The 91,558-nt window shown below is 72.4% G+C and carries 89 protein-coding genes, 5 pseudogenes and 1 riboswitch; of the genes and pseudogenes, 59 read left to right on the top strand and 35 right to left on the bottom strand.

The annotated features are described in order from the left end of the window. Positions 1-1,648 (bottom strand): DUF4011 domain-containing protein (locus AMK19_RS28740; RefSeq protein WP_158071961.1); only part of this gene is annotated, 1,648 nt, incomplete at its 3' end. Positions 1,649-1,967: 319 nt separating this feature from the next. Here AMK19_RS28740 and AMK19_RS28735 point away from each other — a divergent pair. Further along, positions 1,968-2,660, top strand: coding sequence for a DUF6445 family protein (locus AMK19_RS28735; RefSeq protein WP_073816863.1), 693 nt, complete (start codon positions 1,968-1,970; stop codon positions 2,658-2,660). A gap of 79 nt (positions 2,661-2,739) precedes the next feature. Then, positions 2,740-2,935: riboswitch (cobalamin riboswitch) on the top strand. 52 nt (positions 2,936-2,987) lie between these two features. Continuing rightward, positions 2,988-4,082, top strand: a complete 1,095-nt coding sequence (locus AMK19_RS28730) for a HoxN/HupN/NixA family nickel/cobalt transporter (RefSeq protein ID WP_073816933.1) — start codon at positions 2,988-2,990, stop codon at positions 4,080-4,082. A 7-nt stretch (positions 4,083-4,089) separates the two neighbouring features. Here the strand turns inward: AMK19_RS28730 and AMK19_RS28725 are convergent, their stop codons facing one another. Next, complete coding sequence (locus AMK19_RS28725; RefSeq protein ID WP_073816860.1) at positions 4,090-4,935, bottom strand: DMT family transporter; 846 nt, start codon at positions 4,933-4,935, stop codon at positions 4,090-4,092. A gap of 116 nt (positions 4,936-5,051) precedes the next feature. Here AMK19_RS28725 and AMK19_RS28720 point away from each other — a divergent pair, with 116 nt between their 5' ends. Then, positions 5,052-5,630 (top strand): helix-turn-helix domain-containing protein, encoded by a 579-nt coding sequence (locus tag AMK19_RS28720; RefSeq protein ID WP_073816857.1) that lies wholly within the window; start codon positions 5,052-5,054, stop codon positions 5,628-5,630. 58 nt (positions 5,631-5,688) lie between these two features. Here the strand turns inward: AMK19_RS28720 and AMK19_RS28715 are convergent, their stop codons facing one another. Together AMK19_RS28715 and rpmG are read right to left on the bottom strand one after the other, a co-directional pair. Further along, on the bottom strand, positions 5,689-5,931 hold the full coding sequence (locus AMK19_RS28715) for a type B 50S ribosomal protein L31 (RefSeq protein ID WP_073816854.1): 243 nt from the start codon (positions 5,929-5,931) through the stop codon (positions 5,689-5,691). Between the two features lie 38 nt (positions 5,932-5,969). After that, entirely contained in the window at positions 5,970-6,134 is a 165-nt protein-coding gene (gene rpmG, locus AMK19_RS28710; protein ID WP_073816850.1) for a 50S ribosomal protein L33, read from the bottom strand. A gap of 133 nt (positions 6,135-6,267) precedes the next feature. Between rpmG and AMK19_RS28705 the strand changes: the two genes are divergently transcribed. The 4 genes from AMK19_RS28705 (at position 6,268) to AMK19_RS28690 (ending at position 9,389) form a co-directional block, all read left to right on the top strand. Further along, positions 6,268-7,374: an aminopeptidase P family protein gene (locus AMK19_RS28705; RefSeq protein ID WP_073816846.1), complete on the top strand. Its 1,107-nt coding sequence runs from the start codon at positions 6,268-6,270 to the stop codon at positions 7,372-7,374. Positions 7,375-7,444: 70 nt separating this feature from the next. Continuing rightward, positions 7,445-8,008, top strand: coding sequence for an elongation factor P (efp, locus tag AMK19_RS28700; RefSeq protein WP_073816843.1), 564 nt, complete (start codon positions 7,445-7,447; stop codon positions 8,006-8,008). A 2-nt stretch (positions 8,009-8,010) separates the two neighbouring features. Then, the gene (gene nusB, locus AMK19_RS28695) at positions 8,011-8,448 is read left to right on the top strand and encodes a transcription antitermination factor NusB (protein WP_073816840.1); all 438 of its coding nucleotides are present in this window, start codon (positions 8,011-8,013) and stop codon (positions 8,446-8,448) included. A gap of 110 nt (positions 8,449-8,558) precedes the next feature. Further along, positions 8,559-9,389 (top strand): thioesterase family protein, encoded by an 831-nt coding sequence (locus tag AMK19_RS28690; protein WP_073816837.1) that lies wholly within the window; start codon positions 8,559-8,561, stop codon positions 9,387-9,389. Positions 9,390-9,420: 31 nt separating this feature from the next. Here AMK19_RS28690 and AMK19_RS28685 read toward each other — a convergent pair whose 3' ends face one another. After that, positions 9,421-10,485 (bottom strand): 2,3-butanediol dehydrogenase, encoded by a 1,065-nt coding sequence (locus tag AMK19_RS28685; RefSeq protein ID WP_073816834.1) that lies wholly within the window; start codon positions 10,483-10,485, stop codon positions 9,421-9,423. A 263-nt stretch (positions 10,486-10,748) separates the two neighbouring features. Between AMK19_RS28685 and AMK19_RS28680 the strand changes: the two genes are divergently transcribed. After that, a complete protein-coding gene (locus AMK19_RS28680) occupies positions 10,749-11,603 on the top strand; it encodes a hypothetical protein (RefSeq protein ID WP_073816832.1) in 855 nt (284 codons plus the stop codon). 75 nt (positions 11,604-11,678) lie between these two features. Here the strand turns inward: AMK19_RS28680 and AMK19_RS37665 are convergent. Further along, positions 11,679-11,890 (bottom strand): annotated as a pseudogene (locus AMK19_RS37665) (transcriptional regulator); the annotation flags it as partial. Positions 11,891-11,894: 4 nt separating this feature from the next. Further along, positions 11,895-12,145: helix-turn-helix domain-containing protein (locus AMK19_RS37660; protein WP_241844637.1), on the bottom strand; the 251-nt coding region annotated here is incomplete at its 3' end. 260 nt (positions 12,146-12,405) lie between these two features. Here AMK19_RS37660 and pyrR point away from each other — a divergent pair. The 14 genes from pyrR to AMK19_RS28605 all read left to right on the top strand — a co-directional run bounded on the left by pyrR (position 12,406) and on the right by AMK19_RS28605 (position 28,925). Continuing rightward, positions 12,406-13,017, top strand: coding sequence for a bifunctional pyr operon transcriptional regulator/uracil phosphoribosyltransferase PyrR (gene pyrR / locus AMK19_RS28670; protein WP_073816829.1), 612 nt, complete (start codon positions 12,406-12,408; stop codon positions 13,015-13,017). 5 nt (positions 13,018-13,022) lie between these two features. Then, complete coding sequence (locus AMK19_RS28665; RefSeq protein WP_073816826.1) at positions 13,023-14,003, top strand: aspartate carbamoyltransferase catalytic subunit; 981 nt, start codon at positions 13,023-13,025, stop codon at positions 14,001-14,003. Further along, positions 14,000-15,292 carry a dihydroorotase gene (locus AMK19_RS28660; RefSeq protein ID WP_073816823.1) on the top strand — a complete coding sequence of 431 codons (1,293 nt, stop codon included), beginning with the start codon at positions 14,000-14,002 and terminating at the stop codon, positions 15,290-15,292. Before AMK19_RS28665 ends, AMK19_RS28660 begins: the two co-directional genes overlap by 4 nt. After that, positions 15,292-15,849 carry a PH-like domain-containing protein gene (locus AMK19_RS28655; protein ID WP_073816821.1) on the top strand — a complete coding sequence of 186 codons (558 nt, stop codon included), beginning with the start codon at positions 15,292-15,294 and terminating at the stop codon, positions 15,847-15,849. The genes AMK19_RS28660 and AMK19_RS28655 overlap by 1 nt, the downstream gene beginning before the upstream one ends. Next, positions 15,846-17,036, top strand: a complete 1,191-nt coding sequence (gene carA, locus AMK19_RS28650) for a glutamine-hydrolyzing carbamoyl-phosphate synthase small subunit (protein ID WP_073816818.1) — start codon at positions 15,846-15,848, stop codon at positions 17,034-17,036. Before AMK19_RS28655 ends, carA begins: the two co-directional genes overlap by 4 nt. After that, positions 17,029-20,337, top strand: coding sequence for a carbamoyl-phosphate synthase large subunit (gene carB, locus AMK19_RS28645; protein ID WP_073816815.1), 3,309 nt, complete (start codon positions 17,029-17,031; stop codon positions 20,335-20,337). Before carA ends, carB begins: the two co-directional genes overlap by 8 nt. An 80-nt stretch (positions 20,338-20,417) precedes the next feature. Continuing rightward, positions 20,418-21,575, top strand: a complete 1,158-nt coding sequence (locus tag AMK19_RS28640; RefSeq protein WP_073816811.1) for a quinone-dependent dihydroorotate dehydrogenase — start codon at positions 20,418-20,420, stop codon at positions 21,573-21,575. Further along, positions 21,568-22,407: an orotidine-5'-phosphate decarboxylase gene (gene pyrF, locus AMK19_RS28635; RefSeq protein ID WP_073816809.1), complete on the top strand. Its 840-nt coding sequence runs from the start codon at positions 21,568-21,570 to the stop codon at positions 22,405-22,407. The genes AMK19_RS28640 and pyrF overlap by 8 nt, the downstream gene beginning before the upstream one ends. A 229-nt stretch (positions 22,408-22,636) precedes the next feature. Beyond that, positions 22,637-22,963 (top strand): integration host factor, actinobacterial type, encoded by a 327-nt coding sequence (gene mihF, locus AMK19_RS28630; protein ID WP_030459182.1) that lies wholly within the window; start codon positions 22,637-22,639, stop codon positions 22,961-22,963. A gap of 48 nt (positions 22,964-23,011) precedes the next feature. Beyond that, positions 23,012-23,569 carry a guanylate kinase gene (gmk, locus tag AMK19_RS28625; RefSeq protein ID WP_073816806.1) on the top strand — a complete coding sequence of 186 codons (558 nt, stop codon included), beginning with the start codon at positions 23,012-23,014 and terminating at the stop codon, positions 23,567-23,569. A gap of 72 nt (positions 23,570-23,641) precedes the next feature. Next, on the top strand, positions 23,642-23,908 hold the full coding sequence (gene rpoZ / locus AMK19_RS28620; protein ID WP_073816803.1) for a DNA-directed RNA polymerase subunit omega: 267 nt from the start codon (positions 23,642-23,644) through the stop codon (positions 23,906-23,908). Between the two features lie 172 nt (positions 23,909-24,080). After that, entirely contained in the window at positions 24,081-25,295 is a 1,215-nt protein-coding gene (coaBC, locus tag AMK19_RS28615; protein WP_073816799.1) for a bifunctional phosphopantothenoylcysteine decarboxylase/phosphopantothenate--cysteine ligase CoaBC, read from the top strand. 247 nt (positions 25,296-25,542) lie between these two features. Further along, positions 25,543-26,754 carry a methionine adenosyltransferase gene (gene metK, locus AMK19_RS28610; protein WP_073816796.1) on the top strand — a complete coding sequence of 404 codons (1,212 nt, stop codon included), beginning with the start codon at positions 25,543-25,545 and terminating at the stop codon, positions 26,752-26,754. Between the two features lie 95 nt (positions 26,755-26,849). Next, the gene (locus tag AMK19_RS28605; RefSeq protein ID WP_241844635.1) at positions 26,850-28,925 is read left to right on the top strand and encodes a primosomal protein N'; all 2,076 of its coding nucleotides are present in this window, start codon (positions 26,850-26,852) and stop codon (positions 28,923-28,925) included. Between the two features lie 205 nt (positions 28,926-29,130). Here the strand turns inward: AMK19_RS28605 and AMK19_RS28600 are convergent, their stop codons facing one another. After that, positions 29,131-29,601, bottom strand: coding sequence for a hypothetical protein (locus tag AMK19_RS28600; protein ID WP_073816791.1), 471 nt, complete (start codon positions 29,599-29,601; stop codon positions 29,131-29,133). A gap of 207 nt (positions 29,602-29,808) precedes the next feature. Here AMK19_RS28600 and def point away from each other — a divergent pair, with 207 nt between their 5' ends. The 3 genes from def (at position 29,809) to AMK19_RS28585 (ending at position 33,037) form a co-directional block, all read left to right on the top strand. Then, a complete protein-coding gene (gene def, locus AMK19_RS28595; RefSeq protein WP_073816789.1) occupies positions 29,809-30,354 on the top strand; it encodes a peptide deformylase in 546 nt (181 codons plus the stop codon). A gap of 151 nt (positions 30,355-30,505) precedes the next feature. Continuing rightward, positions 30,506-31,438 (top strand): methionyl-tRNA formyltransferase, encoded by a 933-nt coding sequence (fmt, locus tag AMK19_RS28590; RefSeq protein WP_073816932.1) that lies wholly within the window; start codon positions 30,506-30,508, stop codon positions 31,436-31,438. Between the two features lie 165 nt (positions 31,439-31,603). Continuing rightward, the gene (locus AMK19_RS28585) at positions 31,604-33,037 is read left to right on the top strand and encodes an RsmB/NOP family class I SAM-dependent RNA methyltransferase (protein WP_073816787.1); all 1,434 of its coding nucleotides are present in this window, start codon (positions 31,604-31,606) and stop codon (positions 33,035-33,037) included. 211 nt (positions 33,038-33,248) lie between these two features. Here AMK19_RS28585 and AMK19_RS28580 read toward each other — a convergent pair whose 3' ends face one another. Further along, a complete protein-coding gene (locus tag AMK19_RS28580; protein ID WP_073816784.1) occupies positions 33,249-33,938 on the bottom strand; it encodes a TetR/AcrR family transcriptional regulator in 690 nt (229 codons plus the stop codon). A gap of 120 nt (positions 33,939-34,058) precedes the next feature. Between AMK19_RS28580 and AMK19_RS28575 the strand changes: the two genes are divergently transcribed. The 4 genes from AMK19_RS28575 to AMK19_RS28560 all read left to right on the top strand — a co-directional run bounded on the left by AMK19_RS28575 (position 34,059) and on the right by AMK19_RS28560 (position 37,307). Then, the gene (locus AMK19_RS28575; RefSeq protein ID WP_073816782.1) at positions 34,059-34,391 is read left to right on the top strand and encodes a trypco2 family protein; all 333 of its coding nucleotides are present in this window, start codon (positions 34,059-34,061) and stop codon (positions 34,389-34,391) included. A gap of 139 nt (positions 34,392-34,530) precedes the next feature. After that, complete coding sequence (locus tag AMK19_RS28570; protein WP_073816779.1) at positions 34,531-35,487, top strand: ATP-binding cassette domain-containing protein; 957 nt, start codon at positions 34,531-34,533, stop codon at positions 35,485-35,487. Then, positions 35,484-36,272 carry an ABC transporter permease gene (locus tag AMK19_RS28565; RefSeq protein ID WP_083647455.1) on the top strand — a complete coding sequence of 263 codons (789 nt, stop codon included), beginning with the start codon at positions 35,484-35,486 and terminating at the stop codon, positions 36,270-36,272. The genes AMK19_RS28570 and AMK19_RS28565 overlap by 4 nt, the downstream gene beginning before the upstream one ends. A 63-nt stretch (positions 36,273-36,335) precedes the next feature. After that, positions 36,336-37,307 carry an aldo/keto reductase gene (locus tag AMK19_RS28560; RefSeq protein WP_073816772.1) on the top strand — a complete coding sequence of 324 codons (972 nt, stop codon included), beginning with the start codon at positions 36,336-36,338 and terminating at the stop codon, positions 37,305-37,307. A gap of 57 nt (positions 37,308-37,364) precedes the next feature. Here AMK19_RS28560 and AMK19_RS28555 read toward each other — a convergent pair whose 3' ends face one another. Both AMK19_RS28555 and AMK19_RS36215 read right to left on the bottom strand, forming a co-directional pair. Next, a complete protein-coding gene (locus AMK19_RS28555; RefSeq protein ID WP_073816769.1) occupies positions 37,365-38,129 on the bottom strand; it encodes a leucine-rich repeat domain-containing protein in 765 nt (254 codons plus the stop codon). Positions 38,130-38,158: 29 nt separating this feature from the next. Then, positions 38,159-38,713 (bottom strand): hypothetical protein, encoded by a 555-nt coding sequence (locus tag AMK19_RS36215; protein ID WP_073816765.1) that lies wholly within the window; start codon positions 38,711-38,713, stop codon positions 38,159-38,161. 136 nt (positions 38,714-38,849) lie between these two features. Here AMK19_RS36215 and AMK19_RS28545 point away from each other — a divergent pair, with 136 nt between their 5' ends. After that, positions 38,850-39,500, top strand: a complete 651-nt coding sequence (locus tag AMK19_RS28545) for a C39 family peptidase (RefSeq protein ID WP_073816762.1) — start codon at positions 38,850-38,852, stop codon at positions 39,498-39,500. Positions 39,501-39,537: 37 nt separating this feature from the next. Here the strand turns inward: AMK19_RS28545 and AMK19_RS28540 are convergent, their stop codons facing one another. Both AMK19_RS28540 and AMK19_RS28535 read right to left on the bottom strand, forming a co-directional pair. Further along, the gene (locus tag AMK19_RS28540) at positions 39,538-40,392 is read right to left on the bottom strand and encodes an SCO6745 family protein (protein ID WP_073816759.1); all 855 of its coding nucleotides are present in this window, start codon (positions 40,390-40,392) and stop codon (positions 39,538-39,540) included. 116 nt (positions 40,393-40,508) lie between these two features. Then, positions 40,509-41,363, bottom strand: coding sequence for an SCO6745 family protein (locus AMK19_RS28535; RefSeq protein ID WP_073816756.1), 855 nt, complete (start codon positions 41,361-41,363; stop codon positions 40,509-40,511). Between the two features lie 107 nt (positions 41,364-41,470). Here AMK19_RS28535 and AMK19_RS36210 point away from each other — a divergent pair, with 107 nt between their 5' ends. The 9 genes and pseudogenes from AMK19_RS36210 to AMK19_RS28500 all read left to right on the top strand — a co-directional run bounded on the left by AMK19_RS36210 (position 41,471) and on the right by AMK19_RS28500 (position 49,570). Further along, positions 41,471-41,608, top strand: coding sequence for a hypothetical protein (locus AMK19_RS36210; RefSeq protein WP_158071960.1), 138 nt, complete (start codon positions 41,471-41,473; stop codon positions 41,606-41,608). 109 nt (positions 41,609-41,717) lie between these two features. Beyond that, positions 41,718-42,401 (top strand): ribulose-phosphate 3-epimerase, encoded by a 684-nt coding sequence (gene rpe / locus AMK19_RS28530; protein WP_073816754.1) that lies wholly within the window; start codon positions 41,718-41,720, stop codon positions 42,399-42,401. A 99-nt stretch (positions 42,402-42,500) separates the two neighbouring features. After that, the gene (locus AMK19_RS28525; RefSeq protein ID WP_083647452.1) at positions 42,501-43,508 is read left to right on the top strand and encodes an alpha/beta hydrolase; all 1,008 of its coding nucleotides are present in this window, start codon (positions 42,501-42,503) and stop codon (positions 43,506-43,508) included. Positions 43,509-43,722: 214 nt separating this feature from the next. Continuing rightward, the gene (locus tag AMK19_RS28520) at positions 43,723-44,682 is read left to right on the top strand and encodes a pirin family protein (protein ID WP_073816748.1); all 960 of its coding nucleotides are present in this window, start codon (positions 43,723-43,725) and stop codon (positions 44,680-44,682) included. A gap of 244 nt (positions 44,683-44,926) precedes the next feature. Then, positions 44,927-46,063, top strand: a complete 1,137-nt coding sequence (locus AMK19_RS28515) for a hypothetical protein (protein WP_143200442.1) — start codon at positions 44,927-44,929, stop codon at positions 46,061-46,063. Positions 46,064-46,097: 34 nt separating this feature from the next. Further along, positions 46,098-47,931: pseudogene (locus AMK19_RS28510) on the top strand (DUF4357 domain-containing protein). Then, positions 47,853-48,383: pseudogene (locus AMK19_RS38510) on the top strand (McrC family protein); the annotation flags it as partial. The pseudogenes AMK19_RS28510 and AMK19_RS38510, both read left to right, overlap by 79 nt. Before the next feature lie 73 nt (positions 48,384-48,456). Then, positions 48,457-48,723 carry a hypothetical protein gene (locus AMK19_RS38505; protein ID WP_143200441.1) on the top strand — a complete coding sequence of 89 codons (267 nt, stop codon included), beginning with the start codon at positions 48,457-48,459 and terminating at the stop codon, positions 48,721-48,723. Between the two features lie 205 nt (positions 48,724-48,928). Then, positions 48,929-49,570 (top strand): dihydrofolate reductase family protein, encoded by a 642-nt coding sequence (locus tag AMK19_RS28500; RefSeq protein WP_073816742.1) that lies wholly within the window; start codon positions 48,929-48,931, stop codon positions 49,568-49,570. A 439-nt stretch (positions 49,571-50,009) separates the two neighbouring features. Here AMK19_RS28500 and AMK19_RS28495 read toward each other — a convergent pair whose 3' ends face one another. The 5 genes from AMK19_RS28495 to AMK19_RS28475 all read right to left on the bottom strand — a co-directional run bounded on the left by AMK19_RS28495 (position 50,010) and on the right by AMK19_RS28475 (position 54,823). Continuing rightward, positions 50,010-51,068 (bottom strand): sodium:calcium antiporter, encoded by a 1,059-nt coding sequence (locus AMK19_RS28495; protein WP_083647450.1) that lies wholly within the window; start codon positions 51,066-51,068, stop codon positions 50,010-50,012. A 337-nt stretch (positions 51,069-51,405) separates the two neighbouring features. Next, complete coding sequence (locus AMK19_RS28490; protein WP_073816738.1) at positions 51,406-52,518, bottom strand: ArsO family NAD(P)H-dependent flavin-containing monooxygenase; 1,113 nt, start codon at positions 52,516-52,518, stop codon at positions 51,406-51,408. Between the two features lie 119 nt (positions 52,519-52,637). Beyond that, complete coding sequence (arsB, locus tag AMK19_RS28485) at positions 52,638-53,747, bottom strand: ACR3 family arsenite efflux transporter (RefSeq protein ID WP_073816927.1); 1,110 nt, start codon at positions 53,745-53,747, stop codon at positions 52,638-52,640. Beyond that, positions 53,738-54,070: an ArsR/SmtB family transcription factor gene (locus tag AMK19_RS28480; RefSeq protein ID WP_241844634.1), complete on the bottom strand. Its 333-nt coding sequence runs from the start codon at positions 54,068-54,070 to the stop codon at positions 53,738-53,740. Before AMK19_RS28480 ends, arsB begins: the two co-directional genes overlap by 10 nt. Positions 54,071-54,184: 114 nt before the next feature. Beyond that, positions 54,185-54,823: a class I SAM-dependent methyltransferase gene (locus AMK19_RS28475; RefSeq protein WP_083647449.1), complete on the bottom strand. Its 639-nt coding sequence runs from the start codon at positions 54,821-54,823 to the stop codon at positions 54,185-54,187. A gap of 380 nt (positions 54,824-55,203) precedes the next feature. Between AMK19_RS28475 and AMK19_RS28470 the strand changes: the two genes are divergently transcribed. Next, positions 55,204-55,614: an arsenate reductase ArsC gene (locus tag AMK19_RS28470; RefSeq protein WP_073816732.1), complete on the top strand. Its 411-nt coding sequence runs from the start codon at positions 55,204-55,206 to the stop codon at positions 55,612-55,614. A gap of 19 nt (positions 55,615-55,633) precedes the next feature. On the opposite strand, the gene AMK19_RS28465 is transcribed toward AMK19_RS28470, so the two are convergent. Together AMK19_RS28465 and AMK19_RS28460 are read right to left on the bottom strand one after the other, a co-directional pair. Further along, the gene (locus AMK19_RS28465; protein WP_073816728.1) at positions 55,634-56,578 is read right to left on the bottom strand and encodes a CU044_5270 family protein; all 945 of its coding nucleotides are present in this window, start codon (positions 56,576-56,578) and stop codon (positions 55,634-55,636) included. Next, complete coding sequence (locus tag AMK19_RS28460; RefSeq protein ID WP_073816725.1) at positions 56,565-57,104, bottom strand: RNA polymerase sigma factor; 540 nt, start codon at positions 57,102-57,104, stop codon at positions 56,565-56,567. The genes AMK19_RS28465 and AMK19_RS28460 overlap by 14 nt, the downstream gene beginning before the upstream one ends. 243 nt (positions 57,105-57,347) lie before the next feature. Here AMK19_RS28460 and AMK19_RS28455 point away from each other — a divergent pair, with 243 nt between their 5' ends. Next, the gene (locus AMK19_RS28455; RefSeq protein ID WP_073816722.1) at positions 57,348-57,887 is read left to right on the top strand and encodes an SRPBCC family protein; all 540 of its coding nucleotides are present in this window, start codon (positions 57,348-57,350) and stop codon (positions 57,885-57,887) included. A gap of 32 nt (positions 57,888-57,919) precedes the next feature. Here AMK19_RS28455 and AMK19_RS28450 read toward each other — a convergent pair whose 3' ends face one another. Both AMK19_RS28450 and AMK19_RS28445 read right to left on the bottom strand, forming a co-directional pair. Next, positions 57,920-58,543 carry a hypothetical protein gene (locus AMK19_RS28450; RefSeq protein WP_143200439.1) on the bottom strand — a complete coding sequence of 208 codons (624 nt, stop codon included), beginning with the start codon at positions 58,541-58,543 and terminating at the stop codon, positions 57,920-57,922. Next, complete coding sequence (locus tag AMK19_RS28445) at positions 58,540-59,070, bottom strand: sigma factor-like helix-turn-helix DNA-binding protein (protein WP_073816719.1); 531 nt, start codon at positions 59,068-59,070, stop codon at positions 58,540-58,542. Before AMK19_RS28445 ends, AMK19_RS28450 begins: the two co-directional genes overlap by 4 nt. A 460-nt stretch (positions 59,071-59,530) precedes the next feature. Here AMK19_RS28445 and AMK19_RS28440 point away from each other — a divergent pair, with 460 nt between their 5' ends. Continuing rightward, on the top strand, positions 59,531-60,355 hold the full coding sequence (locus tag AMK19_RS28440; RefSeq protein WP_073816716.1) for an SAM-dependent methyltransferase: 825 nt from the start codon (positions 59,531-59,533) through the stop codon (positions 60,353-60,355). Here the strand turns inward: AMK19_RS28440 and AMK19_RS28435 are convergent. Further along, entirely contained in the window at positions 60,249-61,574 is a 1,326-nt protein-coding gene (locus AMK19_RS28435; protein ID WP_143200438.1) for a hypothetical protein, read from the bottom strand. The genes AMK19_RS28440 and AMK19_RS28435 overlap by 107 nt on opposite strands. A 151-nt stretch (positions 61,575-61,725) precedes the next feature. Continuing rightward, positions 61,726-62,138: pseudogene (locus AMK19_RS37650) on the bottom strand (DNA-binding response regulator); the annotation flags it as partial. A gap of 145 nt (positions 62,139-62,283) precedes the next feature. Between AMK19_RS37650 and AMK19_RS36205 the strand changes: the two are divergent. The 3 genes from AMK19_RS36205 (at position 62,284) to AMK19_RS28425 (ending at position 64,780) form a co-directional block, all read left to right on the top strand. Next, positions 62,284-62,436, top strand: a complete 153-nt coding sequence (locus AMK19_RS36205; protein WP_158071959.1) for a hypothetical protein — start codon at positions 62,284-62,286, stop codon at positions 62,434-62,436. A gap of 218 nt (positions 62,437-62,654) precedes the next feature. Beyond that, positions 62,655-63,170: a DinB family protein gene (locus tag AMK19_RS28430; protein ID WP_073816708.1), complete on the top strand. Its 516-nt coding sequence runs from the start codon at positions 62,655-62,657 to the stop codon at positions 63,168-63,170. A 44-nt stretch (positions 63,171-63,214) separates the two neighbouring features. Next, entirely contained in the window at positions 63,215-64,780 is a 1,566-nt protein-coding gene (locus AMK19_RS28425; RefSeq protein ID WP_083647444.1) for a PP2C family protein-serine/threonine phosphatase, read from the top strand. Positions 64,781-64,808: 28 nt separating this feature from the next. On the opposite strand, the gene sigJ is transcribed toward AMK19_RS28425, so the two are convergent. Then, on the bottom strand, positions 64,809-65,684 hold the full coding sequence (gene sigJ, locus AMK19_RS28420) for an RNA polymerase sigma factor SigJ (RefSeq protein WP_073816918.1): 876 nt from the start codon (positions 65,682-65,684) through the stop codon (positions 64,809-64,811). Between the two features lie 288 nt (positions 65,685-65,972). Between sigJ and AMK19_RS28415 the strand changes: the two genes are divergently transcribed. Beyond that, positions 65,973-67,097 carry an LUD domain-containing protein gene (locus AMK19_RS28415; RefSeq protein WP_073816704.1) on the top strand — a complete coding sequence of 375 codons (1,125 nt, stop codon included), beginning with the start codon at positions 65,973-65,975 and terminating at the stop codon, positions 67,095-67,097. A 7-nt stretch (positions 67,098-67,104) separates the two neighbouring features. Here AMK19_RS28415 and AMK19_RS28410 read toward each other — a convergent pair whose 3' ends face one another. Both AMK19_RS28410 and AMK19_RS28405 read right to left on the bottom strand, forming a co-directional pair. Beyond that, the gene (locus AMK19_RS28410) at positions 67,105-67,704 is read right to left on the bottom strand and encodes an O-methyltransferase (RefSeq protein ID WP_073816701.1); all 600 of its coding nucleotides are present in this window, start codon (positions 67,702-67,704) and stop codon (positions 67,105-67,107) included. Positions 67,705-67,796: 92 nt separating this feature from the next. Next, positions 67,797-68,324: a hypothetical protein gene (locus AMK19_RS28405; RefSeq protein ID WP_143200437.1), complete on the bottom strand. Its 528-nt coding sequence runs from the start codon at positions 68,322-68,324 to the stop codon at positions 67,797-67,799. 465 nt (positions 68,325-68,789) lie between these two features. Between AMK19_RS28405 and AMK19_RS28400 the strand changes: the two genes are divergently transcribed. Beyond that, positions 68,790-69,521: an MIP family channel protein gene (locus tag AMK19_RS28400; protein ID WP_073816694.1), complete on the top strand. Its 732-nt coding sequence runs from the start codon at positions 68,790-68,792 to the stop codon at positions 69,519-69,521. Between the two features lie 1,170 nt (positions 69,522-70,691). Here AMK19_RS28400 and AMK19_RS28395 read toward each other — a convergent pair. From AMK19_RS28395 to AMK19_RS28380, 4 genes are all read right to left on the bottom strand, one after another. Further along, on the bottom strand, positions 70,692-72,356 hold the full coding sequence (locus AMK19_RS28395; protein WP_443135049.1) for a WXG100-like domain-containing protein: 1,665 nt from the start codon (positions 72,354-72,356) through the stop codon (positions 70,692-70,694). A gap of 380 nt (positions 72,357-72,736) precedes the next feature. Further along, positions 72,737-73,225: a nucleotide triphosphate diphosphatase NUDT15 gene (locus AMK19_RS28390; RefSeq protein WP_241844633.1), complete on the bottom strand. Its 489-nt coding sequence runs from the start codon at positions 73,223-73,225 to the stop codon at positions 72,737-72,739. Next, a complete protein-coding gene (locus tag AMK19_RS28385; RefSeq protein ID WP_073816689.1) occupies positions 73,222-74,721 on the bottom strand; it encodes an SDR family NAD(P)-dependent oxidoreductase in 1,500 nt (499 codons plus the stop codon). The genes AMK19_RS28390 and AMK19_RS28385 overlap by 4 nt, the downstream gene beginning before the upstream one ends. A 101-nt stretch (positions 74,722-74,822) precedes the next feature. Beyond that, the gene (locus tag AMK19_RS28380) at positions 74,823-75,764 is read right to left on the bottom strand and encodes an AEC family transporter (protein WP_241844632.1); all 942 of its coding nucleotides are present in this window, start codon (positions 75,762-75,764) and stop codon (positions 74,823-74,825) included. Positions 75,765-76,433: 669 nt separating this feature from the next. Here AMK19_RS28380 and AMK19_RS28375 point away from each other — a divergent pair. Together AMK19_RS28375 and AMK19_RS28370 are read left to right on the top strand one after the other, a co-directional pair. Beyond that, positions 76,434-77,174, top strand: coding sequence for a lytic transglycosylase domain-containing protein (locus AMK19_RS28375; RefSeq protein WP_083647441.1), 741 nt, complete (start codon positions 76,434-76,436; stop codon positions 77,172-77,174). Between the two features lie 216 nt (positions 77,175-77,390). Further along, the gene (locus tag AMK19_RS28370; RefSeq protein WP_073816687.1) at positions 77,391-78,050 is read left to right on the top strand and encodes a DedA family protein; all 660 of its coding nucleotides are present in this window, start codon (positions 77,391-77,393) and stop codon (positions 78,048-78,050) included. 46 nt (positions 78,051-78,096) lie between these two features. Here AMK19_RS28370 and AMK19_RS28365 read toward each other — a convergent pair whose 3' ends face one another. Further along, the gene (locus AMK19_RS28365; RefSeq protein WP_241844631.1) at positions 78,097-78,276 is read right to left on the bottom strand and encodes a hypothetical protein; all 180 of its coding nucleotides are present in this window, start codon (positions 78,274-78,276) and stop codon (positions 78,097-78,099) included. A 176-nt stretch (positions 78,277-78,452) separates the two neighbouring features. Here AMK19_RS28365 and AMK19_RS28360 point away from each other — a divergent pair, with 176 nt between their 5' ends. From AMK19_RS28360 to AMK19_RS28345, 4 genes are all read left to right on the top strand, one after another. Then, on the top strand, positions 78,453-79,589 hold the full coding sequence (locus AMK19_RS28360) for a sensor histidine kinase (protein WP_073816681.1): 1,137 nt from the start codon (positions 78,453-78,455) through the stop codon (positions 79,587-79,589). Continuing rightward, positions 79,580-80,224 (top strand): response regulator transcription factor, encoded by a 645-nt coding sequence (locus tag AMK19_RS28355; RefSeq protein WP_073816680.1) that lies wholly within the window; start codon positions 79,580-79,582, stop codon positions 80,222-80,224. The genes AMK19_RS28360 and AMK19_RS28355 overlap by 10 nt, the downstream gene beginning before the upstream one ends. A gap of 84 nt (positions 80,225-80,308) precedes the next feature. Continuing rightward, positions 80,309-80,938 carry a hypothetical protein gene (locus tag AMK19_RS28350; protein ID WP_073816677.1) on the top strand — a complete coding sequence of 210 codons (630 nt, stop codon included), beginning with the start codon at positions 80,309-80,311 and terminating at the stop codon, positions 80,936-80,938. Positions 80,939-81,132: 194 nt separating this feature from the next. Then, on the top strand, positions 81,133-82,572 hold the full coding sequence (locus AMK19_RS28345) for a GuaB1 family IMP dehydrogenase-related protein (protein ID WP_073816908.1): 1,440 nt from the start codon (positions 81,133-81,135) through the stop codon (positions 82,570-82,572). A 93-nt stretch (positions 82,573-82,665) separates the two neighbouring features. On the opposite strand, the gene AMK19_RS28340 is transcribed toward AMK19_RS28345, so the two are convergent. Further along, positions 82,666-83,334: a DUF5995 family protein gene (locus tag AMK19_RS28340; RefSeq protein ID WP_143200436.1), complete on the bottom strand. Its 669-nt coding sequence runs from the start codon at positions 83,332-83,334 to the stop codon at positions 82,666-82,668. A gap of 533 nt (positions 83,335-83,867) precedes the next feature. Between AMK19_RS28340 and tyrS the strand changes: the two genes are divergently transcribed. Further along, the gene (gene tyrS / locus AMK19_RS28335; RefSeq protein ID WP_073816672.1) at positions 83,868-85,277 is read left to right on the top strand and encodes a tyrosine--tRNA ligase; all 1,410 of its coding nucleotides are present in this window, start codon (positions 83,868-83,870) and stop codon (positions 85,275-85,277) included. A gap of 73 nt (positions 85,278-85,350) precedes the next feature. On the opposite strand, the gene AMK19_RS28330 is transcribed toward tyrS, so the two are convergent. Both AMK19_RS28330 and AMK19_RS28325 read right to left on the bottom strand, forming a co-directional pair. Then, positions 85,351-85,725 carry a nuclear transport factor 2 family protein gene (locus AMK19_RS28330; protein WP_073816670.1) on the bottom strand — a complete coding sequence of 125 codons (375 nt, stop codon included), beginning with the start codon at positions 85,723-85,725 and terminating at the stop codon, positions 85,351-85,353. A 120-nt stretch (positions 85,726-85,845) separates the two neighbouring features. Continuing rightward, a complete protein-coding gene (locus tag AMK19_RS28325) occupies positions 85,846-87,399 on the bottom strand; it encodes a CehA/McbA family metallohydrolase (protein ID WP_073816667.1) in 1,554 nt (517 codons plus the stop codon). A 551-nt stretch (positions 87,400-87,950) separates the two neighbouring features. Here AMK19_RS28325 and AMK19_RS28320 point away from each other — a divergent pair. The 5 genes and pseudogenes from AMK19_RS28320 to AMK19_RS28300 form a co-directional block, all read left to right on the top strand. After that, positions 87,951-89,606, top strand: a complete 1,656-nt coding sequence (locus AMK19_RS28320) for an ATP-binding protein (RefSeq protein ID WP_073816664.1) — start codon at positions 87,951-87,953, stop codon at positions 89,604-89,606. Then, complete coding sequence (locus AMK19_RS28315; RefSeq protein ID WP_073816661.1) at positions 89,603-90,010, top strand: roadblock/LC7 domain-containing protein; 408 nt, start codon at positions 89,603-89,605, stop codon at positions 90,008-90,010. Before AMK19_RS28320 ends, AMK19_RS28315 begins: the two co-directional genes overlap by 4 nt. A 13-nt stretch (positions 90,011-90,023) precedes the next feature. Continuing rightward, the gene (locus AMK19_RS28310; RefSeq protein WP_073816659.1) at positions 90,024-90,377 is read left to right on the top strand and encodes a DUF742 domain-containing protein; all 354 of its coding nucleotides are present in this window, start codon (positions 90,024-90,026) and stop codon (positions 90,375-90,377) included. Next, the gene (locus AMK19_RS28305) at positions 90,358-90,975 is read left to right on the top strand and encodes a GTP-binding protein (protein ID WP_073816656.1); all 618 of its coding nucleotides are present in this window, start codon (positions 90,358-90,360) and stop codon (positions 90,973-90,975) included. The genes AMK19_RS28310 and AMK19_RS28305 overlap by 20 nt, the downstream gene beginning before the upstream one ends. Before the next feature lie 41 nt (positions 90,976-91,016). Then, positions 91,017-91,558: pseudogene (locus tag AMK19_RS28300) on the top strand (cytochrome P450); the annotation flags it as partial.

Below are 91,558 nucleotides of genomic sequence, written 5' to 3'. Positions count from 1 at the left end.
TATCGGAAAGACAACGGCTTCTCAGTGACGTGTGCGGCACCAGAGCGTTGCGCAGGGCAGCGAAGTCTTCCAAGGCTCTTGCGAGGGAATCCAGCTCGCCGCCGGTTCCGCTCAGCTGACGCCAGACGAACGACTCTCCCTCCACTGCGGGTCGCCAGGAGCGGGACACCCAGCGCGCGCTGTCGAGGATGCCGCGAAGGCGTTCCTCCGTGAGGCCGGCGGTGTCGAACTCCGGCTCCGGGGCGAGCTGCGGCAGCGAGTGCAGCAGCGAGACACGGCCCAGGATGTCGTGCAGGGAACGGTTCATGCCGTCGTGGTGTTCGTTCATCGCCATGGCGTAGCCGGAGAGCTCTCGGCGCAGTTCCTGGGCGGTGAGGAGTTCATCGCGGCGCGAGGTCGGGAAGGCCCTGCGGGGCGCGGTGAGCGATCGGCCGAGATCCTGGGCCACTTGCTTGCGGTTGGCGGTATTGCTGTGCAGCGCAAGGATGTAGTCGTCCAGGCCGACCTGCTCAAGGCGGTTGCGCACCACGTCGAGTGCAGCTGCCTTCTCGCTGACGAACAGGACACTGCGGCCCTTCTCCAGGAGGCCCGCGATGATGTTGGTGATGGTCTGACTTTTGCCCGTGCCGGGTGGGCCGTCCATGACGAAGCTGCGCCCCTCGACCGCGGCGGCGATGCATTGACGCTGGGAGGAGTCGGCGTCCAGCACGAGTGGAGCCTGTTCCGGTGGCTGCTTCTGGTCGATCAGGTCGAGTGGCACCGGATCGAAGTCGAACGCGTCCACGGTGCCTGCCGTGTCGGCGCCCAGACCCAGGGTGCGCACCAGCGGGCTGGCCAGGATCCGGTGCATGTTGTCCCGAAGATCTCGGTACATCACCTCCTTGCTGGAGTTGAAGGCGTCCAGGACGATGCGCTCACTGACCTGCCATCCGGCGCGGTCCGAGACGGTCCGCCGAACCTGGTCCAGCAGAACCATCGCGTCGGTGGGCTCGATCTGCTCGGGAGCGGGCCATTCGATGCCCATCTCCTCCATCTTGACGGCCAGCGCGGGGTTGAAGCTCAACTCCTCGTCTCCGTTGAGCTCCAGGAGGAAGGAGTCGCCCTTCCACTTGCGCAGCCGCACAGGTATCAACAGCAGAGGTGAGGCCACAGGGTCAGCGTCGGCGGCCGGACGCCAGTGGAGGAAACCGACGCCGAGGTGCAGAACCCAGAGTCCGAAGTCGTTGTACTTCTCCTGCGCGACGGTGGCCAGGCGTTTGAGGTGCCTGTCCTGCTCGGCCTGGGTCGTCTTACTGGTGCGAAGGCCGAGCCGGGTGCTGCCACCACCAGCGCGGGAACTGGGAGTGTCGATAGGCCGACCGCCGGTCGGCTTCGAGAGTTGCACACCGGTGTGACCAGGCGGTTCGGGCTGTGATCCGCCACCGGAGAGAGACTCCAGCACCGGGGCGAACAGGCATCCCTTGGGCAGTGCTTCCAGCACCTGCGTCAGTTCCGGGGCAATGATGTCGGTACCCGCCTGCTTGCTGCCGCGCCGGTAGTGCACCAGGCGGTTTCGAAAGCCCAGGTCGATGAGGGACTTCTGCCAGGACTCCAGTAGCGGCTTCAAGGGGTCGGCGGCGCTGCGCTGTCCGGAGTGGCGGTAGGCCATGCAGGTGACTCCGTTCAAACCTGTCGGGTCGTGTGAGATTCGTGACGGTCGAGTGGGGGAGCATAGTGCGTTGGCGTGGCGGTAGCGGGTATGTTCAGAAGTTCGTACTGCAGTCGAGACAGGCGTCGGCGAGTGCCCGGAAGGCCGGGGTCGCCACCTGGCGACCTGCTGACGAGATACGCGCGCCCGCTGTGTACTTGGGAGGCCGACGACCAGTTCCAGGCAAATGCGTTGACGCTCCGTCACCGGGGAAAGCCTTGACGGAAGGTTGACCGGGGCTTGGGCGAGGGTCCCTGGGTGCGCTCCTATTGTCGGGTCCATGCCCGTACAGCCGTTTCAGGGTCCGCGTCCGACTCCGACCCTTCCGGTCCTGCCGTACCGCAAACCGACCAGGGGTCGGGACTACTGGGTGCTGGACGACGTCCTCCCGGATCCGGACGCGGTGCGTGCCCGGCATCTGGCGCGTACCGACTGGGACGAGGGGTACCCGCACAAGCCGGAGTCGTGGCCGGGGTTGCGGGGGATGCCGGGGCTGGAGCCGGACGAGTTGGCGCACGTCGAGAAGGTGGTGCGGGAGACCGTCGGGGTGCCGAGGGTGTGGGCGCTGGGCGAGGCCGAGGGCGGGACGTTCAACCACAACTGCGTGCAGGTGGTGGGGGAGGGGGAGTGCGAGCCGCGGCCGCACACCGACTCGCGTTCGCTGTGCCGGTACGCGGCCGTGCTGTATCTGAACCCGAACGTGCCGAAGCGGTGCGGGACGAGCTTCTACCGGCAGAGCCTGCCGGGCGGCCGGCTCGGCGGGAACACCGTGGTGGCGCCGCACAACAACCTGGTGGACGCGCTCGGCACCCGGTTCGTCCCGCCGGACTCGTTCACCGAGGACCTGGCCGTCCCGCACCGCTACAACCGGCTGCTGCTGTACACCGCCAACCTGATGCACACCGCGACCGAGTACTACGGCCGGACGCTGGAGGAGAAGCGGATGACCTGCGTGTTCTTCTGGATGGCCTGACGGGCGGTCGGCCCGCCGGGCGGGGTGATCTTCGACACCTGTGCGACGGTGCCGTCTTGCCGCCGCAGGGGGAGCGCATCTACGGTGGGCGGGCCGTGGTGTTCGGGAAGCCGGTGCACTGTGCTCGTCACAGGAGTCCGGAGCGGCCCTCGCCACTGTGATCGGGGAGTCGTCGGCTCCCACCTCGCGCCACTGGCCGTTCGCGGCCGGGAAGGCCGGGTGCCGACGCCGAACACCCCGTCAGCCAGGAGACCGGCCACGGCATCTCACGAAGTGATCCACGAGGTGCTGGAGCGTGATGCGCGGATGACCGCGTCCGATTCGACCATGCCCGGAAACGTCCCGGGCTCCCCCCTGCCGTCCTTCCGCTGGCGGCGGGAAGACACCCTGCGCACCGTCGGCCTGATGGCGGTGATCCTGCTCCTGCACGTGGTGGCGTTCGGGACGCTGCTGCTGCTGGTGGTGCCGGAGAAGTACCAGGTCGGCACCCAGGTGTTCGGTGTGGGCCTGGGCGTCACGGCGTACACCCTGGGCATGCGGCACGCCTTCGACGCCGACCACATCGCGGTGATCGACAACACCACCCGCAAGCTGATGGCGGACGGCCGCCGGCCGGTCTCGGTGGGCTTCTGGTTCGCCCTCGGGCACTCCTCGATGGTGGTGCTGATGGCCGCGCTGGTGGCCGGCGGCGCGGCGCTGGCGGGCACGCTGATGGACGAGGGTTCGACGACCCATCAGGTGCTGGGCACCGTCGGCACCACCGCCTCGGGCGCGTTCCTCTACCTGATCGCGGCGCTCAACCTGGTGGCGCTGCTGGGCATCCTGCGGGTGTTCCGGGCGATGCGGGCCGGCGAGTACGACGAGGCCGAGCTGGAGAAGCACCTGGACTCCCGGGGTTTCCTGGCCCGGGTGCTGGGTCGGGCGACCCGTTCGATCACCCGGCCCGGTCAGATGTTCCCGGTGGGCATGGTGCTGGGTCTGGGCTTCGACACGGCCACCGAGGTCACGCTGATGGTGATGGCGGGCTCGGGCGCGGCGTCCGGCCTGCCCTGGTACGCGATCGTCTGCCTGCCGCTGCTGTTCGCGGCGGGGATGAGCCTGTTCGACACGCTGGACGGCACGTTCATGAACTTCGCCTACCAGTGGGCGTTCTCCAACCCTGTCCGCAAGGTGTACTACAACCTGACCATCACGGGGCTGTCGATCGCGGTGGCCTTCGTGATCGGCACCATCGAGCTGGTCGCGGTGCTGCACGACAAGTTCGGCCTGGACGATCCGGTGTCCGGCTGGATCGCCGGACTGGGCCTGGACAACGTGGGCTTCGTGATCGTCGGCCTGTTCGTGGTGGTGTGGGCGGCGGCAATCGGCTACTGGCGGATCGCCCGGCGCTCCAAGGCCTTCGCCGGGGCCGGGGCGGCCTGATCCGGCGTCAACCTGCCGCAAGGATCAGCGTTCCGGCGACGGCCAGCCCCGCGCCGACCAGCTGGACCCGCAGCAGGCGCTCCTTGAGCAGGCCGCGCGCCATCAGCGCCGTCACCACGGGGTAGAGCGAGGCCAGCACCGCCGCCACCGCGACCGAGCCCAGGTGGGCGGCGGCGGCGTACAGGCCGTTCGCGGCGACGTCGGCGACGCCGACGGCGGTCAGCGAGGGCAACGAGCGGGCCGCGCCGCGCAGTTCGATCGGCTCCCGGCGGGCGGCGGCGGCCAGCATGCCGACGCCGACCACCGCGTTGGTCAGTCGTTGCACGCACAGCGTCAGCAGCAGTCCGCCGCCGGCGCTGGCGTGCGCGATCAGCGCGAGCACCGCGCCGAACGCGAACGCGGCGGAGAGGGTGAGGACGAGCACCCGGCGGCTCACGGCCGGTCCGCCGCGCTGCGGGCCGCCCGCCAGCGCGACCCCGGCGATCGCCACCAGGATCCCCAACCCCTGGACGGCGCCCGGACGTTCGCCGAGGAACAGACCCACTCCGATCGGCACCAGCACGCCCACGGTGGCCAGCGGCGAGACCACGCCCATCGGCCCGAGCGCCAGCGCCCGGTAGAAGGCGAGCAGCGCGACCGGCCCGATCACGCCGGCGGCGACGGCGTACCAGAGCCCGGGTCCGGCGTCCGCCCAGCCGCCGGTGGCGGTGACGGCCGGCACCAGGACCAGGGCCGCCGCGGTCTGCGAGAGCACCACGACGCCGAGCGCGGGCAGCCGGCGGGTGATCGCCCCGCCGCCGTAGTCGGCGACGCCCCAGAGCAGGCTGGCGAGCAGCGCGAAGGCGGCGCTCACGAGAGCGGGGGAGAGGTCAGCATGGTGGACTCCGCAGTACAGTCGATGGATCTGTTGTGCGGTCGCAGCATAGTTCAACCCAGTGAACCGACCCAACTAAAATATTGGACTCAAGCGTGCCGGAACCCGATCTCGTCACCCAGGCCCTCGCCCGCAACCTCAAACGGCTGCGCACCGAACGCGGCCACACCCTGGACGCCCTCGCGGCCCGCTCCGGCGTCAGCCGCGGCATGGTGGTCCAGATCGAGCAGGCCCGCACCAACCCCAGCGTCGGCACCGTGGTCCGGCTCGCCGACGCCCTCGGCGTCTCGATCGCCCGGCTGCTCGACTACGACGAGACCTCGGTGGTGCGGATCGTCCCCGCCGAGGAGGCCGTCCGGCTGTGGAGCGGCCCGGACGGCGGCAGCGGCGTCCTGCTCAGCGGCATCGAGGCCCCCGGCCCGCTGGAACTGTGGAGCTGGCACCTGCGCCCCGGCGAGACCCACGCCTCCGACCCGCACCCGCCCGGCACCGTCGAGATCGCCCGGATCGACGATGGCGAACTCACCCTGATGCTCGACGGCCGCGCCCACCGCATCCAGGCCGGCTCCACCGCCTCCTACGAGGCCGGCACCGCGCACAGCTACCGCAACGAGGGCGCCGTCGACTGCCGGCTCACCCTGGTGGTCTCCGTCCCCCCGTCGGCCGGCCGGTGAACACGCCGAAGGGCCCCGGGAGTCTCGTCAACTCCCGGGGCCCTTCGGCATGTTGGCGTCAGAGGCCGTACCTGCGGCGGTACAGCTCCACTCGGCCCGCGGTGTCCAGCAGGCGGGCCTTGCCGGTGTAGAACGGGTGGCTCGCGGAGGACGTCTCGACGTCCACCACCGGGTACGTCCGCCCGTCCGTCCACTCGACCGTCCGACCGCTCGACGCGGTGGAGCGGGTCAGGAACGACAGGCCGCCCGTCTTGTCCCGGAACACCACCGGACGGTACTCGGGGTGCACTCCCTGCTTCATCTGCTCCTCCTTCGGCAAGCCTTCGAACGTGTGGGTGGTCAGCGGGCCTCGCGGAACTCCACGTGCCGCCCCGCCACCGGGTCGAACTTCCGCAGCACGATCCGATCGGGGGTGGTCCGCCGGTTCTTGCGGGTGACGTAGCTGAAGCCCGTGCCCGCCGTGGACCGGAGCGTGATCACCGGTCGCAGCTCGCTGCGCGCCATCTCGAACCTTCCAATCCCGGCAACGATTGCCGTTTTCATGTGGCCACAACGCGGCCCGGGCCCGCCGCATTCCCGCCACCGATCGGGCCCGTCCCGACGGGCGGCCCCGGGGCCCGGTTCGTACGCTCGGAGCATGTCCGACGCGCACGCCGCCCGACGCGAACGCCTCCGCGAGTACTGCAGCGCCTCCGGTGCCGACGCCGCGCTGATCACCCGCGCCGCCAACGTCCGCTACCTCACCGGCTGCCCACCGTGCGGCTCCGTCCTGCTGCTCACCCGGGAGCGGGCGGTGCTCGCGCTGCCGGAGGACGTGCCGCCCGAGGAGGCGGTGGAGCGCGAGGTGGACGAGGAGGTCACCCGGCTGCCGGTGCCCGCCGAGACGGACGCCGCGTTCGCCGCCGCCGAGGCCGCCGCCCGGCTGCGGGTGCAGGACCTCGCCGTCGAGGAGCACGACCTGACGGTGGCCCGCCACCGCGCCGTGGCCCGCGCGGTCGCCCCCGCCCGGCTGCTCGACCTGGACCGGACGGTCGAGCGGCTGCGGGTGGTCAAGGACGAGCACGAGCTCGCCGACCTGCGGATCGCCGCCGAGATCGCCGACCAGGCGCTCGGCGAACTGCTCGAATCGATCCTGGTCGGCCGCACCGAACGCCACCTGGCGATGGAACTGGAACGCCGGATGATCGACCACGGCGCCGACCGGGCGGCCTTCCCGGTCTCCGTCGGCACCGGCAGCCACTCCGGCCTGGAGCGCCACCAGCCCACCGACCGGCGGGTCGAGGAGGGCGACTTCCTCACCGTCGCGCTGGGCGCGCAGTACCGCGGCTACGGCATCTCCACCGCCCGCACCTTCGTGATCGGGGCCGCCCCCGCGTCCTGGCAGGTCGAGCTGCACCGCCTGGTCTTCCGCGCCCAACGGGCCGGCCGGGAGGCGCTCGGACCGGGCGTCGAGCAGCACGTGCCGGACGACGCGGCCCGCTCGATCCTGCAGGCCGCGGGGCACGCCGAGCACTCCGTCCACCCGCTGGGACACGGTATCGGCCTGGAGAACAGGGAGGCACCGCGCCTCGGGCCCGCCGACATGGGTAAACTGGACAATCGCGTGCCGGTCACTGTCGGTCCAGGAGTGCATCTCCCGGGTCGCGGCGGGGTCCGGATCGAGGACACGCTCGTGGTGCGACCTCCCGAGGAGGGCGGGCCCGAGCTGCTCACCATCACCACCAAGGAGCTCCTCGCGCTGTAGGCCCGAAGGGTCGCGGCGGCGCACTGCTTGGTGTTCTTTGACAGCGGACATATCAGGAGTAAGTGCGCCCGTGGCTACCACGAACGATCTCAAGAACGGCATGGTCCTCAAGCTGGACGGCGGCAAGCTCTGGTCCGTCGTCGAGTTCCAGCACGTCAAGCCCGGCAAGGGCCCGGCCTTCGTTCGCACCAAGCTGAAGGAGGTCCTCACCGGCAAGGTCGTCGAGAAGACCTTCAACGCGGGCATCAAGGTCGAGACCGCCAACGTCGACAAGCGGACCATGCAGTACTCGTACCGCGACGGCGACGTGTTCATCTTCATGGACATGGACACCTACGACCAGATCCCGGTCGACTCCGCCACCGTCGGCGACGCCGCCAAGTACCTGCTGGAGGGCTTCGAGGCCCTGGTCGCGCAGAACGACGGCGTCCCGCTGTACATCGAGCTCCCCGCCGCGGTCGAGCTGGTCATCTCCGAGACCGAGCCGGGCCTGCAGGGCGACCGCTCCACCGGCGGCACCAAGCCCGCCACCCTGGAGACCGGCGCCGAGATCCAGGTGCCGCTGTTCGTCACCACGGGCGAGAAGGTCAAGGTCGACACCCGCGACGGCAGCTACCTCGGCCGGGTCAAGTAATCGTGGCCTCTGCTCGCACCAAGGCCCGCACCCGGGCCTTTCAGATCCTGTTCGAGGCGGACCACCGCGACGTGGCCCCCGAACGGGTGCTCGCCGACTGGGTCGCGCGCTCGCGCGACCCCCGTCCGGACGAGGGCATTCCGCAGGTCGCGGAGTACACCATGCAGCTGGTCGAGGGCTACGCGCAGCACGCGCGCACCATCGACGACCTGATCTCCACCTACGCGGTGGGCTGGACGCTCGACCGGATGCCGATCGCCGACCGCAACGTTCTCCGACTCGGCACGTACGAGCTGATCTGGGAGGACGGCACCCCTGACGCGGTCGTCCTGGACGAGGCCGTGGAGATCGCCAAGGAGTACTCGACGGACGAGTCGCCGGCCTTCGTGAACGGCCTGCTCGCCCGCTTCCTGGAGCTCAAGCCGACCATTCGTCGCTGAGCCCCGCAGTACCTGTTCGAAGGCCGTCGGACCTGTTGGTCCGGCGGCCTTCGCGCGTAAGCTACCGGCAAGTAATGTGTTTTTTGCGTCTGCGCAGAAGGGCCTCAGTCATGCCGGAGACCACCAGCGAGTTCGACCGGGGCATCGCGCTCACCCCGCACCCCGACGAACCCGGCCGCTACGACGGCGAACTCGGCGCGGGCTGGCAGATCGGCGGCGGCGTCAACGGCGGACTGCTGCTCGCCTTCGCCGCGCACGCCCTCGCGCTGGAGGCCGGCCCGGGCCACCCGCACCCGCTCACCGTCAGCGGCACCTTCGTCTCGCCGTCCCGCCCCGGCCCCGCCACCGTCCGCACCGAGATCATGCGCCGCGGCCGCAGTCTGGCCACCGGCAGCGCGATCCTCTCCCAGGACGGCGAGGAGCGGCTGCGGATCACCGCCGCCTTCACCGACCTCGCCGCCCTGGACGCCGAGGTCGCCACCACCGCCGTCCCGCCCGTGCTGCCCGCCCCCGAGCACTGCGTGGGCATCGAACACGCGCCCAAGGAACTCATCGCCCAGGCCGCCCTGTTGGAGCGGATGGACCTGCGCCTCGACCCGGCCACCGTCGGCTGGGCGCTCGGCGAACCGTCCAAGGAGGGCCGCATCCAGGGCTGGTTCAAGCTCGCCGACGGCCGCCCCGCCGACCCGCTCTCGCTGCTGCTCACCGCCGACGCGCTGCCCCCGGTCACCTTCGACCTCGGCCGCCCCGGCTGGGCCCCCACCATCGACCTCACCGTCCACCTCCGCGCCCTGCCCGCCGACGGCTGGCTGCGCGTGACACACGCCACCCGCAACGTGGCCGGCGGCTACTTCGAAGAGGACTGCGAGATCTGGGACGCGGACGGCCGCCTGGTCGCCCAGTCCCGCCAGCTCGCCAAGACCCCGCGCCCGCTCGGCTAGCGGGCACGGGGTCGGGTTGGTCAACGGCCGGTCAACGGCGGGGGTCGACCAGGATCTTGACGGCCGTCTCGTTGTGGTGGATGAGGGTCTCGAAGCCCTCGGAGACGAGACGGTCCAGCCCGATGGTCCTGGTGATGAACGGCGCCAGGTCGATGCGCCCCTCCTGCACCAGCTTGATGGTCTGCGGATGGGAGTTGACGTAGGCGATGGTGCCGCGCAGGTCGACCTCCTTGAGGACGAGCTTCTGCATGTCGAGCGACGCCGGCCTGCCCCAGATCGAGATGACGGTGATCACCCCGCCCGGCTTGATCGCGTCGAACAGCGTGTCGAGGACGGCGTTGACGGACGTCGCCTCGAACGCGACGTCCGCGCCCCGGCCGCCGGTGAGGCGCCGGACCTCCTCGGGAACGTCGGCGGCGGCCGGGTCGATGACGTGGTCGGCCGCCTTGGCGTCCAGCGCCTTCTGCCGGCGCAGCGAGCTCAGTTCGGAGACCGCGACCTCGACGCCCATCGCCTTGAGCACCGCGCAGGTGAGCAGCCCGATCGGCCCGGCGCCGCCGACCAGGGCGAAGTCGCCGGCCTTCGCGCCCGAGCGCTGGAACGCGTGGTACCCGACCGACAGCGGCTCGATCAGGGCCGCCTGGTCCAGCGGGAGGTCGCCGACCGGGTGCACCCACCGGCGCTCGACGACGATCTTCTCGGCGAGCCCGCCGCCGCGGCCGCCCAGGCCGATGAAGTTCATGTCGGGCGACAGGTGGTAGACCGGGTTGTTCTCGCTGGTGTCGACGTCGGGGCGCAGGATGTAGGGCTCGACGACGACCCGGTCGCCCGGCTTCAGGTCGTCGACGCCCTCGCCCACCGCGTACACGACGCCGGACATCTCGTGGCCGAGCGTCACGGGCGCGCTCTCGCCGGAGACCGGGTGCGGACGGCCGGCGGGCGGGACGAAGATCGGTCCGTCGAGGTACTCGTGCAGGTCGGTGCCGCAGATTCCGCAGTACGCGACGTCGATGCCCACCGTGCCCGGTCGGACGGGGGGCTCCGCGATGTCCTCGATACGGATGTCACCGCGGTCGTAGTAGCGTGCAGCCTTCACGTGAAACCGCTCCTTCGACTGGTTTCCGCTCACGGTCCCGGTCCCGGTGCCGCGCCCGGTCGTGAGCCGGGGCTCGCCGTGGCACAGCCCCGCAGGTCATTAGTCAAAACACTGCGCCCCGGAGCGGGGATCGGCCTCCCGGGCGGGACGCCCCGGACCTGACGGTCAGTTGCAGACTTGTGACAGCCTGTGCGTGTGGGGCGGGCGTGGGAGGGGAGAAGACCGGTCAGCAGTTGCTCGACCGAGATCCCCGGGAGCCACCGATGTCCAGGAACAGCCGCAGGCCGCGCCGTTGCGGTGCCGAGCCCTCGCGCCGCAGCGACGAGGCCTTCGTCACCGGGATCCTGACCGACGAGGCCGACTTCGCCCGCGCCCGGGAGTGGCAGCTCACCGACGCACCGGACTACGACACCTACCTGCGCGAGACCGGCGACCTGCTCGCCGAGGCGGTCGACGGGTACGCGACCGTCCGGGCCCGGATGTTCCACCCGGACGACTTCGCGGACTACTGCCTGCTGCACGGCGTCGACCCCGGCGAACAGGCCGCCCGGGACGGCTACCTGGTCAACCCGCCGTTGCAGACCCAGCTGGTCACCTACCGCGGCGAGGACCTCGCCGACTTCGTGCCGCGCCTGGTCCGTGCCCGCGAGGGCGGCCTGACGCTGCGCCACGCCGACCTGGTGATGGACGGCGCGCTGTGCGAGGCGGCCACGGCCGCCGCCGACCCGCGGGTGCGCTGGACGTACCAGCAGGCCTCCGAGGTGTTCCGGCGGATGCTGGTTGGTGCCGGCTGCGGGGCGTACGAGTTCCGGATCGCCGTCGACGCCCCCGGCGGGCCGCTGGAGGCGCACGCCCGGGTGCTGCACTGGGAGGACGGCGCGGTCCGGATCCACGACGAGGACCTCGACCTGATCATCGCCGTGCTCTGCGCCGGCCTCTACGGCGAACTGCCCGGCGCCGCCGTTCTGCACGGCACCCAGGGCTCCGGCGCGGTCTGCGGCGAGTACCAGCAGGTCGCCTGGGCCTGGCGCAGCACCGGCTTCGACTGGACGCCGGCCGAACTCGCCGTCGACGGCGTCCCGGCCGGCCCCGGGTTCAGCCTCGGCACCGTGGTCTGAGCATGCGACAGCGGGGCGGGCGGCCGGAGAACCGGCCGCCCGCCCCGCTGTGACGTTTCTTCAGAAGCCGGAGGATCAGCCGGCGTCTTCCTCGCGGACGGCACGACGCGCGTCCGGGTTCAGCACGCCCCAGCTGATCAGCTGCTCGGTGAGGATCGAGGGGGACTGGTCGTAGATCACGGCCAGCGTGCGCAGGTCGTCCTGGCGGATCGAGAGGACCTTGCCGTTGTAGTCGCCGCGCTGCGACTGGATGGTCGCGGCGTAGCGCTGCAGCGGGCCGGCCTTCTNNNNCGCGGCGGCGGCTCGGCCGCGCCGCCCGGGGTGCCGCCGGGCAGCAGCTCCTGGACCGGGACGCCGTAGAAATCGGCCAGCTCGGCGAGGCGCTGCACCGTGACGGCACGGTCGCCGCGCTCGTAGGAGCCGACCACGACAGCCTTCCAGCGGCCGGTGGACTTCTCCTCGACGCCGTGCAGGGAGAGACCCTGCTGAGTGCGGATCGCCCGGAGCTTGGCCCCGAGCTGCTTCGCGTAGTCGCTGGACATGGATCTCCCCGGACGAGATTTCGCGTGCGCTGAAATGGGAGCGACGAGGCTCACTGCGGAGCACGTTCGTAACTCCCTGTGAGGTTACGTAGAGTGAGGGTTGCGCGTCAAGCCGAATGGGGCACTCGTGCGAACGCGTGTCGAACGGGCCGAGATCAGCGCACTGCTACGATGAGCGAGGTTCTGGCTGCGGCCGGAAACCACTTCCCGACATCCTTTAAGGCCCGTCCAGTGAGGCGGGGAAGGAGGTCCGCTTCGGCATGACCACACCCAGTTCTGCTCCCCGCGCCCCGCACCAGGTGCTGGACGCCACCGACGTCGCCCGGGTCGTCACCCGGATCGCCCACGAGATCGTGGAACGCGCCAAGGGCGCCGAGGACGTCGTGCTGCTCGGCATCCACACCCGCGGCGTCCACCTGGCCCGCCGGCTGCGCGCCAAGCTCACCCAGATCACCGGCCGGGAGATCCCGTTCGGCACGCTGGACATCACCATGTACCGGGACGACCTGCGGCTGAAGCCCGCCCGGGCCCTGGAGCACACCGAGATCCCCGCCGACGGCATCGACGGCAAGCTGGTGATCCTGGTCGACGACGTGCTGTTCTCCGGCCGCACCATCCGGGCCGCCCTCGACGCGCTCGGCGACATCGGCCGCCCGCGCGCCGTGCAGCTGGCCGTGCTGGTCGACCGCGGACACCGCGAACTCCCGATCCGCGCCGACTACGTGGGCAAGAACCTGCCCACCTCGCTGCGCGAGGCCGTGCAGGTCCAGCTCTCCGAGACCGACGGCCGCGACGCCGTCCTGCTCGGCGACCGCGACTACGCCGCCCGCTCCTCCCAGGCCCTCGCCGCCGACCCCCAGCTCCCGGAGTAACTCGCGTGAAGCGCCACCTCGTCTCCGCCGCCGACCTCAGCCGCGACGACGCGCTGCTGATCCTGGACACCGCCGAGGAGCTCGCCCAGCTCTCCGGACGGGCCGTCAAGAAGCTCCCCACGCTGCGCGGCCGCACCGTCGTCAACCTGTTCTTCGAGGACTCCACCCGCACCAAGACCTCCTTCGAGGTCGCCGAGAAGCGGCTGTCCGCGGACGTCATCAACTTCTCCGCCAAGGGCTCCTCGGTCTCCAAGGGCGAAAGCCTCAAGGACACCGCGCTGACCCTCCAGGCGATGGGCGCCGACGCCGTGGTGATCCGCCACCACGCCTCCGGCGCCGCCGCCCGGCTGGCCGGCTCCGACTGGCTGCACGGCAGCGTCATCAACGCCGGCGACGGCACCCACGAGCACCCCACCCAGGCGCTGCTCGACGCGTTCACCATGCGCCGCCACCTCAACCCCGGCCTCGGCCGCGACCTGGCCGGCCGCAAGGTCGCCATCGTCGGCGACATCCTGCACAGCCGGGTCGCCCGCTCCAACGTGCACCTGCTGACCACGCTCGGCGCGGAGGTCACCTTCGTCGCCCCGCCGACGCTGCTGCCGATCGGCATCGAGACCTGGCCCTGCCAGGTGTCCTACGACCTGGACGCGGTGCTGCCGAAGGTCGACGCCGTGATGATGCTGCGGGTGCAGCGCGAGCGGATGAACGCCGCGTTCTTCCCCACCGAGCGCGAGTACTCGCGCCGCTACGGCCTGGACGGGCTGCGCCTCGCCACCATGCCGGAGCACGCCATCGTGATGCACCCCGGGCCGATGGTCCGCGGCATGGAGATCACCGCCGACGTCGCCGACTCGCCGCGCTGCACCGTGGTCGAGCAGGTCGCCAACGGCGTCTCGGTCCGGATGGCCGTCCTGTACCTGCTGCTCGGCGGAGCCACCATGGCAGACGCACCCCGCACCACCGAAGCCCTGGAGGCCGCCCAGTGACCACCTACCTGATCCGCAACGCCCAGATCCTCGGCGGCGCCCCCCAGGACATCCACCTCGTCGACGGCGTCTTCGCCGCGATCGGCGAGAACCTCGACGTCCGGGCGGACATCGAGCTCGACGCCACCGGCCTGGTCGCCCTGCCCGGCCTGGTCGACCTGCACACCCACCTGCGCGAGCCCGGCCGCGAGGACGCCGAGACCGTGCTGACCGGCACCCGGTCCGCCGCGATGGGCGGCTACACCGCCGTGCACGCGATGGCCAACACCTTCCCGGTCGCCGACACCGCGGGCGTGGTCGAGCAGGTCTGGCGCCTCGGCCAGGAGTACGGCTACTGCGACGTGCAGCCGGTCGGCGCCGTCACCGTCGGCCTGGAGGGCAAGCAGCTCGCCGAGCTCGGCGCGATGCACGACTCCGCCGCCGGCGTGCGGGTCTTCTCCGACGACGGCAAGTGCGTGGACGACGCGGTGATCATGCGTCGCGCGCTGGAGTACGTGAAGGCCTTCGACGGCGTCGTCGCCCAGCACGCCCAGGAGCCGCGGCTGACCGCCGGCGCCCAGATGAACGAGGGCCTGGTCTCCGGCGAGCTCGGCCTCGGCGGCTGGCCCGCCGTCGCCGAGGAGTCGATCATCGCCCGGGACGTGCTGCTGGCCGCGCACGTCGGCTCCCGGGTGCACATCTGCCACCTGTCCACGGCCGGCTCGGTGGAGATCGTCCGCTGGGCCAAGGGCAAGGGCTGGAACGTCACCGCCGAGGTCACCCCGCACCACCTGCTGCTCACCGACGAACTCGTCCGCAGCTACGACCCGGTGTACAAGGTCAACCCGCCGCTGCGCACTGCCGCCGACGTGGAGGCGCTGCGCGCCGCGCTGGCCGACGGCACCATCGACGCCGTCGCCACCGACCACGCCCCGCACCCGGCGGAGGACAAGGAGTGCGAGTGGGCGGTCGCCGCGATGGGCATGGTCGGCCTGGAGACCGCGCTGTCGGTCGTGCAGCAGACCATGGTCGACACCGGCCTGCTGAACTGGGAGGGCGTCGCGGACCGCATGTCGCACCGCCCGGCGCGGATCGGCCGACTGGCCGGCCACGGCCGTCCGATCTCGGTGGGTGAGCCCGCCAACCTGGTGCTCTTCGATCCCGCGTACCGTGGAGTCGTGAACCCCGAGACCTTCGCCACGCGCTCCCGCAACAGCCCGTACAGGGGCATGGACCTGCCCGGACGGGTGCACGCCACCTTCCTCCGCGGTGAGGCCACCGTCCTCGCCGGCGAACTGGTCGAGCACTGATGCTGCTCGCCACCGAGAAGGGCCGGGTGACCGACTGGCCCGGGTACATCGGTGCGACGGTCGGCCTGCTGATCCTGGTCGCGCTGGTCTACTGGCTGATGCGACAGGGCTGGAACTGGCGCCGGACCCTGCAGTCCGACCTGCCGGAACTGCCCGCGGCGCCGGAGCAGTCGGGCGAGGCCCTGCTGGCCGGCCCCGGCCGCTACCACGGCTCCACCACCGCCGGGAACTGGCTGGACCGGGTCGTCGCACACGGCCTGGGCACCCGCAGCCTGGCCGACCTCACCCTCACCGAGCAGGGCCTGCTGGCCCGCCGCACCGGCGCGGACGACCTGTGGATCCCCGCCGAAGCCCTCACCGGCGCCCGCACCGACTCCGGCATCGCCGGAAAGGTGGTCCCCTCGGGCCTGCTGGTGGTCGGCTGGACGCACGGCAGCGGTGAGTTGGAAAGCGGTTTCCGGTTGGACTCCGCCGCCGATCACGACGCCTGGGTCGAGGCCGTCGAGGCACTGGTAACACGTACGAAGACGAAGAAGACGGAAGAGGCCGCGACATGACCGCACCTGCCCCCACCACGCAGCGCACCAGGCGGGAGCGAGTGCCTGCCGTGCTCGTCCTGGAGGACGGGCGGACCTTCCGCGGCCAGGCCTACGGCGCGGTCGGCGAGACCTTCGGCGAGGCGGTCTTCAACACCGGCATGTCCGGCTACCAGGAGACCCTGACCGACCCGTCGTACCACCGCCAGGTGGTCGTGATGACGGCCCCGCAGATCGGCAACACCGGCTGGAACGACGAGGACGACGAGTCGCAGCAGATCTGGGTGGCCGGCTACGTGGTCCGCGACCCCTCCCGGGTCGCGTCCAACTGGCGCTCGAAGCGCTCGCTGGACGAGGAGCTGGAGCGCCAGGGCGTGGTCGGCATCAGCGGGATCGACACCCGTGCGCTCACCCGCCACCTGCGCGAGCGCGGCGCGATGCGCGTCGGCATCTTCTCCGGCCCGGCCGTCGAGGACCAGGCGGCGCTGCTCGCCAAGGTGCAGCAGGCCCCGGAGATGAAGGGCGCCGACCTGTGCGCCGAGGTCGCCACCAAGGAGGCCTACGTCGTCCCCGCGATCGGCGCGAAGAAGTTCACCGTCGCCGCCGTCGACCTCGGCATCAAGGGCATGACCCCGCACCGGATGGCCGAGCGCGGCATCGAGGTGCACGTGCTGCCCGCCAACGCCACCGTCGAGGACATCTACGCCGTCCAGCCCGACGGCGTGTTCTTCTCCAACGGCCCGGGCGACCCGGCCACCGCCGACCGGCAGGTCGAGGTGCTGCGCGAGGTGCTGGCCAAGAAGACCCCGTTCTTCGGCATCTGCTTCGGCAACCAGATCCTCGGCCGGGCCCTCGGGTTCGGCACCTACAAGCTCAAGTACGGCCACCGCGGCATCAACCAGCCGGTGCAGGACCGCACCACCGGCAAGGTCGAGGTGACCGCCCACAACCACGGCTTCGCCGTGAACGCGCCGCTGGACAAGGTGAGCGACACCCCCTTCGGGCGGGTCGAGGTCTCCCACGTCTGCCTCAACGACGACGTGGTCGAGGGCCTTCAGGCACTCGACGTCCCCGCCTTCAGCGTGCAGTACCACCCCGAAGCGGCTGCCGGCCCGCACGACGCCGCCTACCTCTTCGATCGGTTCGTCGAGCTCATGCGAGACGACAACAAGCACAGCGTGAGTTCTATGGAGGCCCAGCGTGCCTAAGCGCACCGACATCAAGTCCGTCCTGGTGATCGGCTCCGGCCCCATCGTCATCGGCCAGGCGGCGGAGTTCGACTACTCGGGTACGCAGGCCTGCCGGGTGCTCAAGGCGGAGGGCCTGCGGGTCATCCTGGTCAACTCCAACCCGGCCACCATCATGACCGACCCGGAGATCGCCGACGCCACCTACGTCGAGCCGATCACCCCGGAGTTCGTCGAGAAGATCATCGCCAAGGAGCGCCCCGACGCGCTACTGCCGACCCTCGGCGGCCAGACCGCGCTGAACACCGCGATCTCGCTGCACAAGGCCGGCACCCTCGACAAGTACGACGTCGAGCTGATCGGCGCCGACGTCGAGGCGATCAACAAGGGCGAGGACCGCGAGCTGTTCAAGGGCGTGGTCGAGGCCGTCAACGCCAAGATCGGCCACGGCGAGTCCGCCCGCTCGGTGATCTGCCACTCCATGGAGGACGTGCTCGGCGGCGTCGAGACCCTCGGCGGCTACCCGGTCGTGGTCCGCCCGTCCTTCACCATGGGCGGCGCCGGCTCCGGCTTCGCGCACGACGAGGAGGACCTGCGCCGGATCGCCGGCCAGGGCCTGACCCTCTCGCCGACCACCGAGGTGCTCCTGGAGGAGTCCATCCTCGGCTGGAAGGAGTACGAGCTGGAGCTGATGCGCGACAAGAACGACAACGTCGTGGTGGTCTGCTCGATCGAGAACTTCGACCCGATGGGCGTGCACACCGGTGACTCGATCACCGTCGCCCCGGCGATGACCCTCACCGACCGCGAGTACCAGATCCTGCGCGACATCGGCATCGCCGTGATCCGCGAGGTCGGCGTCGACACCGGCGGCTGCAACATCCAGTTCGCCGTCGACCCCGTCGACGGCCGGGTCATCGTCATCGAGATGAACCCGCGCGTGTCGCGCTCCTCCGCGCTCGCCTCGAAGGCCACCGGCTTCCCGATCGCCAAGATCGCCGCCAAGCTGGCCGTCGGCTACACGCTCGACGAGATCCCCAACGACATCACCGAGCAGACCCCGGCCTCCTTCGAGCCGACGCTCGACTACGTGGTCGTCAAGGTGCCGCGGTTCGCGTTCGAGAAGTTCCCGTCCGCGGACGCCACGCTGACCACCACCATGAAGTCGGTCGGCGAGGCCATGGCCATGGGCCGCAACTTCCCCGAGGCGCTGAACAAGGCGCTGCGCTCGCTGGAGAAGAAGGGCTCGCAGTTCGCCTTCGTCGGCGAACCGGGCGACAAGGACGAGCTGCTGGCCAAGGCCGTCGTTCCGACCGACGGCCGGATCAACACCGTCATGCAGGCGATCCGGGCCGGCGCCACCCCCGAGGAGGTGTTCGACGCCACCAGGATCGACCCGTGGTTCGTCGACCAGCTCTTCCTGATCCACGAGATCGCCGTCGAGCTCGCCGAGGGCGACAAGCTCGACCCGGAGCTGCTGCGCCACGCCAAGCGGCACGGCTTCTCCGACCAGCAGATCGGCGAGATCCGCGGCCTGAAGACCGACGTGGTCCGCGAGGTGCGGCACGCGCTCGGCATCCGCCCGGTGTTCAAGACCGTCGACACCTGCGCCGCCGAGTTCGCCGCCAAGACCCCGTACTTCTACTCGTCCTACGACGAGGAGAACGAGGTCGCGCCGCGCACCAAGCCCGCCGTGATCATCCTGGGCTCCGGCCCGAACCGCATCGGCCAGGGCATCGAGTTCGACTACTCCTGCGTGCACGCGTCCTTCGCGCTGGCCGAGGCCGGGTACGAGACCGTGATGGTCAACTGCAACCCGGAGACCGTCTCCACCGACTACGACACCTCCGACCGGCTGTACTTCGAGCCGCTCACCCTGGAGGACGTGCTGGAGATCGTCCACGCCGAGCAGCAGGCCGGTCCGCTGGCCGGCGTCATCGTGCAGCTCGGCGGCCAGACCCCGCTGGGCCTGGCGCAGGCGCTCAAGGACAACGGCGTGCCGGTGGTCGGCACCTCGCCCGAGGCGATCCACCTCGCCGAGGAGCGCGGCGCGTTCGGCCGGGTGCTGAAGGAGGCGGGCCTGCCCGCGCCCAAGCACGGCACCGCTTTCTCCTTCAGCGAGGCCAAGGCCATCGCCGACGAGATCGGCTACCCCGTCCTGGCCCGCCCGTCCTACGTGCTCGGCGGCCGCGGCATGGAGATCGTCTACGACGAGGCCTCGCTCGCGTCCTACCTGGAGCGGCACGCCGGTCTGATCTCCGAGCACCCGGTGCTGATCGACCGCTTCCTGGACGACGCGGTCGAGATCGACGTGGACGCGCTGTACGACGGCGAGGAGCTGTACCTCGGCGGCGTCATGGAGCACATCGAGGAGGCCGGCATCCACTCCGGCGACTCCGCGTGCGCGCTGCCGCCGATCACCCTCGGCGGGTTCGACATCAAGCGGCTGCGCTCCGCAACCGAGGGCATTGCCAAGGGAGTTGGCGTCCGCGGACTGATCAACATCCAGTTCGCGCTGTCCGGCGACATCCTGTACGTGCTGGAGGCCAACCCGCGCGCCTCCCGCACCGTGCCGTTCACCTCCAAGGCGACCGCCGTGCCGCTGGCCAAGGCCGCCGCCCGGATCTCGCTCGGCGCGACCATCGCCGAGCTGCGCGCCGAGGGCCTGCTGCCGCGCGAGGGCGACGGCGGCACGCTGCCGGCCAACGCGCCGATCTCCGTCAAGGAGGCCGTGATGCCGTGGTCGCGCTTCCGCGACGTGCACGGCCGCGGCGTGGACACCGTGCTCGGCCCGGAGATGCGCTCCACCGGCGAGGTCATGGGCATCGACAGGGTCTTCGGCACCGCCTACGCGAAGTCCCAGACCGGCGCGTACGGCGCCCTGCCCACCAGCGGCAAGGTGTTCGTCTCGGTCGCCAACCGCGACAAGCGCAACCTGGTCTTCCCGGCCCGCGCGCTGGTCGAGCTCGGCTTCGAACTGCTCGCCACCACCGGCACCGCCGAGGTCCTGCAGCGCGCCGGCATCCCCGCCACCGTGGTGCGCAAGCACTCCGAGGGCGAGGGCGCGGGCGGCGAGAAGACCATCGTCCAGCTGATCCACGAGGGCGGCATCGACCTCATCATCAACACCCCGTACGGCACCGGCGGCCGGATGGACGGCTACGAGATCCGCACCGCCGCGGTCTCCCGCGGCGTCCCCTGCCTGACCACCGTGCAGGCGATGGGCGCGGCCGTGCAGGGCATCGACGCGCTGCACCGCGGCGAGGTCGGCGTGATGTCGCTGCAGGAGCACGCGGCGCTGATCAACTCCGGCCGCAACTAGGTCCACAACCGTGGGGGGCACCGCACGTCGGGTGCCCCCCACGTCCATGCCCGAGCCCAGCCAGCCGTCGGAGGCGCCACGTGTACAAGCTGCTGTTCAACCTGCTGTTCAAGAAGATGGACCCGGAGAAGGCCCACCACCTGGCGTTCTTCTGGATCCGGCTGGCGAGCTCGGTGCCCGGCCTGCGCTCCCTGGTGCGCGCCGTCCTCGCGCCGCGCGACCCCAAGCTGCGCACCGCCGCGCTCGGCCTCGACCTGCCCGGCCCGTTCGGCCTCGGCGCGGGCTTCGACAAGAACGGCATCGGCATCGACGGCCTGTCGATGCTCGGCTTCGACTACGTCGAGATCGGCACCGTCACCGGCGAGGCCCAGCCCGGCAACCCCGCGCCGCGGCTGTTCCGGCTGGTCGAGGACCGGGCGCTGATCAACCGGATGGGCTTCAACAACCAGGGCGCCGACCGGGTCGCCGCCCGGCTCGCCGCCCGCCCGCACACCAGCAGCACCCCGGTGATCGGCGTCAACATCGGCAAGACCAAGGTCGTCCCCGAGGACGAGGCCACCGCGGACTACCTGAAGTCGGCCAAGGCGCTGGCGCCGTACGCCGACTACCTGGTCGTCAACGTCTCGTCGCCGAACACCCCCGGACTGCGCAACCTGCAGGCCGTGCAGATCCTCGGCCCGCTGCTGTGGGACGTCCGCAAAGCCGCCGACGAGGTGACGACGCACCACGTGCCGCTGCTGGTGAAGATCGCCCCCGACCTCGCCGACGAGGACATCGACGAGATCGCCGACATGGCGCTGCACCTCGGCCTGGACGGCATCATCGCCACCAACACCACCATCGGCCGGGAGGGCCTGAAGACCCCGGCCGCGCGGATCGAGGAGATCGGCATGGGCGGCCTGTCCGGCGCCCCGCTGAAGGCCCGTTCGCTGGAGGTGCTGGAGCGGCTCCGCAAGCGCACCGACGGCCGGCTCGCCATCGTCTCGGTCGGCGGCATCGAGAGCGCCGAGGACGCCTGGCAGCGCATCCTGGCCGGCGCCGACCTGGTCCAGGGCTACTCCGCGTTCATCTACGAAGGCCCGTTCTGGATGCGCAAGGTCCACAAGGGCCTGTCCGCGCGCCTGCGCGCCGCCGGCTACGCGTCGATCGGCGAGGCCGTCGGCAAGGGCATCCGCCAGGGCCTGTCCGGTTCGGCCGGCGACCACATTCTTGAGACGAGGAAAGACACCGATGACTGACACCACGCCGTTCGGCACCCGCCTGCGGACCGCCCTCGACACCCGCGGCCAGCTGTGCGTGGGCATCGACCCGCACGGCTCGCTGCTCACCGCCTGGGGCCTGAACGACGACCTGGCGGGCCTGGAGAGCTTCTCCCGCACGGTGGTCGAGGCGCTGGCCGACCGGGTCGCCGTGCTGAAGCCGCAGTCGGCGTTCTTCGAGCGCTTCGGCAGCCGCGGCATCGCGGTGCTGGAGCGCACCGTCGCGGAGGCCCGGGAGGCCGGCGCGCTGGTGCTGATGGACGCCAAGCGCGGCGACATCGGCTCCACCATGGCCGCCTACGCGGAGACCTTCCTCTCCCCGGACAGCCCGCTGTTCTCCGACGCGCTCACCGTCAGCCCGTACCTGGGCTTCGGCTCGCTGCAGCCGGCCGTCGACCTGGCGCACGCCAACGGCTGCGGCCTGTTCGCGCTGGCGCTGACCTCCAACCCCGAGGGCCACGAGGTGCAGCGCGCGATCGGCGCGGACGGCGAGAGCGTCGCGCAGGCCGTGCTGCGGCGGCTCGCGGCGGAGAACTCCGGTGCGGCGCCGCTGGGTTCGTTCGGCGCGGTGGTCGGCGCGACCCTCGCGGACGCGGGCGTGGACCTGGCGATCAACGGCCCGCTGCTGGCCCCCGGCGTGGGCGCACAGGGCGCCACCGCGCAGGACCTGCCGCGGGTCTTCGGCGACCAGGTGCGCAACGTGGTGCCCAGCGTGAGCCGTGACGTGCTGAAGCACGGACCGTCGGTGGCGGCGCTGCGACAGGCCGCGCAGGTGTTCGTCGATGATGTGAGGGCCGTCACAAACGCGTGAATCAAGAGCGGTCAACTCGGCTGATTTGCCCGGAAAAGTCCCGGGTCGGCCCCTGCTGACCTGGACTTTTCGTGTTCTTTTCCTGACGCGGCGGCCCAAGTTGGGTAGTGTCCGGCGGTAGGACGCCAGTTGGCGGTGGTTCCGGCCACCGTCGCAGGTCAGAGCCTGTGGCGTCCGGGCACAACCAAGTCATGGCTCATCCCTTCCATCCACACCTGAGGTGAACGGCGTGGCTCTTCCGCCCCTTACTCCCGAACAGCGCACCGCCGCGCTCGCCAAGGCCGCCGAGGCTCGCCGGAAGCGTGCCGACGTCAAGAACCGGCTGAAGCACTCGGGCGCCTCGCTGCACGACGTCATCAAGGCCGGCAAGTCCGACGACGAGGTCATCGGCAAGATGAAGGTCTCCGCGCTGCTGGAGTCCCTGCCGGGTGTCGGCAAGGTCCGCGCCAAGCAGATCATGGAGCGCCTGGGCATCTCCGAGAGCCGTCGTGTGCGGGGTCTCGGCACGAACCAGATCGCGTCCCTGGAGCGGGAGTTCGGCGGCGCCGCCTCCTGAACGGAGGCCGGTGTCGGAGAAACCTCCGCGATCCGGGATAATCGGTACATGAGTGAGCGTCCGCGGCTGACCGTGCTCTCCGGCCCCTCAGGGGTCGGCAAGAGCACGGTCGTCGCTCATATGAGGAAGCAGTTCCCCGAGGTCTGGCTGTCGGTGTCGGCGACGACCCGCCACCCGCGACCCGGTGAGCGCGACGGTGTGCAGTACCACTTCGTCGACAACGAGCAGTTCGACAAGCTGGTCGCCAATGGCGAACTGCTGGAGTGGGCGGTCTTCGCCGGCAACCGGTACGGGACCCCGCGCCAGGCGGTCGTCGACAAGCTCGACAAGGGCGAGCCGGTGCTGCTGGAGATCGACCTCCAGGGCGCCCGGCAGGTCAAGGAGTCGATGCCGGAGGCCCAACTGGTCTTCCTGGCCCCGCCGAGCTGGGACGAGCTGGTCCGCCGGCTCGCCGGCCGCGGCACCGAGTCGCAGGACGTCATCGACGAGCGGCTGGCAGCGGCCCGGATCGAGCTGGCTGCCGAGGCGGAGTTCGACACGACGCTTGTCAACACCTCCGTCGAGCAGGTAGCGGCCGAACTGCTAGCCTTGCTCGGTGTAGCCTGACCGGATCGACTGCACCCAGCCGATCCATACCGGATCCAACCGGTATCTGAAAACCACTTCGGAAGGTTTAGCGTGTCCTCTTCGATGACCGCGCCCGAGGGCATCATCAACCCGCCGATCGACGAGCTGCTTGAGGCCACCGACTCCAAGTACAGCCTGGTGATCTACGCGGCCAAGCGCGCCCGCCAGATCAACGCGTACTACTCCCAGCTCGGCGAGGGCCTGCTGGAGTACGTCGGCCCGCTGGTCGACACCCACGTGCACGAGAAGCCGCTGTCGATCTCGCTCCGCGAGATCAACGCCGGCCTGCTCACCGCGGAGCCGGTCGAGGGCGTCTGAGCCCCCGCATTCCGTTCGAAGGCCCGCCCGATGCCCTGCGCATCGGGCGGGCCTTCGGCGTATTCGGGTGGGTGCAGGAGGGTGCGGGCGTGTGCGCGGCGACACGTCGCAGGGGCGCGGCGGCGGGTCGTAAGGTGGGCGGGTTGACCCGTCGTTAGGAGAATCGACCGCCATGACCGCGCCCCGTGTCGTCCTCGGCGTCAGCGGCGGGATCGCCGCCTACAAGGCCTGCGAACTGCTGCGCCGGTTCACCGAGTCCGGGCACCAGGTGCAGGTGGTGCCGACCGCCGCCGCACTGCACTTCGTCGGCGAGGCGACCTGGGCGGCGCTCTCCGGGCGGCCCGCCGCCACCGAGACCTGGGAGCGGGTGCACGACGTCCCGCACGTGCGGATCGGACAGCAGGCGGACCTGGTGGTGGTCGCCCCCGCCACTGCGGACCTGCTCGCCAAGGCCGCGCACGGCCTGGCCGACGACCTGCTCACCAACACCCTGCTGACCGCCCGCTGCCCGGTGGTGTTCGCGCCCGCGATGCACACCGAGATGTGGGAACACCCCGCCACCCGGGAGAACGTGGCCACGCTGCGCCGGCGCGGCGCGATCGTCATCGAGCCCGCCGTGGGCCGGCTGACCGGCGTGGACACCGGCAAGGGCCGGCTGCCCGATCCCGGCGAGATCTTCGCCGCCTGCCGGCGGGTGCTGGCCCGCGGTTCGCTGGAGCAGGACCTGACGGGCCGTCATGTGCTGGTCTCGGCGGGCGGCACCCGGGAGCCGCTGGACCCGGTGCGCTTCCTCGGCAACCGCTCGTCCGGCAAGCAGGGTTACGCGCTGGCCGCGACCGCCGCCGCCCGCGGGGCCCGGGTCACCCTCGTCGCCGCGAACACCGCGCTGCCCGACCCGGCCGGCGTGGACGTGGTGCGGGTCGGCACCGCGCTGCAGCTGCGCGACGCCGTGCTGAAGGCCGCCGCCGAGGCCGACGCGGTGGTGATGGCCGCCGCCGTCGCCGACTTCCGTCCCGCCGAGTACGTCACCGGCAAGATCAAGAAGGTGGACGGGGTCGAGCCCGCGCCGATCGTGCTGGTCCGCAACCCCGACGTGCTGGCCGAGATCTCCGCCGACCGGGCCCGCCCCGGGCAGCTGGTGGTCGGCTTCGCCGCCGAGACCGACGACGTGCTCGCCAACGGCCGCGCCAAGCTCGCCCGCAAGGGCTGCGACCTGCTGGTGGTCAACGAGGTGGGCGACGGCAAGGCGTTCGGCCAGGACACCAACAGTGCGGTGCTGCTCGGCGCCGACGGCTCCGAGGTCCACATCGCGGACGGTCCGAAGGAGATGCTGGCCGACGCGATCTGGGACCAGGTCGCCGCCCGATTCGCCGACCCGGCCGCCTGATTCGCCGGTTCGGTCCCACAACACCCCGGGTCGTCCCACGAGTTGGGACGGGCTAGGAGTGTTCCAGGAGCGTTTCCGCCGGTTTCGTCCGGGTGTGATCCGTATCCCGGACATGTTCGAGGTCCACAGAGAGTGTCCGTGATCGGTAGCCGACCGTTACACTCCACATCAGGAATCAAGTCTTTCCGGATGCCTCGGGACTTCCGAGTGCATTCAGTCAGCAGCCGCTGCAACCCCAGGGAGCGCTGTGTCTCGCCGCCTGTTCACCTCGGAGTCCGTCACCGAGGGCCACCCCGACAAGATCGCTGACCAGATCAGCGACACCATTCTGGACGCCCTCCTCAAGGACGACCCGACCTCGCGCGTCGCCGTGGAGACCCTGATCACCACCGGCTTGGTGCACATCGCCGGTGAGGTCACCACCAAGACGTACGCGCCGATCGCCCAGCTCGTTCGCGAGAAGATCCTGGAGATCGGCTACGACTCGTCGAAGAAGGGCTTCGACGGGGCCTCCTGCGGCGTTTCGGTCTCCATCGGCGCGCAGTCCCCGGACATCGCGCAGGGCGTCGACACCGCCCACGAGCACCGCGTCGAGGGTGACATCGAGGACGAGCTGGACCGGCAGGGCGCCGGCGACCAGGGCCTGATGTTCGGCTACGCCTGCGACGACACCCCCGAGCTGATGCCGCTGCCGATCACCCTGGCGCACCGCCTCTCGCGCCGGCTGACCGAGGTCCGCAAGAACGGGACCATCCCGTACCTGCGTCCCGACGGCAAGACCCAGGTCACCATCGAGTACGACGGCGACCGCGCCGTCCGCCTCGACACCGTCGTGGTCTCCTCGCAGCACGCCTCGGACATCGACCTGGAGTCGCTGCTCACCCCCGACATCCGCGAGTTCGTCGTCGAGCCGGAGCTCAAGGCGCTCGCCGACCAGGGCATCAAGCTCAACACCGAGGGCTACCGCCTGCTGGTCAACCCGACCGGACGCTTCGAGATCGGCGGCCCGATGGGCGACGCCGGCCTCACCGGCCGCAAGATCATCATCGACACCTACGGCGGCATGGCCCGCCACGGTGGCGGCGCGTTCTCCGGCAAGGACCCGTCCAAGGTCGACCGCTCCGCCGCGTACGCGATGCGCTGGGTGGCCAAGAACATCGTCGCGGCCGGCCTGGCCAGCCGCGCCGAGGTGCAGGTCGCGTACGCGATCGGCAAGGCCGAGCCGGTGGGTCTGTTCGTGGAGACCTTCGGCACCGAGTCGGTGCCGGTGCTGAAGATCCAGGAAGCCGTCAGCAAGGTCTTCGACCTGCGGCCGGCCGCGATCATCCGCGACCTGGACCTGCTGCGCCCGATCTACGCACAGACCGCCGCGTACGGCCACTTCGGCCGTGAGCTGCCGGACTTCACCTGGGAGCGTACGGACCGGGTGGACGCGCTGAAGGCCGCTGTCGCCGGCTGACCGGACTCCCGGCTTCTCCGAAGCCGCCCGTCGAGGGGAATCCCCTCGACGGGCGGCTTCGTCGTTGTGTCGGTGGCCTCGGATAGATTTGGGGCGTGAGCAGCACGGACGGGGCCGGGGAGCAGTTGGCGTTCATCCGGGAGACGGTGCGCCGGGCGAAGCCGAGGGCCGCGCGCGGGGTCGTCCTGGCGGAGCGGAAGCCGGTGGCCCGGGTGCTGGTCGACAAGGGCGTGCTGAGCCTCGACCAGTACTTCGACTACGCGGTGCCCGAGGCGATGTCCGAGGACGCCCGGCCCGGCGTCCGGGTGCGGGTGCGGTTCGGGGGGCGGGTCGGAGCACACGGGCGGCGTGAGGGCGGCGCGTTGCACGACGGATTCATCGTCGAGCGGCGGGACGACTCCGACTACGCGGGCCCGCTGGCGCCGCTGGCGCGGGTGCTGTCGCCCGAGCAGGTGCTGACGCCGAAGCTGCTGCGGCTGTGCCGGGCGGTGGCCGACCGCTACGCGGGGACCCTGGCGGACGTGCTGCAGCTGGCGGTCCCGCCGCGGCACGCCGGGGCGGAGGGCGAGCCGTCGCCGCAGCCGCTGCCGCAGCCCGGGGCACCGGCGGCGGGGAGCTGGGAGCGGTACGCGCACGGGGCGGACTTCCTGGCCTCGCTGGCGGGCGGACACGCGCCGCGTGCCGTGTGGACGGCGCTGCCCGGGCCGGAGTGGCCGTTCGAGATCGCGCGGGCGGTGGCGGCGACGCTGTCCTCCGGGCGCGGTGCGCTGGTGGTGCTGCCGGACGGGCGGTCGGTCGCGCGGGTCGACGCGGCGCTGCGGAGCGTGCTCGGCGAGGGCCGGCATGCGGTGCTGGCCGCGGAGGCCGGGCCGCAGGAGCGGTACCGGCGGTGGCTGTCCGTGAGCCGGGGGTCGGTGCACGCCGCGATCGGGACGCGGGCGGCGGTGTTCGCGCCCGTCCGCGAGCTGGGCCTGGTGGTGGTGTGGTCGGACGGCGACAGCAGTCACAGCGATCCCAACGCGCCGTATCCGCACGTCCGGGAGGTGGCGTCGCTGCGGGCCGCGGAGGAGGGCGCGGCGATGCTGCTGGGCGGGGTCTCGATGACGGTCGAGGCCGCGCAGCTGGTGCGCAGCGGGTGGGCGCGGCCGTTGGCGGCACCGCGTGAGGTCGTTCGGGGCGTGGCTCCGCGGGTGCGGACCGTCACCGAGCACGATCAGGCGCGGGATGCGGCGGCGCAGGCGGCGCGGCTGCCCTCGGTGGCGTGGGAGACGGCGCGTGAGGCGCTTTCGCGCGGGCCGGTGCTGATTCAGGTCCCGCGGCGGGGTTACGCGCCCCGGCTGGCGTGCGGGCGCTGCCGGGAGCCGGTGCGGTGCCGGGCGTGCGGCGGCCCGTTGGAGTCCCCGGCCGCGGACGCCGCGCTGGTGTGCACGTGGTGCGGGACGGAGGAACGCGACTGGCACTGCCTGGAGTGCGGGTCGTTCCGGCTCCGGGCACAGGTGGTGGGCGTGCGGCGGACGGCGGAGGAGCTCGGGAAGGCGTTCCCGCGGGTGCCGGTGCGGACGTCCGGGCGCGATGCGGTGCTGGCGACGGTGCCTTCCTCGCCCGCCCTGGTGATCTCGACGCCGGGCGCGGAGCCGGTGGCGGAGGGGCCGGGTTATGCGGCGGCGCTGCTGCTGGACGGGTGGGCGCTGCTGAACCGGCCCGACCTGCGGGCCGGGGAGGAGACGGTGCGGCGGTGGCTGACCGCGGCCTCGCTGGTCCGTCCGGCCGGGGAGGGCGGGACGGTGGTGGTGGTCGCGGAGCCGGCGGCGCGGCCGGTGCAGGCGCTGGTGCGATGGGATCCCGCCGGGCACGCCGGGATGGAACTCGACGAGCGGGAGGAGCTGCGCTTCCCGCCGGTGTCGCGGATGGCCGCGGTGACGGGGCCCGCGCAGGCGGTCGAGGACCTGCTGGGGCTGCTGCGGCTGCCGGAGGGGGCGGACGTGCTGGGGCCGGTGCCGGTGTACGGGGGGCCGAAGGGGGAGACGACCGCCGAGCGGGCGCTGGTGCGGGTGGCTCCCGGGCAGGGGGCGGCGTTGGCTTCGGCGCTCAAGGCGGCGCAGATTGCTCGGTTGGCGTTGCGGGGGGCGGAGACTGTGCGGATTCGGGTGGACCCGACGGATATTGGGTGAGACCTGCTGCGCGAAGGCGGACGGGCGCGAGAACAGGGGCGCGGGGAACTGCGCGACAAGCGCCGACGGGTCCGTGAGGTCGCGTTCACGTGCAGGTCACTGTCCTGCGTCGCGATCTTGCGGTCGGATGCGTTCCCCTTCGCGCAGTTCCCCGCGCCCCTGGTGGTGCTCTTCCTGGTTGTGCGCTTCCTGGTTGTGCGCTTCGTTACCTGGTGCGTTGGGGCATCAGGGGGCTGGCTTGGCGGGCCTGGGGGATGGGGGGACGGGGGGTGGGGGGCGCCGGAGGCGCCGTCTCGGTTTCGCGGGGGGTGGGGAGGAGTTCGGTGGTGGGGCGGCGGACGCCGTAGCGGCGGTGGACGGCCTGCTTGGTGACGCCGAGGGCGGAGCCGACGGAGTCCCAGGAGAAGCCGAGGGCGCGGTCGAACTCGACGGCGGCGGCGACCAGGGTCTCGACGCTTTCGCGCAGTTCCTGGGCGAGGCGGACGGTGGGGGCGGGGGCGCGGCCGTAGACGACGAAGCCGGCGGAGGTGCTGGGGCGGCGGGGGCGGTAGACGTTGCCCAACTGGGCGGTGAGCGTGCGGAGGGCGTCGACCTGGCGTCGGACCCGTTCGATGTCTCGTACCAGCAGGTGCAGGGACGCCCTGGCCCGGGCGTCGTGGTTGATCTGCTCGGCCATGGCCTCGTTGCCACCTCTCGGATCGGGTCGCGTGCTCGGGGCGCTCGCGCGTCCCGGTCAATTCGCATTGACCAACGCACGTCGGGTCGTTGGGTCACGCCCGGAGTGCGAGTCGGGATTTGTCGGCGGCCGCTCCGAACGGGTGGCCGGGATTGCATAGACTTCCCGGTAGGTCGTTGTTTCCACCCGCAAGAGGGAGTCGCAGTCTTGGCAGTTCAGCCGATCCGGATCTTCGGTGACCCGGTGCTGCGGTCCACCGCGAAGCCCGTGGTCACCTTCGACAAGGAGCTGCGGAGGCTGGTGAAGGACCTCACGGACACCATGCTGGAGGCGCCCGGAGCGGGCCTCGCGGCACCTCAACTGGGCGTCTCGTTGCGGGTGTTCACGTACAACGTGGACGGTGTGGTGGGTCATCTGATCAACCCGGACCTGTCGTTGACGGAGGAGGAGCAGGACGGCCCCGAGGGCTGCCTGTCGCTGCCGGGGCTGCGGTTCGACACCAAGCGGGCGTTCGGCGTGGTGGCGAAGGGCTTCAACATGCACGGGGATCCGGTGACGGTGGAGGGCACCGAGCTGTTGGCGCGGTGCATCCAGCACGAGACGGACCACCTGGACGGGATCATCTTCATCGACCGGTTGGACCGGGAGACCCGGAAGGCGGCGATGAAGGCGATCCGGGAGGCGGACTGGGACGGGGCTCCGGCGCCGACGGTGAAGATCTCTCCGCATTCCACGTTCGGTGTCATTCGCTGATGAGCTCGGTGGCGAACCGTTCTTCCGTGCGCCGTGTTTCGGCGGGATTGTCGGAGGGGCCGATGAACCGACGATCATTCTCTGGCAATCCGATGTTCTGACCAGCGTGACTTCCTGCTGATCAGTTGGACTTCAAGAAAGGCCCATGCCCGTGCGTCTCGTCTTCGCCGGTACCCCCGAGGTCGCCGTTCCCGCCCTGGACGCCCTGCTGGCCTCCCGGCACGAGGTGGTCGCCGTGGTGACCCGCCCCGACGCGCCGTCCGGGCGGGGGCGCAAGCTGGTGGCCAGCCCCGTCGCGCAGCGCGCCGAGGAGGCGGGCATCGAGGTGCTGAAGCCGGCCCGTCCGAGCGAGCCGGAGTTCATGGCCCGGCTGGCCGAGCTCGCCCCCGACTGCTGCCCGGTGGTGGCGTACGGCGCGCTGATCCGGCCCGGTGCGCTGGAGATTCCGGTGCACGGCTGGGTGAACCTGCACTTCTCGCTGCTGCCCGCGTGGCGCGGCGCGGCCCCCGTCCAGCACTCGATCATGGCGGGCGACGAGGTGACCGGCGCGTCCACCTTCCGCATCCAGGAGGGCCTGGACGACGGCCCGGTGTTCGGCGTCCTCACCGAGACGGTGAAGCCCACCGACACCAGTGGCGACCTGCTGGGCCGGCTCGCGGTCGCGGGCGCGGAGCTGCTGGTGCGCACCATGGACGCGATCGAGGACGGGACCGCCCGGCCCGAGCCGCAGCCGGTGGACGGGGTGTCGTTGGCGCCGAAGATCACCGTCGAGGACGCCCGGATCGAGTGGACCCACCCCGCGCTGCGGGTCGACCGGGTGGTGCGCGGCTGCGCGCCCGCGCCCGGGGCGTGGACCACGTTCCGCGGCGAGCGGCTCAAGGTGACCGGCCCGGTGCGCCTGCTGACGGGTGAAGTCGCGCTCGCCCCGGGCGAGTTGGCGGTGAGCAAGAACAGCGTGCGGGTGGGCACCGGGAGCCACGAGGTGGAGCTCGGGGAGGTCCGGCCGCAGGGCAAGAAGGCGATGCCGGCGGCGGACTGGGCGCGGGGCGCGCGGATCGAGTCCGGGGAGCGCTTCGAGGGCTGACGGGGTTCGGGGGCGTCCGATGTCTGGCGGGCGGCGTCTGGCGGGCGGTGGGCAGTGGGCGGCGGATGACGGGTTCGGGTGGGTCTCGTCCTAGACTTCGGGGTGAGACCCGGCCGCCGTCGTCGGGTCGGACCTGATCCGCAGCACTTTGTTTCGAGGCACTCGTTGAGCACCCCCGCCGGCGCCAAGCGCGCCCCCCGTCCGCACCGTCGTCCCAAGAAGGACCCGGCCCGGATCGTCGCGTTCCGTGCGCTGCGCGCCGTCGACGAGCGTGACGCGTACGCCAACCTGATCCTGCCGTCGCTGCTGCGCGAGGCCGAGCGCAAGGGCATGGAGCGCCGCGACGCCGCGCTCGCCACCGAGCTGGTCTACGGCACCCTGCGCGGCCAGGGGACGTACGACGCGATCATCGCGGCGTGCGTGGACCGGCCGCTGCGCGAGGTCGACCCGCCGGTGCTGGACGTCCTCTCGCTCGGCGCGCACCAGCTGCTCGGCACCCGCATCCCCAGCCACGCGGCGGTCTCCGCGACCGTCGAACTGGCCCGCGTGGTGCTCGGCGACGGCCGGGCGAAGTTCGTCAACGCGGTGCTGCGCAAGATCAGCGCCCAGGACCTGGACGGCTGGGTCGCGCAGGTCGCGCCGCCGTACGAGGACGACGCCGAGGACCACCTCGCCGTCGTGCACTCGCACCCGCGCTGGGTGGTCTCCTCGCTGTGGGACGCGCTCGGCCGCTGGCAGCCGGAGGACGCGGGGCGTGCCGCGATGGAACGGCTGCTGGCCGCCGACAACGCCCGCCCCGAGGTGACGCTGGTCGCCCGCCCCGGCCGCTCGGACGTCGCCGAACTGCGCGAGGCGCTGCCGGAGGCCGAGGACGGCCGCTGGTCGCCGTTCGCGCTGCGGCTCGCCGAGGGCGGCGACCCCGCCGGGCTGGACGCGGTCCGCGAGAACCGGGCCGGCGTCCAGGACGAGGGCAGCCAACTGGTCGCGCTGGCCCTCGCCAACGCGCCCGTGGACGGCCCCGACCGGCTCTGGCTGGACGGCTGCGCCGGCCCCGGCGGCAAGGCCGCGCTGCTCGGCGCGCTCGCCGCGGAGCGGGACGCGGCGCTGGTCGCCTCCGAGAAGCAGCCGCACCGCGCCCGGCTGGTGGCCCGCACGCTGAACGGCAACCCCGGGCCGTACGCGGTCATCACGGCGGACGGCACGCAGGGCGCCTGGCAGCAGGGCGCGTTCGACCGGGTGCTGGTCGACGTGCCGTGCTCGGGCCTGGGCGCGCTGCGACGCCGGCCGGAGGCGCGGTGGCGTCGCCGTCCGGAGGACATCGCCGGATTCGGGCCGCTGCAGCGGGAGTTGCTGCGTTCGGCGCTGGACGCGGCGCGGGTCGGTGGCGTGGTCGGCTACGCGACGTGCTCGCCGCACCTGGCGGAGACCCGGGCCGTGGTCGACGACGTGCTGCGCGGCCGCGAGGACGTGGAGTGGATCGACGCCCGCCCGCTGCTGCCGGGCGTTCCGGAGCTCGGCGAGGGGCCCGACGTCCAGCTGTGGCCGCACCTGCACGGGACGGACGCGATGTACCTGGCGCTGCTGCGGCGTACGGCCTGACGGCGCTGGGCGCGAAACCAGGGGCGCGTGGGGAAACCTCCCGGCCCGCCAGGGCCGGGGGAGAACTGCGCGGGCAGGGAGTGAACGCCAGCCAGGTCGCGATCACGTGCAGGTCATTGTCGTGCGTCGCGATCTTGCGGTTGAGCGCCTTCCGCTTCGCGCAGTTCCCCGCGCCCCTGGTCTGCGTCCGTCTGCTCGCGTCGGCGTTCCGTCAGGCCTCTACGAGGGCCGTGAGCAGGCGTTGCAGGCCGCGTTCGAAGGTGGTGTCCGGGGCGGGTGGGGCGGCGCTCTGGGCGAGGGCGGTGGCCAGGTGGGGGTACTGGCCGGTGGCGGTGACGGACTGGAGGTAGCGGACCAGGTCGGTGAGCCAGCGGTGGCCGGTGGCGGTGGAGCGTTGCTGCCAGTCGGTGAACTGGCAGACGTAGCCGGTCAGTTGGGCGAAGGCTTCCATTTTCGCGGGGCCGTCGAGGGGGGTCTCGGCGAGGGCTGCGAGGTGGTACTCGGTCACCCTCAGGCCGTTGGGGCCGAGGCCGGGGCGGTGGGTGATCAGGGTGGTGGCCCAGGTGTGGCGGGTGAGGACGGCCCGCAACTGGTGGGCGAGCAGGGTGAGATCGGCCCGCCAGTCGCCGCTGGGCTGCTCGGGGAGGTCGTACTCGCCGGCCAGCAGGTCGAGCATCAGGTCGAAGAGGTGTTCCTTCTTCGGCACGTAGTTGTACAACGACATGGTGCCGGCCCCGAGTTCGGCCGCGACCTTGCGCATCGACACCGCGTCCAGGCCCTCGCGGTCGGCGATGTCCACTGCCGCGCGGGCGATCGACACCCGGGTGTGGGCCGGTCGGGGGCCGCGGCCGGAGTGCTCCGGGCGCAGCCAGATCAGCTCGGATTCCTCGCCGGACGACATCGTGGGATCACCTCGGCGGTCAGTCTACGCAGGTGGCGGGCGGGTCGGGCGGCGGATCGGAGCGGTGGCCTACGGTGGTGCACGCCGAGACGGCAGAACGTCGGAAACAAGGGGCTGGGTATGGACATTCCGCTGGTGGATGCGGTGGCGGCGGTGCGGGACGAGCTGCTGGCGGCGGCCCGGGCCGGGGGCGGGCACCCGGATCTGGTGTTCGCGGTGGGGCCGGTGGAGATGGAGTTCGAGGTCGAGCTGCGGGCCGACACCAGGGCGAAGGGCGGTTTCAAGATCTTCGCGGTCGGTGCGGAGGTCGAGGCGGGCGCGTCCCGGGGCCGCACCCACCGGGTCTCCTTCACGCTCACCCCACGTGCTGCGAACGGCGGCGACCTGCTGGTGCACGGCGACCCGGCGCGTTCGTCGGGCCCGGGGGACACCTCGGACCGCATCCCGGACTGACGCCCCGTCGAGGCAGTGGGGGATCCGTCGCGTGCGGCGGATCCCCCTTCGCATGCCCGGAGCCCTTTTCTCCGTACGGTGTACCCAGTAGTCTCGTGCGCAGTGCTACTACGTACGCTGTACTCAGAAAGGGCCTGCCATGAGCGACCCGGTCATTGCCGTTCGCGGCCTGGGCAAGACGTTCGGCGCCACGCGCGCGCTGGACGGGCTCGAACTCGACGTTCCGGAAGGGACGGTGTGCGGTCTGCTCGGCCCGAACGGGGCGGGGAAGACCACGTTGGTGCGGATCCTGGCGACGCTGGTGCGGCCGGATCGGGGAGAGGCCCGGGTGTGCGGGCACGAGGTGCGGGGGGAGGCGGCGGCGGTGCGGCGGGTCATCGGGCTGGCCGGGCAGTACGCGGCGGTCGAGGAGGGGATCACCGGCCGCGAGAACCTCGAACTGCTGGGCAGGCTGCACCACGTGGGGGCGGCGAGGGCGCGGGCGCGGGCGGCGGAGCTGCTCGGGGAGTTCGGGTTGGAGGAGGCCGCGGATCGGCTGGTGCGCGGCTACTCGGGCGGGATGCGGCGTCGGTTGGACCTGGCGGCGAGCCTGATCACCCGGCCGCGGGTGCTGTTCCTGGACGAGCCGACCACCGGGCTCGACCCGCGCAGCCGGCGGGAGATCTGGTCGGCGGTACGGGAGTTGGCCGCACAGGGCTCCACCGTGCTGCTGACCACCCAGTACCTGGACGAGGCCGACCGGCTGGCCGATCGGATCACCCTGGTGGACCGGGGCCGGGCCGTCGCCGACGACACCCCGCAGCGGCTGAAGGCGGCGATCGGCACGCGGGTGGAGATCACCCTGCCCGAGGGCGCCGACCTGGACCGGGCCGGCGCCGTGCTGGCCGTGCTCACCGGCGGGGCGCCGGCCGTCGACGCCGGGCAGGGGCGGGTCGGTGCGGTGTCCGATCCGGCCCGGGAGTTGAATCTTCCGCGCCTGGTAAGGGAGTTGGACGCCGCCGGGATGGTCGCGCTGGATGTGGCGCTGCGCACTCCCTCGCTGGACGACGTGTTCCTGGCGCTGACCGCCGGGGTGAAGGAGGAGCTGGCGGCATGAGCCCACTGATGACGATGCCGGTGGACGCGGCTGCCTCGGCCCGGCGGATTCTGCTGGTCTACCGGCACTCGCCCGGGCTGCTGCTCTCCTCGCTGCTGGTGCCGGTCGCCATGGTCGGGGTGTTCGGGTACGTGTTCGGCAGCGCGATGGACGTGCCGGGCGGCGGCTACCGGGAGTTCCTGATGCCGGGGCTGTTCGCGATGGTCGCGCTGAACGCGGTGATGCCCGCCATGGTCGGCGGCGCGCGGGACGCCGGGCGGGGCGTCACCGATCGGCTGCGGTCGATGTCGGTGTCGCGGCTGGGCCTGCTCACCGGGCAGACGGCGGCGGACCTGCTGGTGGCGGCCGTGGTGCTGGTGCCGACCGGGCTGGTCGGGCTGGCGGCGGGGTGGCGGATCCGGCACGGGCTGGGGTCGGCGCTCGGGGCGTTCGGGCTGCTGCTGCTGTTCCGGTTCGCCTGCGGCTGGCTGGGCACCGCGCTCGGGCTGGCCGTCGGCAAGGAGGAGACGGCCGGTCAACTCGCGGTCCTCACCATCCCGTTCTCGATGCTCACCAGCGCGTTCGTGCCCACCGGCGGGATGCCCGGCTGGCTGGCCGCGATCGCCGACTGGAACCCGGTCAGCGCCGTGGTGGAGGCCTGCCGGCAGCTGTTCGGCAACCCGTCCGCGCCCGGCGACGCCTGGCCCGTCCAGCACCCGGTGGCCGCCACGTTCGGCTGGTGCGCGCTGCTGCTGGCCGTCGCCGTGCCGCTCGCCGTGCGGAACTTCGCCCGCTCCGGGCGCTGACGCGGCGTCAATCCGGTGCAACGGGTGCTGGACAACCGGGCCGGTGCGGCAGAGGGTTGGGGCATGGAGTACACCCACCTCGGCCGTACCGGCCTGTCCGTCTCGCCGCTGTGCCTGGGCACCATGAACTTCGGCGTGCACACCGAAGAGGCCGACGCGCACCGGATCATGGACGCCGCGCACGGGCACGGCATCAACTTCTTCGACACCGCCAACGTCTACGGCTGGGGCGAGAACAAGGGCCTCACCGAGACGATCATCGGCAACTGGTTCGCCAAAGGCGGCGGCCGGCGCGAGAAGACGGTGATCGCCACCAAGCTCTACGGCGACATGGGCGACTGGCCCAACGAAGGCCGGCTCTCCGCGCTCAACATCCGCCGCGCCGTGGACGCCAGCCTGCGCCGCCTGCAGACCGACCACATCGACCTCTACCAGATGCACCACATCGACCGGGCCACGCCGTGGGACGAGATCTGGCAGGCGATGGAGGTGCTCACCCTCCAAGGCAAGATCATCTACGTCGGCTCGTCCAACTTCGCCGGCTGGCACCTCGCACAGGCCCAGGAGACCGCCCGGGCCCGCCACTTCCTCGGCCTGACCAGCGAGCAGTCGCTCTACAACCTGATCGAACGCACCGTCGAGCTGGAGGTCGTCCCCGCCGCCCAGCACTACGGCCTCGGCCTGATCGCCTGGTCGCCGCTGCACGGCGGACTGCTGGGCGGCGTGCTGCGCAAGGAACGCGAAGGAGTCCGCCGCACCCAGGGTCGGGCCGTCGACACCCTCAACGAACGGCGCGAGCAGATCCAGGCCTACGAGGACCTGTGCGACGAGCTCGGCCACCAGCCCGGCGACGTCGCCCTCGCCTGGCTGCGCACCCGGCCCGCCGTCACCGCGCCGATCGTCGGACCGCGCACCGAGGAGCAACTGAACGCCGCCGTGCGGTCGTTGGACGTCGAGCTGGACGCCAAGACGCTGGCGCGGCTGGACGAGATCTTCCCCGGCCACCGCACCGCGCCGGAGCACTACGCCTGGTGACGCCGGAGGCCCCGCTCCGTCAGGGCGGTTTCCGGGGGGGCGTGGGCCCAGGGGGGCTCAGTACCAGACGGTGCAGCCGCGGCGCTCCAGTGTCTCCACCAGTCGCCGGTCCGGTGCGGGCGTCCAGCGCAGGTCGAGCTTCTCCAGGGCGGGGAGCTCGGCCAGCCAGTCCGGCAGCGGGCCCAACGGGTTCGCGCGCAGGTCGAGTTCGCGCAGCAGCGGGAGGGCGGCGAGGGTGCGGGGGAGGGCCGTCAGGGCGTTGTCGCGCAGCTCCAGGCGGCGCAGCTCGCGCAGGGCGGCGAGTGAATCGGGCAGCGCGGTGAGGGAGTTGCCTTCGAGGAGGAGTTCGCGGAGCCGGGAGAGCCCGCCGATCGTCTCCGGGAGACGCGTCAATTGGCAGCGCTGCGCCCGGAGTTCCTGGAGGTCGGTCAACTCGCCGATGGTGTCCGGGAGTTCGGTGATCGGGTTGTCGCCGACGTTCAGGTAGCGCAGGCGGTGGAGGCGGCCGAGGGCGGCCGGCAGGCGGGTCAGCCGGTTGTCGTGCAGGTAGAGGAACCCGCTCAGGCAGGTGAGGTCGCCGAGCCGGTCGGGGGCGGCGGTGAGCGCGTTGTGGCCCAGGTCGAGGGTGCGCAGTGCGGTGAAGTCGCCGATGGCGTCCGGGATTTCGGTCAGTTCGTTGTCGGCGAGGATCAGCACCTCGGCGTCGGTGTGCTGCCACACGTGGTCCGGGACGGCGGTGAGGCCGGCCTTCCACAGGCTGACGACGCCCCCGGTACCCTGCCGGGTCGGCGCCGGGGGAGAGGCCTGCGGTGCGTCGTTCACGGCGTGCTCCGTTCGCTGGGGAGCGACGATCATTGCACGGGCTCGGGGTCGGTCGCGGGGTCCTGGTTCGGGCTCCGGGTGAGCAGGTAGGCGGTGCCGGTGTCCGGGTCGCCGACGAAGGTGAACAGTTCGAGCCGCTGCTGCTGGCCGCGCTTGACGTAGAAGCGCCAGCGGTAGGTCGTGGGGGCCGCGTTGGCCGACGGGTCGGGGGTGACGCCGGGGCGGGTGTCGGCGCCGGGCCGAGTTTCGGCGCCGGGGCGGGCGTCGCTGCCGGTGCGGGTGGTGAGGTCGACGACGAGCTGCTGGCCGGCCTCCCGGTCGACGAGTTCCCAGCGGCCGGTGCCGGAGAGCCGCCAGCCGCGCTCGTAGTCCCACTCCTTGCCGTCCAGGCGCTCGATCAGCGCGCTGCCGTCCTGCCGGAGCGTCAGGTGGGCCTGCTGCTCGCCGTCCCAGCTGCCGACGGCCTCGGCGGCGGTGGCGTCGTGCAGCCCGGTGCCTTCGTAGTACTGCGTGACGCCGGCGCACGCGGTCAGCGGCAGGGCGGCGGCCGCGAGGACTGCCGTCCGGGCGTGGTGGCGGCGCATGGTTCGTTCCCCTCCGAGTGGTGACGGGCCCACCCTGTCAGAGAGGTTGAACGCGTTCAAGTCTGCCGAGGAGGGGGCATCGCCGCAGGTGGGAGGGGGGTCCGCGGTGTCGCGGGCGAGGGTGCGCGGGATCGGGATGAAAGTACGTCAGGATGACCGGGTGAAGCCGATCAGCCATGCGGTGCCCTACTACTCCCAGTGGGAGTCGCCCGAACTCGTGCCCGACATCCTGGACGGAACCCTGCGGGCCGCCGACGACCCGCTGTGGGAACGGTCGGGCGCGGCGGACGAGTCCGAGTACGAGTACTGGTCCTGGCGGCTGTGCGGAATGGCCTGCCTGCGGATGGCCCTCGACCACTGGTGGGGCATCGCCCCGGCGCAGGTCCGGCTGGCCGAGGAGTGCGAGCTGGCGGGCGCGTACATCCGGCACCCCGACGGGCGGCTCGACGGGCTGATCCACTCCCCGTTCGCGTCCTACGTGCGGGCCCGCTGGGGCCTGGACGCGCAGGCGGTCAGCCCGCTGCCCGTCGACCGGCTGCCGGAGGAACTCGCCCGGGGCGTACTGCCGATGATCTCCGTCCACCCCGCGATCCGGACCCTCGCGCCCGAGGTGCCGCGCCCCGGCGGCCACCTGGTGCTGGCCGTCGGCGCGGACGACGACGCGCTGTACATCCACAACCCGTCCGGCTTCCCCGACGGCTCCCAGCGCGCCGCCCGCGTCCCCTGGGGCGACCTCGAACGGTTCTACGCCGGCCGCGGCGTGCTGCTCGGCCCGCCGCCGTACTGACGGCGGCGGGCGCTCGGGGCTGTTTCCGGGAGGGGCGTCAGGAGGCGTTCGGGAGGCCGATCGGGGTGGTCGGGGGCAGGTCGGCGCGACAGGCCGTGGAGATCGGGCGGAGCGCGTCGGCGAGTTCGTCGAGCTCGGTGCGGTGGAAGTGCGTCCAGACCCGGGACGCGGCCAGGTCGGTGGCGGCCTCCAGGGCGAGGTGGCGGCGGCGGCCCTCGGGGGTCAACGTGCCGTCCGGGGCCAGCCATTGACGTTCGACGAGGCGGGCGGTGGCCTCGTCCCACTCGGTGTCCGTCCAGCCCCGGTGCGGCTGCAGGGACTCCCGGCGGGTGTCCAGCGCGCAGCGCACCACCAGCGCCTCGCAGCCGTCCAGCCCCTCGGCGACCAGCGCCGCCACGTGCCCGTCGCCGCGGTGCTCGCGCAGCACCGTGGTGGCCTGCCACAGGCGGGCGAGGCGCTCGTTCTGGCGGGGGAGGGCGGCGTTGGCGGCGGCCAGCACCCGGCCCGCGCAGTCCAGGCCCTCGACGGCGCGCTCCAGCAGCTCGACCGAACGGTCGATCAGATCCGGCTTCACGTCCGCCAGCACCCGCCCGAGCGTGCCCGTCGCGCCCTCCACCCGGGCCTGCAGGGCCTGTTCGGGCGTGGCCCGGTCCCACAGTTCCGGCAGTGCCCGTTCCACCATCTGCGGCGCGAAGTTGAAGAACGCGGCGACCACCGGCGCCGCGTCGACCGCCCCCAGCGGGGCCGAGCGTCCGCCGAAGTAGCCGCGCCAGTAGCCGCGCAGGCCCGCCGCCTCGTACGCGGCGCGGGCCTCGGGGGAGAAGTAGGTGAGCGCGTGGACGGGTTCGAAAAGCCACCACAGGGCACGTGCGGGGTGGACGACCTGGGTCATCGGACGCCTTTCGGTGAGGGTCGAGCTGCGGGTCCCACTGCTCGGTGAGCCTGCCAGAGCGGGTCGGCGGCGGGAAGGGAAGATGTTTCGGGCACGTGAACAGTTGGGCGGACCGGTCACCGCTCCACGGGAGGCATGGCCAGCGGGTTGATCGGCATGCGCTCCCGGCAGATCGCCGCGATCGGCCTCAAGTCGGCTTCCAGGCGAGCGAGTTCGGCGTCCGACAGGGCCTCCCACGGGCGGCCCGCGGCCCGGTCGGTGGCGGCCTCGATCGCCCCGTGCCGGGTGCGGCCGAGGTCGGTGACCGCCCCCTGCGCCGTCAGCCAGCCCCGCTCGACCAGCCGTGCGGCGGCGGCGTCCCACTCCCGGTCGCTCCAGCCGCGCATCGGCTGGAGCACGGCGCGGTCGGCGTGCACCGCGCAGTGCAGCACCGGCGCCTCGCAGCCGTCCAGCCCCGCCGCGACCAGCGCCGCCACGTGGCCGTCGCCGCGGTGCTCGCGCAGCAGGTTCGCGGCCTGCCACAGCCGCCCGTGGCGGTCCGCGGCCTGCGGGAGCGCGGCGTTGGCGGCCGCCAACACCCGGCCGGCGCAGTCCAGTCGGGCCGCCACCGCCTCCAGCGCGATCGCCGCGGCCTCGACCCGCTCGGGCTCGACCGGCTCCAGCAGCCGGGCCAGCGCCCCCGCCGCGCCCGCCTCGCGGGCCGCCAGCACCTGCGCGGGGCTCGCGTGCGTCCACGCCTGCGGCAGCGCCTGCTCCACCATCTGCGGCGCGAAGCTGAAGAACGCGGCGACCACCGGAGGCGCGTCCACCGCGCCCAACGGGGCCGAGCGGGCGGCGAAGTACCCGCGCCAGCCGTTGTCCAGCCCGGCCGCCTCGAAGGCCGTCCGGCTCTCGGGCTGGAGGAAGGCGACGGCGTACACCGGTTCGAAGAGCAGCCACAGGGCGCGGGCCGGGTGGACGGGAGCGGACATCGGGGACCTCCACGGGGGGACGGCCGCAGCGGGTGGGGCGGCCGGGTGGGTGGGGACGGTGCGGTGGGCAGGGGTGGCGTGGTGCGGCGGGCAGGGTGGTGTGATGGGTGGAGACGGTGTTCTGGCCGGAGGCGGTGTGGTGCGTGGGGACGGTGTGGTGCGTGGGGACGGTGCGGTGGGTGCCGGTGGCCGTCCAGGTGCTGATGGCCACCGCGGCGGCCCCGGTAACCCCGGTTGCGGTGTGATGACGATCACCCGGGGGCCCGGCGTGCGAGGGACGGCGGCGCGGCACGGGATGATGTGACCAGTGCCCGGACCCGCGGCGCTCCACCCCTCGCACGAAGGCAGTCGGTCATGGCGCAGATCAACCCCAGCATCCTGTCCGCGGACTTCGCCCGCCTCGCCGAGGAGGCCGAGGCGGTGCGCGGCGCGGACTGGCTGCACGTCGACGTGATGGACAACCACTTCGTCCCCAACCTCACTCTCGGCGTCCCGATCGTCGAGTCCCTCGCCCGGGCCACCAGCACCCCGCTCGACTGCCACCTGATGATCGAACAGCCCGACCGCTGGGCCCCGCAGTACGTGGAGGCCGGCGCCGGCTCCGTCACCTTCCACGTGGAGGCCGCCGCCGCGCCCGTCCGCCTCGCCCGCGAGATCCGCGCCAAGGGCGCCCGAGCCTCGATGGCGCTCAAGCCCGCCACCCCGATCGAGCCCTACGAGGACCTGCTCCCCGAGCTCGACATGCTGCTCATCATGACGGTCGAGCCCGGCTTCGGCGGGCAGGCCTTCCTCGACATCATGCTGCCCAAGATCCGCCGCACCCGGCAGCTGATCGACAAGCACGGCCTCGACCTGTGGCTCCAGGTCGACGGCGGCGTCGCCCCGTCCACCATCGAGGCCTGCGCGGAGGCCGGCGCGGACGTCTTCGTCGCCGGCTCGGCCGTCTACAACGCGGACGACCCGGCGGAGGCGGTGCGCGCGTTGCGTGCGCAGGCGGACGCGGCGACGGCGGCGGCCGGGTGGGGCTGCCGGCACTGACCGGCACTGACCGCTCCGGGGGGAGTGAAACCGGGGCGCCCGTGGCGGGCGTCCCGTGCTGCGCCGGGCGTTTCGCCGGGCGTCGCGTTGGGTGCCGAGATGGGTGCCGTGATGGACGTCGCGTCGGGCGTCGCGTTGTCGGTGGAGCTGGACCAGGGGCGGGCAAGGGTGCGGGCGGGAACGGAAGTTGACGGCACGGTGGACGGCACCGGGGCGGCGGCGGTCGACGTCGGGGGGACGGCCGTGCCGAGCCTCGGGCGGCGGCGGTTGCTCGGGGCGCTGGCCGTCACGGTGCTCGGCGCGGGCGGGGTCGGCGGGGCGGTGGTCGAGGACGTGTTGCCCGGCGGCGCCCGCCTGCGCCGTGCGCTCGGCATGACCGGACGGGACGGCACGGTGCCGGAGTTCGCGCCCGGGAAGGTGCGGATCGAGACCGAGCACTCCCGGGCCCGCAGCCGCGACCTGCAGATCGTCGTCATGGACCCACCCGGTGCCGACCGGGCCGAACTGCCGGTCTGCCTGGCCCTGCACGGCCGCGGCAGCGGCGCGACCTCGTTCGTCGACCTCGGCCTGCCGCAGTTCCTGGCGGCCGCGGTAGCCGACGGCGTCCCGCCGTTCCGGGTGGTTGCCGTCGACGGCGGCGACGGCTACTGGCACGCCCGCAGCCCCGCCGACGACCCGATGGCGATGCTCACCGACGAACTGCCCGGCTGGCTCGCCGCCCGCCGACTTCCCGAACCCAGCCGTGTCCTGGGCATCTCGATGGGCGGCTCCGGCGCGCTCCAGTACGCCCGCGCGCACCGGGGACGGCTCTCCGCGCTCGCGCTGCTCAGCCCCGCGCTGTTCCGCAGCTGGGGCGACGCCCGCACCGTCGACGCCTACGTCGACCAGGCCGACTGGCGCGCGCACGAACCCCTGCAACACCTCGGCGAGATCGGCGAGTTCGAACGGTTCGGCGTCTGGTGCGGCACCGAGGACCCGTTCTGCCCCGCCGCCCGCAGACTCACCGGCACCCGCGGCGTCCAGGTTCACTTCCCGCGCGGCGAGCACACCGGCGGCTTCTGGCGGCGCGTCATGCCGGACGCGGTGGCGCTGCTCGGGGCGCGCTGACCGGTCACGGCTGTGGCCGGCCTTGACGCCGAATTCGAGGTGGGGGGCTGGTCGAAAGCGGTGGGGCGGAGGAAGAAGCCCCGCTGCTCCGCGGGCTCGGCGGGCACCGGCTCCCGGGCCCGGTGCTCGGTCTTCGGCGCGCGGTGTCGTCGCGTCGTCGTGTCGGGCCGTCGCTGACCGGGGGAGCGGGGGGTGGCGGCCGATACTGGCCGCCATGAGCAACCTCGATCTCAGGCCCGCCCCCGCGGTGTGCGGGCAGCAAGCCACGACCGGACCCGTCAAGGACCTGCTGACCGGCCGTCAAGTGCCGCTCGGGGAGTCCACGGTGGTGCGACGGCTGCTGCCGAACCTCGGGCGGCGGATGGTCGGCGCCTGGTGCTTCGTCGACCACTACGGGCCCGACGACATCGCCGACGAACCCGGCATGCAGGTCCCGCCGCACCCGCACATGGGCCTGCAGACCGTCAGTTGGCTGCACGAGGGCAGCATCCTGCACCGCGACAGCCTCGGCAGCCTGCAGACCGTCCGCCCCCGCGAACTCGGCCTGATGACCTCCGGGCGGGCCATCTCGCACTCCGAGGAGTCGCCGCGCGACCACGCCCCCCTGCTGCACGGCGCCCAACTCTGGGTCGCGCTGCCCGACACCCACCGGCACACCGCACCCGCCTTCGAACACCACCCCGAACTGCCCGTCGTCACCGCGAACGGCCTCGACGCCCACCTCATCCTCGGCACCCTCGACGGCGCGACCTCCCCCGGCACCACCTACACGCCCCTCACCGGCGCCGACCTCACCCTCCGCGAGGGCGCCGCCCACCGCCTCCCCGTCGAGGAGTCCTTCGAGTACGCCGCCCTCGCCATGTCCGGCAGCACCGAGATCGACGGCGTCCCCCTCGAACCCGGCTCGATCCTCTACCTCGGCTGCGGCCGCCGCGACCTCCCCCTCCGCGCCCGCACCGACGCCACCGTCCTCCTCCTCGGCGGCACCCCCTTCGACGAACGCCTCGTCATGTGGTGGAACCTCATCGGCCGCACCGGCGAGGAGATCACCCAGGCCCGCACCGACTGGGAACAGGGCACCCGCTTCGGCGAGGTGCACGGCTACGACGGGGCCCGGCTACGGGCCCCGGAACTGCCCGACATCCCGTTGAAGGCGCGGGGGAGGGTGCGCTGAGGCCGTCGGAATCAGCGACGTCTCAACAGGTTTCGAGCAGGGATGCGAGATGCCGCCGAGCTCGACCGGACCGGCGCTGCGGGAGCTTTTCTTCGCGCGTCGTCGCTGTCCCCTCAGATCCTCCGGCCACGGCGTCGTTCGTCGGTGGGTGGCGATAGCATCCACCTCGCAGGAGCAAATACTGACGCACAGCCAGGAATGCGGGGTCACAGTGGACTTCCCTTCGAGTGACATGCTTGCGGCGATGGGGAATCTGCTCGTGTACGAGGCGCTCGGTGAGAGGTTCCGCACGAGGCATCCTGATCTCGCAGGGCGTCTTCAGGTACCGCACTCGCACCCGTTGCACCTGTCGGTGCCGCTGACTGGTGGCCAATCCGTAGTCCTTGCCCAGCTGCGTTTCGCCAAGCCGCACGACTACACGCCAGTCTGGGCCATCGCAGGGCCGAAGATCTCCGAGCCTCCCCGCATCTGGTACAGCACCACGGGCATGGACGTCCTCGTGGACGCTCTCCACGCCAGGGCCGTCGCCGAGCTTGAACGCGACGAAGAGCAGACCCCCTGGAAGTGGGACGAGCCCGCAGCCGGCGAGATCGTGGCACTCGCGGACGATCTGGCAGCCCGCGGGGCGGACGTGCTCGTGGCCGTGGCGCAGAACAGGTGTCGCGCGGTGGAAGCCGAGCGAGGTGCGAAGGCTGAGTATTTCGAGCGCGACCAGGGGGACTTCGTCGTCGTTCAGGGCCTGGGGTGCTTGGTCAGGGTGTCCCGCAAGCCGTTGTCGGGGTGGAGTGCCAGTGTTCGGGCCGACGGTGGCGGGGTCTGGCAACGGCTCGACCTGGGTGATCTCCTGTTCGGTGAGCCGTCCGTCGTCCCGGGTGTGGAGTCCGACCACGTCGATCGGGCGACGCTCGCAGGACTCGTTGCGGATCTGGCCCGTCTTTCCCGTGTGCCCACCGCGGAGGACCGGGCCCTCGGCCGGGACGGCCTGCCCGCGCACCGATCACAGGCGGTTCTGATCGAAAGCGCAGCACGGGAACTGGCCCGGATGGGATTCGCGGATGTCGTAACGGACGTCACGTGCAGTCGACTTGAGTCGAAGACCTTCCACATCGAGTGGTGGAATCGATCCAAGAGTATGGGCCTGGGGGACGTGCAGCGCCTGTACGGCGCAGCCGCTGTGGAGGGCCGACGCCTGCTGGTGCTGTCGGACAGCTCTGCCACGAAACCCGCTTGTACCTTCGCGGACCAGGCGAAGGCCTTCGTGTTCACGGTGGATCCCGAGGGCCGCCGTCTGCACTCCTGCAACGACCTTGCGAGGGAAGTCGTCCTCGACGAGTCGAGCTGGAGCCCGGCCCGAGGCCTGCTGGACGGCCTGCTGAGGTAAGGGAACGGCGAGCGGGTCCCCGGGGATCACCGCGATGCGACCGCTCGGAAGTCGTCCGACCTCAGGTGTACGCGGGGCGCCGGCCCGGGGAAGCGTGGTGCCATCCTTCTCGGTACGGAATGTGTCCTCGAACCGCCTTCGGACACAGCTGGTCGACGACGGGAGGTTGCGGCCCTCCGACCGCTGGCCCGGGCACCTCGAACTGGTCGAGGACGTGGAATGCGGCTCGCCGTCCGCTGCTGCCGAGATCCTGATGGGCCGCGCGGCCAACGGTTGGACGCGGTGGCGGACGGAGGACAACCGGCCGTTGTCGGAATTCATGTCGGGCGTCTGGGCCGGGCCCAACCGTGCCTGGCTGGTCCGCGGGTCCAACGTCGCGGGCCTCGATCTCGTCCAGCGACTCTGGCGTCCCGAAGGGCGGGTCACCCTCGCCGCGTCCCGGTTGCGGCAGGGCGTCGGGCAGGGCACGAGCAAGGAGCAGTTGAGCGCGTTCGTCCGGGAGGACTACGAGTCCACGGCGACGTACAGCCAGAAGCAGGATCTCGTCGAGGAGTTGCACGCCTTCCTCTCCCGGATCAAGCCCGGCGACACCGTGTGCACCATCTCCGGCGGGTTGCTGTACGTCGGCGAGGTGACCGGGCCGGTGGAACAGACGTCCTCGGAGGACGGGCGGTCCAACCTGCGGCGGCCGGTGGACTGGCAGAGCGAGGGGTTCTCTTATTCGGACCTGCCCGAGGAGCTCCAGCAGAAGCTCTCGGTTCAGCACGATGTCGTGGATCTCACCTCCGTGCAGGCCTTGATCAAGGGATTCGGGCTGAGCGACCAGGAGTTGGAGGAGGAAGCCGAGGCCATAGAGCGTGATCCCAGTGCGGAGATCCTCGTGGCGAGGCGCGAACTCGCCCTGCCCGAGCCCACCCCCGAAACTCGCCGAGGACCTGCTCGTCCACGAGGCGGAGTGGCTCCAGGACGTCCGAGACCTCCTCTGGGACGAGCGCCAGTTGGTGTTCTACGGGCCGCCGGGAACGGGCAAGACGTACCTCGCACAGAAGCTCGCGGAGTTCCTGGGCGGCGGCCCCGAGCAGGTCAAGCTGGTCCAGTTCCATCCCTCCTGCGCCTACGAGGACTTCTTCGAGGGCTTCCGTCCCAAGGAGGACCCGGAGTCCCGCGAGGTCGCTTTCCGCCTCACCGCCGGCCCGCTGCGCGAACTCGCCGACCTCGCCTCCCGCGAGGGCAACCGGCACGTTCCCCACTTCCTGATCATCGATGAGATCAACCGGGCCAACCTGGCGAAGGTCTTCGGTGAGCTGTACTTCCTCCTGGAGTACCGCAACAAGGCCGTCCGGCTCACGTACTCCGGCGACGACTTCGCCCTCCCGCCGAACCTGTTCATCATCGGCACCATGAATACCGCCGACCGTTCCATCGCCCTGGCCGACGCGGCGATGCGGCGCCGGTTCGCGTTCGTCGAGCTGTCGCCGCGGACGGAGCCGACCAGCGGTCTGCTACGACGTTGGCTCGCGGCGCAAGAGCGTGACAGCGAGCCGGCTGACCTACTGGACGCCCTGAACGCCCGGATCGACGACGCGGACTTCCGGATCGGCCCCTCGTACCTGATGAAGCCGGGCGTCTACCGCGTCGGCGGTCTGGACCGCACCTGGCGGACCAAGATCCTCCCCTTGCTGGAGGAGCACCACTACGGCGAGGGTACAGCCTCGACCCGCGCGGCTGGAGGGACGGGGACGTCGAGATCGGCGACCACGACGAACTCCTGCCGGCTCTCGCCCACGCAGTGGAGCGTCAGTTGGACCGGGCGCTGCGCCAAGGCCTCCTCCAGGGCTACCGCACGGTCGAGGACAGCGCCCTTGTAGTCCGAGGCCGGATCCGCGAGGCCGAGCAGATACGCCGTCGGTTCGACGCCGCCCTGCCCGTGGAGATCGCGTACGACGACTTCACCACCGACATCGCGGAGAACCGCATCCTGCGGGCCGCGGCCGAGCGCCTGCTCCGCCTGCCCGGCGTGCCCCAGGACGTGCGCCGCCGCCTGCTTCACCAGCGGGTACGCCTCGCGGAGGTCTCCCCGTTGATACGTGGTCAGGCGCTCCCCGCCTGGCAGGCCAGCCGCCTCAACGCCCGCTACCAGCACGCGCTCCACCTGGCCCGCGTGGTCCTCGACGGATCGTCACCCGAGCACACGGCCGGTGAACTGCGCATCGACGGATTCCTGTTCAACATGAACAAGCTCTTCGAGGACTTCGTGACGGTCGCCCTGCGCGAGGCGTTCCGGGGCACGGACCGCACCTGCCGGTTCCAGGACCCGCACCACCTCGACGAGGCCGGGGAGATCCGGATGAAGCCCGACTTCGTCCTACGGCCCGGAGGGCGGACCACAGGCCGTGGCCGACGCCAAGTACAAGGCCGAGAAGCCCGGTGGCTACCCCGACGGCGACCTCTACCAGACGCTGGCCTACTGCACGGCCCTCGGCCTGCGGGAGGGCCATCTTGTGTACGCCAAGGGCAACGCCCCGCACGCCGACCACCGAGTGCGGCACGCGGGCATCGTCATCCACCAGCACGCGCTGGACCTCGACCGGGAGCCGGCCGGTCTGCTCGGTGAAATCCGTTCCCTGGCCAGGCGGATGACCCCAGGTGCGGCGGCGTGATCACGATCGGAACGGATGTCGTGGGGGTAGGGAGTCGGCCGGTGCCACAGCTCGCGTTCGCGAACAGTTCGTGAGAGAGCTACGACGTCCTGGAGAAGCCCGTCAAGGCAGCGAGGCGGGTGTCGGCGTGGCGCTGAGCTTTCCGGTCCCGCCGGGTCTACATCTCGACGAGGGCGACCAGAACCTCTCACCGGGAGCGCAGACCATGGGCCTGATCCACATCGAACTGTTCGCCACCCTCGACCTCGTCGGGCAGTCGCCGGGCGGTCCCGACGAGGACCCGTCGGGATTCCCGTTCGGCGGCTGGCAGGCGCCCCTGATCGACGACGTCACCGGGGCGCAGATCAGCGCCGCGTACGAGGGCACCGACGCCCTCCTGCTCGGCCGGCGCACCTACGACATCTTCGCCGCCTACTGGCCGCACCAGAGCAACGGCGAGATTGCCGAACTCTTCAACAGCGTCCCGAAGTACGTGGCCTCCCGTGGCACGCCCGACCTCCCCTGGGCCGGATCCACTCGACTCGGAGCGGACCTGGCCCGGGAGGTACGCGAGATCCGCGACCGGCACCAGCACGTGAAGGTCGTCGGAAGCCTGGACCTGGTGCAGACCCTCCTGCGTGAGAAGCTCTTCGACCGCCTCGACCTGTGGGTGCACCCGATCGTCCTCGGCGTCGGCAAGAAGGTGTTCGACGGCGGCGCGGTGCCCACCAACCTCACCCTCCTGGGCCCGCCCGTGGCCGCTCCCGCAGGCACTGTGTACCTGCGCTACGCACTCGCCGACGGCACCCCGCGTACCGGCGACATGAGCGCGCCCGACCACGGACTCGCCCACGACGACACGCACTGACCCCGCAGGGTCGGCCGGAACCGAGTGGGGCCGGACGTCGGCAGGGGACGGCCGCGAGCCGGCACTCGACAACCCACCACCACTCCAGCGGCCGGCGCTGTCCCGGGCGGGGGCCCGGTTATGGGGTTGGGGCCGGTGGGGCGGGGTGTAGGGGTGGGTGTCGAAGTCGATGAGGACCGGTTTTGGTTCGGAGGCGACGTCGAGCCACACCCCGTCGGGTTCGCTTGCCTGCACGGGTAGTTCGGGCCTCCGTTGGGTGTTCTCGGTCGGTGCCGGGCTGGTCGGTGCGGGCGCGGCCGTCGTGTTCGTCAGCCGCAGGTGCCACGCCAGGCACGACTGACCTGCCTGAACCACCTCGACGGGCCGGTGCGGCGTACGCACCGGCCCGTTCGGCATGTCATGACGGGGGAGGGGAGGGGGCAGGCAGGGTCGAGGTCGGTCAGGCGAGGAGGGGGATCAGGCCGATGGCGAAGACGGCGTAGAAGCCGGCGGCGACGGCCAGGCGGGCGGGGGTGAGGCGGTGGGCGCGCATGGTCAGCAGGAGGTAGACGATCGCGGCCATGGTGATCAGGCCCGCCCAGATCAGCGGGCCGTCGAAGTGCCAGCTGGTGAACAGCAGGCCGATGCCGCTCGGGACGGTCGCCTGGATCATCATCGCGCCGGAGATGTTGGCCAGCGCGAGCTTCACCTTGCCCTGGCGGACCCAGATGATCGCGTTCATGATCTCGGGCAGCTCGGTGGCGATCGGCGACAGCAGCAGCGCGGTGACGGTCGCGGACAGGCCGAGCATCGGGCCGATCACGTCGAGCTGGGCGACGAAGTAGTGTGCGGCGAAGAAGATCACCACGAGGGTGGCCAGGGTCTGGACGACGACCGCCCAGGTGTCGGGCGAGGCCTTCTTCGGCTGGAGCTTCAGCGCCTCCAACTCCTCCTCGTCCTCGCCCTCGTCCCCGGCTGCCGCGTCCTCGCGGCTGGAGCGGATCTCGCGCCAGAAGTAGGCGGCGTACGCGGCGAAGAACAGCACGCCGAGCGCGGGCTTGAAGGCGAACGCGACCAGGCCGAGCGAGACCTTGACGAAGAAGATCGGCAGGAACCAGCTCTGGTCCTTGGCCAGGTGCTTCATCTCCGCCTCGGTGCCCAGCGCCTCCAGGGGCGCCGGCACCGCGGCCGCGGCGACCGCGGAGGCGGCGCGGTCACGGCGGCGCTTGATCAGCAGCGCCGCGCCGGTGACGCCGTAGGCGACGGTGGCCAGCGCGAGGGGGCCGCCCATCGCGGCGCCGACCGCGAGGTTCTTCGCCTCGGCGGTGCCGCCGGTGGTCGCGGCGACCAGGGTGACCACCGACTCGGGCAGCGCCGTACCGAACGCGGCCAGGATCGTGCCGACCGCCATCTTCCCCACGTTGAGGCGCTCACCCAGCCACTCCACCGCGTTGACGAACCACTCGCACGAGAGGTAGATCGCCACCGCGCACACGATGAGCAGAACGAAATGAATCACGAAACTCGTCAGGCCTTCCCGCACCGGCGGGAACCCGAGAGGCGAGCGGCACGGGGCAGCACGACTTCGGCCCGCCGACGCGCAACAGTCGTCGACAATGGGCCGAAGGTCTCGCCCGCCCACCACCATCACCGACGGCGGGCCCGGCCACCGGGAACCCGGCAGCGGGTTCCAGCATGTCGACGACCGGTTCGCGGGGCTACTCCCCTTCGCAGCCGCACATGCTACCCGACGCCGATCGTCGGTGACTTTTCGCGGCCACCGGCCCGGCGTCGGCCGTAGCCGCACCGCCCGGGCGGGCCATCGGGGTCGTCGCCGGGACACGACGGCACGGGACTCAGCCGAGGAGTGTCCGGATCTGCTCGACGGCGACTCGGGCGGTGCGGCCGACGCCGATGAGGGTGGCGGAGGCGGGGCCGGTCCAATTGCCGTAGCCGAGCAGGTGGATGCGGGGGTCTTCGAGGGCGCGGGTGCCGTCGGTGGGGATGCGTCCGCGGTGCCGGTGCAGGCCGAGGGGGCGGGTGGCGGCCAGGTCGGGGCGGAAGCCCGTGCACCAGATGATCGTGTCGCAGTCCCAGGTGCTGCCGTCCGCCCAGACCGGTCCGGTGGGGGACAGGCGGTCGAACATCGGGTGTGCGGTGAGCAGTCCGCTGTCGCGGGCGGCGCGGACGGGTGCGGTGGCGACGATGTCGCCGAGCGAGGCGACGCCGGTGTGGGTCTCCCCGGCGGCGTGGGCGCGGACCTGGTGGGTGGCGAGTTCGAAGAGCGCGCGTCCGTCGACGGAGTCCGGCAGGAAGTGCGGCGGGCGGCGGGTGACCCAGCGGGTCTCGGCGGTGGCGGTGAGGTCGGCGGCGGTGAGGTCGGCGGCGGTGAGGTCGGCGGCGGTGAGGTCGGCGGCGATCTGCGCGCCCGAGTTGCCGCCGCCGACCACGACGACGCGCTGCCCGGCGAAGTCCGCTGCTCTGCGGTAGCCGGCGGTGTGGAGCTGGTGGCCGGTGAACAGTTCGCGTCCGGGGACGGCGGGGACGAAGGGGCGCTGCCACGAACCGGTGGCGAAGACCACCGCCTGTGCGTGCCAGGCGCCGGTGTCGGCAGAGGTGCGGACGGTCAGGTGGTCGGGGGAGCGTTCGACGCCAGTCACGTGCACCGGTCGGTGGACGGGCAGTTGGTAGCGCTCCTCGTAGGCGGCGAGGTAGGCGGCCACGTGCCGGGCGTCCGGGTACGGCGCGCCGCTCTGGTGCGGCATCGGCCGGCCCGGGAGGGAGGAGTACTCGGCGGGGGAGAACAGGCGCAGGCTGTCCCAGTAGTGCTGCCATGCGCCGCCGGGCGCGCGTGCGGCGTCGAGGATCGCGAAGTCGAGTCCGGCGCGGCGCAGGTAGTAGCCGGCGGCGAGTCCGGCCTGGCCGCCGCCGATCACGACGACCTGCCGGTGCTGTTCGGCGGCGGTCATCGCCCGCCCCCGGTCCGTCGGAGTGGGCGGGCAAGGCGGGTGACGGCCCGGACCCGCAGTCGGCAATCACCGACAGCGGGCCCGGGCCGATGCGCCGAGGAGTCCGGGCAGGCCATCGCTTACTGCCCAACCGCCGGGGTGTTTTTGGCGGTGAACTTCCTGCGCCAGGCGAGGGAGACATAGACCAGGGCGATCAGGACGGGGACCTCGATGAGCGGGCCGACGACGCCGGACAGGGCCTGGCCGGAGGTGACGCCGAAGGTGGCGATGGCCACCGCGATGGCGAGTTCGAAGTTGTTGCCGGCGGCGGTGAAGGCGAGCGTGGCGGTGCGGTCGTAGGCGAGGCCGAGACCCTTGCCGAGCGCGAAGGTGCCGAACCACATGATCGCGAAGTAGGCGAGCAGCGGAAGGGCGATCCGGGCCACGTCCAGCGGCTGCGAGGTGATCGTCCTCCCCTGGAGGGCGAACAGGATCACGATCGTGAACAGCAGGCCGTAGAGCGCCCAGGGGCCGATCTTCGGCAGGAAGTTCGACTCGTAGCGTTCGCGGCCGAGCTTCTTCTCACCGAGGCGGCGGGTCAGGAACCCGGCGAGCAGCGGGATTCCGAGAAAGATCAACACATTGACGACGATCTTCGCGACGGAGAAGTGCAGGCCGTCCTGATGCAGGCCCAGCCAGCCGGGCAGGACGTCGAGGTAGAACCAGCCCAGCACGCCGAACATGACGACCTGGAAGACCGAGTTGAGGGCGACCAGGACGGCGGCGGCCTCGCGGTCGCCGCAGGCCAGGTCGTTCCAGATGATCACCATGGCGATGCAGCGGGCCAGGCCGACGATGATCAGGCCGGTGCGGTATTCGGGCAGGTCGGGCAGGAAGATCCAGGCCAGGGCGAACATCACGGCCGGGCCGAGCACCCAGTTGATCACCAGGGAGGAGGCCATCAGCTTCCGGTCGCCGGTGACGGTGTGCAGGCGGTCGTAGCGGACCTTCGCGAGCACCGGGTACATCATGACCAGCAGGCCGAGGCCGATCGGCAGCGAGACCCCGCCGACCTCGACCTTGGCGAGGGCGTCGTTCAGGCCGGGGATCAGGCGGCCGAGACCGAGTCCGAGAGCCATGGCGAGCAGGATCCACACCGCGAGGTAGCGGTCGAGGAAGGAGAGCTTGCCGACCAGCCCGGCCTCGTCCTGCTGCGAGGGGGCGGTGGTCCTGGTCGGGGTCACGGGCAGGACCTCTTGGTGTCGGCGCACGCGGTGGCGCGGGCGGTGGCGGCGAGGTCGCCGAGCAGGCCCGCGAGGGACTCCAGGGCGTCGGGTCGGAGCTTGTAGTAGGTGAAGCGGCCGCAGGGCTCGGTGTCGACCAGTCCCGCCTCGCGAAGGATCTTGAGGTGGTTGGACAGGTTGGTCTGCTTCGCGCCGGTCTCCTCGACCAGGTGGCTGGTGCACAGGGCCTCGCGGGCGAGCAGCGTGAGGATCCGCATCCTCAGCGGGTCGGCCACGGCCTTCAGCACGTCCACCGCGCCGTTCACATCACCAACTGCTGACATCACCATGCGGTGATACGTTAGTCGATGTTCGCGGCGGTTCCAAGCCTGCCGCCGAATCCCGCATCGCGGCACGCCTCAATGCGGCCGCGGCAGTCCGAGGTGCTGACCCCAGGGGCGGGGTCAGTGCTGGGCGCGGCTGAGGATCCAGACACTGTAGGCGTCGTTCGCGGGGTGCAGCTGATAGGTGCCGGCCCGCAGGTCGACGCGCAGGCCGGCGGCGGTCAGGTCCGCCTCGAACTCCGCCGGGGTGTAGGTGCGGGCGTGCGCCGGCTGGTCCTGGAGGTGGAACCCGACCAGGATCCGGCCGTTGTCGCCGAGTGCGGCGCGCATTGCGCGCAGGGCCTCGCGTTCGGTGCCCTCGGCCAGGTAGAGCATGACGTTGCCCACGCAGACGACCAGGTCGAACGGGCCGTCGTCGGGGCCGAGGTCGAGGATGTCGCGCTCCTCGATCGGCAGCCCGGGGTAGGTCTCCCGGGCCTGCCGGACCAGTGCCGCGTCGGGCTCGATCGCGACCGCGTCGTGCCCCCGCTTCAGGAGCGCGGCGGACACCCGGCCCATGCCGGCGCCGGCGTCGAGCACCCGCGCGCCGCGCGGCAGGAGCGTGTCGGCGAGCCGGGCCTCGCCGTCGACGTCCTCGCCGGCGGCGATCAGCTCGGCGAACCGCTTTCCGAAGCCTCCGCTGCTCCCCGCCTCCTGCCAGCGGGTTCGTCGCGGCGTCATCGGTGTGGGCTCTCCCTGCGGCAGTGTGGTCGCGTCCATGCCTTGAATCCTAGGGCGACGCCATCGGCGCTGGTGACGGCCCTCGCGCGGGCGGCCCCGACGGCCCCTCGCTCCCCACCTTCGGAGCGGAGCGTCCGCCGTGGCGGGAGGCGCGACGCCGCCGACCGTCCACCCCGCAGGCGGGGCTGTTGCTGCATTCGCATCACTATCGACTGACATCATCATCTGATGATACGTTTGTCGGCGTCGGCGTCGGCGTCGGCGTCGGCGTCGGCGTCGGCGGCCGCTCCGCGCAGGCTGTCGGGTGTCCGCAACGCAGTCGGTCTGCGAGCACCGCAACTGCCGCAAGGCCGCACCGCAGGATCGACCGCCCCCGCCCGGTCGTGTTGTGCCGTGCCCCGTCTCCGAGGAAGAGCGAGATGACCGCCTCCCCCGCAGCCTCCGTGCTGTTCGTCTGTGTCCACAACGCCGGCCGCTCCCAGATGGCCGCCGGATTCCTCCAGCACCTCGCGGGCGACCGCGTCGAGGTCCGTTCCGCCGGCTCGATGCCCGGCGACCGGGTCAACCCGGCGGCCGTCGCGGCGATGGCCGAGGTCGGCGTCGACATCTCCGACCAGAAGCCGAAGATCCTCACCGCCGAGGCCGTCCAGGCGTCCGACTACGTCATCACCATGGGCTGCGGCGACGCCTGCCCGTACTTCCCCGGCAAGACGTACCTCGACTGGAAGCTCGACGACCCGGCCGGCCAGGGCGTCGAAGCCGTCCGCCCGATCCGCGACGAGATCAGGGCCCTGATCGAGAACCTGATCGCCGAGATCGACGCCAAGTAGCCGGTCCCGCCGGCGCCGCTCACTTCCGGTACGCGGCCAGGTAGGCGGTGTAGCCGATCATCGACGGCACCGGGACGTTCAGCTTGCCGGCCGAGGTGGTGAGCATGGCCTCGTCTCCGAGGACCCTGCCGGTGGTCGGGTCGACGATGAAGGTGTAGCGCGTCGGCAGGCCGCTGCCGGCCGACTCGGCGGAGAACGCCTCGCCCGGCCGGCCGGCCCGGTCGACGACCGTCCCGTCGTAGCGCAGGCCGGGAATCGCGGCGATCAGCCGGAGCAGGGCCGCGCGCTGCGCCGGGTCCAGTGCCTGGGCGCGGAGCACGCTGCGGATCGCCTCGGCCGCGCCGGAGGGGTTGTCGACCGCGGGGGTGGATCGGCGGAGTGTCTCGCGCAGGGCGGCCGGGTCCGTCGGGAGGGGATCGGGGTAGAGGCCCCGGTGGAGTTGCTGGGTCCTCGGCTTCTCCCCTTCGAAGGCGCGGACGTCGGTGCCGGAGCCGTCTGCGTGCAGGACGACCTTGTGGGTCTCGGTCACGACCCGGGAGGTCGCGGTGTCGCCGTCGATCCGGGTGAACAGGTTCCACTCCCGCCACTCCAGGACGGTGTCGGGGCCGTCCGGCTCGGACAGTGTCGCCGTGTGCTGCGCGATGTCCTCGAGGAGTTGGGGCGCGGGAGTCGTCGTCGCCGGCACCTGGTAGTGCAGCGGCGGCGGGGTGGCGGCCTGGGCGTTGCCGGCGGTGCCGCCGGGAAGGAGCCCGAAGGCGAGCGCGGCCGCGGCCCCCGTCGCCAGCACGCCGAGCGGGACAAGTACCCGCCTGTGGCGCGGAGTTGGGGCGGTGGGCGGCGCGCCGCCGGCCGGGTCGGCCAGGATGCTCCGAAGGTCCCGCCGGCGTCGGGCGGGGTCCGCCACGAGGCCGGCAGCGGGGTCACTGTCGGCCAGCAGCGCCCGCACACTCTCAACCGCTCGCACGGCTCACCTCCAGGACGGTCGGGCTGACGGAATCGGCATCGGACGGCGCAGGGTCGTTGAGCGCCGCGCGAAGTCGGCGACGGGCCCGGAACAACTGCACGGAGAAGCTCGCCGGGTTGCAGTCGAGGGACTCGGCCGCCTGTCGGACGCCGAGCCCCTCCCAGGCGATCAGGGCCAGTACCTCGCGGTCGCGTTCCCCGAGGCGCGCCCATGCGGCGTACGCGCCGTCGCGCGCGGCCACCTCCTCGGCGACGTCCGGCACCGGCGTCAGGGGCTCGGCCTCCCACCGGGCGGCCAGCCGTTCGGCGCGGCCCTGCCCGCGGAGGTGGTTGGCCACGACGTTGCGGGCCACCCCGTACAGCCACGGCAGCGGCTCGGCCGGCACCTCCGGCCAGCGCCGCCACGCCACGACGAACACCTCGGCCGCCAGGTCGTCCGCGCTGTCGGCGCCCGCCCGGCGGCGGGCGTAGCGCAGCACCGCCGTGTGGTGCTCGTCGTACAGTGCGCTGAACCTCTCAGCACTCAACGATCTCCCCCGTCCTCGGCCTTCACCCTGTCTGTGTCCGGGACCCCGGTGGTTCTTGCGTCGGGGGTGGGGGGAATCGGGCGGCGGGCAGTCGAGCGGCCTGTCCGGCGTCGCGCGCAGTTGCCGTGGCTACTCGGCGGCAGACCCCAACTCCCGGCGTTTCGTAGGGACATGACACCCTGATGGGGAACAAGGGCCCGGTGCGAGCCGGGCCGATCGGCACGACACAGGAACGAGGCGACAGTGCGACTCTCCGACGAGTTCGGCGTGGTGGTCGAGGCGACGATCCCGGCCCCGCCGCAGCGGGTGTGGGACCTGGTGGCGGACATCTCCACCTCTCCCCGGTTCAGCCCGGAACTCCAGCGCACCGAGTGGCTCGACGGCGCCGAGGGGCCCGCCGTGGGCGCCCACTTCGCCGGACACAACGCCCGCCCGGACGGCACCAAGTGGCAGACCGTCAACCGGATCATCGAGTTCACGCCGCTGGAGCGGTTCGCCTGGGAGGTCCTGCCGGACACCGCCACCGCCGAGGGCGACGCGTTCGCGCGCTGGCACTACGAGGTGACGGCGGACGGCGAGGGCACCCGGGTGCGGCACAGCATGCGGATGGGCAACCTGCGCACGCCGCTGCACCGCTTCGTGGAGCAGAACCCGGAGCAGGAGGAGGCGCTCGTCGACGCCCGGCTCGCGGTCCTGCGCGAGGGCATGGAGGCGGTGCTGAAGGGCATTGCCGCCGACGCTGCTGCGGTCGACTCCGACGCTGCCGGTGCCGCCCGCGCCTGACCCGCGGTCCCGCCGGCCCCCCGGGGCGGGGGTCAGCGGTGGGGCTCCTCGGCGGCGGTGCGGAGGTGGTGGACGACGTCCGGGCTCCAGTGCGGGATCTCGGGCCAGTCGCCGTTGTCGTCCTCCACGGGCAGTGACTTGAGGACGGCGGCCAGCCGCGGCGGGAGCCGCGGCGGCAGGCCCTGCTTGCAGAGGGCCAGTATCTCCGCGCGGACGCTGTGCGGCACCAGTGGGCGGTCGGGGGAGCGCAACTTCCATTCCGGCTGCGGGAGTTCGGCGAGGGACTCGGCCTGGAGGCGCCAGAAGTTCGCATCCTTGGGCTCGCCCCGCGACTGGTGCCAGAACCAGAGGCAGGACGCGGCCAGGTGGCTGCCGCCGCCGGCCGCGAACTCCCACCAGAAGCGCGCCCCCTCCTGGTAGTCGGCGAGGTGCAGCAGAACGCCCAGGACCAGCGCACCGTCCGGGCGTTCGACCTCGCTGTCGACGAGTTTGGCCAGCGAGCTCGCCGACGCCGGGTTGGCCAGAATCAGCGAGCTCAGCATGGCGAGTTCGTGCCGGGCCTGACGGTGCGCCAGCCGCAGCGGCGCCGGGGCGGCCTCGCGGTCGCGCTCCAGTGCCACGTGCGCCACGTGCGCCGCCGTGGATCTCGGACTCACACGTTCCTCCGGGCGAGCTTCTCCTTCAGGCGGTCGGTGGCGTGGCGGGCGTGCGAGCGCACCGTCACCACCGTGGAGTCCAGGTACTCGGCGACCGTCTCGTCCCGCAGGTCCAGCGCGTAGCGGAGGATGATCACGTCCTGCTGGCGTTCGGGCAGGGACAGCAGGGCCTCGTACGTGCCGTGCACGTCCGGGTCGAACTCCCTGCTCAGGCACATCCGGTGGATGGCCGTGCGGATCGCCGCCCGCCACTGGTCCTGGAGGTCGGGCGGGCTGCCGGGGGCCTTCGCGGCCAGGCCGGCCCTGGCGATCTCCTCCTTGAGGACCCGCCATGCCGACGCCGCCGGGGCCGGTTCGCGCAGCAGCATCTGCCAGTCGCCCCACAGCCAGTCGCGGACCGCGTCGACCACCGCGTGCGCCTGCTCCTCGGAGAGCCGGCAGGCCAGCGCCGCCGCGAGCCACGCCTGTTCGTGCGTCTCGCAGAACGCGTCGAAGGTCAACTGATCACGCCGCTGCGGTACCGCCAATCGGAACTCCGGGTCCACCCTCGCCCCTCCCAGCGGGAGCACTGCTGCTCCCGTACCGATCGGATCCCGGCCCGCGCCCCCTTCGCGCCAGACGCCGATGCCCTGCCTGCCCTGCCCTGCCCTGCCCTGCCCTGCCCTGGGGATTGTCACCCCCCTCACACCACCATTTCAGCGTATCGGGATCCCTGTGGTGAAAACGGAACTCCACGAACATTCGGAGCACAGAAACGGAACCGTTGCGGCCAGTAGGGGTGCCAGGTGCGACGGGACCCGGTCGGCGGGCCCCGGGAGGGGTTGGCGGCGGCCCGGACGGGCATGGAGTCCGCAGGGCGCGACCAGGCCGGCTGCACGGCCGTTCCACGGGCATGATCTGATGAGCTGCGCGCAGGGGAGCGCCACGGTGCGCCACCCCCGCGCACGGGGCAGACGAACACCGCTCGGCGACCAGGGGGGACGCGCGATGGCTGACGAGACCGCTCAGCAGACGCCGCAGATCGGCATCAACCTGAACATCCACCAGGCCCATTCGGCCCGCATGTACGACTACTACCTGGGCGGTGTGACCAACTTCCCCGCAGACCGGGAGGCCGCCGGCCGCGCGCTCGACGCCTTCCCCAACGCCCGGCTGGCCGCGCACGCGAACCGCGCCTTCATGCGCCGCGCCACCAGGGCCATCGCCGAACTCGGCATCGACCAGTTCCTCGACATCGGCACCGGCATCCCGACCTCGCCGAACCTGCACGAGGTCGCGCAGGGCGTCCACGCGGGCGCCCGCGTGGTCTACGCGGACAACGACCCGATCGTCCTCACCCACGCCGAGGCGCTGCTCGACGGCACTGCGCAGGGCCGCACCGACTACGTCCAGGGCGACATCCGCGACGCCCGGACCATCCTGGAGGCCGCCGCGCAGACCCTCGACCTGGAGCGGCCGATAGCGCTCAGCATGGTCGCGGTGCTGCACTTCATCGCCGACCGGCCGGGCCAGAACGCCGCCGACGTGGTCGACGCGTTCATCTCGCACCTCGCGCCGGGCAGCTACCTGGTGATCAGCCACTTCACCGCGGACTTCGACCCCGAGGCGACCGCCCGGATGGAGAAGGTCTACCGCAGCTCCGGCACCGACCTGCAGGCCCGCACCCGCGAGGAGGTCACCGCGCTGTTCCAGGACTGGCGGCTGCTCACCCCGGGCGTCGTCGCCAGCCCCCGGTGGAACCCGGACGCGGACGCCGCGGGCACCACCGACGCCCAGGCGGGCTGCTACGCGGGCGTCGCCCGACTCGGCTGAGCATCGCGGCCCGCGGGCGGAGCCGGTCGGCGGGGACGGGGGCGAGCCCTGGTGAAGGCCCGGGCCGGCGCGGACGCGGGGTCCGGGAGACCGCCACCGCGTTCCGCCCGGGGGCGAGCCGCAGCTGCGTCGGGGGAGGGGCCACCACGACGGTTGGGCCGAGCACGGCCGCGCCGACCGGGAGGTCCGCCGCCACCGGCACCACCGCGTACCGCACGCGGTGCCCGAACGGCACGGCGGCGTCCAGCAGTTCGGGGCGGTCGGTGCTGCCGAGCCGGACCGGACCGGCGGGACGGGATCCCGGCGGCAGGTCCGTCGCGTCCAGCCGGAACACCTGGTATCCGACCGGTGCGCCGCCCGGGCGGCGGCGGGAGAACGGACTCCACCGCAACTCGACTCCGGTGGCGGTCGGTTCGGCCCGGAGCCGGGCGGGGCCCGGCGGCTGCTCGGCGGCCTCGGCGATCCGGACCAGCTCCAGCAGGGGGCGCCGGTCGGTGCGGTCGATCCTGGCCGCGCGCAGGCAGCACCGTACCGCCGCGGCCCGCTCGCCGTGTTGGGCGTGCACTGCGGCCTCGCCCAACAGCGTGTCCCGGTCGGCGAGTTCGCTCCGGTGGTGGTGGCGTACCGCGTCCAGTACCTGGTCGCCGCTGGGCGCGTCGGGAAGTCGCGACAGCAGGGCGCCCACCTCGTCCAGGCGGCGCCCCGTCCAGGTGTCCCACAGCCCTTCGGCGGCCGTCCGGTCCACCCTCGGCCGCACCGTCGTCGCCGCGGCCAGCGCCGCCGCCTCCGCCGGATGGACGCCGAGCCGGCGCAGTGTCTCCTCGGCCGATCCGCGCTCCGCCGGCGCCAGTTCGGTCAGTTGGTAGAGCGTCAGTCGGCGCAGCCCCATCGGGTCCAGTTGCAGGGCCTGCTCGGCGCGGCGCAGCAGGGCCAGTACCGTGCGGGCCCGGGGATCGGCCGACTGCCGCCAGTCGTCGGCGAGTTCGGCGAGGTAGCCGGGGTCCGCCCGCCGCCAGCGGTGTCCGCGCGCCGGGAACCACAGGCCGTCCAGCACCCGGAACTCCGGAGGCGCGTCCAGGCGTCCGGGCGGCAGCAGTGCCCGGGCCGGGTGCGGGACCCCCAGATCGTCCAACTCGCCCTGCCAGCCCGCGAAATCCACCACGGCCGGGATCACCGGCAGCAGTGCCGGCGCGCCATGCACCAAAGCCCTCGCTGCCATCGTGGTCCCCCGCACGAAGTAAGGCCGGACAGAGCGCCGGGCCGATCGAGGGAGCCATTTGAGCAGACCCGGACAGCTTCTGTCCGCCGATCGCCGATGACGGAAGAGCCCGGAAGACACGTCGACACCGGGAGCCGCAGGGGCAGCGGCGGCGCGGCCTGACCGGGCCCGACTCGTGGGCGAGGACGGCGAGTTGGGACCGGTCGCGGGCGTGGTGCGTGGTCATCGCCCGGTTGACGCGGGTCTTCGCGGTGGGCGGGCTGCTCACCGTCCGGCCGGGCGAGGTGGCGGCCGATCGGCCGGCGGGTGATTGCCGGGGCCGGCAGCGCGTCGCCGTGCGCCGCGACCCGGACGGGGTGCAGGACGTCGTCCTCGACCGGGAACCCGGCGGCGCCCGCCCGCAGCGCGTGGAAGACGTGCTCGTCCAGGCCGTAGTCGGTGAGGACGACCGCGCGCACCCCCGCCGGGGCCGGCGGCGGCCTGTTGCCCGTCGGCGGTGTCGGCCGCCGCCTCGATGTCCTCCTCCGGATCGAGGAGCGCGCGGAACCCGCCACCGCCGAGCAGCCCGACGCCGGGCGTCGGAGCGGTGCCGGGCGATGCTGGCCGGCGACCCCTGGACGATCCGGTACACCGTCCGGCCCGCAGCGGCAGGGACGTCCGGGAGTCGGCCTTCGACGGTGAGGGTCGCGGTCGGGCCGAGGGCGTGGGCATGGTCGAGCAGGTCCGGGACGTCGTCCGGCCCGCCGCGGCGGCGGGGGTCGTCGTTGCGCAGGTCCCGGGCCGCCGCGGGCCGGCCGCCGCCCTGGTCGCGTCCCTGCTCGGCACCGTTCTGGCGCCACTGGCACTGGCCCGAGGGTGCTGATGGGACGTCGGGCTTGGTCGGCGCGCCCACTCACGGGTGGTTCTGTGGGTGGAGGGTTGACGGTTGGGGCGTGGCGGGGAGGTGCGGTCCGTGCGTCAGCGTCCGCTTGGGCGACGCGCCCACTCGGGGGTGGTTGTTGGGGCGGTGGGTTGACGGTGTCGGGGGTGAGGGTGGAAACGCGGTCGACGGGGGGTCGGGGGTGGGGCAGACTGCGCGCGATGACCGAGCGAACCGATACGCCTCCCACCTGGGACGAGCGCACACAGCTGACCACCTTCCTCGACTACGCGCGGGCCACGGCGCGGGCCAAGTGCGAGGGGATCTCCGCCGAGGACGCGCGGCGGTCGCCGCTGCCCGGCTCGCCGTTGATGACGGTGTGCGGGCTGATCAGCCACCTGCGGTGGGTGGAGAACTGGTGGCTGGAGGTGGTGTTCCTCGGCACGGAGCAGGCCGGGCCGTTGGTCGGGGCCACCGAGGAGGACCCGGACCCGGAGATGCGGACGGCCGTCGACGTGCCGCTGGAGCAGTTGCTCGCCGAGTACGAGGAACAGGCCGTCCGGTACCGGAAGTTGGTGGCCGAACACGAGCTGGATTCGAATGCCGTGCGGCCGGTGCGCGGCGGGCTGCACGTGGACCTGCGGTGGGTGCTGCTGCACCTGATCGAGGAGACCGCCCGCCACAACGGGCACCTGGACATCCTGTGCGAACTGTTGGACGGACGGACAGGCGTGTAGCGCGGGAACGCCACCCGGATGCCACGTCATGCCATGCTCGTCGTATGACCGACCGCGCAGAACTGGCCGTGCCAGGACAGGGTGTGGCCGTCGAACCGGCGTTCGCGGCGGGGCGTCGGCCGCCGACCGCGCCCGTGCAGGAGGTGCTGGACGGCCTGCCCGGCTCGGCGGTGTTCCTGCTGGCGGAGTTCGGGCCGGACGGCGAGGTCGCCGACTTCCGGATCGCGGCCGCGTCGCCCGAGGCCACCGACGGCGCGGGCCGCCGGGGAAGGGACCTCGTCGGCCTGCGCGTGCTGGAGACGTACCCGTGGGTGGTCGGCAGCGAGGTGTGGGACGGCTGCGTGGCCGCGCTGACCACCGGCGCCCGGTACGAGGGGGTGGCGCACGGAACGCTGTCCCTGCTCGCGGTGCGGGCGGCCGCGACGGGCGGAGGCGTGACGGCCTCCTGGACCCGGCCGGACGGCGGCGAACGGGACCGGTGGCGGCTGGCCGTCATGCAGCGGCTGGCACAACTCGGCTGGGCCGACTGGGACTTGGCGCGGAACACCAGTACCTGGTCGGAGCAGGTCCACGCGATCTTCGACCGGGACCGTTCGCTGGGCCCGATCGCCCTCCAGGACCTTCCCCGGCACGTCGTCCCCGAGGACGCGCCCGCGCTCGGCGAGGCGCTGCGACTCCTCGTCGAAGCCGGCCGGGCCGTCGACCAACCCTTCCGACTCCCCACGCCGGACGGGCAGTTGAGGCACGCCCGACTCGTCGCGGAACGCGGCAACGACACCTACGGCGAACCCGTCGAGGTGCACGGCTTCTTCCAGGACCGCACCGCCGTCGTCCGGGCCGAACAGCAACTCCTCGAACACGAGCGGACGGCGCTCGCCCAGCGCAGCCAACTGGCCGCCGAACGCCGCCTGGCCGCCGACCTCCAGCACGCCCTGCTGCCGCTGCCCGAACAGTCGCTGCGGCTCGCGGACCTCGCCGTGGACGTCACCTACCAGCCGCTCCAGAAGGGCCTGAACGTCGGCGGCGACTGGTACAGCGCGATCGAACTCCCGGACGGCAGCGCCCTGCTGGTGATCGGCGACGTGGCCGGCCACGGCCTGGCCGCCGTCGCCACCATGGCCCAACTGCGGTTCACCGCCAAGGGCATGGCGATCACCGGCACCCCGCTGCCGACCATCCTGGCCCGCCTCAACGCCCTGCTGCTGCACACCTCCGACCGGGGTTTCGGCACCGCCACCATGATCATGGCCCGCTACGACCCCGCCACCTCGGAGCTGAGCTGGGTCCAGGCCGGCCACCCGCCGCCGCTGCTGCTGCGCGACGGCAAACCCCGCTACCTGACCTCCCCCAACGGCATCCTGCTCGGGGCGACCACCGGCTCCGACTACGCGCAGGACACCCTGCGTCTCGAGCCCGGCGACCACCTGCTGCTCTACACCGACGGCCTGGTCGAGTCCCCCGGCGAGACCCTCGACAAGGGCCTTGCCCGCCTCGCCCGCGCCGCCACCGCCTGCACCGACCCCGCCCGCCTGCTGGACGCCGTCCAGCAGGCCCTGGTCGTCCCGCGCCCACGCCGCGACGACATCTGCGTGCTGCACATCGGCCGCTGACGGCCCGGGCCCGGCTCCTGCCGGGGCGTCAGGCCCGCGTCGTGTCGTCCTCCGTCCAGGGGCGGAGCTTCTCCGGGTTGCGGACGCCCCAGATGTGGGTGATGCGGCCGTCGACGATGCGGAAGGCGAAGACCGTGACGGTGACGCCGTCGACCTGGGCGATCAGGCCGGGCTGGCCGTTGACGGTGCGTTCCAGGAAGGTGGTGGCGGGGACGAAGCGGGTGAGGTCGAGGTAGGCGGCGACGATGCTGTCGCGGCCGCTGAGCGGTTCCAGCAGGGCGCCGACCAGGCCGCCGCCGTCGGCGATCACGGTGGCGTCCGGGTCGAGCAGGTCCATCAGGCCCTTGACGTCCTTCGCCTCCCAGGCCCGCTTGAAGTCCCGGACGATGCCCGCCTGGGTGCTCGCCGCGGTGGTGGGCGCGGGCGCGGCGCGGACCCGGCGGCGAGCGGAGGTGGCGAGTTGGCGGCAGGCCGCCGAGGAGCGGCCCAGCACCTCCGCCACCTCGGCGAACGGGTACTGGAACACGTCGTGCAGCACGAACGCGACCCGCTCCGCCGGGGTCATCGACTCCAGGACGACCAGGAACGCCATGTGCACCGACTCGTCCAGGGTGATCCGGTCCGCCGGGTCGGCGGCGGCGCCGCCCTCCTGGTGCGCGGGCAGCGGCTCCGGGATCCACGGACCGACGTAGCGCTCCCGGCGGGCCCGCGCGGAACCCAGCTGGTTGAGGCAGATCCGCCCCGCCACCGTCGTCAACCACCCGCCGGGCGACTCGATCGCGGCCCGCTGCTGCTCGGACTGCGCGTACCAGCGGGCGTACGTCTCCTGCACGATGTCCTCGGCGTCGGCCAGCGAACCCAGCAGCCGGTACGCCAGGTTGGTCAGCCGGCGGCGCTCGCCCATGATCGCGTCGTCTAGGCCGGTGTCGAGGCCGGTGTCAAGGCCGTTGCCGAGGCCGTTGCCGAGATCGTGGGTGAGGCCGTTGGTGAGGTTGTCGGTGAGGTCGTTGGTGAGGCCGTTGCCGTGGGTCTCGTTCATGCTGGGTCCGTCTCCTTGTCGGTGCGGGCGGTTCTGCTCCGTACGACCGGACAGCGGGCCGGAATGTGACGTCGCGTCCGCCGCCTCACATGTCGCGCGGTCGTCTTGTCGTACTGGCACCGGCACTGATCCGGAAGACGAACGGAGAATCCGATGACCATGTTCCAGGCGATCGCCGACCGGGTGGAGATCCAGGCGCTGCAGGCCGAGTTCACCGACGCCGCGATGATGCGCGACCGCGCCCGCCTCGCCGCGCTGTTCACCCCGGACGGGGTGCTGCGGATGCCCAACATCCCGATCGAGCTGACCGGCCCCGAGGAGATCCGGATCGGCGGCGAGAAGCTTCAGGAGCAGTGGGAGTTCTTCGTGCAGAACACCCACCCCGGCGCGATCACCGTCGCCGGCGACACCGCCACCGGCCGCGCCCACATGCACGAGATCGCCCGCCTGCGCAACGGCATGCAGGGCCTCAACTACGCCATCTACCACGACCGTTACCGCCGTACGGTGGACGGCTGGCGGTTTGCCGAGCGGGTCTACGAGCTGCGCTACCTGGACGCAAGCCCGCTCGGCGGCTCCGCTCCCGGGGCGCAGGGCGGGGCGCAGGGCGGGGCGAAGGGCGGGGAACAGGGCGGGGAACAGGGCGGGGAACAGGGCGCGAAGCGGGTCGCGACGTACACCGAGCCGGCCTCCGCGGAGCGGCTGGAGCGGGCTGCCGACGCGCTCGCCGCCCGCGGCTTCGGCGTGGAGATCCTCGCGGACCTCGACGCCGTCCGGGCCCGGGTCCGCGAACTGGTCGCCGAGGACGAGAGCGTGTACACCACGGCCAGCGAGACGCTCCGGCTGTCCGGCATCGACGAGGACCTCAACAGCGACCGCTACCCCGGGGCCGTCAAGCCGCAGGTGCTGATCATGGACCGGGAGGCCGAGGCCGACGAGATCCGGCACCTGCTCGCCACCCCCGACGTGGTCATCGGCAGCGCCGTCGCGCTCACCGAGACCGGCTCCCTGCTGGTCGCCTCCGGCAGCGGCAGCCAGCTGCCCGCGTACACCGGCGGCGCGGCCCGGGCGATCTGGATCGTCGGCGCGCAGAAGGTCGTCCCCGACCTGTCCGCCGCGATGCGCCGCCTGGAGGAGCACGCCCTCCCGCTGGAGACCGCCCGCACCGAGTCCGCGTACGGCGTGCCCAGCACCGTCAGCCAGCTGGTGGTGTTCCACGCGCCGACCCGGTTCACCGAGGGCATCGTGCTGCTGCTGCGGGAGGCCGTCGGCCACTGAGGGGCCGTCAGGGGCGGCGGGTGGCGAGGAGGGTGGCCAGGTCCGGGGCGAGCCGGACTTCGGTGGTGAGCAGCGACGGGTGGTCGTACCAGGCGGTGCGGCCGGTGTCCGGGCGGCCCAGGTGGGTCGGCGGCCAGGCGGTGAGGGGCGTCAGGTCGTCGACCACCAGGGTGCCGCCGGGCGTCAGCAGGGCGTCCGGGTCGGCGGGCGCGGACTGCTTGCCGTTGCCGCCGCCGTCCAGGACCAGCAGGTCGAACGGGCCGTGCGCGCCGATGGCCGTCCAGTCGCCGTGGACGATCTCCAGGTCGGCGACGTCGGCGAACAACTCCCGTACCGCTGCGACCCGTTCGGCCTCGCGCTCGACGCTCACCACCCGCACCCCCGGCCGTCGGCCCGCCAGCAGCCAGCCCAGGCCGACGCCGCAGCCGGTGCCCGTCTCACCGATCCGGCCTGCGGCGCCGGCGGCCAGCGCCTGGAGCAGGCGGCCGTGCTCGGGGCGGCAGGACTGGTCGAAGCCGAGGCGTTCGGCCAACTCGACCGCGCGGAGGACTGGTTGGGGGAGCGTGGCGGCGAGATCGGCGTAGGAGGCGGTTCCGGAGATCGACACGGTGGCAGCGTAGTCGGTGGGCGGCGGGGTCGTGCGGCGGCGGGGTCGGCCGGTGGCGGGGTCGTGCGGCGGCGGGGTCGGCCGGTGGCGGTTCAGCCGGCGCGACGGAGCAGGACGCCGCGACTGCCCGGGGCCGGGCGGCAGGCGGCCGCGAGATCGATCTCCTCGACCAGCAGCCAGCCCTGCTGGGTGGACAGCCAGGGCCGCAGGCACCCGTCCAGCGTGGGCGGGGCGAGCGCGACGAACAGCAGGTCAGTGGGCAGGGAGTGCAGCAACTCCAGGTCGTGGCCCGCCTTCAGGGCCTCGATCAGCAGCACCGCCCCGAAGCGGCGGCGCACCGGGGGTGGGGCGGCGAGGTCCGCCGCGCTCAGCCGGAGGCGGGTGCGGCGGCCGAACGCCGAGAGCAGACGCTGACGCAACGCCGGATCGGGTTCGGCGGCGTGCACGGTGTACCCCGCCCTGAGCAGCCGGCCGGTCAACGCCCCGTCGCGCGCCCCGAGTTCGGCCAGCGCCCCACTCCCGGGCGGCCGGTGCCGGGCCACCCAGGCAGCGGTCGCGTCGAGCCGATCGGCCTCGTAGCGAGAGCCGTCGGCATCGGGTGCCGCCAGAGTGTCGGTCACGGACATTTCCCGTCGCAGGTTCGAGGGGCGAGCTGTGAACGACCCTAGCCGCCGCCTTCGTTCGTGGTCCACACCACCAAGAGCGAAAGTTTACCGTTCACGGTCAATTCAAGGGAAGTGGTCCGGGCGAAACGATCAGTCAACTCCCGCGTCTCCCAAGTGTGCTGCACCTGGCGGGGCCGGGGGTGCGGCGTCGTTGCGGGGGGAGGATCGTGCTGCTGATCCGACGCTTCGGCGGCTGATCATCGTCCGAGCCGCCCCGTCTGTCCGTTTTACCTACGTTTTGCATTAAGCCTTGCGGTTTCGTACCGTTTCATCCGTTCGGAGTAATTCGGCAGGCGGACGCGCCGTAAACACGGCGCTCTGCCGTTCGGCCGACATGCGGTCCCTCGAACGGTCGACCATGGTTGGCCGGACGTGGGCGGCACCGGACCGCCTGCCCTGACGTCCAGGAGGAGCAGACACATGGGTGGAACGGACAGGCGGGCGGTGATCGGCGAGTTCCTCGGGACGCTGCTGCTGGTTCTGCTGGCAGTGGGCGCCGCGGTGCTCGCGGGGGACGCGATCGGCACGGTCGGCATCGCGCTGGCCTTCGGCTTCGTCCTGCTCGCGCTGGCGTACGCGCTCGGACCGATCTCCGGTTGCCACGTCAACCCGGCGGTGACGCTCGGCTTCCTGCTGGCCCGCCGGATCGACGGTCGCACCGCGGTGTCGTACTGGATCGCCCAGGTGCTCGGCGGCATCGCCGGCGCGGGGCTCGTCCTGCTGCTGGCCAAGCAGATACCCGGGCTGGAGACCCACGGCAAGCTCGGCACCAACGGCTGGGGCGAGCGCTCCCAGGTACACATCAACGCCGGCGGCGCGTTCCTGACCGAGGTCGTCCTCACCTTCCTGCTGGTCTACGTCGTCCTGGCGGTCACCCACCGCCTGGCCGCGGTCGGCTTCGACGGACTGCCGATCGGCATCGCCCTGGCCGTCGTCCACCTGGTCGGCATCCCGCTCACCGGCACCTCGGTCAACCCGGCGCGCAGCCTCGGCCCCGCCCTGTTCGCAGGCGGCGGCGCACTCTCCCAGCTCTGGCTGTTCCTGCTCGCACCCCTGGTCGGCGGCGCACTCGCAGCAGCCGTCCACCTGGTCACCCACCCGCAGCCCAACCTCCCACTCGCCCAGGCCCTGGCCACCGACGCACGGGCATAACCCCACCCCGACGGCCGACCGGCGGCCAGACCGGACGCGGCACGCCAACTCCCTTTCCCGCCGGGCTCCTTGCCGTCGGCGGGAGGTGGTGCCGGCGGGCCGTCGACCGCTTCCCGTCGGGTTTCTTGTCCCTGGCGGAGGCTGCACAGGCGGGGCGTCAACTGCCTTGCCCGCCGGACCTCTTGCCTCCGGCAGGTCGTCGACCGCCTTCCGTTGGGTCCTCTGCCTTCGGTTTGGCGGGGGTGGTGCGGCCGGGGCGTCGACTGCCTTGCCCGCCGGGCTACTTGCCTTCGGCGCGGGGCAGTGCCACCGGGCCATCAGCCGGCCCCGTCGGACCTCTTGCCCCAAGTGGAAGGCGATGGGCCACTGCCCTGGCTCACCACCCCTGGCGGGGCTGGGTGTGTCGGAGGGACCTTGGCTCGGGTAGGCGGCGGTACGGCCGGGGCTTCAACTGCCTGGCGCACCAGGCTTCTTACTTTGGGCGGGAGGTGGTGTCAGCGGGCCGTCGACCGCCTACCGTCGGGCTTCTTGCCTGGTTGGGGTGGTGCGGCCGGCGCGCCAACTGCCTTGCCCGCCGGGCCTCTTGTGTTCGGCCGGGGTCGGTGTCGGGCAGTCGACCGCCTCCCTACAGGCCTCCTGCCCCAAGTGGAAGGCGATGGGCCACTGCCCTGGCTCACCACCCCTGGCGGGGCTGGGTGTGTCGGAGGGACCTTGGCTCGGGTAGGGGCGGTGCGGTCGGGGCGTCGACTGCTGGCCCGCCGGGCTTCATGCCTTGGGCGGGAGGTGGTGTCAGCGGGCCGTCGACCGCTTCCCATCGGGCGTCTTGGCCCTGGCGGTGCGGTGTGGCCAGCGCACCAACTACCCAGCCTGCTGGTCCTCTTGTGTTCGGCGGGGCGGTGTCGGGCAGTCGGCTGCCTCCCGCCGGGCCTTCTGCCCTTGGCGGGGCGGTGCGGCCGGGCGTCGATTCCCTTGCCTGCCGGGCTCGCTGGCCGTGGCGGAGGGCGGTGGGCAGCCGATCTGGCTCACCGTCCCCCGGAGGGGCCTTGGCTCGGGCAGGGGGGCTGCACAGGCGGGGCGTCAACTGCCTTGCCCGCCGGGCTCGCTGGGCATGCCGAAGGGCCCGGGGTCCGGGCGGGTGCCCGGGCGCGGGGCCCTTCGGGGGGTGCGGGGTCAGGTGGGGTCGGAGAACTCGGTGAACTCCGGGAGGTCGGACAGGTCGGCATCGAAGTCGTCGTCGTACCGGTCGTCGCGTTCGGCGCGCTCCTCGGGGGGCTCGCGCCGGACGGGGGCGACGCGGCCGAGCTGCAGGGCGGAGTGGGCGCCCATCGCGGTGGCGTTCGCGTCGGCGATCACGCCGTCTGCGGGGTTCTCGCCGCCGCCGCCGCCGGTGCCGTCGCCCGAGCCGCCGGCTTGGGGGCCGCGACGCTGGGCGCCGCGGATGCCGCTGCCGCCGACGGGGCCGTAGCTGCCGCCGCCGGCCATGTGCATGCCGCCGCCCATCATGCCGGCGGGCATCGGACGGGCCACGCCCGCCGTGGAGGTGCCGGTGCCGCCGCTGCCGGAGCCGGAACCGGCGCCGCCGCCGACCGGGCCGTCGTGGCCGCCCTCCAGGCTGGTGCCCAGCCGGGTGCCGCCGTTCTTGCCGCCGGCGCTGCCGCCGGGCATGGCGAGCCGGGTGGCGAAGCCGCCCGCGGCGCCGATGCCGCCGCCCGAGCCGGACGAGTCCCCGCCCCCGCCGCCGCCGTGGCCGCCGGATGAGGAGCCGATGTTCTTCAGGTTCGGCCCCTTCAGGCCCAGCGTGTCGATCCCGCTGCCGCTGCCGCCGCGCGAGCTCCCGCTGCCGACCGGGCCGAGCTTGGGCATCAGCGCGGCGAACGCGCCGAGTCCGGCGTCCGAGGAGCCGCCGGACCGCGAGCCGCCGGTCGAGGTGAGACCGGTGCCGGTGCCGCTGCTCAGGTTCGGGCTGAGCGGGTTCGACACCAGCGAGGAGATGCTGTTCAGCGACATCTGGTTGGCGTCCTCGTTGTCGCTGAGGTTGCCGGCCAGCTTGTCCATCTTGCCGGCGGTGTCGCGGAACGAGCCGAGGATGCGCTTGAGGACGTCCTCGGCGATGGTCTGCAGGATCTTCTCCGCGACCTGGATCACCAGCTTGCCGAACGGGTCGCCGGACTCGCCCATCTTCAGGCCCGACACGATCCGCTTGAAGTCCGTGCCGTGCGACTCGATGTCGTCCGCGCCGCGCCGCAGGTCGGCCGCGCACTGCGCGACCTGGGCGACGTCGACGTCGAAGCCCTGGCCGTTGGAGTTGTTGGCCGGCGTCGGCACGATGTGCTGCGCCGCCTTGACGATCATGTCCTCGATCGGCTGCAGCAGGGCGTGGCCGAGCTTGGAGACCGCCTCGGACAGCAGCCGGTTCATCAGCTCGCGGCCGAGCCGCAGCACCGCCGCGGTGCTCCACGGGCCGGTGGAGGACGCCGCCGCCAGGCTCGCCTGGATGGAGAAGAGCTGGACGATCGACGAGGTCTTGGCCACCTCGATGATCACGGCCGCGGCGCGCAGCACCTTGGCGATGGTCTGGCAGGCCTCGACGATCACCTTGGAGTACTTGGTGATGGTGCTCCACAGCTCCGACAGCCGGTCGGCCGAGGCGCCCTTGTAGACCTCGTGGAGCATCGTCAGTGCCTTGTCGGCCGCCATCTGGGCGGAGTCCAGAGCACCGGCGAACTTCTCCAACTGGCTTGCCAGTCTGTTCAGTTCGTCTTCATTGGCACCGGGGAAACGCACGCCTAGAAGGCCGATTAGGCCACTGAGCCCCGATGGAAGTTGCACCGCCATTTGCCCGCCCCCATGATGCTGCCCGCGGTAAGTCCCTGATAGCGCATTGCGACGATACACATACCGCACGCCGCCGACCACCTCGCAAACCTCAGTGTTTGCCGCACCGTCGGCGAATCGGTACCTGCCCGCAGCACTCGCCCGACGCGGCCCTCCCGACGAGCCGTCAGGGCCGGGTCGGGCGTCGGGGAGTCGCCAACGGCCTTCCGTGCAGGTCGCCTTGGGTGTTCGGGTGGACGAACCGTCCCCGCCGGGCGGCGGATCGGGGCGGGCCGGGGGGCGGGAGACGGCACCGGCCCGCCGCCCGGAGAGGGCGACGGGCCGGCGCGGAAAGCCGCACAATACGCATCCGGACGATCCGGGTCCGAACCGAGGGGCCGTCAGTGCTGCGGGGCGGCCGCCGGGTAGTGCCAGGTGCCGTCGGCGGCGCGGTGGTCCGGCAGCCAGGCCGCCAGCACCTGGGCGGAGGGGTAGAACATCGGCTCCGGCAGGGCGTCCACCGGGAAGCGCTCCCAGCCGGCGCACGCGTGCGGCTCGGTGACCAGCGCCTCGGCCAGGCTCGGCGGGGCCAGCACCGCCGCCGTCACCCGGGTGCGGCCGAGCTCGTGGTCGAGCAGCACCGCCAGCACCCGCATCTGCTCGGCGGGCAGCACGATGCCGGTCTCCTCGGCCAACTCCCGGGCCGCGGCCTGCTCGAACGACTCGCCGGGGTGGTCGACCTTGCCGCCGGGCAGGCTCCAGGTCGGCGACTCGCCGGCCGTGGTGCGCCGCCCGATCAGCACCCGCCCGTCCCCGGTCGGCACGATCACGCCCGCGCCGACCAGCGGCGGCAACGGGTGCGGGCCGAGCGGGAGTTGAGCGTCCGTCACCACTTGCCCTTCTGGTAGTCCTTCAGGAAGCAACCGTACAGGTCCTCGCCCAGCTCGCCGCGGACGATCGGGTCGTACACCCGGGCCGCGCCGTCCACCAGGTCGAGCGGGGCGTGGAAGCCCTCCTCGTGCAGGCGCATCTTGTCCGGGTGCGGGCGCTCGTCGGTGATCCAGCCGGTGTCGACGGCGGTCATCAGGATGCCGTCGCTCTCGAACATCTCCTGCGCGCTGGTGCGGGTAAGCATGTTCAGCGCGGCCTTGGCCATGTTGGTGTGCGGGTGGCCGGCGCCCTTGTAGCCGCGGTCGAACACGCCCTCCATCGCGGACACGTTGACCACGTACTTGCGGCGCGCCTTGGACGCGGCCAGGGCCGGGCGGAGCTGGCTGATCAGGATGAACGGGGCGGTGGAGTTGCACAGTTGCACCTCCAGCAGCTCGATCGGGCCGACCTCGGAGACGGTCTGCACCCAGCTGTTGGTGTCCGCCAGGTCCGGCACCAGGCCGCCGGCGTCGATCGCGGTGCCCGCCGCGATCCGCTCCGGCGAGGCCGAACCCGTCACCAGCGCCAGCGAGGTGACCTCCTCGGCGCTCACCGCGGGCTGCTCGCCGCGGCTCTGCCCGGGCAGCGCCGGCACGTCCACCGCGCCCGAGCCGAACCGGCCGATCACCGTGGACGCGGGCAGTGCGCCCGCGGGCAGCGGCGCCGACTCGGCGGCGATCAGCTCCCGGTACGCGCCGGGGGAGCGGCGTACGGTCTGCGCCGCGTTGTTGATCAGGATGTCCAGCGGGCCGTCCGCGGCGACCTCGTCCGCCAGCGCCATCACCTGCGCCGGGTCGCGCAGGTCGATGCCGACGACCTTCAGGCGGTGGATCCACTCGGCGCTGTCCGGCATCGCGGAGAAGCGGCGGATCGCGTCGTTCGGGAAGCGGGTGGTGATGGTGGTGTGCGCGCCGTCACGCAGCAGGCACAGCGCGATGTACATGCCGATCTTGGCGCGGCCGCCGGTCAGCAGCGCACGCTTGCCGGTCAGGTCGGCGCGGGCGGTCCGCCGCTGCCGGCTGAGCGCCGCGCAGTTGCGGCACAGCTGGTGGTAGAACGCGTCCACCTCGGTGTACCGCTGCTTGCACATGTAGCAGGAGCGGGCGCGCTCCAGGACGCCCGCCAGCTCGGAGGTGGTCTCCGTGCTGAGGCCGAACACACCCGCCGTCTCGTCGTCGATCCGGCCCGGCGCGCCGGTCGCCGTCCGGGACGTCACCGCACGGTCGTTGGCGGTCTTGCGGGCCCGGGTCTCCTGGCGGCGGCGCTGCTTCAGGGTGCGGAAGATCCCGCCGACGGCCATCCGGATCCGGATCGCGTCCGGGTGGTCCACGTGGATCTCGTCCAGCTCGGCGATGACGCTCAGGCACAGCTCAAGGCGCTCAGGGTCGATGCCCTTGCCGTAGTCGATGTCGTCCTCGACCGGGGTGCTGCCCGGCTCGGTCTGCGCGTTCGTCACTGCGGATGCTTCCTCAATCTCCCCATCGGTACCGCGCGAACTCTACGTGAGCGGGCCCGGCCGGGGCGAAGCCTGTGACCTGCCGCACAGGCGCCCGGCGCTCAATGCCCGCCCAGCGCCCAGGCGATCACCGACAGGCCGAGCATCGACAGCACCGTCGACACCAGCACCGAGGACCGTGCCAGCACCGGCGCCGCGCCGTACAGCCGGGCGTACACGTACACGTTCTGCGCCGTCGGCAGCGCCGACAGCAGCACCACCGCCAGCAGCTGCGGCCCCGGCAGGTGCAGCAGCAGCGCGCCCACTGCCAGCGCGGCCAGCGGCTGGACGGCGGTCTTCAGCAGCACCGTGACGGCCAGCTCGGCCCGGTCCGGGCGCTGCGCCGCCGCACCGGGCGGGGAGTACAGGGAGAGTCCGAGGGTGACCAGCGCCGCCGGGACGGCCGCGCCGCCCAGCAGGTCCACCGAGTGCGCCAGCGGGCCGGGCAGCCGCCAGTGGGTTGCCGAGAACACCGCGCCCAGGCCCGCGCCGAGGATCACCGGGTTGCGCAGCGGCAGCAGCGCCAGCCGGCCCAGCCGCTCGGCCGGGCGGGCCGCGGAGCCGGTGGCCGAGTCCAGCAGGGCCAGCATGACCGGGGTCACCAGCAGCACCTGGAACAGCAGCACCGGCGCGACGAAGGACGCGTCGCCGAGCACCTGCGCGGCCACCGGGATGCCGAGGTTGCCGGAGTTCACGTAGCCCGCCGCCATCACCGCCACCGTCCGCTCGGCGGGCGTGCGGCGCAGCAGCCGGCGGCCCGCGAGCAGGGCCAGCAGGGAAGCGACCAGGGTGCCGGCGGCGAACGCCAGCATCGAGGTGTTGGCGAACCCCGCCAGATCGGTGCGGGCGACCACCGTGAACAGCGCGGCCGGCATCGACACGTGGAACACGAACCGGCCGAGCACCGTCTCGGCGTCCGCGCCCAGCAGCCCCGTCCGCGCGGCCAGCCAGCCGACCGCCGTCAACACCCAGATCGGCGCGAACGCCGCGACCAACGCTTCCACCCCGACCTCCCGCCGCAGTCAACCAGGCGTGCCCGAACGGTCGTTCAGCGGGGTCGCCGGTGGCCCCGGTCACAGCCGGTCCGGGCGGCCGCCCGGTGGCCCCGGTCACAGGCCGGGCGCGACGGGTGGCGGGGCGGCTGCGGTGGGTCGCCGGGGCGAGAGCCCGGTCACAGCGGACGGTCGGTGGCCGGGGTCACAGGGCGCCGCGGGCCGAGACGGGCCGCGGGCGACCCGGGGGAGGCCCGGAGGCCTTGGGACGCTTGGGCGCGGCCCCAAATTCCCTGCCGCCGGGCGGGGTTGGCGCTTGCTGCGAGCAGCCTGTGAGGTCGCTCATAGGCGGCTGGGAACAACGGCCCCGGCGGAGGGTCGATTTCCTTGGCGCGCAAGGGAAGCGGGCCGGTCGGGGGGCTCGATGTGCCCCATTTCGGGGTGTTTGCCGCCGGGTTGGGGCTCCGGCAATCTCGTGGTTGTGCCCCGAGCCGTTCCGATGCTCACGGGGCCTCACGGCGCAGCAGACCGCGAATCCAACGCGGCGCAGCGCCCCCGGTGAGCACGAGCCGCCGGGCCGGCCGTCCTGGGCCGATGGAAACCCCGCAGTGCTGCGGCGGTCCCCCCTTGCCCGACCCGGGTTCGGCGTGACCTGGAACACGACTCTCGGAGGTACCCGACATGCGACGCATCAAGCACAACCTCGGCCGACTGCCGCAGATCCGCCACGTCCGGATGGGCCACCACCGGATGCCCGACGCCTTCCTCGGCGTGGGCCTGGCCGGTGCGATCGCCGTCGGCGCCCTGCTGCCCGCCACCCAGGCGTTCGCCGGTTCCCCCGCCCGCGCCGAGACCGCCGCGGTCGCCACCGACGGCCAGAACGCCGAGCAGCAGCCGCAGCAGGACCAGCAGCAGCCCGCCGAGCAGCCGCAGGACCAGCAGCCGCAGCAGGAGCAGCAGCCCGCCGAGCAGCCCCAGCCCCAGCCCGAGCAGCAGCCGCAGCCCGAGCCGGCGCCCGCGCCCGCTCCCGCGCCGCAGCCCGAGCCCGCGCCGGAGCCCGCGAAGCCGACCTACGCCAACAACCTGGACGGCTGGATCGCCGAGGCCCGCGACGTGCTGGGCGCCGCCGGCAAGCCCGTCCCGTCCGCGAAGGCGATGCGCGCCGCGGCGATCGCCGAGTCCTCCGGCAACCCGAACGCGATCAACAACTGGGACATCAACGCCAAGAACGGCACCCCGTCCATCGGCCTGACCCAGATGATCCAGCCGACCTTCCGCGCCTACGCGCTGCCCGGTCACACCGACATCCGGAACCCCGTCGACAACCTGATCGCCAGCTCGCGCTACTGCGACGCCCGCTACGGCTCCATGGACAACATGGCCGCCGCCCGCGGCTACGGCGCCTACTGGCGCGGCTACTAAGCCGCCCTTTGACCGCTCGGCCCCCTGTGGATCACCACGGGGGGCCGGTCGCGTGTCCGGGGGGTGCGGGAAGAGGGGTACGGGAAGAGGGGTGCGGAAACCCGTAATCGGGCTGGGTGGGAAACCGCGTACCGCCGCTGAGCTGCGGATTCCAGGATGAGTGACGACCCCGGGCGAGCGGCCCGGGGGCACCCGTTGTTCAAGGAGAACCCGGCCATGCAGATCGTTTCCCTGGCAGCCGAACAGGCCCCCACCGGCGGCGTCGCCGGCTGGGCGGCGGGCCTCGTCGACACTCTCGGCGGACCCGGTGCCGGCCTCGCCATCGCCCTGGAGAACCTCTTCCCGCCGCTGCCCAGCGAGGTGATCCTGCCGCTGACCGGTTTCGCGGCCGGACGCGGCACCCTCAGCCTGTTCTCCGCCCTCGGCTGGACGACGGCCGGCTCGGTGGCGGGCGCGCTCGCCCTGTACCTGCTCGGCGCGGTCTTCGGCCGCGACCGGATGCACGCCATCTGGGCCCGGCTGCCCCTGGTCAAGACCTCCGACCTCGAACGGACCGAGGCCTGGTTCGCCCGGCACGGCACCAAGGCGGTGCTGCTCGGCCGCATGATCCCGATCTTCCGCAGCCTGATCTCCGTCCCGGCCGGCGTCGAACGGATGGCCCTGCCCCGCTTCACCGCCCTCACCGCCGTTGGCAGCCTGGCCTGGAACACCGTGCTGGTGATGGCCGGCTACGTGCTCGGCGACCGCTGGGACGTGGTCGAGAGCTACGTCGGCATCTTCTCCAAGGTGGTCCTGGTCCTCGCCCTGATCGCGATCGCCGGCTACCTCGGCCTCCGCCTGCGCGGCCGCGACGCCCGCCACCGCCGCGCCCGCTGACCGGCCGGGCGCCCGGCCCCGGGGCCGCAGGCGCCGTTCGGCGAGGTCAGTTCCACGGCTCTCGGTCGGGGTCCTCGCCCAGCAACTCCGCCGCGGCCACGCAGAGGTCCCTGCCGTAGATCTGGTTGCTGCCCCACTCCGAGCCCCACAGGTCGGTCGCGGCCTGGGCCACGGCGCGCCAGGTGCAGTCCTCGTCGCATCGCCAGGTGCGGATCTGCGAAGCCATCTCCGGTGTGATCGTCGCCGGATCGACAGCGATGTACGTGATGCCCGCGACCTCAGGGACGCGGCGGCGACGGCGGCCACCTGATGTCGCCCGCGTCCGGTCGGCGGACGGGTACCCGGCGTCGCATCAAGTCGTCGACGGGCAACCGATCATGACGGACAGTAGGATCTTGTTCCATGGGGGAGGAAGCGATCGTGGAGGAGGCCGTTTCCGTGCCGCGCCGGGCCGTCGGCGGGTTGCTCGGGGTGCTGACCGCGCCCGTCGCCGCGTTGTACCTGGTGCTGGTCGGCGCGGTGCTGGGGCCGTGGCCGCGGGCGCGGAGGGCGTTCCACGGCGGGGTCGCACGGCTGGCCGGCCTGGAGCGGGCCCGGCGGGCGGTGTGGTTCGGCGACCGGTTCCCGGCCCACTACCGCGTCGGCGAAAGGGAGTTGCTGCGCTACCTGGCCCGTCGCAGCGGCGCCGGGCTGGTCTCGGGGCTGGTGCTCGGACTGATCGGCTTCGGCGGCGTCCTGGTGGTGCTGCTCGCGGCCGGCGCGCTGCGCGGCACGCTGAGCGTCGCCGACCTGCTCGGCCAAGTGCTGCTCGGCGGCGTCCTGTTGTTCCTCGCAGTGCAGGGCCTGGCCTCGCTGGCCGACCTGGACGCCCGGCTGGCCCGGGACTGCTTCGGCCCGTCCGAGGCGGAACTGCTGCGCCACCGGATCGCCGAACTCGCCGACAGTCGGGCCGCCGTGCTGCACGCCGTGGACGCCGAACGCCGCCGGATCGAACGCGACCTGCACGACGGCGTCCAACAACGCCTGGTCGCCCTGCGGTTGCTGCTCGGCCGGGCCCGGCGCGGCGGCGACCCGCAGCGCACCGACGACCTGCTGCGCCAGGCCCACCGGGAGGCCGCCGAGGTGCTCACCGAACTGCGCGAGGTCGCCTGGCGGGTGTACCCGTCCGCGCTGGACACCCTCGGCCTGGACGAGGCGCTGGCCGGCCTCGCCGAACGCTGCCCGATCCCGCTGCGGGTCCGCCACCGGGCGTCCGGAGCACTGCCCGGGCCGGTGCTCACTGCCGCCTGGTTCGTGGTCTCAGAGTGCGTCACCAACGCCGCCAAGCACTCCGCCGCTGCCGCGATCGAGGTCGCCGTGGACCGGGACGGCGCGCGGCTCACCGTCCGGGTCGAGGACGACGGGCGGGGCGGCGCGGACCCGGCGGGCGGCGGCCTGTCCGGGCTGCGCGGCCGGGTCGCCGCGCTCGACGGGACCCTGCACGTCCACAGCCCCGCCGGGGGCCCCACCGTCGTCACTGCGGAGCTGCCGTGCGGGTGATCGTCGCCGAGGACTCGACCCTGCTGCGGGAGGGCCTGGTCCGGCTGCTCGCCGAGGAGGGCCACCAGGTACTGGCCGCCGTCGGCGACGCCGAGGCGCTGCTCGCCGCCGTCGACGCCGACCCGCCGGACGTCGTGGTGGTCGACATCCGGATGCCGCCCACGCACACCGACGAGGGCGTGCGGGCCGCCGTGCGGATCCGCGGCAGCCGGCCCGAGGTCGGCGTGCTGGTGCTCTCCCAGCACATCGAACGCGGTTACGCCGCCCAGCTGTTGGCGTCCGGCGCGGAACGGGTCGGCTACCTGCTCAAGGACCGCGTCGCCGAGGTGGACGAGTTCCTGGACGCGCTCGCCCGGGTCGGCTCCGGCGGCACGGTGATCGACCCCGAGGTGGTGCGCCGCCTGGTGGTGCGCACCGAGCACGCCGACCCGCTGGCCCGGCTCACCCCGCGCGAGCGCACCGTCCTGGAGGCGCTCGCCGAGGGCCACACCAACACCGCGATCGCCGAGCGGCTGCACCTGTCGCTGAGCGCCGTCGAGAAGTACCTCAACTCGCTGTTCGACAAGCTGGAGCTGCCCCGCACGGCCGGCTACAGCCGCCGGGTGCTGGCCGTGCTGCGCTACCTCGGAGCCTGAGGGGAACCTGAAGGGAGCCTGAGGTCTTCGCCTCCGGGGCGGTGGCCCCTGGACCGCGCCCGCGCCGCGCGCGAGGATGGCGGTATGGATGCGCAGCGGTTCGCCAAGGCCCGCACCGCGCTGCACGCGGTGGCCGAACACCTGCTGGCCGGCCCGCAGTACCGGGTCGCCGGCACCGTCCGACTGCGCGCCTACCCCGGCGGGTTCGCCACCCGCTTCGAGCCCCGGCTGCGCGTCCGCAGCGCCCAACTGCTCAGCGTGGGACGGGCATTGGACCTTCCCGGGATGAGCTGTGCGGAGCTCGGCGCGGCCGCCGGGATCGTCCCCGGCCGCCCCGAGGGCCTCTACCCGGACGGCTCGGGCGTGCCCCTCGACCAGCCGCTGGAGCTGGACGCGGCGGGCGCGGACGCCGTCGCCGCCTGCTTCGCGCACGGCGACGCCGCGCTGCGGGCGCTGTTCGCGCAGGCCGACCCGGTGCTGTGGCCCGAGCACTTCGACCTGGCGGTCGCCGTGGACGGCGTCAACTACGGGCTGTCACCGGGCGATTCCTTCCTGGCCGAGCCGTACGCGTACGTCGGCCCGCCCACGCCGCGCTCCGGCGGGTTCTGGAACGCCCCGTTCGGGGCCGCCCGCACCCTCGCCGAGCTGGGCGATCTCTCCGCGACCACGGCCTTCCTGGCGGAGGGCCGCCGACTCGCCTCGACGATCTTGTAGCTTCCTCCAAGCCGCTTGTGGAAGGGCGGCCGTCCGCTTGTGTCGATCTTCAGGATTCCCGCGTGAGCTGGCTCCGGGCGGGGGAATCCGTGAGGATTGAACCCTGGGTGCGGCGCGCCCGGAACGTGCCGCACGGCACCGCCGTCTACCGCGCCCCCGGTGAAACGTTCCTCCCGACCCAGAGAGCCCCCTTCATGCGCTTCCTGAACGACCTCAAGCCTGCGTACGACCTGACGTACGACGATGTCTTCATGGTCCCCAGCCGTTCCGCCGTGGGCTCCCGGCAGGGCGTCGACCTCTCCGCCCACGACGGCACCGGCACCACCATCCCGCTGGTGGTCGCCAACATGACCGCGATCGCCGGACGCCGGATGGCCGAGACCGTCGCCCGCCGCGGCGGCATGGTCGCCATCCCGCAGGACATCCCGATCGAGGTCGTCACCGAGGTGATCGGCTGGGTCAAGCAGCGCCACCTGGTGCACGACACCGCGCTGACCCTCGCCCCCGGCGACACCGTCGCCGACGCCCTGGCGCTGCTGCCCAAGCGCGCCCACGGCGCGCTGGTCGTCGTCGACGGCGGAAAGCCCGTCGGCGTGGTCACCGAGGGCGACTGCCAGGGCGTCGACCGGTTCACCGGTCTGTCCGACGTGATGTCCCGCGACCTGCTGCTGCTCGACGAGGACATCGACCCGCGCGCCGCGTTCGACCGCCTCAACGAGGGGCACCGCAAGCTCGCCCCCGTGGTCGCCGCCGACGGCACCCTGGTCGGCATCCTCACCCGCAAGAACGCGCTGCGCGCCACCCTCTACACCCCCGCCGTCGACGCCTCCGGCCGACTGCGGATCGCCGCCACCGTCGGCATCAACGGCGACGTCGCCGGCCGTGCCAAGGCCCTGCTGGAGGCCGGTGCCGACGTCCTCGTGGTGGACACCGCGCACGGCCACCAGGAGTCGATGATCAGCGCGCTGCGCGCGGTGCGCGCCCTCGACCCGCAGGTCCCGATCGTGGCCGGCAACGTGGTCTCCGCCGCCGGCGTCCGCGACCTGGTCGAGGCCGGCGCGGACATCCTCAAGGTCGGAGTCGGCCCCGGCGCGATGTGCACCACCCGGATGATGACCGGCGTCGGCCGGCCGCAGTTCTCCGCCGTCCTCGAATGCGCGACCGAGGCCCGCCGCCTGGGCAAGCACGTCTGGGCCGACGGCGGCGTCCGGCACCCGCGCGACGTCGCGATGGCACTGGCCGCCGGCGCGTCCAACGTGATGATCGGTTCCTGGTTCGCCGGCACCCTGGAATCGCCCGGCGACCTCCAGACCACCGCCGACGGCCGCCACTACAAGGAGAGCTTCGGCATGGCCTCGGCCCGCGCCGTGCGCAACCGCACCGCCGAGGAGTCCGGCTACGACCGGGCCCGCAAGGCCCTGTTCGAGGAGGGCATCTCGCACTCCCGAATGTTCGTCGACCCGACCCGCCCCGGCGTCGAGGACCTCATCGACTCGATCGTCGCGGGCGTCCGCTCCTCCTGCACCTACGCCGGCGCGGCCGACCTCGAGGAGTTCCACCAGAACGCGATCATCGGCCTGCAGAGCGCCGCCGGCTACGCCGAGGGCAAGCCACTGCACTCCAGCTGGGCCTGACCCCCCCCGCCCGAGCGGGCCCCCCACCCCGGGGAGCCCGCTCGCTCCGTCTCCCGCCTCGGCGATCGGCCGCCCGGGACGTTGCGCGGAGCTCTAGTCGAGGGGCAGCGGGGTGAGCAGCGCGCGGCTGACCATGCCGACCGAGCCGGAGAGGGCGTCGGTGACTGCGTGGTAGGCGGGTGGCAGGCGGTGGAGTTCCCAGAGGGCGAGGACGGAGGCCCAGGCGGCGTCGCGGGCGTGGTCGATGCTCCACACGCCGACGATGTGCAGGAGGGGGTCGGCCGCTCCCTGGGGCAGCAGGGTGGCGCGGACCTGGGCCTCCACCTGGGCGAGCAGGGTGTTGATCCGCAGGTAGTCGGCGTGCAGCCGCTCCGGCGGGCGGCCGGTCAGGCGGCAGGTGTCCAGGACGGAGAGCGGCAGGTCGTTCTCGATGTGGGCGTTCATTCCGGCCAGCGCGAACTGCAGCGGATGCACGTGCGGCGCGGCCCGCAGTTCGAACAGCGGCCGCCAGCATGCCGCCGGGCGCCGTCCGGTGCGGTCGTCGTCGACGGCGGCGAGGTAGCGGGCGGCGAACACGGCGTCGAGCTCCGCCATGGTCGCCGGGTCGTCGAAGTAGGCGACGGCGAGATGGTCGCGGACCAGGCGGGTCACGGTCAGGTACATCGCGTTGAAGACGGCCACTCCGTCGGTGAGGGGCAACCCCGTGGCGATCCCCACCATCCGGTCGACCACCTGATCCACCGTCAGCACAGGTGCGGTCATGGACATCCATCCTCCCTCGGTGACGATCCGACAAAGAGATGATGTGCCCACGATGGCAGCTGTCCAGACCCCTGCCCGACCGCGACGCGCGGACTCTTCGGGTCGGGTGCGGGTGCAGAGGAGGGTGGGCGGCGGACAGCGGGCCGGGGATCGGGCGGTGGTCGGGGCGATGGGTGATCTGTGCCGCCAACTGCCGTGCCGGGTTCGGGAGATCGGATCGGGCGGGGGCGGGAGCGGATAAATCCGGTGCGGGTGGGGGAAAAGATGGTGCAGAATGGGCGGTCACGGTGGGGCTGAGGAGTTCTGCCGTTCCTGTTCCCGGAGGTTTCGCGTGGTGAAGCGATATTAGTGGCGGTCCCCACCGCCCTCCGGCCTGCCTGAAGTAGCGGCGGCCGGGCCTCCGGATTGTTGACGACCTGTGGTGATGCCCGCCTGCCTGGGTGCAGGTGCGGTCGTCGTTGTTTTGGTGGTGCCTCGTGTGCTGGGCGGGTGCGTTCGACGTCCGTTGTTCCTGTACGCCCGAGAGGATGGCCATGGCTGCCACCGCATTCGACCGCAGTGTTGTGTTGCTGAGTGAACTGCTCGAAGAATCAAGCGAGTTGAGGGAAGGGCCGGCGCTCGGCCGGCTGTTGGAGGTGCTGGCGGAGCGGCAGGTCGCCGATCTCGCGGGGCTGGATCCGGCGCGGCAGGCCGCGCTGCTGGGGTCGCGGGCGGCGGCCGTGCTGCCCGGCGAGCGGCAGTTGGGTGAACTGCTCGCGCAGGGCCGGGTGTTGACGGTCAAGTACGGCATCGATCCGACGGGCGCCGAGGTGCATCTCGGGCATGCGGTGCCGATGATCCTGGCCAGCCGGTTGCAGCGGATGGGCCACCGGGTGGTGTTCCTGGTGGGCGACGTGACGGCGCGGATCGGCGACCCGTCCGGGCGCAGTGCGGAGCGGCCGCCGCTGACCGCCGAGGACGTGACGCGCAACGTCGCGACCTACCGTGCGCAGGTCGGGCCGTTCTTCGACTTCGAGCGGGCCGAATTCCGGTTCAACGGCGAGTGGTTGGGGGCGATGCAGTTGCCCGACTTCCTCGGCGTGCTGTCCCGGTTGCCGGCCTCGGCGGCGCTCCAGCGGGAGGACTTCCGGACCAGGCTGGCCGAGGGCAGCGGGCTGACGCTGGCCGAGCTGGTGTACTCGGTGGTGATGGCGCTGGACTCCGTCGAGCTGGTCGCCGACATCGAACTCGGCGGCCTGGACCAGCTGTTGAACCTCCAGATGTGCCGCCGGGTGCAGACCGTCCATGGTCAGGATCCGGAGGTGGTGCTGGCGACGGGCCTGATCGAGGGCACCGACGGCACCGGCGCCAAGATGAGCAAGTCGAAGAACAACTACGTCGGACTGGCCTTCCCCGCCGAGGAGATGTTCGGCCGCCTGATGGCCTGCGCGGACCGACTGCTGCCGGACTACCTCCGGCTGCTCACCGAACTCCTCGACGAGGAGGTCGAGTTGCTGCTCGCCCAGGCCGCCGACGGCCGCCGCCACCCGATGGCGGTGAAGACCCTGCTGGCGGCCGCCGTCACCGCTGCCGTGCACGGCGTCCCGGCCGCGCTCGCCGCCCGCGACGCCTTCCGGGCCCGCTTCTCCCAACGCCGCTTCTCCGACGCGGGCCCGCTGCCCGCGGTGGACGCGGCCCGGCACGGCGCGGCGACGGCCGCCGAGCTGCTGGCGAAGGTCACCGCCGAACTCCCCAGCCTCAACCAGGTCCGCCGGGTCGCCGAGGCAGGCGGGCTGAAACTGGTGGTGGAGCACACCGACGGCCGGCAGCACACCGTCCCGCTGTCCCGCGCCGACGCCGACGAACGCCTGCTCGTCCTGCTCGGCACCCACGAGCTGGCGCGGGCCAGTGCGCAGCGGCGGGTGTTCCTGCGCTGCGGCCGGAAGGTGCTGGAGCTGACGTAGCGCCGGGAGCGGTGCTGCCGTACGGACTTCCACGGCGCTCACCGGACCCCGTCGTGGGGTCCGGTGGCGGGGGTCAGTGCGCGTCGGCGGGAGGTCCGAGGACCAGGGTGGTCTCGTCGACGCGGCGGAAGCGCCCGTCTGCGGCGAACTCGCCGAAGAGGTGGACCTCCATGCGGAGGGTGGAGCCGTCCTTCATGGAGATGGTGGCGGTGTGGCGGTCGGCGTACTGGTCGCCGTCGAAGAGTTCCTGGTGCACCTCGATCACCCCGGAGGCCACGGACTCGCGGAGGTGGGTGATGTGGGCGAGGAAGGCGTCGCGGTCGAGGGGGTTGCCGTCGGTGTGCTGGACGTAGTCGGGGGTGATGTGGCGCTCGGCGGCCTCGTTCAGGTCCAGCTCGGGGGAGAAGACGAGGTCGTGGAGGGCGGCGCGGATGTCGGTACGAGGCATGGTGCGCTCCCTGGGTCGGGCGGCGGTGGGTGGAGGCGGTCGCCTTCGCCGTGACGGTACGCCGGCGGCCCGCCGTCGGGAAGACGGCAGGCCTTCGACAGGGGAGTGAGTGACGGATCGTCAGGAGCCTTGCAGAACAATCGGGTTGGTGAGTGCGGCCATCGGTCCCCAGGGGAGGTCGGGGCCCATGGCGTTGCCCTTGCCGGGGGTGCCGTCGGGCCTGGGGTGGCGGACTTCGGCGCGGACGTAGGTGGCGAGGGAGGCGGTGGTGCGCCAGGTGATGGTGGCGGGGGCGCCGTCGGCGGGGAGGGGGGACTGGTGGAGTTGGCCCTCGTCGGTGATCAGGCGGGCGGTGCCGTTCGGGACGCCGGAGACGGTGAGGGCGATGTCGACGGGGGCGTCGGCGGGGACGGTGAGGCGTTCGCCGATGCCGGCCCGGCGGCCGTGGCCGGTGGCGGTGAACTCCAGTTGGACGGCGGCGGATTCGGCGAGCCAGCTGTGCCCGGCGCGGAGCGCGGCGAGGACGGCGGTGCGGTTGAGGTCGTCGGCGAGGACGACGTTGTGCGGGGAGCCGATGATCTGCGGGGCGCTGTGGGCGTCGCTGTTGCCGAGGGCGGGCAGCCAGTCGCGGCCGTCGCGGAGGGCGGTGGCGAGAGCGGCGTCCCAGGAGTCGACGGCGGATTCGTCGTCGTACGTCCAGGGGCCGTTCCAGACCTCGACGCCGTCGGCGTCCTGGTAGCCGAACTTCCACTGGCAGGCGACGTAGGGGCAGTAGGGGTGGGCGGCGATCACCAGGCCGCCCGCTCGGTGGACCTGGCGGGCGAAGCGCGGGAACTGGTTGTCGCGGGCCCGGTAGCGCCAGTCGACGAACTGGCCCGGGGCGAGGCCGAGGGCCAGCCAGTGGCCGTTGCGGGTGGTGACCTCCTCGCCGGGGACGATCAGCAGGTCGGGTCCGGCCAGCGGCCCCCAAGTGGCGTGCGAGGACGAGGTGTTGTGGTCGGTGGAGACGATGAAGTCGAGGCCGGCGGCGCGGGCTCCGGCGGCGACCTCGGCGGGCAGACGGCGGCCGTCGGAGTGGACGGTGTGCAGGTGGCAGTCGCCCCGGTACCAGGCCCGGCCGCGGCCGCGGGCGCGTTCCGGCGGGTAGGCGGAGGTGAAGGCGGGGCCCGGGGCGCCGAAGCGGAGGGTGACCTGGACGGTGTAGGCGAGTCCGGCGGGGGCGATCTGGTAGGGGCCGAGGACGACGTGCCAGGTGCCGGGGTTGATCGGTCCGGGCAGGTAGCCGGGGGTGGCGGCCTCCCGGGAGAGGCTGAACTCGGTGCGGAAGCCGCCCGACCAGCCGCGGAAGCCGTCGCCGCCGAGGGCGGTGCCGCGTTCGTCGAAGATGCCGATGTCGCAGGAGTTGCCCGGGGTGCCGGGCGGGACGGCGGGCCGGTCGTAGCTGTAGGAGACCGCGATCTCCCGTACGCCGCGCGGGACGTCGAAGGGGAGGTGGAGGAAGTCCGGTGCCCCGGTGGGTAGCTGACCGGTGAGAGTGAGGGTGGTGTCGGAGTCGGCGTGCGCCCGGTCGGCGACCGAGGTCAGGGCGGTGGCGGAACCGGCGACCAGGCCGGCCCGCAGCAGAGTCCGGCGGGCCGGCAAGGGACGCTCGGGGAAGGGGAGCTGGTCGGTCATCGCGATCTCCTCGGGTGCGGCGGGCCGGTCGCCCGGCTGCCTACCCGGCGGGATGAACCGGTGATGAGGTGCGGCCCACGGCCGGGCGGAGAGTCGGTGAAGATCGGCCGGACGCGGTGCGGGCATCAGGTGAACAACCAGCATGAATATGACGAATTGATCATCCGTCAGTAATATGCCGGACAGGGCTCGTTCCTCCTCGTCGGAGGTGCGGGCCGTGTCGTTGTCGGTCCCCGAACGAGGCCCGCAGGCCTTAGCACCGCCCGAGGGCCGGTGCCGGGGGATCGCCGCGACTGCCGCTCGTCCGGGTGAATCCGGGGCGGGAGGCTGCTGCAGAGTGCGCGGTGCGACAAGCCTAAGAGCCCCGGCGAGGGGAGCAAGGCGAGTTCCGCCGAGTGTTCGACACCTCCTCCCACCAGCACAACTCGGCTGGTGGAAAAGGATGCTGACGAACAGTCGGAGCTGTCGTGCACCGGCTATGCTGCTTCGCGCCCGGGCCCCGCCGCACTGCCCGGACCGCGTTCCCATCCCTTTGACGTATGAGGACACCGATGCTTCGACCCGGATCGTCGCCAGGAAACCGGCTGCCCGCAGCCGTACTCGTCGGCCTGCTGCCCGCGGTCGTGATCGGCGCGACGGCGGCCCTGGCCGCCTCGGCCGGTTCCGGGCAGACGATCGTGGGAATCCTGCTGTGCGGTCTGGTCGGCACCGCGGCCGTGGCGGCGGCCGGCCTCTCGGCGGCCCGCCGGGGCCGCGCCCTGGAAGACGCCCGCGCGGAGGGCGTCCGCCGGGAGGAGGAGCTGCGCACCCGGCTGGCCCGCCAGCAGGCCGGCATGCTCGACCTCGCCAAGAACGAACTGCCCGAGGCCGTCGAGCGGCTCCAGCGCGGCGAGTTCATCACCGACGTGCTCCGCTCCTACGAACAGCGCCACCTGGCCAACGCCGGCGAGGACTTCCACGAGGCCCGGCACGCCGTGCTGCGCGCCACCCTCGACGCCGTCGACAATGAGGAGGCGATGCGCGAGGCCGCCCAGCGCGCGTTCGTGAACATCGCCCGCCGCGTGCAGGCGATCGTCCACCGCCAGGCAGTCGACCTGCGGCAGATGGAGGACCGGCACGGCGACCTGCCCGCCGTCTTCGACGACCTGCTGATCCTCGACCACGGCAACGCGCTGATCGGCCGCCTCGCCGACTCCATCGCCGTCCTCGGCGGCGCCCGCCCCGGCCGCCAGTGGAGCCGGCCCGTCCCGCTGTACAGCGTGCTGCGCGGCGGCATCTCCCGAATCCTCGACTTCCGCCGGGTCGAACTGCACCCGGTGTCCGAGGTCGCCGTCGTCGGCTCCGCCGTCGAACCGCTGATCCACGCGCTCGCCGAACTCCTCGACAACGCCACCCGCTACTCGCCGCCGCAGACCGACGTCCACCTCACCGCCGTCGAGGTACAGACCGGCATCGCGATCGAGATCGAGGACGGCGGCCTCAGCCTCGGCGAGGAGGGCCGCGCCCGCGCCGAACGGATGCTCGAAGAGGCGCAGTCCGGCATCGACCTCAACGACCTCGGCGAGACCCCGCGGCTCGGCCTCGCGGTGGTCGGCCGACTGTCCCGCGCCTACGGCTTCCAGGTCTCGCTGCGCCCGTCCGCGTACGGCGGCGTGCGGGCCGTGCTCATCGTCCCGCAGCGCTACATCACCACCGCGCCCGCGCCCAGCCGCGCGCACGGCATCGGCCGGATGGCCACCGGACACCCGATGGCGAACCAGAAGCAACCCATGAACCCGGAGAACGCGGCGTGGACCCCGCCGGCCGACGAGCCGGTCGCCACCCACACCCCGGCCGCCACCCACACCCCGGCCGCCACCCACACGCCGGCCGGCGGATTCGCCGCCGCCGCGGCCTTCCCGCCCGCCGGCGGCGCCGCCCCGCGGGTGCCCGCGCCGTCCCCGGCCGAGGACGACTACCCGGTAGTGACCGAGCGCACTGCCACCGGCCTGCCGCAGCGCCGCCGCCACGGCGCGGAGCTGCGCGGCGGCGGCCCGGGCGCACCCGCCCCCCGGTCGCGGCAGGCCCCCGTACCCGCCGCCGCCGAGCCGGTCCAGCCCGGCCTGTGGCTGGCCGCGTTCACCGAAGGCGTCAACGGCAGCACGCCCGGTGACCCGGCGGACGGCCGCCACGCCAGTGAAGACTCAGCAGGGAAAGGCGAGAAGTGATTCAGCAACGGACCAACATGGACTGGATGCTCAGGGACCTCGCGGAGAGTGTCCCGCACGCACGGCACGCCATCGTCCTGTCGGCCGACGGCCTGCGGCTGGCCCAGCACGGCACCGACCCGGACACCGCCGACCGGCTGGCCGCGGCCTGCGCCGGACTGCAGAGCCTGGCGCACGCGGTCGGCAACGAGTTCCCGCACGGCGACGGCCGGATGCGGCTGGTGGTGATCGAGGTCGGCGGCGGCTTCTTCTACCTGATGGCCGCCGGCTCGCGGGCCTTCCTCGCGGTGCTCGCGGACGAGGGCGTGGACGCCGGACTGGTCGGCCAGCGGATGCGCGACCTGGTCGCGCGGATCGGCGAGCACCTCACCACACCCGCCCGCACCGGCGAACAGCTCGCGTGAGTCGGGGCACCCGATGACAAACCAGGACTGGGAAGAGGGCGGCCCCGAGCGGTTCTTCGTGATCACCCGGGGCCGGGACCGGCAGCAGGACGCTGCGGGCTTCGACCTGGTCACGCTGATCATCGCCCGCTCCCGGCCCGAACCCACGATGCAGCCCGAGCACGCCGCGATCCTGCGGATCTGCGGCTCGCCGCTGTCGGTGGCCGAGATCTCGGCCTACCTGCGCCTCCCGAACAGCCTGGTCATCGTCCTGCTGACCGACCTGATCGCCGCGCACAAGATCGAGGCCCGCGCACCCATCCCGCAGGCCGCCCTTCCCGACCTTTCCCTGTTGGAGGCAGTGATCCATGGACTTCAGCGGCTCTGAGCCGGTGCGTGGGCCGGGCGAGGCCGAACTGCTCCCGGCCACGGTGGCCGCGGCCGTCAAGGTCGTCGTCGTGGGCGGCTTCGGAGTCGGCAAGACCACCCTGGTCGGCTCGGTCAGCGAGATCCGCCCGCTGACCACCGAGGAGACCATGACCGAGGCCGGCGTCGGCATCGACGACCTGGCCGGGGTGGAACGCAAGAGCTCCACCACCGTCGCGATGGACTTCGGCCGGATCACCATCAGCGACCAACTCGTGCTGTACGTCTTCGGCACCCCCGGCCAGGAACGCTTCTGGTTCCTGTGGAACGGCCTGTTCGAAGGCGCGCTCGGCGCGGTCGTGCTGGTCGACACCCGACGCCTGGAAGTCAGCTTCGACGTCCTCGGCCGGTTGGAGGCCCGCGGCGTGCCGTTCGTCGTCGCCGTCAACTCCTTCCCCGAGTCCCCGCTGCACTCGCTCGACGAACTGCGCGGCGCGCTCGACCTGCCGCCGCACGTGCCGATCGTCGAGTGCGACGCCCGCCTGCGGGACTCCAGCCGCGACGTGCTGATGGCCCTGATGCGCTACCTGTACGAACTCGCCGCGCAGCCCGTCGGCTGACGCCCCCTCACCGCCCCGACCTTTCTCCCCCGGAGACCTCAGTGATCCCCGAAGAGCGCACGTACAACGGCGCCGTCCCTCCGCCCGGCTGCCCGGCCCACGGCGCCACCCCCCTCGACCAGGACGACCTGCGGCGGCTGTTCGGGCCCGAGGCCGAGGCCGACCCGGCCGGCCTGTACGAGAAGCTGCGCGCCGAACACGGCGAGGTCGCGCCCGTCCTGCTGCACGGCGACCTGCCGGCCTGGCTGGTGCTCGGCTACTCCGCCAACCTCACCGCCATGCGCACCCCGTCCCGGTTCTCCCGCGACTCCCGGCGCTGGACCGAGTTCCGGGAGGGCCGGGTCGCCCCCGACTCCCCGGTGCTGCCCGTCATCGCCTGGCAGCCGACCTGCTCCTTCGTCGACGGCGAGGAACACCGCCGGCTGCGCACCGCCGTCACCGACGGCCTCAACAGCTTCGACCGGCGCGGCATGCGACGCTACGTCACCCGCTTCGCCGACCAGCTGATCGCCGAGTTCGGCGCCGCCGGCCAGGTCGAACTGGTCTCCCAGTTCGCCGAGCACCTGCCGATGCTGGTGATGAC

The organism is Kitasatospora sp. CB01950, assembly GCF_001905465.1.
Lineage (GTDB): Bacteria > Actinomycetota > Actinomycetes > Streptomycetales > Streptomycetaceae > Kitasatospora.
The sequence above is the reverse complement of the archived record's forward strand: the minus strand, read 5'-3'. Positions and strand labels throughout refer to the sequence as shown.

What these genes read in the sequence shown, in the direction of transcription:
- AMK19_RS28370 (WP_073816687.1), top strand. Translation starts at nt 77,391, where the DNA reads ATGCAGATCGTTTCCCTGGCAGCCGAACAGGCCCCCACCGGCGGCGTC.
- AMK19_RS28475 (WP_083647449.1), bottom strand. Translation starts at nt 54,823, where the DNA reads ATGGACGCGACCACACTGCCGCAGGGAGAGCCCACACCGATGACGCCG.
- AMK19_RS28310 (WP_073816659.1), top strand. Translation starts at nt 90,024, where the DNA reads ATGACAAACCAGGACTGGGAAGAGGGCGGCCCCGAGCGGTTCTTCGTG.
- AMK19_RS28325 (WP_073816667.1), bottom strand. Translation starts at nt 87,399, where the DNA reads ATGACCGACCAGCTCCCCTTCCCCGAGCGTCCCTTGCCGGCCCGCCGG.
- AMK19_RS28480 (WP_241844634.1), bottom strand. Translation starts at nt 54,070, where the DNA reads ATGGTGATGTCAGCAGTTGGTGATGTGAACGGCGCGGTGGACGTGCTG.
- rpe (WP_073816754.1), top strand. Translation starts at nt 41,718, where the DNA reads ATGGCGCAGATCAACCCCAGCATCCTGTCCGCGGACTTCGCCCGCCTC.
- AMK19_RS28490 (WP_073816738.1), bottom strand. Translation starts at nt 52,518, where the DNA reads ATGACCGCCGCCGAACAGCACCGGCAGGTCGTCGTGATCGGCGGCGGC.
- tyrS (WP_073816672.1), top strand. Translation starts at nt 83,868, where the DNA reads ATGGCTGCCACCGCATTCGACCGCAGTGTTGTGTTGCTGAGTGAACTG.
- AMK19_RS28730 (WP_073816933.1), top strand. Translation starts at nt 2,988, where the DNA reads ATGCCCGGAAACGTCCCGGGCTCCCCCCTGCCGTCCTTCCGCTGGCGG.
- AMK19_RS28435 (WP_143200438.1), bottom strand. Translation starts at nt 61,574, where the DNA reads ATGGCAGCGAGGGCTTTGGTGCATGGCGCGCCGGCACTGCTGCCGGTG.
- AMK19_RS28415 (WP_073816704.1), top strand. Translation starts at nt 65,973, where the DNA reads ATGACCATGTTCCAGGCGATCGCCGACCGGGTGGAGATCCAGGCGCTG.
- rpmG (WP_073816850.1), bottom strand. Translation starts at nt 6,134, where the DNA reads ATGGCGCGCAGCGAGCTGCGACCGGTGATCACGCTCCGGTCCACGGCG.
- AMK19_RS36205 (WP_158071959.1), top strand. Translation starts at nt 62,284, where the DNA reads ATGGTCGAGCAGGTCCGGGACGTCGTCCGGCCCGCCGCGGCGGCGGGG.
- AMK19_RS28655 (WP_073816821.1), top strand. Translation starts at nt 15,292, where the DNA reads ATGCTGCTCGCCACCGAGAAGGGCCGGGTGACCGACTGGCCCGGGTAC.
- AMK19_RS28360 (WP_073816681.1), top strand. Translation starts at nt 78,453, where the DNA reads ATGGGGGAGGAAGCGATCGTGGAGGAGGCCGTTTCCGTGCCGCGCCGG.
- AMK19_RS28305 (WP_073816656.1), top strand. Translation starts at nt 90,358, where the DNA reads ATGGACTTCAGCGGCTCTGAGCCGGTGCGTGGGCCGGGCGAGGCCGAA.
- AMK19_RS28565 (WP_083647455.1), top strand. Translation starts at nt 35,484, where the DNA reads ATGAGCCCACTGATGACGATGCCGGTGGACGCGGCTGCCTCGGCCCGG.
- AMK19_RS28535 (WP_073816756.1), bottom strand. Translation starts at nt 41,363, where the DNA reads ATGTCCGCTCCCGTCCACCCGGCCCGCGCCCTGTGGCTGCTCTTCGAA.
- AMK19_RS36215 (WP_073816765.1), bottom strand. Translation starts at nt 38,713, where the DNA reads ATGCGCCGCCACCACGCCCGGACGGCAGTCCTCGCGGCCGCCGCCCTG.
- AMK19_RS28470 (WP_073816732.1), top strand. Translation starts at nt 55,204, where the DNA reads ATGACCGCCTCCCCCGCAGCCTCCGTGCTGTTCGTCTGTGTCCACAAC.
- gmk (WP_073816806.1), top strand. Translation starts at nt 23,012, where the DNA reads ATGAGTGAGCGTCCGCGGCTGACCGTGCTCTCCGGCCCCTCAGGGGTC.
- AMK19_RS28395 (WP_443135049.1), bottom strand. Translation starts at nt 72,356, where the DNA reads ATGGCGGTGCAACTTCCATCGGGGCTCAGTGGCCTAATCGGCCTTCTA.
- AMK19_RS28575 (WP_073816782.1), top strand. Translation starts at nt 34,059, where the DNA reads ATGGACATTCCGCTGGTGGATGCGGTGGCGGCGGTGCGGGACGAGCTG.
- AMK19_RS28430 (WP_073816708.1), top strand. Translation starts at nt 62,655, where the DNA reads ATGACCGAGCGAACCGATACGCCTCCCACCTGGGACGAGCGCACACAG.
- AMK19_RS28365 (WP_241844631.1), bottom strand. Translation starts at nt 78,276, where the DNA reads ATGGCTTCGCAGATCCGCACCTGGCGATGCGACGAGGACTGCACCTGG.
- AMK19_RS28440 (WP_073816716.1), top strand. Translation starts at nt 59,531, where the DNA reads ATGGCTGACGAGACCGCTCAGCAGACGCCGCAGATCGGCATCAACCTG.
- AMK19_RS28570 (WP_073816779.1), top strand. Translation starts at nt 34,531, where the DNA reads ATGAGCGACCCGGTCATTGCCGTTCGCGGCCTGGGCAAGACGTTCGGC.
- AMK19_RS28340 (WP_143200436.1), bottom strand. Translation starts at nt 83,334, where the DNA reads ATGACCGCACCTGTGCTGACGGTGGATCAGGTGGTCGACCGGATGGTG.
- carA (WP_073816818.1), top strand. Translation starts at nt 15,846, where the DNA reads ATGACCGCACCTGCCCCCACCACGCAGCGCACCAGGCGGGAGCGAGTG.
- AMK19_RS28330 (WP_073816670.1), bottom strand. Translation starts at nt 85,725, where the DNA reads ATGCCTCGTACCGACATCCGCGCCGCCCTCCACGACCTCGTCTTCTCC.
- AMK19_RS28735 (WP_073816863.1), top strand. Translation starts at nt 1,968, where the DNA reads ATGCCCGTACAGCCGTTTCAGGGTCCGCGTCCGACTCCGACCCTTCCG.
- AMK19_RS28540 (WP_073816759.1), bottom strand. Translation starts at nt 40,392, where the DNA reads ATGACCCAGGTCGTCCACCCCGCACGTGCCCTGTGGTGGCTTTTCGAA.
- AMK19_RS28680 (WP_073816832.1), top strand. Translation starts at nt 10,749, where the DNA reads ATGTCCAGGAACAGCCGCAGGCCGCGCCGTTGCGGTGCCGAGCCCTCG.
- AMK19_RS28705 (WP_073816846.1), top strand. Translation starts at nt 6,268, where the DNA reads ATGTCCGACGCGCACGCCGCCCGACGCGAACGCCTCCGCGAGTACTGC.
- AMK19_RS28515 (WP_143200442.1), top strand. Translation starts at nt 44,927, where the DNA reads ATGGGGAATCTGCTCGTGTACGAGGCGCTCGGTGAGAGGTTCCGCACG.
- pyrF (WP_073816809.1), top strand. Translation starts at nt 21,568, where the DNA reads ATGACTGACACCACGCCGTTCGGCACCCGCCTGCGGACCGCCCTCGAC.
- sigJ (WP_073816918.1), bottom strand. Translation starts at nt 65,684, where the DNA reads ATGGGCGAGCGCCGCCGGCTGACCAACCTGGCGTACCGGCTGCTGGGT.
- AMK19_RS28560 (WP_073816772.1), top strand. Translation starts at nt 36,336, where the DNA reads ATGGAGTACACCCACCTCGGCCGTACCGGCCTGTCCGTCTCGCCGCTG.
- AMK19_RS28350 (WP_073816677.1), top strand. Translation starts at nt 80,309, where the DNA reads ATGGATGCGCAGCGGTTCGCCAAGGCCCGCACCGCGCTGCACGCGGTG.
- AMK19_RS28600 (WP_073816791.1), bottom strand. Translation starts at nt 29,601, where the DNA reads ATGGCCGAGCAGATCAACCACGACGCCCGGGCCAGGGCGTCCCTGCAC.
- coaBC (WP_073816799.1), top strand. Translation starts at nt 24,081, where the DNA reads ATGACCGCGCCCCGTGTCGTCCTCGGCGTCAGCGGCGGGATCGCCGCC.
- AMK19_RS28345 (WP_073816908.1), top strand. Translation starts at nt 81,133, where the DNA reads ATGCGCTTCCTGAACGACCTCAAGCCTGCGTACGACCTGACGTACGAC.
- AMK19_RS28400 (WP_073816694.1), top strand. Translation starts at nt 68,790, where the DNA reads ATGGGTGGAACGGACAGGCGGGCGGTGATCGGCGAGTTCCTCGGGACG.
- AMK19_RS28320 (WP_073816664.1), top strand. Translation starts at nt 87,951, where the DNA reads ATGCTTCGACCCGGATCGTCGCCAGGAAACCGGCTGCCCGCAGCCGTA.
- AMK19_RS28375 (WP_083647441.1), top strand. Translation starts at nt 76,434, where the DNA reads ATGCGACGCATCAAGCACAACCTCGGCCGACTGCCGCAGATCCGCCAC.
- AMK19_RS28500 (WP_073816742.1), top strand. Translation starts at nt 48,929, where the DNA reads ATGGGCCTGATCCACATCGAACTGTTCGCCACCCTCGACCTCGTCGGG.
- AMK19_RS28715 (WP_073816854.1), bottom strand. Translation starts at nt 5,931, where the DNA reads ATGAAGCAGGGAGTGCACCCCGAGTACCGTCCGGTGGTGTTCCGGGAC.
- pyrR (WP_073816829.1), top strand. Translation starts at nt 12,406, where the DNA reads ATGACCACACCCAGTTCTGCTCCCCGCGCCCCGCACCAGGTGCTGGAC.
- AMK19_RS28545 (WP_073816762.1), top strand. Translation starts at nt 38,850, where the DNA reads ATGAAAGTACGTCAGGATGACCGGGTGAAGCCGATCAGCCATGCGGTG.
- AMK19_RS28580 (WP_073816784.1), bottom strand. Translation starts at nt 33,938, where the DNA reads ATGTCGTCCGGCGAGGAATCCGAGCTGATCTGGCTGCGCCCGGAGCAC.
- AMK19_RS28520 (WP_073816748.1), top strand. Translation starts at nt 43,723, where the DNA reads ATGAGCAACCTCGATCTCAGGCCCGCCCCCGCGGTGTGCGGGCAGCAA.
- AMK19_RS28525 (WP_083647452.1), top strand. Translation starts at nt 42,501, where the DNA reads ATGGGTGCCGTGATGGACGTCGCGTCGGGCGTCGCGTTGTCGGTGGAG.
- AMK19_RS28425 (WP_083647444.1), top strand. Translation starts at nt 63,215, where the DNA reads ATGACCGACCGCGCAGAACTGGCCGTGCCAGGACAGGGTGTGGCCGTC.
- AMK19_RS28690 (WP_073816837.1), top strand. Translation starts at nt 8,559, where the DNA reads ATGCCGGAGACCACCAGCGAGTTCGACCGGGGCATCGCGCTCACCCCG.